The sequence below is a fragment of the Sphingomonas sp. BAUL-RG-20F-R05-02 genome (assembly GCF_022662305.1).
Classification (GTDB): Bacteria; Pseudomonadota; Alphaproteobacteria; order Sphingomonadales; family Sphingomonadaceae; genus Sphingomonas.
Genome location: NZ_JAKNQH010000002.1, coordinates 1 through 115,343, shown reverse-complemented (window position 1 = coordinate 115,343; position 115,343 = coordinate 1). Strand labels below are relative to the sequence as shown.

Below are 115,343 nucleotides of genomic sequence, written 5' to 3'. Positions count from 1 at the left end.
ACCCGCCGATATGGCGGTCGACCGCGCCGCTCACCCACAGCGGGAACAGATTATAGCCCTGACCGAACGGGATATTGAAGAACGCGGTCAGCGCGACCAGCCCGATCAGCCCGGCGATCCGCCTGCCATCTCCGGCCTGCCGCATGGCGATGGCGGTCCCGCCACGCCGCGCCCGATCAGCGGGCAGGTAGCGCCAGCCCGCGCCATAAAGGGCAATGCCGATCAGCATCCCGACACCCGCGCTGGCGAAGCCCCAGTGCGCACCCCGCAGATCGCCGATCGTCCCACACACCAGCGGCCCGGCAAACGCGCCGATATTGATGCCGAGGTTGAACAGCAGATACGCGCGGTCGCTGCGCGGATCGCCGTCATCGTAGAGTCGCCCGACCTGCGTGGCGATATTGCCCTTCAGGCACCCCGAGCCGAGGATCAGCAGCGCCAGCGCGATCAGGAAGGTTGCATCGAACGCGAGCAGGAAATGCCCGCCCGCCATCAGCCCCGCGCCGAGCAGAACGGTGCGCCGGCTGCCGATCACCCGGTCGCCGATCAGCCCGCCGAGGATCGGCGTGAGATAGACCAGTCCGGCATACAGCCCGAAGATCTGCGAGCCGAGCGCCTGATCGGAGAGCGGCCCGGTCACCGCCTCTACGGTGGAACGAAAGCCTGCGAACCCCCACACCCGCCGCTCGGGCGCGGACGGCAGTAGCGTCGTCACCATGTAGAGCAGCAGCAGCGCCTGCATGCCGTAAAAGGAGAAGCGCTCCCACGCCTCCGTCATCGCCAGCACGGCCAAGCCGCGTGGATGGCGCTGCCGCATGACGGTCACGACCGCGATGGCATCAGGTGGACGACGGTGGCGGTGCTCCCAAGCGGAACAGTGCGTCCGCCGCGTTCGTCGCTGCCGCTGGTGGTGGCGTAAGCGCGTCCGCCGGTGGTCGCCTCGACGAACAGCCGTGCCGCCGGTGTCGCGGGCGTGGCGGGGTCGAGCGTCAGCGTGATCGCGCCCGTCTTCGGCGCATAGCTGGCCGAAGCAATCTTGCCCGCCTCAAGCGTGATCCACGCGCCCGCCGGCGCCACGAACAGCCGCGCGCGCGCGCCGTCCTTCGGCACCACCGTCACCATGCCGCCGCCTTGCGTGAGGTTGCCGCCATACGCCACCCAGCCGAACGTCGCATCGTTCACGAGGTACGTCGCCGCCGCATAGGCGTGGCCGAAGAAGCCCATGCCATAATCGCCGGTATACGGGTCCCACGCCATCCGGTCCGGCCAGCTATGGAACGCCGCCGATCCGAAGCCGTCACGGTCGATATTGGTGATGCCGCCCATCATGCCGCCATACGCCACGCGCAGCAGGTGCGTGTCGGCCGGATTGGCGCGATAGGCATCGAACAGCGGCACTGCGTTGAGCGCCGATCCGTAATGGTGGATCTGCCGCTCGATGCGCGGATATTTGCCGCCGTACAGGAAATCCCAATAGCGTCGCGCATTGCCGTTATAGCCCCAGCTCGGGATGGCGGGATCGTAACCGAGGATCGCCTCGCGCGTGGTATCGGCCTGCGGCTGATAGCCGAAATAGCGCATCCAGGCGTAGACCTCGGGCTGGCCGGTTGAATCCCACGCCATCTCGCTGCCGAACGGATATTGCAGCGTCTTCCAATGGTCGGCGCGGCGCTTCATCAGCGCTTCCATATTGGCGGCCTCGGCGGTCATCCCCTCGCGCTTCAGGTCCTTCAGGATATCGACGAACACGTCGCCCTCCATCAGCCCGAACTGCGTGTAATAGGGTGCGTCGCGCATCATCGCGGTGACGGTGGTATAGGCATGGTCCAGATACCAGCGCCAGTCATGCGCGGTGACCAGACCAGGGTGATTGCGCGCCAGCCGGTACAGCACCCAATGCCCGATCGCGACATGCGGATAGTTATACGCGCGGCCGATATCGTCGGCTTGCGCATGCGACCACGACGTCCATGTCTTCCAGTCGGTCGCCGGGTCGTAATAGCCGGGATGCTCCTTGGGCGCGTAATAGAAGATGCTCTTCTTCACCGCACCGGCATGCGGCCCGTCCGCCACCTGCAACGTGCCAAGCACGGTGGTGTCGACCAGCGTCTCCAGCTTCGCGACCTCGCCCGCATCGGGATTGTCGAGTTGCTTCATCATCGCGGCGACCCAAGCGCCCGCACCGCCCTCGTCGCTCATGCCGGAAATCCACACCCGCGGTTCCTGCGTGACGATCCTGCCGGCCTCGCGGTCGTAGGTAAGGATCGCCGGGCTGCGGTGGAACGGATCGGCCTTGTCGCCATACCATTGCCGCGTGGTGATGAAGCGGCCGAGATCCGCCATCACCTGATCCAGCGGTTTGGTGATGTCGTAGCTCACCGTCTGCACCGTTCCGTCGGCATAGGTGATGGTCAGCCGCGCCGGTCCCCAGCCGGTCGCCCGCACGGTGTAGCGCGCCCAGCCTTTGGCCGGCGCGGCCCGCGTCGCCACCAGTGCCCCTGCTGGAAAGGACTCGATCTTCGCCACCTTCGCGCGGTATTTCAGGAACAGCGATGCCGGCATGTCGGTCGGCACGACATAGCCGGGTATGCCGACCACGACCGGGCGGTGCTGCGCGGCGAGCGTGTCCTCGATTCCCCGGATCTGCGGCGTCAGCGCGAACCGCACACCGACGCTGCGGCTTTCGCCCGGCGCGAGGATGATGCTGGTCGGCACGTTCCACTGCGAGCCCGCCTTCGCCCACTCCTTATCGGCATAGCCTTTCGACGCGATCGTCCAGTCGTAGAACCCTTCGGAGGTCTGGCTGCGCTTGCTGCGTTCGCTGAACACCGCATTCGGCGCGGCGCGTGCATCGGGCAGCGGCACATAGGCTTCGAGCGGACTGTGCGCGTCGGGCAGCACCAGCAGCGCCGGCCCCTTGCCGCTCAGCCGCGTGACCTGGAGATACCCGGCATCGCGGCCGATATAGGGGTCGGTAAAGCTCGCCTGCGCATGCGCCTGTTCGAGCGTGCGATCATCGATGATGTTGTCGAACACCATCGGCAGCCCCAGCGCGCCGATCTCGACCGGTTGCGTCGAGGTGTTGACGAGCGTGAAGCGCAACAGCGGCGACCCGCCTGCATCGATCCAGCGCCGCTCGACCCGCAGCGGAAACCCCGCGCCCATCGACGCGGTGATGTCGGCCGCGGCAAGCGTCCTGCCGGTGGCGGCGAGCGAGCGGATCGGCTTGCGTGCGTGCGCCGAAGCGAAATCGCGCCACGCGCTGCCGGTGGTGCGCAGCCGGATATCGATATCGCCGATGTGGTTGTAGCCGTCGCCCTGCCGCTCGGCCTCGCGGTTGCCGGGCACGAAGTCGAACTCCGGCACCGCCGCCGGGGAGAGCCGCGCGAGCGTCTGCGTATCGCGGCGTAGCGCGAGGTCGAAGCTGCCGATCCGCAGCGGTGTCGTCGCGATCGGCGTGAACACCGGCTTCGGCTTGGGCGGCTCCTGCGCAAGCACCGCCGGCGTAATGGCAAGTGCCGAAGCTATGACCAGGAGGCGGGTGCGCTGCACCAACGGTGTCATACGATGTGCGGAGAAGATGACATCGCTTACAACAAGCAGGATGCCGTTTGCAGGTCAACAATATTATACGGTATATTTACAGCGATGCGCAGGGCGTTCAACGGTTGACCTTCTTCGCGGCGACAGATAATCGTATACCATATTCGAAGGGTGAGGGCGATGCGCACCACAAGACGCGAGATGATGATGGGCGCCGCAACACTCGCGTTGCTCGGGCGGGCTTCAGGAGCGGGGGCGGCCACCGTTTTAGCCGCTGCGTTGCCGCGTACAGCTACGCCGTTGCCGCTCTCCACTGTGCGTTTGCGTCCCTCCGATTTCGCCACTGCGGTCGAGGTCAACCGCAGCTACCTGCTGCGTCTGAGCGCGGACCGGTTGCTCCACAACTTCCGCCTGTATGCCGGCCTGCCACCCAAGGGCGAGATCTACGGCGGCTGGGAAAGCGATACCATCGCCGGCCATACGCTCGGCCATTACATGACGGCGCTGGTGCGCATGCACGAACAGACCGGCGACGCCGCCGTCCGCACCCGCGCTGATTACATCGTCGATGAACTGGCGGCGGCGCAGGCGGCGCGCGGCAACGGCTATATCGGCGCGATGCAGCGCAAGCGCAAAGACGGCAAGGTCGTCGATGCGATCGAGATCTTCCCCGAAATCATGAAGGGCGACATCCGCTCCGGCGGGTTCGATCTCAATGGCGCATGGTCGCCTTTCTATACCGTCCACAAGCTGTTCGCCGGGCTGCTCGACATCCACGGAAGCTGGCGCAATCCGAAGGCGTTGGCGGTCGCTGTCGCGTTCGCCGGATATTTCGAGCCGGTGTTCGCTGCGCTGGACGACGCGCAGATGCAGGAGATGCTCGGCACCGAATATGGCGGCCTGAACGAGAGTTACGCCGAACTGTCCGCCCGCACCGGCGACAAACGCTACCTCGCTGTTGCCGAGCGGCTGTACGACCGCAAGATGCTCGACCCGCTCGAACATCGCGAGGACAGGCTCGCCAATTTCCATGCCAACACACAGGTGCCAAAGCTGATCGGGCTGGCGCGCATCCACGAACTGACCGGCGAGCCGGCCAAGGCGACTGCCGCCAGCTACTTCTGGCAGGCGGTGACGCAGCATCACAGCTATGTGATCGGCGGCAATGCGGATCGCGAATATTTCTCCGCGCCCGACACGATCGCCACGCACATCACCGAACAGACGTGCGAGCATTGCAACACCTACAACATGCTCAAGCTGACCCGGCAGCTATATTCGTGGTCACCCGACGGCGCGCTGTTCGACTATTACGAACGCGCGCATCTCAACCACGTGATGGCGGCGCAGAACCCGAAGACCGCCGGCTTCACCTACATGACCCCGCTGCTGACCGGCGCGGTACGGGCCTATTCGACACCGGCCGACGATGCATTCTGGTGCTGCGTCGGCACCGGCATGGAGAGCCACGCCAAACACGGCGAGTCGATCTTCTGGGAAGGCGATGCGGCGCGGGGCAAGGCGTTGCTCGTCAACCTCTACATCCCTGCGGAGGCGACCTGGGCCGCGCGCGGCGCATCGCTGGTGCTCGACACCAAATATCCCTTCGAAGGCACTTCGACCCTGACGCTCGCCAAACTCGCCAGGCCGGGCAGGTTCCCGATCGCACTGCGCGTGCCCGCCTGGGCGGCGGGAAAGGCGATCGTCACCGTCAACGGCGCACCCGTGACGCCCGCGTTCGTGCGTGGTTACGCCGTGGTCGAGCGGCGCTGGCAGGCGGGTGACACGCTCGCCATCACGCTGCCGCTCGACCTGCGGATCGAGCCGACACCGGGCGATGACAAGACGATTGCGTTCCTGCGCGGGCCGATGGTGATGGCGGCCGATCTCGGCACCACCGAAGGCGACTGGTCGCGCGCGGATCCCGCACTGGTCGGCGGCGATCTGCTCAGCGGCTTTCGTCCTGGCGCGCAAACCGCGACATACGCCACCAGTGGCATCGCGCGCCCGGGCGACCTCACCTTCGTGCCGTTCTACCGGCAGTACGAGCGGCGTAGCGCGGTGTATTTCAAGCGCTTCTCCGAAGACGAATGGAAGACCGAGGAGGCCGCCTTCGTCGCCGAACAGGCGCGGTTGAAGGATATCGCGGCGCGCTCGGTCGACGTCGTCCATCTTGGTGAGATGCAGCCGGAACATGACCACGGCCTGATCTCGGAACTGTCGTATCCGGTCAGCTACCGCAATCGCAACGGGCGCGATGCACGCTCGGGCGGGTTTTTCGAGTTCACCGTGAAGGCGAAGCCCGGACCGTTGATCCTGCAGGCGACCTATTGGGGTGACGAGCGTGGCACGGATTTCGACATCATGGTCGATAACGTGAAAGTCGCCACGCAACACCTCGGCGGTGACCAACCGGGCAAGTTCATGGATGTCGAATATCCGCTGCCGATCGGGCTGACCCAAGGCAAGGCGCAGTTGAAGGTGCGGTTCGTGCCACATGCCAAGCATACCGCCGGGCCGGTGTTCGGCGTGGTGTTGTTCAGCGCCAAGCCGAAGCCCGCCGCATGACGGCAGACGCTGCCGACATCGCGATGTCGCTGGACGCGGTTCGCACGCTGGCACGCACCACGCTGCTGCGCGCGGGCCTGTCCGCGCCGCACGCGGATGCGGTCGCCGAGACGATGGTGGCGGGTGAGCGTGACGGCTGCACCTCGCACGGGCTGTACCGGCTGCTCGTTGCCACCAACAGCATCCGCGCGGGCACGGTGCGGACCGATGCCGTGCCGACACGGAGCGAGCCGGCACGCGCGCTGGTGCGGGTCGATGGCGGCGGCGGTTTCGCGCAACTTGCTTTCGAAACCGGTCGGGGCATGCTGGTGGAGAAGGCGCGGGCCTATGGCATCGCCGCGCTTGCCCTGAACAATGTCGTGCATTTCGCCGCGCTGTGGCCGGAGGTGGAATGGCTGGCGGATCAGGGGCTGGTGGCGCTGGCGTTCACACCCAGCCACGCCTGGGTCGCGCCGGCGGGCGGCACCAAGCCGGTGTTCGGCACCAACCCGATCGCGTTCGGCTGGCCGCGTCCGGACACCCCGCCGTTCGTGTTCGATTTCGCCACCAGTGCGGTGGCGCGCGGCGAGATCGAATTGCACCGCCGTGCCGGCAGATCAATCCCGGACAACTGGGGCTATGACGCCGATGGCGCACCTACTACGGACGCGCTCGCCGCGCTGAACGGCGCGATGCGCACCTTTGGCGGCCACAAGGGATCGGCATTGGCGGCGATGGTCGAACTGATCGCCGGCCCGCTGATCGGCGATCTCACCAGCCGGGAGTCGATCGTGGCGGATGGCGGCGCGGGCGGATCGCCATTGGGCGGTGAACTGATCCTTGCGATCGATCCCGCCGGATTTCTCGGCGACGCGGTCGACGCGCATCTCGTGCGTGCGGAACGGCTGTTCGCCGCCATTCAGGGGCAGGGCGCACGGCTGCCGTCGCAGCGCCGTTACGCAGCGCGCGCCGAGAGTCTCGCGCACGGCGTCCGGGTGCCGGCGCGCCTTCTCGCGGATATAGCAGCATTGGTGGAGCAGGCATGAACGCATGGACGAACTGGCTGGCGGTGGCGCTGGCGTTGAGCGGCACCCCGATCGCGGCGCACGCCGCCACGCCGGTCGCGCACGCGAACTCCGCCGACGATCGGCTGAAGGCGATCTACACCGCCGAATATACGTGGCGGCAGGCGCTGCAAGGCCCGGATGAGAACAGCGGCCCCAATGCCACCGAACACCTGCCCGACGTCAGCGCGCGGGCGCAGGCGGCGAAGCTCGCGCGCTGGAGCGACACCGAACGGCAGCTGGCAGCGATCCCGGTGGCGAACCTCTCGGCCGCGGGCAAGATCGACTATGCCGTCTACAAGGGCCAGATCGACGCATTGCTGGCCGAGCAGCAGTATCGCGATTACGAGAAGCCGCTCAACGCCGACACCAGCTTCTGGGGCGATGTCGCCGAAGCGTCGCGCGGATCGTTCCGCAAGGAAGCCGATTATCGCAACTACCTCGCGTTGCTCCGAGACATTCCGCGCTATTTCGACGCGCAGATCGTCAACATGCGCGCCGGCCTCAAGCGGGGCTTCACGCCGCCGCAGGTGACGCTGCAGGGCCGCGATATCGGTGTGGCGCAAGTCGCCCAGGCCAAGACGGTTACCGACAACCCGTTCTATGCGCCGTTCCTGAAGTTTCCGGCCGGCATAACGCCCGCCACGCAAGCCGCGTTGAAGGCGGAGGCCGCCACCACGATCGCACGGGACGTCGTGCCCGCGCATGCCAGGTTGCTCGCCTTCCTGCGCACCGAATATATCCCGGGTGCGCGCAAGACGCTCGCCGCCTATGATCTGCCCGACGGCAAGGCCTATTACCAAACCAAGATCCGCGAGTTCGTCACGCTCGACAAGACGCCCGAGCAAATCCACGCGATCGGCGTGGCCGAGGTCGCCAAGATCCATGGTGAAATGCTCGACGTGATCCGTCAGGTGAAGTTCGACGGCGATCTGCCCGCGTTCCTGCACTTCCTGCGCACCGATCCGCGCTTTTACCCGAAGACAGCTCAGGATCTGCTCAACCGCGCGGCGTGGATCGCCAAGACGTTCGACGGCAAGGCGAGCGACTGGATCGGCCACCTGCCGCGCAGCCGCTTCGCGATCAAGCCGGTGCCGGCCGATCTCGCGCCGTTCTATACCGGCGGGCGCGGTGGGCCGGGCATCTATCTGGTCAACACCTGGAACCTGCCGTCGCGGCCCTATTATCAGATGGTCGCGCTGACGCTGCACGAGTCCGCGCCCGGCCATGCCTTCCAGATGCCGCTTGCCGCCGAGAACAAGGGGCTGCCGCAGTTCCGCCGCGACGCCTATCTGTCGGCGTACGGCGAGGGCTGGGCGCTGTATTGCGAGAAGCTTGGCGTCGACATGGGGATGTACGACGATCCCTATGATCGCTTCGGCATGCTCAGCTACCAGATGTGGCGCGCGGCGCGGCTGGTGGTCGATACCGGCATTCATGCGCAGGGCTGGAGCCGCGCACAGGCGCAGGCGTTCCTCCACGACAATACCGCGCTGTCGGATCACGAGATCGAAACCGAGGTCGATCGCTATATCGCCTGGCCGGGGCAGGCGCTGAGCTATTACATGGGCGAACTGGCGTTCGAACAAGCCCGCGCGCATGCCGAGCAGGCGCTTGGTACCAAGTTCAACATCCGCGCGTGGCACGATGCGGTATTGCAACTGGGATCGGTGCCGCTCCCGCTGATCGAGGCACGCACCGATCAATTCATCAAGGACGGCGGCAAGGGGCCTTACCCCGACGAGGAGTAAGGCCGTAGCCGGTCACGGAAACGGTCGGTCGATCGACACCTGCGGTTCGGTAAACCACGCCGCGCCGGTTTCGGTGACGTGGAAATGGTCCTCCAGCCGGATGCCGAAGCGATCCGGCACGACGATCATCGGTTCGTTGGAAAAGCACATGCCGGGTGCGAGCGGAGTACGATCGCCGCGCACCAGATAGGCGGGTTCGTGGATCGCCATGCCGATGCCGTGGCCGGTGCGGTGCGGCAGGCCGGGCAGGCGGTAATCGGGGCCGAGGCCGGCACCTTCCAGCACCCGCCGCGCCGCCGCGTCAACCGCCTCGCACGGCACGCCGGGCGCGACCGCATCAAACGCGGCGGCCTGTGCTGCCTTCTCCAGCGCCCATAAAGAGCGCACTTCGTCGCTGACGGTGCCGAATGCGTAGGTGCGGGTGATGTCGCTATGATAGCCATGCACGGTGCAGCCGGTGTCGATCAGCACCAGGCTGTCCTCCTCCAACAGCTGATCGCCGGGCAGGCCGTGCGGAAACGCGGTCGCGCGCCCGAACTGGACCGCGCAGAAGCTCGAACCGCTTGCCCCCAGCGCGCGATGCGCAGCGTCGATAAAGCGCACCACCGCGCTCGCCGCGATGCCGGGGGCGAGGATGCGGGCGGCGCGACGGTGCACCTCCAGCGTCATCGCCTTGGCCTGCCGCATCAGCGCGAGTTCGGCGGCCGATTTCACCATCCGGCACCCGTCGATCGCGAAGGCGCCGTCGATCAGCGTCAGTCCAGCCGCCCGTATGGTCTCGCCATAATGAAACGGCAGCAGCGGATCGACCGCAAGCGTGGCGCCGCGCGGCAGCGCATCTGCGACCAGCTGCACGGGATCGGCATCCTCCTCCCACAGCAGCAGGTCGGCCGACACCGCGAGTTCTGCCTCCAGCGATCCACGCTCGAACGCCGGGCAGATCATCCGGGGTTCGCCGTTCACCGGCACCAGTAGCGCCACCAGCCGCTCGGTCGCGCGCCAGCTTACCCCGGCGAAATAGTGCAGGCTCGGCCCAGCGTTGACCAGCACCGCATCCGCGCCGCGCTCGGCCCCGAGCGCGCGCAGCCGGTCGAGCCGTGTCAGTCGTTCGGCTTGCGTGATCCCCGGCGCGGGGCTCGCCCAGCGCGCGAGGGCCCCAAGTTCGGCTTCCGCCGTCGATCCGCCAATCATGCTCGTCCTCCTGTGCCGCCGAACCGTTCGAGATCGAAACTGTCGATCGCAAGCGGTGGTGTGATATCGTCTGCAAGATGCCGCACGATCTCGCCGGTAATGGCGGCGAGCGTGAGGCCGAGATGCTGATGCCCGAAAGCATAGATCAAATTGTCCACCCGGCGCGACCGCCCGATCGCGGGCAGGTAATCCGGCAGCGTCGGCCGTGCGCCCATCCAGCGGGTGAACGGCCCGGCGATCGGCAGGCCAAGCTCGGCGACATGGCGTTCCAGCCGCGCCCATTTGCGCGCGTCCGGCGGGGCGTCGGGCGTGCCGAACTCGACGAAGCTCGCCGCCTGTACCGTGTCGTCGTAGCGGGTGACGATCATCGATCGATCCTCGAACACGATCGGCGGCAGATCATGCGGCCAGCGATCGGCAGCGGCGCGAATGTGGTATCCGCGTTCGGCGATGATCGGCGCGCGGTGGCCGACCCGCGCGACCAGCGCACCCGATCGCACGCCGCCTGCGATCACGATCAGATCGGCGGCGACGCCCGGGATTTGCGCCTGTCCATCGGCGCGGACGAGATCGGCATCGCATGGCGTGATCCGGCCGCTCGCCTGCATGAAGCGATTCCGCATCGCGGTTCCGAGCCGGCCGAGATCGGCGATGTGCGCACTGCCGGTAAAGCGGATCGCCCCGGCGACCGGTCGCGCGGTCAGGCTGTTGATCGCCGCCAGTTGCCCGGCGGAAGCGGAGTCGAAACGCGCGGTGCCGGTGTCGGTCGCGCGCCACGCTGCAAGACCATGTGCAGCGCGGGCGGGTGTCTCCCACGCGACGAAATGGCCGCCGTCGCGGACCAGATCGCCATCGCCCAGCAGCCCACCCAGTCGCTGCCACGCAGGCAGCGCGTCCGCCAGCAATGCCGACAGCGCCTGCTTGCCGCTTGCGAAGGCGCGCGGGGTCGATGCGGCGGCCATGCGCAGCGCGAACGGCAGCCATGCGCCCATCATCGCCGGCGGCAGCGACAGCGCGCCACCCAGCGGATACAGCCGCCGCACCGCGCCTCGCAGCGTCGCCGGCGAGGCGAGCGGCGCGACCTGTTCGGTGGCGATATGCCCCGCGTTGCCCCACGATGCGGCATCGTTGCCGCTCGATCGTTCGAGGATCTCGACGGCATGCCCCGCCTCGGCCAGCGCAATCGCGCAGGCAAGCCCCACGACACCTGCGCCGACAATCGCAATCTTCATCGCCTTAATCTCCTGTTGCCGCGCAACATATCCTATCGTATACCGTATCCAGAAAGAAACTACAGGACGGATTTTACGATATGGCAATCGGTTGGAGCGGCGTGTTCCCCGCAGTGACGACGCAACTTCGCGAGGATCTGTCGATCGATCTCGGCGAGACGCAACGCGTGGTCGATGATCTCATCGTGGACGGTGTCACCGGGATCATCGCGCTCGGTACCTGCGGCGAGAACAATTCGCTCGAGTTCGAGGAAAAGAAGACCGTTCTCGCCGCGATCGTGGAGGCGGTGAAGGGGCGCGTGCCGGTGTTGACCGGGGTTTCGGAGTACGACACGCGCCGCTCGGTACGCTATGCCCAGGCTGCCGAAAGCATCGGCGCCGATGGTTTAATGGTGCTGCCGCCGATGGTCTATGTCCCGCAAAGCCATGAGTTGATCGCGCATTTCAAGGGCATCGCGGAAAGCACCAGCCTGCCGATCATGCTCTACAACAACCCGCCCGCCTATCGCACCACGATCGACAGCGACGTGCTGCGCGCGCTCGTCGCGGTCGAGAACATCGTCTGCGTCAAGGAATCTGCGCCGGATACGCGCCGCTTCACCGATTTCCGCAACGAATTCGGCGATCGCTACGTGCTGTTCGCCGGTCTGGACGACGTGGCACTGGAGGGCCTGTACCTCGGCGCGCAGGGCTGGGTTTCGGGGCTGACCAACGCCTTCCCCAAGGAATCGGTCGAATTGGTGGCTGCGTTCGATCGCGGCGATCATGCCAAGGCGCTCGAAATCTACCGCTGGTTCATGCCGCTGCTGCATCTCGATGCCGAGCATGATCTGGTCCAATCGATCAAGCTGGCCGAGCAGGTGATGGGTCGCGGCTCCGAACGCGTGCTGCCGCCGCGCCTGCCGCTGATCGGTGCGCGCCGTGCCGAGGTGATCGCAATGGTCGAGAAAGCGGCGGCGACGCGCCCCGTTATCGAACGCGCGCTGGCGGCATAAGGCGAGGGGCGGCTGTGCGGAACACCTTCTTCTGCATCGACGGGCATACCGCCGGTAATCCCGTCCGCCTCGTCGCGGGCGGCGCGCCGTTGCTGAAGGGCGCATCCATGTCGGAACGGCGCCAGGACTTCCTGGCGCGGTTCGACTGGATCCGCACCGGGCTGTGCTTCGAGCCGCGCGGGCATGACATGATGTCGGGCGGGTTTCTCTACCCGCCGACCATGCCCGACACCGATATCGGCATCCTGTTCATCGAAACCTCGGGCTGCCTGCCGATGTGCGGCCACGGCACGATCGGCATGGTCACGTTCGGGCTGGAGCACGGGCTGATTCAGCCCGCCACGCCGGGCAAGCTGCGCATCGAGGTGCCGGCTGGCGTGATCGACATCGCCTATGAGGTGGAGGGCGACAAGGTCACCTCCGTCAGGATCGTCAACGTCCCCGCCTATGTAGCGCGACGTGGCATTCAGGTCGATGTCGACGGGATCGGCGCGCTGTCGATCGACGTATCCTACGGCGGCAATTTCTACGCGATCGTCGAACCACAGGGGCGCTACACCGGGCTCGACGATCTCGGCGCGGCACGGCTGGTAGAACTGAGTGCGCGCGTGCGCGAGGCGGTGCAGGCGCAGTACGAGCCGGTGCATCCGTCCGACCCGACCATTCGCGGCGTCAGCCACATCCTGTGGGCGGACCGGCCCCGTGCCAACGATGCCGACGGCCGTAACGCGGTGTTCTACGGGGACCGCGCGATCGATCGGTCGCCGTGCGGTACCGGCACCTCGGCGCGGCTCGCGCATCTTGCCGCGACCGGTCGGCTCGCGGTGGGCGATCCTTTTGTTCACGAAAGCTATATCGGCAGCCGCTTCATCGGCCGCGTCGAAGCGGCGACGATGCTCGGCGACCAGCCCGCGATCATCCCGTCGATCGAGGGGGCGGCGATAAGTACCGGCTTCAACACGATCTGGATTGATCGCGCCGACCGCTTCTGGGAAGGTTTCCAGGTCAAGTGATTCCCGCTTGCCCGATCGGAGCCGCCTCGCGATGAGTTTAGTCGTTCGTACGTTGTCGGAACGCGTGTTCGAGGTGGTTCGCGAACAGATCGTCACGGGCAAGCTGCCGCACGAACTGCCGATCCGGCAGGATGCGCTCGCCGCCGAACTCGGCGTCAGCAAGATCCCGCTGCGCGAGGCGCTGGCGCGGCTGGAGCAGGAAGGATTGCTCACCAGCCAGGCCAATCGCGGCTATTTCGTGCAACCGATGTCGGGCCGGCAGGCGGAGGAGATCTACGAGCTGCGCCTGTCGATCGAGCCGGCCGCCGCCGCCCGCGCCGCCGTCCACGCGACCGAGGCCGATCGCGAGGCGACGATCGCGGCGTTCGAGCGGCTCGACCGGGCCGCCGCCAGTAACGTGGCGGAGGTGGCGATGTGCAACCGCGACTTCCACACCGCGATGGTGCGGCCCGGGCAACGCCTGCTGACCACCCAATTGGTCGAGCGGCTGGCGATCCTGGCCGAACGCTATGTCGTCGCACATCTCGAACCCGCGGGACGTGACGCGCGCGCGCACCTGGAACATCGCGAGATGCTCGACGCGTGGTTGTCGCGCGACCACGAGCGTATCACCAGCTTGCTCGGCGCGCACATTCAGGCGACGCTCGACGATCTGAAAACACAGTTTGCAGCCGACGCCACCAGCTGACGCGCACATCCGGGGGAAAACATGTTCGGACCGACCAAATCGCTCGAAGGCGTCGCCCGGCATGCCGCCGGGCAGAGCCTCGCCAAGACGCTGAGCTGGCCGCACCTGATCGCGCTCGGCGTCGGCGCGATCGTCGGCACCGGCATCTATACGCTGGTCGGGGTTGGTGCGGAGCGGGCCGGACCGGCGGTGATCCTCGCCTTCCTGATCTGCGGGCTGGTGTGCGGGTGCGCGGCGCTGGCCTATGCCGAGATGGCGACGATGATCCCGGCGGCGGGCAGCGCCTATACGTTCAGCTATGTGGCACTGGGCGAGGGCATCGCCTGGGTGGTCGGCTGGAGCCTGATCCTCGAATATTCGCTGGCGTGTTCGACGGTGGCGGTCGGCTGGTCGGGTTATCTGGTCGGCTGGATCGAATCGGCGGGCGTAAACCTACCCCACGCGCTGCTGGTCGGCCCGCACGGTGGCGGCATCGTCAACCTGCCGGCGGTGGCGGTCGCGCTGGCGGTGATGGGTATGCTGATCGCCGGCACGCGCGAGAGTGCGACGCTCAACATCGTGCTGGTGGTCATAAAGCTGGTCGCGCTGGCGATCTTCGTGACGTTCGCCGCGCCGCATTTCGATGCGAAGAACCTGCACCCGTTCATGCCCTACGGTTTTGGCAGCGAGGGCAAGCACGGCGTGATGGCGGCGGCGGCGATCGTGTTCTTCGCCTTTTACGGCTTCGATGCGGTGGCGACGTCGGCGGAGGAGACCAAGAACCCCAAACGTGACCTCACCATCGGCATCATCGGTTCGATGATCCTGTGCACGCTGATCTACATCGCGGTTGCGGTCTCGGCGATCGGCGCGCTGCCGTTCACCGCGCTCGCCAATTCACCCGAGCCGCTCGCGCTGGTGTTGCGCACGATCGGGCAACCGGTCGCGGGGCACCTGATCGCGCTGGCGGCGATCCTCGCATTGCCGTCCGTCATCCTGGTGATGATGTACGGGCAGAGCCGCGTGTTCTTCGTCATGGCGCGTGACGGACTGCTGCCGCGCGGGCTCGCCAAGGTGTCGAAGCGGACCGGCGCGCCGACGCTCATCACGTTGCTGACCGGCATCTCGATCGCGGTGGTGGCGGGCATCTTCCGGCTCGATGAGATCGCTGAACTCGCCAATGCCGGCACGCTGCTCGCCTTCATTGCGGTCGGCGCCTGCCTGATCGCAATGCGGCGCAAGGCGCCCGATGCGGTCCGGCTGTTCCGCAGCCCCGCGCCGTACCTAGTCGGCGGGCTGGCGGTCGCGGGGTGCCTGTATCTGATGGCGAGCCTGCCGCCGATGACGCTGGTCCGCTTCATCCTGTGGAACGCGATCGGGCTGGCTATCTACTTCGTCTATGGTCGCCGCCGCAGCGAGGCCGCGGTCGAAGCCCGCGCGAAGCGCTGAACCATGCGGAACATGATAATGCGGCGCGGGCAGACGCAGGCTGTTCGATCCACCGGTTGCGCAAGCGCCTGTAGCGGCTAAAGCCGGACCTTGCGTCGGCCCAGCGGCGGATAGCGATCGGCGCGTGTTGCGATGCGCGTAAGCGGGAAGGATTGGTCTTGGATTTCAACCCGCTGCCACTTGGAAGCGTGATCGGCGCGTTCCTGCTGGCGTTTCCGACGCTGTTCTCCGTCGTCAATCCGGTCGGCGCGGCGTTGATCTTCCATCAGGTTATCAGCAACCGCACGCGCGCGGAGCGGCACGAACTCGCCCGCAGGATCGCGAGCTACTCGCTCATCGTGCTGCTCGCCTCGCTTCTGCTCGGCGGCATCGTCCTGAACTTTTTCGGCGTGAGCCTGAGCGCGCTCAGGATCGGCGGCGGTCTTGTCGTGGCGGTACGGGCATGGGGCCTGCTCATGCAGCCCGAGGTTCACGAGGAGCGCAAGGCGAGTTCGGCCGAGCCCGCCCAATCGGCCGAAGACGTGGCATTCTTCCCGCTGACGATGCCCTTGACCACGGGGCCGGGGACCATCGCCGTCGCCATCGCGCTCGCATCGCAGCGTCCTGGGGGGCAGGGCGGTCTGCTTAGTTTCTATGTGGGGGTGAGCCTTGCCGCCGCGTGCATCGCGGTGATGGTCTGGGTCTGCTATCGCTGGTCGGACAGCGTGACCGCCTTGCTCGGGCCGGCAGGCGCGCGCGTCCTGTCGCGCCTGGTGGCGTTCCTTCTCCTGTGCATCGGCGTCCAGATCATGATCACCGGCATCGTCGGCGTGGGACAGTTGTTGCTCGGGACAAAGTGACCCTTGGCCGCCGGAGCGGCAAGGCGGCACCGCTCAGCGGCACCGCCTAGCTTGGGTGAGCCTCGCTCTCCTTCTCGTCGTTGCCGCCCTGCGTGGGCTGCTGGTCCGTGCCGGTGTCGACATGACCGTCCGCACCGCTCGGCCGAGCTGCCTCCCGGAAGTCGCTCGGCTTTGGCTCGCTAGGCTTATGATCCGACATATGGCTCTCCTTCTGCTCGCCTCAAAACGCGCGAGACGGGAGATCGCGCCAAACAATCTCGTGGTGTGCCGCTGGCACGATGCTTACGCGTCTGGTGCAATCGTGACGTGCAACCCGTCCAGCGCGTCGTCGAAGGCGATCTGACACGACAGGCGCGAGGTCGGCTGACGATAATCGGTGCTTTCGAGCAGATCGTTCTCGTCGCTCGTCATCGGCGACAGTCGGGTGAAATCGGCTGGATCGACCAGCACGTGGCACGTCGCGCAGGACAGGCAGCCCCCGCACAGCGCGAGCAACTCGTCGATTCCCGCGTCGCGGATGATCTCCATCACCGATTGCCCAGATGCGGATGCGAGTTCGCGGGTTTCACCTTCGCGAGTGGTGACTATCAACTTGGCCATAGTGTATCCTGAGGTCTGGTGGTGGGGTGATGCGACGCTGGGTGGCGGAGCGCGGCAGACTGCGATCGATCGTTAAGGCCGAACGTCGCGCCTTGTAGGGGCGGATCTGCGGCGGGCGGGATACCTTGAAGCGAAGTGCAGCGCCGGCGTGCCACGCCGACGCTGCACCTTCCGTCAGGCGTCCAGTTCAATAGTGAACCCGGAAATCGACGCCGACACGGCGCGGTGTCAGCACGCCCTGCGCGTAATAGCGTTCGACCACGTCTGTCCGCACCTGGTTCAGCGACGACTTGTCGTTGCTGATCGCAGTGATGGCGTATTTGTCGAAGATGTTGTCCGCGAACAGGCCGATCTCATATTGCTTGGTGACGTAGTTCAGCGAGGCGCTGTGCGTCACGTAGGACGGGATGATCTCGCCGTTGCCGCGCAGGCCGACGCGCGAATAGATATTGCCGCGGTAGATCGTCGCCCAGTTCGCCTCGATCCGGCGCCCGTCGCCGAGCGGATAGCTGTAGTTCACCTGCGCGCTGCCGGAGTTCTTGGCGGAACCCGGCAGGCGGTCGCCCGCCGACGCATCGTAGCGAATTCCCTGGCTGACGACGAGGCCGGTGACGTCCTTGGTCAGATGCGCGTCGACATACGAATAGGTGCCAGTCACGGAGAGGTTCGGGGTGATCCGCGCCGTTCCCTGGAAATCGAAACCCTGCGACACCGCGTCGGCCCCGTTCACGGTGATGCCGATCGCGCCGTTGACGGTCTGGCTCGGCACTTGAACGCCGTTCCAATTCACATGGAAGCCGTCCACCGTCACCTGAAGGCGCTTGTCGAACAGGCTGGCGCGTACGCCGACTTCGATGTTGCGGGTGTTGTCCGGCCCGTAGAACAGCTCGTTGGGCAGCGCGCAGAGCACCTGCCCGCCGGCCGCGGCCCGCGCCAGATCCTCAGCGGTACAGGCGACCACCGAGTTGACGCCGCCGACCCGATACCCGGTCGAGTAGGTGAAATAGGCAAGCAACTGGTCGCTGAACTTATAGGACGTGTTCGCTTTCCAAACCAATCCGTCCTTGCCGGTTGATCCTGGTCGGAAGCGCGTGGGCAGGATGGTGGTGGATGGATAGGCGGCGATGCCCACGCCGATCAACGGCAATGCTGATCCGCCTACGACATCGGCGGTATATTTGAAGTAGCGTAGGCCGCCGGTTACCTGCCACGCCTTGGTCAGGTGTAGCGTGGCCTCGCCATAAACGGCTTTTTCGACGTTCTTGGTTCGCAGGTCAGAGACGTATTCGAGATTGTCCGTTCGGGACAGATCGGAATATTCCGCGAAGCCCGGCGTGTATTCCTGCCGCGACGAATGGTATTTCTGGCGATTGTAGAAGCCGCCCAATACCCAGTTGATCGGCCCGCCGTGCGAGGAGACAAGCCGAACTTCCTGGTTGAACTGCTTAGTTTCACGCTGGTTGTTCGCGTAGGAGGAAAATTGCGGGAAAGCCTCGTACCCGTAGTCGAGGTCGAGCAGCAGATCAGTGTTATCGTCGGTATTGGTGAAATGCTGCTTCGTGAAGGCGGTCGTGCTGACGAGCTGGGCGACGTTGAACAGGTTGATGTTCAGTTCGGCTGAGAACAGGTCGGACTTGCGGTTGAACGGCTCGCTGTACCGCCACGGACCTTCGTATTTGTCGGTGTCGAGCACCCCGCCGCCATTCGCCTGCCGTCCGCCCGTCTTGGTGGTCTGGTGCGCGTAGGTGAGGTAGGCTTTGATGTTGGGGTTGTATTCCAGCAGCAACTGGTTGCGCGTCGTGAAGGTGTGTTCGTAGTTCACATCCTTCTTGCGGGTGAAATTGGCGTAATAATCGTCGTTGGTGCCGAACGATCCGGTCGACGTCGCGGTGGCACGGCCCGGCTGTGGATCGGACGCGCCCGGATGCTGGAGGATGTGGTTGTAATCGATGAAGCCGGCGTTGTTGTAATAGCCGGTGGAGGTGCGGAACGCGACGTGATCCTTGATGAGCGGCACGTTGATGGCGACGTCGCCGATCCCGCCGAAATCGTCGGAATGCGACTCCGCATAGGCGCGGCCATGCAGGTCGATCGAGAACTTGTCCGTGTCCGGCCGGTTGGGGAGGTAGCGCACCGCGCCCGCCAGCGTGCCGAGGCCGTAGAGCGTGCCCTGCGGCCCCTGCAACACCTCGACCCGGCTGATGTCGATCAGCTTGAAGTCAAGATAGAGCGGAACCTCGCCGAGATATACGCCGACCGAATTGCCGCTGTTGGCGCCGTCGACGCTGGTATCGCCCGATGCGATGCCGCGCAGGATGATGCCGCCGGTCGAGGCCGGGCCGGTGTCCGCCACCGTCACGCCCGGCGTGAAGTTGGCGAGCGAGCGGATATCGTCGAGGCGCTGCGATTGGATCAGCTCGGCCGAGACGGCGCTGATGTTGATCGGCGCATCCTGAAGCGTCGTCCGCCGCCGGCTGCCGGTCACGACGATATCGTTGACGCCGCCCGCATCAGCGGCGGCGGGGGATGCGGCCGGCGTCTGCGGCATGTCCTGCGCGCATGCGGGCGTACCCGCAACGCTCACCAGCGCGGTCGCGCACAACAAACCCGCGCGCGAGAATCGTGTTACCATTTAAGCCCCCATGATACTGTCTAACGCTGTCGCTCCTGCGCGATCTTATTGCGTCGCGCCGGCACCTCGTCCGGGCCCATGCGCGTTCCTTGAGAGTGTGGGTATTATGGCCAAACCGACATGGGGCGTTTGACGTAAGCGGCGGGTGATCGGCAGCGCCTACGTCAAACGGCGGATGCCGTTATGACATGGCATGCGGTAGCCGACGATCATGGTCACCAACGCTCCTGTGTCCGCAGTCGCAAAAGCTGCCGCCTTGATCTGCGGGCTGGTGGTGTTCGCGGTACCGGTGGAGGCGGAGAGCGCCGCGCAGGCGCGGCTGGTGCATTGCGGGGCGGACACCTGCCTGCGCCTGTCCGGGCACCGGTCGGACGCGACGACGGCGGTCAGCGTCGGCGGGCGCGAACTTGCCGTCGAGGGCGGGCGGGACTGGCGGGCGACGGTCCCTCTTGCGACCGCGCGGACATGGCCCATCGCGCGCGGCTATGCGCTGCGGGTAACACTCGCTGATGCGGCAGCGGGTACCGAGCGCATACAAAGCGTGCCGCTCCCCCCCGGTTCACTTGGGTCGCACGTTGAGCTTGCGTCGCTGGTGGTGAGCGGCCGCTGACGTCCGCACTCCCGCTCCGCCCACGCTTGTGATCGTGCCGGGCCACTCCTACATAACGTCCACCTGATCGCCAGAGAGCGATGGGCAGCGTTTGCAGGAGATGATGATGAAGCTCGCACTGGCGGCATGTGCCGCACTTCTGGCGGTATCGCCCGCCGTCGCCGCACCCGGCGCTAACCCGTTTTCCGCCGACACCGCCGTGCTCAACCTGCGCGGCATCGATCTGACCAGCGTAGAGGGGCAGCAGCGCCTTGCGATCCGCATGGACCAGGCGGCGAATGCGGTGTGCGGCGAGGGCATGAGTTGGATCCATCTTGCGCTCGGCGCACAGGCGCGGGAATGCCGCGCGGACGTGATCGCCGGTATCCGTACCCGTATTGGCGCAGCGACGGCGGCGCGCGCGCCCGCTGGCGGTACGCAACTGGCGATGCGATGACGCCTGGACCGGAGCCGCTGCCAGCATTGCTTGCGAGCGGCTCCGTCAAACGGCGTATGGCGATGAATATGCCCGACCGTATGGTCTGCGCATGAAATTACTCAACCTCGTAGAAAACGGCGGCCGCGTTGCCGCCGTTTTTCGTTGCGGTGTCCTCGTCGCTGCCACCCTCGCCATCGCTGGTGCTGCCCCGGCCAGCGTCGGACCACGATTTGCGCATTGGATCGACGGCACAACGCCGCACGAGCCGGAAACGCAGGTACAGCGCATCGACGCGGATACCTTCGTGATCCGCCAGTCGGTCAAGACCAACTTCGAGGCGCCGTTCCTGTACCTGCTGTTCGGACGCGACCGTGCGCTGCTGATCGACAGCGGCGCGGGCGGGCTGGCGATTCGGCCGACGATCGACCGGCTGGTGGCGGACTGGCGCGCGCGTCATGGTGATCGCCCCGTCCGCCTGATCGTGGCGCATTCGCATGGCCACGGCGATCATCATGGCGGCGATGCCGAGTTCCGCGACCGACCCGACACCGATGTGGTCGGGCTGACGCCGGAGCAGGTCGCCGCGTTCTTCGGGATACAGGATTGGCCCCGCCAGATCGGTCATTACGATCTCGGCGGTCGCGTCCTCGATATCGTGCCGACGCCTGGCCATGAGCCGGCGCACATCATGGTCTATGATGCGCGTACCCGGCTGCTGTTCTCCGGCGACATGCTGTATCCGGGCCGGTTGTACGTACCGCTCAACCGTTTCGATGCGTTCCACGCCAGCGCGGACCGGCTCGCGGCGTTCGCCAAGGATCATCCGATCCGTGCGCTGCTCGGCGCGCATATCGAGATGACAACCACGCCGGGGCAGGATTACCCGATGGAGGCGCCCGCGCATCCCGCCGAACACGGGCTGGCGCTTGCCCCGTCAGCGATCGCGGAACTGGATAAGGCAGTTGCGGCGGCCAAATCGCCACCGACAATCGACCGCCATGCCGACTTCATCGTCTATCCCGTGGCACCGCGACCAAACTGAAGCGCGTTTGATAGATCAGCGACCGATCGCGGCAGGGTCGGGCCACCATGACAGCGTGTGCGCGTTATGCGCGGTGGTCCACACGCCCGCCCGCGTGTAGCGGAGCGCCCCGCTGCCAGCTGCCGTGCCGACCCGTGCCTTGATCGCCAACGACGCGGGATCGACCACGACGAACGTTTGCCCGGCGGTGGTACGCAGCCAGACCTTGCCGCCGCCCGCATCGATATCGCCGTATTTCAACGTCTCGTCGACCTTGACACGGCCGGACACCGCGCCGCTGACCGGATCGACCCGCGCCAGCGTGCCGTCGCCCTGTTCCTGCACCCACACCGCGCCTTCGCCCGCGACGAGGAAGCCCGGTTCGCGGCCAAGCGGCGTCGTCGTGACGACGCGGTTGCTGGCGGGGTCGATCTTCTGGAGGGTCTGTTGCGTGCCGCTGACCGCCCACAATGAGCCGAGCCCGAACGCCAGGTAAAAGGCATCGGGATTGGTCTGCACCGACGCGGTAACGCGGTTGGTGGCGGGATCGACGCGCGCGATCGTGCCTTTCGCGTCGCTCGCCACCCAGATCGACCCCGCACCTGCGACGACGTTCAGTTCGCCCTTCGGATTGGCGATCCCGGTCGGGATGACGGCAGTGATCCGGGCGCTCTTCAGGTCGATACGATCGAGCGTCTGATCCTTGCAATTCGCCACCCACAAGGAACGGTACGCGACCGCCATCGCGCCACAGGGGTGCGCCACGGCGACCTCCGCGCGTTTGCCGTGGCGCGACCATTGCTCGACCCGGCCGACATTGGTCGCCCATATAGTATCGCCATCCACCGCGAGGAAATCGGCAAAGCCGGGCACGGTCTGCACTTGTTCGGTCGGAGTCGCCGGTGCGCCGGCCTGCGCGGTGCCCGTGCCGAGGGCTACGGCAAGCCAGGTCATTGTCTTCATCAATCGCGTCAATCTGCGCTCCTGCGTACGGGTATCTCGCGGGATCCAATGAGTGGACCAGCCCGCGACTTTAGTAACGCCCTCGCGCCGGCGCCGCGCCTTCAGTCGCCCGACGAGCGGTTGCGCCGGGAACAGAAACTGCTCGGGGATCGACAGACGGCGACGATCGTCCTGACCGACCAGTTCCGCCTCGCCGTCGCTATAGGTGCCGAAAATCCGGTCGAGCAGGATCAGCGAATTGCCATAGTTCGAGCGCGTTTGTTCATAGCCGGTCGAATGGTGCAGGCTGTGATGCTGGATGGTGGTAAACACGAACGCGTACCAGCGCGGCGGATCGAAGCGGGTGTTGGCATGCGCGAAGGTCGAGATCACCGCGAGGATGTTGATCGCGCAGAAGACGGCGGCTTGCGGCAGATCGAATACGGCGACCACGCTCAGGCTGATGAGGAAGAGCTCGATCGGGTTGCCGACCGCGCCCTTCATCGCATTGAGCTGGGTGATGTGATGGTGCGGCGCATGGGTCGACCAGAAGAACGCCTGATTGTGCATAAGCCGGTGCATCCAGTATTGCCCGAACTCGACCAGGACGATCACCAGCGCGACCTGAACTACGAACGGCAGGTGCATCGCCCACGCGGTGGAGATGCCGAGCGACTGTTTCACCATACCCAGCGGCTCGTCGGCGAGCTTTGCGGTCAGCCAGGAGATGACGGTATAGCTGAGCGTGACGTAGAAAACGTCGGTGAAGAACTCACGTTTGGTCAGGCGCCAGCTCGAATGGCGCTCGTTCACCCACTCCAGAGCCTGGATGAACGCAGTCGTCAGCAGTGTCGCCACGACGACGGACCAGGAGCTTTTGATCCACGCAGCCGGACCTATCGCCCAGAACAGCAGAATACCCAGCACCATGATCGGCTGGACATAGCTCAGCAGGATTTTCTTCATCGCAGTGTACCCATGATCGTCATCAGGTACGGTAGCGGGCGTGATCGGCGGCCGCAGGTGTGCGAATGACGTACCCGGCGGGCGGATCAATCCACCACGATCCCGCGCGCGGCGAGAAAGTCGCGCGCCGGCGCCAGCGCATCGGTGTGGCGCCGCCAGCGATCCACCGCGTCCTTGTAGAGCGGGCGGCGCACCTGCGCGGCGCTTGGCGTCGAAACGGGGGCGCTGTTGATGTGGAAGTCGAGGCAGGCGTCGGACCAGCCGAGGCCGCAATGGTCGAGCAGGCGGGCGGTTTCCCGCGTCTGCTCGGATACCAGTGCTTCATAGTCGAGTTCTAGGATGCGGCCGGGCAGCGCCTCCCGCCAGAGTGTCATCAGCCGGTCAAAACGGTGATAATATGCGGCGATATCGAGCAGGTCATAACTGTAATCGTAATAGCGCGAGCCGATCGCGAACAGATTGCGAAAGTTCGCGAGGATGGTGTCCATGGGGTTGCGGCGCAGGCATATGATCGTCGCGTTCGGCAGCGCCCGCGCAATTACGCCCGCGTACAGGAAGTTGCCGGGGAACTTGTCGACGAAGCGTGGCTTCACCCCACCGACATGCGCCGCGGCGCGACCAAGATAGTCGCGCCCGATCGCGCTCAGATCGGCGGTCGCCAGCGCAGCGATCGTGTCCGGGTCGAGAACCGTCCGGCTGCGCGTGCCGGCGGCGAGCTTGACCGCGAGCGGCATGGCCTGAAGCTCGCCCGCGCTCTCGACATGCGGGTGCGAGGAGAGGATACGATCGACCAGAGTGGTGCCGGTGCGCGGCATGCCGGTAATAAAGATCGGCGCGGCGGACGGCGCATCGTTCACGCGCGCCTCGGCGATGCGTGGCCAACAGCTTTCGATGGCATCGAAATTCGCGGCATCATCGGCAAAGCGATAGGGCAGGGTGGCGCGATGTTCGGCGTTGGTTTCGACCAGGACCGCAAGCGCGGCGTGTGGATCGGCGAGATCGTCGATCTCCTTGGCGAGCGCGTAGCCAAGCAATAGCCGATCATTGGGCGCACGTGCGGCCTCGCGGGCGTGCGACAGCCGCTCGACATGATTGCGCTCGGGCGTTTGCCGACGCAGGCCGGCGAGCAGGTGGTGCGCGCGGGCATCCTCCGGCGTCAGCGCGAGCAACGCCTCCAGCGCCGCTTCCGCCGCCTCCTGCCGACCGACGAAACTCAGCGCCGCGGCCTGGTTGTAGCGGAATGCGGTGTTCGCGGGCGCGAGCCGCACCGCCGCGTCGAAGTGCGGCAATGATGCGGCATGATCGCCCAGCCGCGCATAAACGCACCCCATCGTATCGCGCCCGAGCGCATCGCCGGGCGGCGACAGCTCGGCGACGGCGAGCGACCGTGCCGCATCCCGATCGCGGCGTACCAGCGTGTAGAGGCGCGCAAGTTGCGCGTGATATTCGCCGTCAGCCTGCCGCGTCACGGCTGCTTCGATCATGACGATGGCGGCCGTCACCTTGCCGAGCAGGGCGGCGCTGATCCCGGCGAGGAAATGCGCCTCGGCATCCGCTGGCGCGGCGTTGCGCCACTGGTCGGCGGCAGCGAAGGCGGCGTGGTGATCGCCCCGTGCGAGCATCAGCCGGATAGCCGCGCCGTGCGGGTGCGCCTGCGCGGGCAGCGTCATCCGCGCTGCCTCATCGCGCCAGCGTCGTGACGGCGATCGCGGTGGCGGAGGCGCGGTTCTCCACGCCCATCTTCTCGAAGATCTGCTCGAGATGCTTGTTCACGGTGCGCGGGCTGATCTGCAGGATTTCGCTGACTTCGCGGTTCTGCTTGCCGCGGCTGATCCACAGCAGCACCTCCGCCTCACGCGAGGTGAGGCCGTGCTGCGCGGCGAGCAGTTGCTTCTCCTCGCCCTCGTGACGTTCGGACAGGCGGAACACCCATTGGCCGGCGGCGGTGCAGCGCAGCAGACCCGCTTCGAGCGTGCGCTCACCGACTTCGACCGCCAGACGCGCGCCCGGCGTCGGTGCGCTCGCCTGCAACCGTCGCAGCGCGGCCAGAAACGGATCGGGTAGCCCACCGGACGTGGCGCACCAATCCGGAAACAACCGCTCCAGCATTTCGCTCGCGGCCGGGGTCAGCCAGTGCGGCTCGCCCGCGCCGTCGACCGCCAGCGCCGGTCGCCCGCTCATGTCGAGCGCGAGCTGGCTGCCGTGCGCGACGCGGGAGGTGGCGAGGTGGACACGAATGCGCGCCAGCAACTCGTCGATCACGATCGGCTTGCTGACGAAATCAATCGCGCCGGCATTCAGCCCACGCACGACATGTTCGGACTCGGTCAGGCCGGTCATGAAGATGATCGGCAGATGCTGGTGCGCCGGACTGGCCTTGATCCGCTGCGTTGTCTCGAACCCGTCGAGGTTCGGCATCACCGCGTCCATCAGGATGAGATCGGGCGTGACGTTCTTCATCAGCGCAATCGCGGCGAGCCCGTCGATCGCGATGAGCACGGTCATGCCGGCCCCCTCCAGCGTGCTGGTCAGGAACCGCAGCGCCTCCGGCGCGTCGTCGACGACCAGGATCACCGGCCGCGTCGTGTCGGCGGGTTCAGCGCGCGGCATCGTCGATCGTTTTCACGAGGCCGCGCAGGTCGAAGTCGCCAAGGTGCCGGCGTAGTAACGCCACCAGTTGAGCGGCAGCCGGAACGGCGCGCTCCAGGTCGGCTAGGGCACTCTCCATGCCGCGAATGTGCCCGACTTCGGCCAGATCACGCAACTGCTGAAGGAAGGGCGCCGCGTCCGCTGGCGCCGAGGGCGCGGGTGCAGGTGCGTCCGCGACAACCGCGACCTCGGTTTCCTCCCAGCGAAGATCAAGCTGCGTGCCGATCACCGCCACCAGCGCGTCGAGCTCGACGGGCTTGGTGACGAAGGCGTCGTGATTGCTGCGCCCGTCACCGCCGGCACGAAACTCATGCGCGTCGGCGGAAACCATCACGATCCGCAGCCCCGGGCCATGCGCGGCGCGGAGCCGGGCCGCGGCCTCCCACCCGTTCATGCCGGGCATCTGGATGTCGAGCAGTACGATGTCCGGCGCACCCGCTGCGGCAAGTGCGATACCCTCAGGCCCATCACTCGCGACCTGCACGCCGAAGCCGAGCGGACCTAGCAGCGATTGCAGGATCGTGCGCTGCGCAGGGTCGTCGTCGATCACCAGCACGCTACGCCGCGCGCCCTGATAACCGGTAATCCGGCCACCCTTCGCCGGCGACCGCGCCGCGCTTGCGGGCGCGGGCAGCATCGTCCGGAACCGGAAGACGCTGCCGACACCCGGCGTGCTGGTGACGGCGATGTCGCCGCCAAGCACGCTGGCGAGGACGCGGGTGATCGCCAGCCCCAGCCCGATGCCGGGTTGCCGCTGCGCCTCGGCCGAACTGCCGCGATCGAACGGCTCGAACACGCGGTCCAGATCGTCGGCGGCGATGCCGATGCCGGTATCGCTGACCGCGATGTCGGCGACCTGGCTACGGTAGCGCACGGTGATGGTGATGCCGCCCGTCTGCGTGTATTTGATCGCGTTCGATACGAGATTGATGAGGATCTGCCGGAACCGCTTCTCATCCGACTTCACGCAGTCGGGCAGTCGATCCTCGATGATCAGCTTGAAGTCGAGACCCTTGGCGGCGGCCTGGCTGCGAAACATGTCGACGACATGGCCGAGCAGGCTGCGCACGTCGAACACGTCCGACCGGATCGTCAGCATGCCGCTCTCGATCCGCGAGATTTCCAGCAGCCCCTCGACCAGATTGGTGACGTGTTCGGCGGAGCGGCGAATGATCGTGCCTGCCTCCGCGCCGGAAATCGTGTCATCGCGTTCCAGCAGTTGCGCATAGCCGTAGATGACGTTGAGCGGCGAGCGGATTTCGTGGCTCACCGCGACAAGGTAGCGGGTCTTCGCCTCGTTCGCCGCTTCGGCCGAGGCCTTCGCGCGCTGGAGTTCGGCGACGTCCGGCGCACGTTCGCAATCCTTGTCGTCGCGGGCGATCATGATCCGCCCGGCCGCGCAAGCGATGCGATATACGCGCGCCAGCCACCAAGCGCGGTGATATCCTCGGCGCCGTCGGTAGCGCGAGGTTCGGCGACGAAGCCCTTGACGACGCTGCCGTCGGCAAGCGTGACCGACCCGATCGCGAGCGGCGCGGGCACTTCGACGACGAAGCTGCCGAACGCCGCCACGTCGAGTTCGTAGACCTCCACCGCAATGGCGGCGCCGTCTGCGGAATGGATCAGTGCGGGCTTGGGCGGAGTGGAATTGGCGATCGCGTACAGGCGGTAGTTCGACGCGGTCGTGGTCGTGGCGACGAGACGCGCCTCGCGCGAGGTCAACTGCCAATGCAGCGGCATACCTTCGAGATGGGCGCCGACGACGGCGAGCTTCACGGTGTCCATAAACGGTTCCTCTAGGTGCAGGGGAGGTGGTGGGGGAAGGGCCGCCGCGGCGAGATACGCTTCACCCGCATCGAGCAGCGCGTGGTCGGTCCAGGCCGGCGCGATCAGCGTAATGCCGAAGCCGGTGGCATTGTCGCGCCAGCCGGCGGGCAGTGCGAGCGCGGCCATGTCGAGTAGATTGACGAAGTTGGTGTAGAGGCCGAGGTTGCTGTTTAGCGCGATCGGTGCCGCCCGCATTTCGGCGATGCGGTAGATCGTCGGCGTGGTCGGCAGCGCGAGCAGGTCGATGTTCTGCCACATGGTTTCGGCGATGCGCTGGAGTTCGGCCAGCCGATATTGCCCTTCGAAGACCGCCACACCGCTCACCGAGCGGCCGTCTTCCATGATCGCGCGCACGGTCGGGTCGATCGCCTCCGGCCGTTCGTCGAGCAGCGGGAGGGCGGCGGCGGTACGCTCCGCCACCCATGGGCCACCGTAGAGCAGCATCGCCGCCTCGCGCAGCGGCGTCATGTCGATCTCGACCAGATCGGCGCCACCAGTGCCCAGCGTCGCCAGTGCCTGATCGTACAGCCGCTCGGCCGCCGCATCGCCAAGGAACAGGCGCTGATCGGGCTTGGGCACGCCGATCCGCGCGCCGCGCGCCGGATGGTCTTCGCGGTGTCGCGAATATGGATCGGTGGTGTCGAAGCCGGCGACGGCCGCATCGACGGCGCGCGCGTCGGCGATCGTCTGGGTGAGCACGGTGATGCAGTCGATCGTACGACACGCCGGCACCAGTCCGGTGGTGCTCCAGCGGCCCTTGGTGGGCTTCATGCCGATCAGACCGTTGAAGGCAGCGGGTACGCGCCCCGATCCCGCCGTATCGGTTCCGAGCGCGAACGCCACCAGCCCGGCTGCCACCGCGACGGCAGAACCCGAACTCGACCCGCCGCTGACATAGGCGCGGTTGAACACGCAGGCCGGTGCGCCATAGGGGCTGCGCGTGCCGTTCAACCCGGTCGCGAACTGGTCGAGGTTGGTCTTGCCCATCGCCACCGCCCCGGCTGCAATCAGGCGTTCCACCACCGCTGCGGAGGTGGCGGGCGTGTACGCAAAGTTGGGGCAAGCGGCGGTGGTCGGCGTATCGGCGAGGTCGATATTGTCCTTGATCGCAAACGGGACCCCCGCCAGCGGCAGCACCTCGCCCGCCGCGATCCGCGCATCGACCCGCGCGGCGGCTGCGAGCACCACCTCGTCGGCGAGGCGTGTGATCCACACCGCAGGCTGTATGGCTGCATAGTCGCGGATGCGGGCAAGCGCCTCGCGCGCGACGGCTACGGCGCTGGTTTCGCGCGACGAGACGGCGGCGGCAATCGCGGTGGCGTCGAACGGCAGGTCCATCACGCCACCTCCACCGCAAGCATCGCGCCACCCGGCGCGAGCGGCTGGCGTTCCTGCGCGTAGATCCGCCGCACGATGCCGCTCACCGGGCTCGTCACCGGTGATTCCATCTTCATCGCCTCGATAATCGCGATGGTGTCGCCGGCCGTTACGCTTGCGCCTTCGCTGACCAGCAGTTTCCACAGGCTGCCGCCGAACGGCGCCTCAACCAGTTCGCAGCCTTCCGGCAGGTCGATCTCCGCTGCGGCGGCACCACCGTCGGCTTCTTCGGTGAGGGCGGCGATGCGGTCGAACTCGCCGCTCCGTTCCCACTCGGCACGTTCATGGTCAAACGCCGCCTGACGCTGTGTCTGAAACGCAGCGATCGACTCTGCGTTTTCGGCGAGGAAGGCGCGGTATTCGGAGAGGCGGAACACCTCCTCCTCGATACGGATTGCACGTCGGCCGAGCGGGAAATCGCGCCGCCACTCGGTCAGTTCTTCGTGGCTGACCGGGAAGAAGCGCACGCGATCGAAGAAGCGCAGCAGCCACGGCTTGCCGTCTCGGAACGCCTCGGTCTGCCGCCACGCGTTCCACACCTGGATGGTGCGCCCGAACAACTGGTAACCGCCCGGGCCTTCCATGCCGTAGATGCACATATACGCACCGCCGATGCCGACGACGTTGGGTGGCGTCCAGGTGCGCGCCGGATTGTATTTGGTGGTGACGAGGCGGTGACGCGGATCGATCGGCGTCGCCACCGGCGCACCCAGATAGACGTCGCCGAGGCCCATCACCAGATATTCCGCGTCAAATACGATGCGCTGTACGTCGTCGATGCTGTCGAGGCCGTTCACCCGGCGGATGAACTCGATATTGTCCGGGCACCACGGCGCGTCGTCGCGCACCGCCTCCATGTACTTGTCGATCGTCTGGTAGATCGCCGGGTCTTTCCACGACAGCGGCAGGTGTACTACGCGCGACGTGATCTCGAAATCGTCGAGGCCGCCAAGCCGCTCCTCCGCCGCCGCCAGTGCATCGAGCAACGCGGCCTGCGAGAGCTGCTGGCTGTCGTAGTGGATCTGGAGCGAACGGATACCCGGCGTCACGTCGATGATGCCGCTGAGGGCCGCTTTCTCGACTTCCAGCATCAGCGCATGGACGCGCAGCCGCAGTTCGAGATCGAGCACGATCGGGCCGTATTCGACCAGCAGGTTGCGGTCGCCCTGCTGGCGGTAGGTCACCGCCGGGCGCACGCCCTGTGCGGCGATCGCGCGCAGGATTGGGGAGCCGAGGTCTTCGCCTGCTGCGGTCACGGGTGCACCGGTCAGGGTTGCGACGAGCTGGTCCTGCGCCTGCTCCGCCGCCACCGCCGTCGGGTTGTCGATCGCCATGAAGCGCACGCTGTCGCCCGGCGCGAGCTGGCCGACCTTCCACAGATCGGCCTGCGCCACCACGAACGGGCAGACGAAGCCGCCAAGCGATGGCCCGTCCGGCCCGAGGATGATCGGCATGTCGCCGGTGAAGTCTACCGCGCCAATCGCATAGGCGTTGTCGTGGATGTTGGAGGGATGCAGCCCGGCCTCGCCGCCATCCTTGCGCGCCCATTGCGGCTTGGGGCCGAGCAGGCGGACGCCGGTGCGGTTGGAGTTGTAATGCACCTTCCACGCGGTTTCGAGCAGCATGGCGATGTCGTCGGGCGTGAAGAAATCCGGCGCGCCGTGCGGACCGTACAGCACCGCGAGCGTCCATTCGCGCGTGATCGCGGGCTGGTCGGCGGCGGCCAACGTCGTCGTGGACGGCGCTGGCGGAGCGGTACGGGCGAGGTGCAGCGTATCGCCGGTCATCACCGCGCGCCCGGCATGGCCACCGAACTCACCGAGCGTGAAGGCGCTGCGGCTGCCGAGGAACAGCGGCACGTCGAGACCCCCGGCGACCAAGATATAGCCGCGCATACCGCCACCGGTGACACGGCCGATCTTGAGCGTCTGGCCCGCGGCGATCTCGATCGGTTCATAGCAGCGAACGGGCTGACCATCGAGCGTCGCGGCGAAGTCCGCACCGGTGAGGCAGACGCGCGCGGCCGTGTTGAACAGCAAGGTCGGGCCGGCGGCGGTGATCTCGAGGCCAGCGGTGCCTTCGTCGTTGCCGATCAGCCGGTTGCCGAGCCGGAAGGCCAACGCATCCATCGGGCCGGACGGCGGCACGCCCACATCCCACAGGCCGAGCCGACCGGGGTAATCCTGCACGGTCGTCGATGCGCCGCCCGCCAGCACCCGGATCGAGCGTGGTGTATAAGGAATGTCCGCCAGCGCGCGGGTCGAAACCTGTCCGCTGGTGAAGGCGGGCGCGCGCACGACGGTGCGCAGCCAGTCGAGGTTGGTCTCGATCCCCGCGATCGCGGTGTTGTCGAGCGCGTCCTGCATGGCCGTGACCGCGGCCTCGCGGGTCGGAGCGGTGACGATCAGCTTGGCCAGCATCGGATCGTACCATGCGGAAACCTCGGTGCCGGCGGCGATCCAGCTGTCGACGCGTGGGCCATCGGGGAACAATACGCCGACAAGCTTGCCCGAACTTGGCCGGTAATCCTGCGCGGGATCTTCCGCATAGAGGCGCACCTGGATCGAGGCGCCTTCGGGCGCGGCGGCAAAGCCATCGAGGAACGAGAAATCCCCAGCCGCGCCCCGCACCATCCACGAGACGAGGTCGACGCCGGTCACCTGTTCGGTCACGCCATGCTCGACCTGGAGCCGGGTGTTGACCTCCAGGAAGAAGAAGTCGTCGCGCTCGGCGTCGTAAAGGAACTCAACCGTGCCAGCCGACTGGTACTTGGCGGCGGCGGTGAGGCGAACGGCGGCGTCGATCAACGCCTGACGTGTGGCGGCGGAAAGCCGCGGGGCGGGGGTCTCCTCGACCACCTTCTGATTGCGCCGCTGGAGCGAGCAGTCGCGTTCGCCGAGCGCGACTACATGGCCAGCGCCGTCGCCGAACACCTGCACCTCGATATGGCGGGCGCGCGCGACATAGCGCTCCAGGAACACGCCGCCATCGCCGAAATTGCCGGCGCCGAGCCGCGCGACGGTGGCGAAGCCCTCGCGGATATCGGCTTCGTCGTTGCAGACCTTCATGCCGATGCCGCCGCCGCCGGCGGTCGCCTTCAGGATTATCGGATAGCCGATCCGCGCCGCCGCTTCGATCGCCGCCGCCTCATCGCGCAGCAGGTCGGTGCCGGGCGCGAGCGGTACGCCCTGTGCGGCGGCGAGGTCTCGCGCGGTGTGCTTCAGCCCGAACGCGCGGATGTTGTCGGGCGTCGGTCCGATAAAGGCGATGCCGCGCGCGGCGCATGCCTCCGCGAAGGCGGTGTTCTCGGACAGGAAGCCGTAGCCCGGGTGGATCGCCTCCGCGCCGGTCGCCTCCGCCGCCGCCAGGATTGCATCGACGTTGAGGTAGCTCTCCGCCGCCGGCGCCGGGCCGATGCGAACCGCCTCGTCAGCCTGCGCGACGTGCGCGGAGCCGGCATCGGCGTCGCTGAACACCGCGACCGAGCCGACGCCCATCTCCTTCAGCGTGCGGATGATGCGGCACGCTATCGCGCCGCGATTGGCGATAAGGACCTTGCCGAACATCACGCCGCCACCAGCATGCGCACCGGCGTCGGGTTGAAGCCGTTGCAGGGATTGTTGATCTGCGGACAGTTGGAGACGACCACCATCACGTCCATCTCGGCACGCAGGTCCACCGTCAGGCCGGGCGCGGAGATGCCGTCGACGATACCGAGCGTGCCGTCCGCCTCCACCGGCACGTTCATGAAGAAGTTGATGTTCGAGACCATGTCGCGCTTGCCGCGACCGGCGCGCACGTTGGCGTCGAGGAAGTTGTCGACGCAGCTATGTTGCGCCTTGGTGTGATGGCCGTAGCGCAGCGTGTTCGATTCACACGAACAGGCGCCGCCGATCGTATCGTGATAGGCGACATTGGTGCCGGTGATCGTCATCATCGGCCGGCCTTCGTTGGACAGGAGTACCGCGCCCGCGCGCAGGAAAATGTTGCGCTGTGCGGCGATCGTGTCCTGCGCGCTGTAGCGCTCGGCATCGTCGGCGGCGGCGTACATCAGGAAATCGACCGCCTGATTGCCTTCGAGATCGATGATGCGCAGCGTTTCGCCGGCCTGCACGCGGTGCATCCACGGCGCGCGGGCGGGCACGGTCTCGTCATGGCGGATCGTGCCGGGGAGGTCGGATGTGGTCATGTCGGTCATCATCTCTTCAGCGCCGATAAAGGTCTTCGGTGTTGAGAAAGGCACGGAGCCCTTCGGGCGTGGCGGTGCGGATCGCGTCATCCTCCGCCGCCGGTACGCCGCGCCACGCGGTCGCGCGCAGCGGCGTGACGGTGAAGTCGGGCCGTGCGTCGAGTACGTGTGGGCAATTGGCGATCACCACGATCAGCTCCATCTCCGCACGCAGCAGCAGCGCGCGACCCGGCACGAACGGGCCGAGATCGGGTTCGGTGGTGCCGTCCTCCGCGATGCGCACGCCCTTGAACCAGGTGACGCACGGGTGGACGTCCTTGCGGCCGAGGCCGTGCTTGGCCACGCCAAGCATGAAGCGGTCGCGTGCATTCGGGTGCGCGCCATAATTCTTGCCTTCGCCGTAGGTACGCGCGTTGGAAGCTTCGTTGGACGCGCCGCAAAAGGCGTCGTGCGTGCCCGCCTCATCCTCCAGAATGGTCATCATGACCCGACCCATGTCGGACAGCAGCAACCGGTCCGCGCCGAGATAGCCGTTCCACTGCACCTTAAGCGTATCGGCGACGTTGAGCCGCTCGGTCGGGGTCTCGGCGTTGAACAGCAGCATCGCGGCGCAGGCGTCCCCGGCGAGGTCGATCAGCCGCAGCCGCGTGCCGCGTGCGATCCGGCGAGACGCATAGCCGCCCGCTGCGATCGTCTCCTCCCACACCACGCCTTCGGGTGCGTCGTCGGCGGCCGGGGGCAGGACGGGCATGGCATCGACTCGGGTGCCGGCCATCGCGCGGGCGTGGTCGCGGGCGCCGTGCGGATCGGCGGTGCTGGTGGTCATGCGAGGTCTTTCTGTGGCAAATCTGCGCCGCCGAGCGCCTCGACCAGCGCCGCTGGCGGCAGGGTCTTGCGGTCGAGCGGCAGATCGTAGGTGACGGTCGCGCCGAAGCGGTGCGGCGCGTGCGGATCGACCCGGCGCTTGTCGAAGGCGAGCACGCGGGTGCCGAGCTTGAACGCCTCGCCGATGTCGTGCGTGACCATCACGATGGTCAGCCCGTGTTCCTGCCACAGCCGCGTGATGAGCGCGTGCATGTCGAGCCGGATGCCGGGATCGAGCGCGCCGAAAGGCTCATCCAGCAACAGGATGCGCGGATGCTTGACCAGCGCCTGCGCGATCGCGAGCCGTTGCTGCATGCCGCCCGACATCTGCGCCGGGTACACGTCCAGACTGTGTTCGAGGCCCACCGCCGCGAGCATCTCGACCGCCGTGTCGCGCGCGTCGCGCCGCTTCGACCCGAACAGGCGGGCAGCGAACGGCGCCTGCGCACATTCGATGCCGAACATTACGTTGCGCAGCGCAGTGAGGTGGGGGAACACCGAATAGCGCTGGAACACGACGCCGCGATCGGGGCCGCACTCCGCGCGCATCGGCGTGCCGTCGAGCAGCACCTGACCGCGCGTCGGCGCTTCCTGGCCGAGGATCAGGCGGAGGAACGTGCTCTTGCCCGCGCCCGACGGGCCGACCACGCCGACGAAGCTCCCCTCGGCAAGCTGAAGGCCGACGCGCTCCAGCACGACCTTCTCGCCATATTCGACCCAGACGTTGCGGAGTTCGAGAAGCGCGCTCACCGACCGCCTCCGTGCGCCCAGGGGAAGCCGCGCCGGCTGATCCACAGCAGCAGCGCATCGGCGGCGATCGCCAGCAGCGAAATCCACGCGACGTACGGAAGGATGATGTCCATCGCGAAATAGCGCCGCACCAGAAAGATGCGGTAGCCGAGCCCGACATCGGAAGCGACCGCCTCCGCCGCGATCAGGAACACCCACGCCGGCCCCATCGACAGGCGCAGCGCCTCGATCAGACGCGGCATCAATTGCGGCAGCGCGACGCGAATGGCGAGCTGCCAACTGTTGGCGCCGAGCGTCTGCGCCTTGGCGAACTGCTCGGCGGGCAGGTTGGCGGTGAAGCTCGTCAGGTCGCGCACCATGAACGGAGCGATGCCGATCGCGATCAGCGCGATCTTGGAAGCCTCGTCGAGACCGAGCGCGATAAACAGGATCGGCAGCACCGCGACCGGCGGGATGACCGCGATGACCGCGATCACCGGACCCAGTATCGCGCGCGCCAGTGGCACGACGCCGAGCAGCAGGCCGAGGATCAGCGCCGTCCCGGTCGCGATGGCGAGGCCGATGCCGAGCCGATAGAGGCTGGCGATCGTATCCGCGACCAGCACGATGCGGTCGGTTGCGGGATCGCGATCGGTGGTGAAGCCGTGAATCGCCTGCGCCATCGCGGAGAAGGTCGGCAGCACCTTGTCGGCGGGATTGTCGGCGTGGCGCGCCTCCGACGCGATCAGGTACAGGAGCAGCAACACGACGATCGGCAGCGCGCCGAGCAGCAGCCGCGCGCCCCGCGTCGGGCGAATGTCGACAAGCCGCCTCACAGCGCGGACCGCGCAGCGGCGGTGCGCGAACGCCCGTCGGTCAGGCTGTAGGACTGTCCTGGCAACACTTGCATCTCGGTTCCGTCATCCATCCCTGCTCGAACGGCACGAGGCTCCACCCACCGGAACGCGTGTTCCGGTGTCGCCCGCTCCGATATCTGAACCCGTTTACAGCTTTCCGTCCGCCGCCAGTTTCATGTAGCTCGGATCGAACCGAAGCTTCACGTTCTTGGGGTCGCCGAGCGCCTTGCCGCCGGGGAAGGTAATGCCGATCGCGTCGACCGACTTGGCGGTCGGGCCGAACAGGCCGTGCGCGAAGCTGAACCGGCGGACCCGGTCGGTGACGGTGATGAGATCGGGGTTCTGCGCATAGGCGACCGCGTCCTTTGCCTGCGCATAGAGGTGCGTCGTCTTGAGCTGATCGTCGAAGCTCGCCTCGCTCGTCCCCGCCGCCTTCGCCATCGCTGCGCGCGCAGCGCGTCCGGTGGCGTCGTTGCGCGTCATGATTGCCATCGTCTCGTACCAGATGCCGGCCAGCGCCTTGCCGAGGTTGGGGTTGGCCCTGAGCGTCTCGGAGCTGACGTTCAGCGTGTCGAGGATCTCGTTCGGGATCTTCGAGCTGTCGAACACCTCGGTCGCGCCCGGCATGGCGCGGACGCTGGCGAGCTGCGGGTTCCAGGTCGCGACCGCGTTTACGCTTGGCGAGGCGAAGGCGCCGACGATATCGGCGTCACCGGTGTTGACGGTCTTGACGTCGGAAAGCTTCAGGCCGTTCAGTTCCAGCCCGCGCGCGAGCAGGAAATGCGACACCGACAGTTCGACGAGCTTGACCGAGCGGCCCTTTATATCGGCCATGCTCTTGCCGTTCTTGAGCACGACCCCGTCGTTGCCGTTGGAATAATCACCGATCAGCAGGACCGTCGTGTCCTTCCCGCCCGCCGCCGGGATGGTGAGCGCATCCATCGTGGTCGAGACGACGCCGTCCAGCTTGCCGGCGGCATATTGGTTTACCGATTCGACATAATCGTTGACCTGCACGACGCGGATGTTGATGCCGTATTTGTCGGCCCACTTCTTCACGATGCCGGCCTGCTGCGCATAGGGCCAAGGCATCCAGCCGGTGTAGATCGACCAGCCGATCGCAAAGTCCTTCTTCGTGGCGGACGCGTCGGTGGAACCAGCCGGTTTGCCGCTGCACCCATTCAGCGACAGCGCGACGGTGATTGCCGCAACGCCCGCTAACACTGATCGACGCATCATTCGGCCTTCCCTTCTGTCCGGCTACCGATCCCCAAGTCGCGCCCCGCGCACCAGGATGTTCGGCAACATCAAGACATTACCCTTGTCGGCGATGTTGGCGGCTTGGGCATCATCGATAAAGGCGCAAAATAATGATGAAAGGCATAGGTGGTATCTATGCCCTGCGCTGCGCACGGTGGCGGCGGAGCACTTCGTCGAGGAACAATTGCGTCGCGGTGTCGCGGGATGGCTCAGCGCGCGCGAGCAAAAAGATGTCGTAAGACGGCTCTGTATCGGCGTGGAGCATTGGCCATAAACGCCCCTTTGCCACCGCATCGGCGGCGGCGAGCATCGGCAGGAAACCGATCCCGACACCCAGGGTGATCAAGCGGATCGCCTCGTTGATATCCTCGGCGCGGCCGTTCTCCCGCGTACCCAGCCGGTAGCGGCGACGTAGCCGGGTGATGGTGTCGAGTTCATCTTCCCCGGTCAGCACGAAACCTTCGTCCTTCAGTTCGCCCAGCCGGTCGACACGGTGCCCGAACATGGGATGGCTGCGCGCGCAGTAAAGTTGCTGACGCTCCACGAACAGCGGCTCGTAGACCAGGCTGCTGCGCACGTTGCTGTCATAGCCGACGCCGATTTCGGCTTCGCCATGCTCCAGCGCATCGAGCACCGCGCGCCACGGCGACACGCGAATCTCGATGTGAATGTTGGGGTTGCGGCGGTGAAAACTGGCAATCGAATCGTCGAACTCGGGAGAAGCGACCGCCGAGATCAGCTGGATGCGAACGATGCCTTCCACCCGCTTGGTCGCCTGTGCGACCTGGTGTGGCACCATGCGCGCCGCCTCCAGCATTTCCTCGCACAGGCCGAGCAACGCCGTGCCGGCCGCCGTCAACTCGACTCCTGAGGCGGATCGGCGCAGCAACTGCTCGCCAACCTGGTCTTCCAGACGTTTCAAGGCGGCGCTGATACTGGGCTGCTGCTTGTTCAGCCGCCGCGCCGCCGCGCCGATGCCGCCGGCGCGAACGATTTCCACGAAGGTCCGCAGCAGGTTCCAATCGACACGGCTGGCGAAGGTCTTGTCCGGTAGGGTTGCGCGATCGACCAACGTGTAGCCCCTGCGGTTGCTTGGCGGTGCACCTTAGCCGACCGCACCTTGCACGCAACGCCTCGGGCAGACGCACCGCCGGCGATGCGGACGGTGGCAAGCTGTTGCGCAGCCCAGACATTTCTCGTCAGCACGCGCTTATAAGTCGGATGACGTATGACGGGCGCGTGAATATTCGGGCAGTTTGAAAACCGCATTTGATCTGCGGGGAAAACATGAACGGCATTCGCGTAGGCAAAAGGATCATCGGAGCGCAATCGCCCGTGACCATCGGCTGGGAGAACATCCCCAAGGTGGAGGGCGGGCCGGTGAAACAGTTCGTCTTCACCTACTTTCAGCCGGTCGTGCTGTTCGCGCTGGTCGCGTTCTGGTTCTACGCGCCCAATTCGATCGCCAAGGCATCGACCGCGATCGGCATCCATATCGGCTTTACCGTGCTGTTGCTCGGGCTTGAATGGGTGAACCCGCGCTACGAAAGCTGGCGCCTGACGTGGAAGGAACTCGTCACGGATCTGTTCTATGTCGGTCTAGGCTACACGCTGCTCCGCATCGTCGACAGCTTCATCGGCAGCGATGTCATGGTGGAAGCTATCCAGCACTCGATCCACTGGGAAAAGTTCGCATGGTTCATCGGGCTGCCGCTGCTGTTGCAGGCCTTCCTGATCTCGTTCCTATTCGATTTCGGGCAGTATTGGATGCACCGCGGTATGCACAATTGGTACCCGCTGTGGCTGCCGCACTCGGTGCACCACTACATCACGCAGTTGAACGTCAACAAAGGCGCGGTCGGCAATCCGGTGGAGTTGTTCCTGATCGGGCTCGGCATCGGCGGGTTCTTCGACTTCCTGCCGCGTGCCGCGCTGCTCGCCGGTGCATTCGGCATGGCGATCGGCACCTATCAGCACATCAACGTGCGCTTCAACTCGCCGCGTTGGTGGCGCTTCCTGTTCAACACGACCGAGCATCACAGCCTGCACCACTCGCAGGATTACGAGGCGAGCCGCAGCAACTTCTCCGGATCATACATCTTCATCGACCGGATGTTCGGCACCTGCGTGGATGGCGAGGCTGAATTGCTCGGCATGGAGGGCGGGCGTCGCATGTCGATCCGCGAACAGATGACCTACCCGTTCACCGAAGGCTGGAAGACGCTCAAGGAGCGGTTCGCCAGTCAACCGGTGGCGGTGCCAGCCGAGTGACGGACCTGCCGCTCAAGCCATTGGTGGAAGATCTTGATAAGGTGACGGCATGACCTCGCATTACATCGACTGGATCTGGAAAATTCGCGGCAATCTCGCGCTTGCCCCCGGCCAGACCGGCGATGATGCCTTCGACCGGCTCGATCCGTTGTTTCGCCAGTCCGGAACCGCCCACAAGCGGACCGGGGAGACGCTGACCTTCCAGAAGAAGGATCAGGACGCGCAGGATAAGATGTCTGTGTTCGACGACGGCGTCTTACACATCGAACAACGCGGGGCCGAAGCGGTGCTGCGATATCAACTGACCAGCCGCGCCCTGTTGTTCTGCTTCCTGGCACCGCTGCTGTTCCTCGCCATCGGCCAACTGACGCTCGTGGTGGGCAAATACCAGAAGTCGTCGCACGAAGCATCGGACACGAAGAAGCCTGCGGTCAAAAAGCCCGATGTGCCGATGAACCCGATCGACAAGGCGCTTGGCGCCCCCGCACCCGAGAAACCCAAGAAGGACGGAAGCAAGCCTGAGGGGCGAAAGAAGAAACCGTCTGCCACGACCGCCTATGTCTTCGCGGGTATCTTCGCGGTCCTGTATCTGGTCGGCCGGGTTCTGGAGGACCGGTTGATCAAAGGCGTGTTCAAGAAGAAACTGTGGGATCTTTAACACTATCGTACGTCCAGGCGTAAGCTGCACACAGCATCGCACCCGCAGTACACCTCGCAACCGGCGTTGATGTAGCGACTGAAGCGGATCCAGCTTATGATCGGCGTCAACCGTGCGATCAAACTTCCGCGTCAGACACGAAGCTCTGAAACGACGTGAGCATGCCGCGCAATTGAAAAAAAGATCGAAGATGAACCGCATGCATGCTTACGCGCATGCAGGACCACGTTATGGTAGCGCGAACATACGTGGCCGATTGCGCGTAAACAGGGGAGCGATGACTATGAGCAAGGTGCGCGATCGTTTGGCGAGCGTTTCGCTAGCGGTGCTGGCGGCGACCTGCGCCTCGCATGCTGCGGCCCAGGTTTACCGCGACCCTAACCAATCGACGGAGGCGCGCGTCGACGATCTCGTCCGCCGCATGACGATCGAGGAGAAGGCCGCGCAGATGCAGAATACCGCGCCCGCCATCCCGCGGCTCGGCATCCCGCCGTACGATTACTGGAACGAAGGGTTGCACGGCGTCGCCCGCGCGGGCGAGGCGACGGTGTTCCCGCAGGCGATCGGCATGGCGGCGAGCTGGGATCCGGCGCTGATGCTCGCCGAGGGGCAGACGATCGCGATCGAGGGCCGCGCCAAGTACAATCAGGCGCAAGCCCAAAAGAATTATGATCGGTACTACGGGCTGACCTTCTGGTCGCCGAACATCAACATCTTCCGCGATCCGCGCTGGGGACGGGGGCAGGAGACGCTCGGGGAGGATCCGTACCTCACCGGCACCATGGCGGTGCCGTTCGTGCGCGGCTTGCAGGGTGATGACGCCAAATACCTCGAAGCGGTCGCGACGCCCAAGCATTTTGCGGTCCACAGCGGGCCCGAGCAATCCCGCCACCGCTTCAACGTCGACCCGTCGCCGCGCGACCTGTCAGAAACGTATCTGCCCGCGTTCCGCCGCGCCATCGTCGAGGGGCACGCCGAGTCGCTGATGTGCGCCTACAATGCGGTCGATACCAAGGCTGCGTGCGCGAACACGATGCTGCTTCAGGATACGCTGCGCGGTGCGTGGGGGTTCAAGGGATTCGTGACCAGCGACTGCGGCGCGATCGACGATATCACCACCGGGCACCATAACAGCGCGACCAATCCGGAGGGCGCGGCGCTGGCGGTGAAGGCAGGGACGGATACCGGCTGCGATTTCAAGGACGAGATGCTCGATCTGCCGAAAGCGGTGAAGGCCGGATATCTGACCGAAGCGGATATGGACGTCGCGCTGAAGCGGCTGTTCACCGCGCGGATGAAGCTCGGCATGTTCGATCCGGCGGCGAACGTGCCGTTCTCGACCATCGGCATCGACCAGAACCACTCCGCCGCGCACCGTGCGCTCGCGCTGAAGGCGGCGCATGAATCGATCGTGCTGCTCAAGAACGATGGCGTGCTCCCGCTCGCGGCGGGCGCGCGCAGGATCGCCGTCGTAGGGCCGACCGCGGCGTCGCTCATCGCCCTGGAGGGCAATTACAACGGCACGCCCGTCGGCGCGGTGCTGCCGGTCGACGGCATGGCGGCCGCATTCGGCGCGGACCGGGTCGTGTATGCGCAAGGGGCACCGTTCACGCAGGAACTTGCGGTGGCAGTGCCCCGCAGCGCCTTCCCCGGCGGCCTGACCGCGAGCTTCTACAACAATCCGAACTTCAGCGGTACGCCGGTGGCGACGCAGCGCGTCAAGGAGATCGACGTCAACTGGGGCTCGATCGCGCCAGCAAGCGGGGTCGATCCGCGAACCTTCTCCGTCCGGTGGAGCGGACAGATCGCGCCGCCCGCGGCCGGCGATTACCAGTTCGAGCTGGAACGCCGCGAACGGTGCGACGTCGGCAACGGGCTAGAGCGCTACACCATCCATATCGAGGGCGCGCCCGACCAGAGCGTCACCGCCAAGTGCAATGGCCGCGCACAGGATTTCGCACCGATGAAGGTGCATTTCGCCGACACCAGTCCGCGCGCGTTCCGCATCGATTTCGCGCATGAATCCTCGCGGGCGAGCGATGTCACCTTCGCGTGGAAACCGCCGCTGACGGCACTTCGGGACGAGGCGGTCCGTGCTGCGGCGCAGGCGGATGTGGTTGTCGCCTTCGTCGGCCTGAATGCCTGGCTTGAGGGCGAGGAGATGCCGCTCCACGTGCCGGGCTTCGCTGGCGGCGATCGTACGGGCATCGCGTTGCCGGCCGCGCAATCCGACTTGCTCGACGCACTTGCCGCAACGGGCAAGCCGCTGGTGGTGGTGCTGCAAAGCGGCTCCGCGCTGGCGCTCGGCGCGCAGGAGGCCAAGGCCAGGGCGGTGCTGGAGGCGTGGTATCCTGGTGAAGCTGGCGGGCAGGCGATCGCCGACGTGCTGAGCGGGAAGATCAACCCCAGCGGACGTCTGCCAGTGACGTTCTACGCCTCGACCGAACAGTTGCCCGCCTTTGACGATTATCGGATGGCGAACCGCACGTATCGCTACTTCGCGGGCAAGGTCGAATATCCGTTTGGACACGGGCTCAGCTACACGCGCTTCGCCTATGGCGCGGTGAAGCCGGTCAGCGGCAGCGTTGCAGCGGGGCAGGGTGCCAGCGTGTCAACGACCGTCCGCAACACCGGCAAGCGGGCCGGTGACGAGGTCGCGCAACTCTATCTGTCGGTGCCCGGGCGTGAGGGGGCGCCGATCCGGTCGCTCAAGGGGTATCAGCGTGTCCATCTCGCCGCCGGTGAGACGAAGACGCTGACCTTCCAGCTCGATCCTCGCGACCTCGCGGTGGCGGACGCCACGGGTGCGATGGTGGCCAGCGCGGCGACTTACGATGTGTGGATCGGCGGCGGGCAGCCCGGAACCGGCGCGCCCGGTGCACAGGCGAAGTTCCGCGTCACGGGTACTGCGACGATGCCTCGGTGAGCGCGGTTACGGTCCGCGCGGGCATCGGCTGATCCGTCAGGCGGTGGACATCGGCGAAAGCTTCGCCATCTAGGTCGCTTGCACGGATGAGAGGAAGACCGGGATGGCGTGGCGCAGGGTTGAGCAGGGTGGGGTGCCGGTCAATCGGCCCATCCTGGTCCGCACGATTGAAGGGGATGCGCCGGTGGTGGCGTTCCTCAGCAACGAGCAGATCTGGTATTCGGGCGGCGCGCTCGTGCAGAACTCCACCACCGTGCTGGGCGCGACCCCGACGGAGTGGTGCGAGCCGCAGGGAGAGGAGCGGCTGTAGGCCACGCTTGGTTGGCTTCCCCGCTTACGGGCGGTGCCCGATTGCCCTACCGGACGCCGGGGAACTGCTCAGCCGATCGGTGCCACGTCCGGGTGCCATGCGTAGCCCGTACCATGCTTCACCACACGTCCAACACCCGGGAAGGGGAAGTGCGGCGAGAAGACGCGCTCTCCACTTTTGGCGAGCCGTGCCAGCCACGTCTCGCGGCTGCTCCGTCCCGTGATCCCGTCATTGTCGTACCCGATGATCCATTCGGGATGGCCAAGCGAGACGATCGTGCTGTGCGCAAGGTCGCCGATGTCCATGAGGTGACTGCTGCCCGATCCGATCCGATAGCCGACGTGACCGGGCGTGTGCCCCGGCAGCGAGACTGCGACGATATTCGGCAGCACCGCCTTGCCGGGCTCGAAGGTTCGCACCCGCGGCGAGATCGCGGCTACGAGCGCCGGATCGCCTTTTTGCTGCATCCACGCCCATTCGGCTGCCGACATGTGGATCGTCGCCTTGGGAAACGTGAGCGCGCCGGTTGCGGTCACAAGGCCGCCGACATGGTCGCCGTGAGAGTGGGTGATCAACACGTCGTCGATCGTGCCTGGTGTCACTCCCGTCTTGGCGAGACTGCCCATCAGCGCGCCACCGACCTTGGGGCCGAGACCCGTGTCGATCAGGACGTTGCGGCCAGACTGCCGCACCAGCAGCGCATCGACCCCGAGCGTGACGGTGCCGGTCGGCGCGCCGGCGTCGGCGAGCGCCTTGCCGACCTGCTTTGCGCCGACGTCCTTGCCGAACACGGAACCATCGTTCGGAACGATGTTGAGCATGTCGCGTAGCGCAGTTACGGTGGAGCCGCCCATCCGGATCGAGACAGCCGCTGGTCCGGCCGGAACTGGTGCGGCAATCCCCTGAGACGCGGACAGGAGCGCGACCAGCGTGCAGATTGAATGGCGAACTATGCGGCTCATGTTTCCTGCCCCATTTTGAAGTGCCGCTGACGTGCGACCGCGGGATCGTTACACGCAATGAGCCGTTTGGGCACGTCTACTTCTACGCTCGGGGAAGACGTCAGCGCACGCCGTCCGCGACGTGCTTACAGGTAGATGATGTCTCTGCTGTTATCGGAGCATGGCGCCGAGCACCCGCTCCGCGATCGACGTGTCGAAGGAGACGCCAAACCGCGAAGCCGCACTCCAGACAACGTGTGCCGCGCATTCCGTACCGAGCAGCTTTATCTTGACCGAAGCGCCGGTCGCCGGCGGCATCGCACTATGGACGAGCGCGCCTGTGGAGGAAATGTTGAGGATGTGTGCTCTTGCAGGCTGATGCTCGACGATGATTTCGACAGGCTCGAACAGCTTGTGCCGGCGCGCCACGCGGCCGGTGCTGACTGCTCCCGTTGTTCTGTTCGATCGTTGCATCGCGGCATCGTATCACGACTTTAGGCTCGCAATGCATATTATGCTTTTGTTAGGCACGATTGTCCGCGGTGCAGTGGCGGCCATCGTCCACGCGTTAGCGGAGGATGGCTGACATCCCGGAACGCTAGCGACTGAGCCTCGTGCCATGTGCGACACCGGTCCCGGATATCATCCTATCGCTGGCGCTGCTCGGCAGACGCTTGCGATCGGGTGTGAGGTGGTGCGTGATCGCAACGATCCCGTGGACGAGACGGCTGCGCCGCTTGGCAAGAGCATGTTGGCTTAACCGCTCCTTAGCTACCTTCTGGCATAGAGCTTCGCAAGAAAAGGGAGTCGCTGTGTCTATCGCGTCCGGAGCCCACGAACAGTACGCCCAGGTTCCGTACACAACTGCGTCGCTCGACCTGGAGGCGCGACTGCAAACATTTGGCCTCACCGCAGAGCGTCAAGAGACGTGTCTCCTGATGTGGAGCATCTTCGAACCGGACGCTCACAAGGTCGCCGAGACGCAGATCGATGGATGGAACGAGGTATTTCCTCCCGAGTACCGCGTCCAATCCGTTCATCGGGAAAAAGCAGTACGACAGATGATTGCGGACCTGCGGGATCGCTTTTCACAACCTGGCGGAGACGCGTGGGTCCGTCGGGCGAGAAAGAGAGTGGCGATCGCCTTTGACGCAGGCGTAACGCTGACCACTCTCGTTGCGATCGGCGGCGTGACGGCGTCTTACATACAGGAGCTGCTTTCGCAGAAGCATGACTGCTCCAAGGATGAGCGACAATATATCAACGACGTGTTCCTGCGCCTCAGATCGCTCGAATGTGATGTCTATTCCTCCCTCTACATGTTCGCCATCGAGGACGAGGCACGCCGATCGCGCGAGCAGTTGGCCACGGAGTTCCGCGACGGTATCGCGGCCTCGGTCGAGACGACCGGCGAAGAGGGGCGTGCGCTTCGGTCACAAGCCGTGCGGAGTTCCGCTTCGGCGCGCGGCGTCCTCATCAAGGCGAGCGAGATCGCTGCGGCAGCCGAACAATCGGCAACCTCGATGCGCGAGGCAGCGCGCACGGCCGCAGGCCTGATACAGGCGATCGAGCGCACGCAGAACGAGGTGCAGGTCGCCGCGGCGATTTCCGATCGCGCTGCGACCCAGGCTGGTGAGGCCGTCGGCATGAGCGAGCGCCTGAGCGAGCACGCCCGATCCATCGACTCCATCTTGCAGCTGATCCGCGACATCGCCGGCCAGACCAACCTGCTGTCCCTTAATGCCACGATCGAGGCGGCTCGCGCCGGAGATGCCGGGCGCGGGTTCGCGGTTGTCGCTCAGGAGGTCAAGGCGCTCGCAAGCCAGACCGCTCGCGCTACCGACCAAATCGCTGCGCAGATCACCGCTATTCAGGTGGCGACACAATCAAGCGTACAGACCAATGCCTCGATCAAACTCACGGCTGGCGAAGTGCAGGATAGCGCGGATCGGCTCCGTGAGGCGATGGGCATGCAGGCTCAGACGGTGACGGCGATTGCGGCATCGGTCGACGAGACCGCGCTGGCCGCCGCCCTGATGAGCGACACGATTGCTGCTGTGCGTGGTGATATCGATGAAGTGGCGAGTGAGATCGACGGGGTCGGTGACGGGCTACGGCGCCTCGATAGCCGGCTGGCGGAGCTGAAAAGCAGCGCAGGCGCCTTCGCAAGCAACGTTGCCGCCTGAGGTTGCGAAGGCTCCCCGAGCCGGCGGTAATCCGAACGGTCGGCTGCCTTGCATGCGCTAGAAGAGGATCCGAATGGCATGATAGCCAGGCGCAGCATGCCGCCGCTTATGCCAGCTAAACGACTGCACGTTCCGGCAGCCACGCACCGTGTATACCCGGCGGAATTCGGTGCGGGATGCGAATGGTTGCCACCGGTGGGTCCGTCACGGCGCGTGCGTTCAGGATCTCCAGCGCGGTGCTGCCCCCGTCGGCGTTGACCACAAAGCCCATCAACCAGCCATCATCCTCATCCGCGCCCGGGAAGCGCGGCACGAACACGAACTCGCCTGCGACGCGACCGGGCCCGAATGCGTGCAGGGAGCGAACGTGCGTTTTAAGATCGTGCTTGATCAGCGGCGCCTCGCCAACCAGAGTCTCGGTAAGCTCCTCGGGCAGGCCAAGCGCATAGACGTAGCGATAGGCGCGGCCGGTGCGACGTTCATCGATCGTCGGCAGTTCCTGTGGAGCGGCGTCGATCGGATGCTGGTCGACCTTTCCCGAGACCGGATCGATCGTCCAACGCTCCAGCCCGCGAGGCTGCTCGTCCGGAGCGAGATTGTCGCTGGCGAACATGCGATCATAGGCGATCACGTCGAGCACGACGCGTCCGTCCGGCAGATCATAGGCATTGGCGGTGTGGAACACGAAGCAAGGATCGAGCGCGATCCAGCGGATATCCTCGGCGTTTCCGTCACGCGGCAGCAATCCGATCCGCGCCGGGTGTCGCGCATTCCAGCGGTATGGGAAGCCGTGTCCCGACAAGACCGTGCGCATCGACAGGGTGAGCGGCAGGTCCATGATGACGACGTAGCGCTGCGTGATCGCACAGTCATGGATCAACGGCCCGTGCGAAACGGGAATCGTTATCGAGCGGCGCACCCGGCCGGCGACATCGACGACGTTGTAGCGGACGCGCTTTGGATCGGTCGCCTCGTAACACAGGGCATGCAGTTCGCCGGTCTCCGGGTCGCGGCGCGGGTGTGCGGTGAACGAGCCGGGCAACGTGCCGCCGAAGTCATCATAGCGTTGCGCCTCGAGATGCTCGTCGAACCGGACCGGTGTGCTGCCCGCCTCGACCAGCGCCCAACCGCTACCGGCATGATGCAGTACGCTGGTGTTGACTGTGTCGAACACGTGGCGCGGCCCCGGCGCTGCGGGAACACAGCGTGCCTTCGCCACTTCCTCGGAACGGATCCAGCGATTGCGATACCAAAGCGCGCAACCGCCCCGGATGCGGACGCCGTGGAGCATGCCGTCACCAGTGAAGAAATGGTAGGACCGGGGATCGGGTGCCGCCGGGTTCGGACCGATCCGCACGTAGCGCCCGTCGAGTTCGGGCGGGATCACGCCCTCGACCTCGAGGTTTTCGAGCGTGAGCTCGGTGGTCATCGGCTGGTGGATGCCGGTGAGCAGGGGATGTGGCGCATCGCGAGGCGGCAGCCTGCGTCGGTTGAAAGAAGCGATGCCCGTCACGACCGGCGACAGCACGGCTCCAACCACGGCGTCGATACGCTCGGACCATCGCTCCGCTGCAGTCGCGGTTCGGGGCGCGGTCACCTTCCGGCCGCTTTTCGCACGGAGCGAACCGGGATGGGGTGACACGCCGGCACAAGCGGCGAACACCTCAGGCCCTGCTCGGCTATCCTGTCGGAGGCGGGACCATAGATGCACATGGATGAGCCCCTATCGGACGGGTATAATGAGCCGGGCGCGTCGTTCACAGCATGTCGTACTTCACCTGTTCCGGCGCGAAGGACCATAGCATCGGTTGGTAGTCGGGCTGAGCCAGCTCGTTTCCACCGGTCAGCTCCATCCACAGGCCCATCTCGCGCCTGCCGAGCAACTGCCGCTCGCCATCGTCAAGCATGACCACCTCGCCGTCCCGATAACTTTCGATCGGCTGCCAGTTGGGTTCCCAGGTCGTTCCGGCGGCGTCCTGTTCAGGATGATGGAACGCTGCGCCGGTGACCTGTTCATCCGGTGCGGCAGGAGCGCTATGGAGGCCTTCGCCTGGCGACCCCACGACGGCAGCGCGGTCGGATGGAGACAGGGCGGCGAAGTCAGAGGCAAGCTTCTCGTCGGTCATCGCATCGTTCCCGTCCAGACTGGAGATCAGGCGTAATTTCGCCAGATGTCCCCGTCTAAACGCTGACGCGTGCTACATGATCCGCAGGTCCGTCTCCTTACTACCGAGCCGTGACGTGCGAGACGATCAGTAGGATCGGTGGCTCTCACCCGGTGCCCGTGGCCGCGCCTGAAAAGAACGCGATGTTGCGCCATCGCGATTCACCCCTCTGCCGGGTCGGCGCGCGGCAACTGTTCGGCGAGCGCCGCGATCGCTGCCCCGGTGAATGTCGTACCGGTTGCTCCGCCCACCCTGAGCGGATGCTCGGTCGTCAGTGTTGCCGCTGCCTTGTGCGCCGCATCGAGGCCAAGCCAATCGCGTACCGCGCGTTCCAGGCTGGCGACCTCCGCAACGTCGCTGTCGCCGCGCGGCACGTCTGCCAAAGCGGCGCTCATCCGCCAGTCGATGTCCGAGTTCATCGCACCGTCGCCCCAGGTCGCCTCGGTCATGCTGGTCTCCTCATGTTCCACTTCGATTGTTCCCGATGCCACCGATATTCAACAGCGCCACGAACGGCAGAAATACACATCGGAGCCTGATCTTGAGCCGCGCCGGCGTGTCGGTCAATGCCAACTCGCCACCCGGGTGATCCTGTGCACCGGGAAGCATCAGCCCGAGGCGAAGCAAACGCCGCTCGGATCAGTCCAGCAGACTGAGGTGACGGTCCAGGAGGAGGCCGATGCACTTACGACGGGGCCAGAGCGATCAAGCCACCTGACGAAGCGCCGTCTGTCGCAGGCAGGCAACGAACTCGCTCTGGAGTTTGGTCGGGAACCAGTCGCGACGGGATATCACGCCGATCGTGCGTGGCGTGTCAGGCACCTCGGACTCAATGCGAACGAGCGTGCCTGCGTCGATCTCTGCGCTCACCTGCGCGGTAGAGAGCAACGTCAGGAAGTCGCTGCGCGCCAGCACACCCCGGATCAGTGCGACGGATCCGCACTGGATCGGAGCCTTGGGGCGGGCTTTGCCGGATCGGTCGAACATCTTCTGCCAACGGTCGAGCAGACTGGAGGCGCGGCGCGACACGATCCACGGGTATGCCGCCAGCTGCTCGAACCCGGCGACCGTCCCCGCCAGCGGATGCTCGGCGCGCCCGATGATGGTGAGGTTGTCGTCAAACAGCCGCTCCTGCAACAAATCGGCCGCCGGGCGATCGCGCAACGCCCCGATCAACAGGTCGATGCGACCGCTGCGCAGCAACTCCACCAGTTCGAGGTAAGACCCCTCGATCACGTCGACTTCCACATCCGGCGTCGACTCCAGCAGGTTTGCCAGGGTCGCCGGCAGCAGGAGCGATCGCGACAGCGCCATCGCGCCGATCGCCAGGCGACCGCCCACGTGACGGGCCTCCTCCATGGCGGCCGCCAATTCCGTCAGCGCGATCAGGAAACGGCGCGCGAGCCTCTCGCCCGATCGCGTCAGTTCGACGCCGCGGCCTTTCCGCTCGACCAGGGATGCGCCTGCGACGCGCTCGATGTCGCGGACTGCCCTGTGCAGCGATGGCGGTGAAATTCCCACCGCTTCCGCCGCCCGCGTAAAGCCGCCACTTTCCGCCAGCGCTGTCAAACCACGAACATGCGCCATGGTCAGATAGCTTTCGAGCGGAACTCCCGTCGGTACTCTGCCCAGATTTCGGCACGCCCGTGCAAGATGGTTCAACGCCCGGCGCACGCGCAGGATGATCCGCTGCCCGTCCGTCGTCGCGACCACACCCGCTGCGCTCCGGTGGAACAGGGTTGCGCCGAACGCCCGCTCCAGACCGCCCAGCGCTTGCGTCAGCGCCGGTTGCGAAATCGACGCGGCCCGCGCCACCGCGCTCACGCTGCCGCTTTCCTCGATGGCGACGAGAAGGCGCAGGTGCCTGAGATTCAAGTCGAACGCATCCGTCATTTGGCATTCTTAGCCTGATCTTATGTCCCTCCGATAATCATATTTGTTGGACGCGACGCCAAGTGACAAAGCACGAAAAAGCGATATTCGTCCGGGAGGGCAGACCATGTCTCATCAGGCTACCATCGAACGCGACGGCGCGGCGGCGACCACGCTGACACGCCATCAAGGCCTGCTGGCATGGGTCGACGCGGTTGCCGCCAAGGCCAAGCCGGACGCAATCCACTGGTGCGATGGCTCCGACGCCGAATGGGACAGGCTGGCCGCGCATGCGGTGGCGGCGGGCACGATCACCCCGCTCAATCCGGGTATCCGGCCCAACTCCTTCTATGCACGGTCGGATCCGCGCGATGTCGCCCGTGTCGAGAGCCGGACCTTCATCTGCTCCGACATGGAACGGGACGCGGGGCCCACCAACAACTGGGCGGATCCGAACGAGATGCGCGCCCGATTGGACACGCTGTTCGATGGCAGCATGCGCGGCCGCACTCTGTACGTGATCCCGTTTTGCATGGGGCCGCTCGGTTCGGACAAGAGCTTGATCGGGGTCGAAATTACCGACAGCGCCTATGTCGTCGTTTCAATGCGGATTATGGCCCGGATCGGTACGCCGGTGCTCGATTTGCTTGGCGATGACGGGTTTTTCGTGCGCTGCGTGCATTCGGTCGGCATGCCGCTTGCGGCCGGCGGACGCGACGTCGCGTGGCCTTGCAGCGACGAGAAATGGATCGTGCATTTTCCTGAGACGCGCGAGATCTGGTCCTATGGTTCGGGCTATGGCGGCAACGCCTTGCTCGGCAAGAAATGCTTTGCCCTGCGCATCGCCAGCGTGATGGCGCGGGATGAAGGCTGGCTTGCCGAGCACATGCTGATCCTGAAGCTCACCAACCCCGAGGGCGCGGTGCATTACGTCGCGGCGGCATTCCCGAGCGCGTGCGGCAAGACCAACCTTGCCATGCTTGAACCGGCGATCCCGGGCTGGGCGGCAGAGACGGTCGGCGACGACATCGCCTGGATGCGGTTCGGTACCGACGGCCGGCTGTACGCGATCAATCCGGAAGCCGGGTTCTTCGGCGTCGCACCCGGCACTGGCCCAGGCACGAACCACAACGCGATCGAGACGCTGACCGGAAACTGCATCTTCACCAACACCGCGCTGACCGCAGATGGCGATGTCTGGTGGGAGGGTCTGACCAAGACACCGCCGGAGGGAATGACCGACTGGACCGGAGCGCCGTACGACCCCGCCAGCGGCAAGCCCGCGGCGCATCCCAATGCGCGTTTCACGGTTCCTGCCGCGCAATGCCCGGTCATCGCGCCCGAATGGGACAGCCCGGAAGGCGTGCCGATTTCCGCCATCCTGTTCGGTGGGCGCCGGGCGACGGCGGTCCCGCTGATCAGTCAGGCATTCGATTGGGAACATGGCGTCTACCTCGCCGCGAACATCGCGTCCGAAGGAACGGCGGCGGCGGAAAATGCAGTGGGCGCGTTGCGGCGCGACCCGTTCGCGATGCTGCCATTCTGCGGCTACCATATCGCGGACTATTTCAACCACTGGCTGCGGATCGGCGCGAGTGCGGAGTCGGATGCGTCGGTGCTGCCCAAGATCTTCCTGGTAAACTGGTTCCGCAAGGATCAGGCCGGTAAGTACATCTGGCCCGGCTTCGGCGACAACGCCCGCGCGCTGAAGTGGATCGTTGAACGCTGTGAAGGCCGCGTAGCGGGGACTTCCACTGCGATCGGGCTCGTTCCTGCAGCGGACGAACTGGATCTAACCGGTCTTGATCTCACCACCGGGCAACTCGCCGAACTGCTCGGTGTGGATGCGGCGGTCTGGGTCGGCGAGGCAGAGCGCAACCGGGCGTATATCGACGGGCTGGGGGATCGGTGCCCGGCCGCGCTGCTGCGGCAGCAGGACGCACTTGAGGACAGGCTGGCGGCATTGTGATGCACCCCTGCGGTGCCACTCGAACGCCATCAGCGATGAGCGTCTGCCAATGATCCGGCGCAAGCTCGTGGCGGGAAACTGGAAGATGAACGGCAACCGCGCCGCTTTGTCTGAGCTGGTCGCGATCGCTGCGGCAGCGCGACCCGACGTCGATGTCGCAATCGCGGTCCCTGCGACGCTGATTATCCCCGCAGTCGCATCGGTGCCGCGCCTTGCGATTGGCGGGGAGGATGTTCATCCGGCAGACCATGGTGCCCACACAGGGTGTATATCGGCCGCGATGCTAAAGGATGCAGGTGCGACCTTCAGCGTCATCGGGCACAGCGAACGGCGTAGCGACTGCGGCGAAACCGACGCCGAGGTGCGCGCGAAGGCGGAAGCGCTGCATCGTCACGGGCTGGCGGCGATCCTCTGCATCGGCGAGACGCTCGCTGATCGGCAATCGGGTCGAGCGGTCGAGATGGTGGTCCGTCAACTGATCGGCTCGTTACCATCACAAGCGGCACCGGATTGGTTGTCGATCGCCTACGAGCCGGTTTGGGCGATCGGTACCGGACATACCCCGACCGCGACCGAGGTGGTCGAGATGCACGGCGCTATCCGCGCGACGCTGCGGGATCTTATCGGTGGCGATGCGGCGGTGGTGCGGTTGCTGTACGGCGGCTCGGTGACAGCGGACAACGCCGCGCAGTTGCTGCATGCGGGCGACGTCGATGGAGCTCTGGTCGGAGGGGCCAGTCTTACTGCGGCGACATTCGTGCCGATCATGAACGCTGCACAGCCAGCGAACGCGGGGGCAGGCAGGTTCAGCCGCGCCCAGCAAAACAACGCGGTCGATCACGTGATTGCCGCGCAAGCATAGGGCCTGCGCTGTCTTCCATGCGTTAGGTCGCCCACCATGAGATGTTGCGAACGCAACAAGCTCTGTACCGTGACGCCGAGATGGCGCAGCCTGCGGCGATGCTGTCGAGAATGTCACGGAACAGGTGATGCGGTTGGGGAATTAGCACCTGTGTCGGGCCGGGTTGCCATCTGATACACGTAGCCCCGCGCTCCAGCACAGGCTCAAGGAAACCACCGATGGCTGACCAAAAGGATCTTCCCCACGCATCCGGGCCATCAGGTGGATGGGGATCGATGAAGGGGATGTCGCGCATCTTCGGCGAGTCTTGGCCCGCTGGCGGTGGGGTGCGCAGTCTCGCCCGCCAGAACAAGCCGAAGGGCGTGATGTGCGTGTCCTGCGCCTGGCCCAAGCCGGCGAACTACTCGGCGTTCGAATTCTGCGAGAACGGCGCCAAGGCGACGATGTGGGAACAGACCAAGGCGCGCTGCACCCCGGAATTCTGGACCGAGGACGCGCATACCGTCACCGCGCTCCGGGAGTGGAAGGACCATGACCTGGAGATGACCGGGCGGCTGACCCATCCGATGCGGTACGACGCCGCGACCGACCGCTATGTCGCCATCAGCTGGGAAGATGCGTTTTCCGAAATTGGCAAGACGCTTACGTCGATCGAGCGCGACAGTGCCATATTCTATTCGTCGGGCCATGCCGGGCTGGAAGCTTCCTACCTCTATGCACTGCTGGCGCGGACCTACGGCAACAACAACCTGCCGCAGAGTTCCAACATGTGCCACGAAACCACTTCGGTCGGGCTGACCAAGGTGATCGGTTCCCCGGTGGGTACGATCGTGTGGGACGATCTCGAGCAGACCGATGCCTTCTTTTTCTTCGGGCAGAACCCCGGTACGAACAGCCCGCGTTTTCTGCATCCTTTGAAGGATCTGAAGGATCGCGGCGGCAAGATCGTGACGTTCAATCCGGTGATCGAACAGGGACTGGTTTCCTTCGTAGATCCGCAGAGCCCTGCGGCGATGTTGACGGGTAAGGAAACCAAGATTTCCGACCAATATCATCAGCTCAAGGCGGGCGGCGATGTCGCCGCGATCCTGGGGCTGTGCAAATGCGTGGTCGAGGCGGACGACGCCGCAAAGGCGGCCGGCAAAGCCGAGGTCATCGATCACGCCTTCGTCAAGCAGCACACCACCGGTTTCGACGAATTCATCCAGTCGTGCCGCGACGTGAGCTGGGCCGAGATCGAGCAGGAATCCGGGCTCACCGAAGCCGCCCTGCGTGAGGCGGGCGACGTCTATATCGCCGCCGACAAGGTGATCGGCGTTTATGGCATGGGCCTCACGCAGCACACGCACGGCGCGCTCAATATCGCGATGCTCGTCAATCTGCTGCTGCTGCGCGGCAATATCGGCAAGCCTGGTGCGGGATGCTGTCCGGTGCGCGGGCACAGCAACGTTCAGGGGCAGCGCACCGTCGGCATCGCCGAAAAGACCAAGCTCGTTCCGCTCGACAAATTGAAGGAGCTGTTCGGCTTCGATCCGCCGACCGAGGACGGTGTCAACATCGTCGAGGCGGTCGAGGGGCTGTTCGCGGGCAAGATCAAGGCGTTCATCAGTCTCGGCGGTAATCTATTGCGCGCGGTGCCGGACCAGAAGCGTATGGAAGACGCCTGGGCGAGCCAGGACTTGACCGTCATGATTTCGACCAAGCTCAACCGCAGTCATCTTTTCCCCGGTAAACAGGCCTATATTCTGCCGTGCCTCGGCCGGTTCGAGATCGACGAGCAAGCAAGCGGCAATCAGACGGTCACCACCGAGGACAGCTTCTCGATGATCAATGCGTCGATCGGGCATAGCGAGCCGGTGTCGGACATGGTCAAAAGCGAACTCGCGATCGTCACCGGCATTGCCAAGGCGGCGGTAAGTCCGTCGGCCGGGCTGAAGTGGGACGAATGGACTGCGGATTACGGGCTGGTCCGCGACCTGATCGAACGCACCTATCCAGACGATTTCCGTGATTACAACGCCCGGATGTATCAGGCGGGTGGCTTCTACCGCGGCAACGGCGCGCACGAGCGGATCTGGAAGACACCTGAAGGCAAAGCGGTGTTCACCACACCGGGCCAGCTCAATTCGTTGGGCTTCAAGGATGCGCCAGGTCGCTATCGGCTGATCACGATGCGCTCCAACGATCAGTTCAACACAACGATCTACGGTTACTCGGATCGTCTGCGCGGACTGGAGGGATCGCGCGACATTCTGCTAATGTGCCCCGAGGACATCGCTGAACGGGGTTTCACCGACGGCCAGATCGTGACGCTTGTGACCGACGTTGACGACGGCCAGGACCGCCGCCTCGGCGGGTTGACGCTGACCGCCTACAAGCTGCCGCGCGGCACGATCGCGTCTTATTATCCCGAATGTAATGTGCTGGTTCCGATCGGCCACCACGATCAATTGTCCAAGACCCCGGCGTCGAAATCGGTTCCGGTCCGGGTGGAAGCGGGCACGTGATGGCAGGTCGGGCATTTGGGGCTGGCGACCAATTCGGGCGATTGCAGCATCGTTAGCGATCCCGCTGTTCCTCCGCTGGCTCCAAACGGCTGCGATAATCTCGCTACTGATCGCAGTCGTATGCCTGTAGCGATTGCGGCTCCGCGTTCGTGCTGGTGGTGAGCGCGATGGCGGCGCTGTTGCTCGCGCGTCAGCGGTCGCGTTGGTTCAAGCGCCTCATCGAAAACGAGCCGCTGCTGATAATGCGCGACGCATACTTCCTGGAAGATGCGCTGCGCTGAAGGCGCGAGGCGACATTTTGATGAAGCTGCGACGCGCACATCGCGGAGCCTGCCGCACTCGCGACCGTCATCCAGGAGGCGATGAGCGGCGGCTCGATTGTGTCCGCAACGCCAGCAACTGAACTCCTTTCCGGCGTTCGCTAGGGGGGGGGCAGAAGACGGTATGGCGTAGCATGGATTTTCCTGGCGTCAGACGAATCGATGTGAGCCTCGAAACTGATGATCCGGGTAGTGTCGCATTATCGAAACCGGTCTCGGTCCTCGTCGGCGGCGGGTAGATCATTCGCCTTCCTTCAAGGTGTCACTGCATTGTTGCTGCGATCTCGGTCCGGCAAAAGATGGTCGGGGTCTAGCATGACCGACGATATGCGGCCCGCAGGGACCGCGACCACAGGCTTGACCCGCATCCAGGTTTCGACGGGCAGCTTGATCCGCGTGGCGTGCCCGTCTGCATATCTCACCTCGAGCACCGCCGGCATGACGAGCTTGTCACGGCTCTCCAGCGTGATGTTGGCACCCTTGGCCGGATCGCCGGCGGTATAGGCGATGTTCGTCACCGCCAGATCGAGCTGCCAGTTGTTGAAGAACCAGCCGCGCCAGAACCAGCTGAGGTCTTCGCCGGCTTCGCTCGACATTGCGCGGAAGAAGTCGGACGGGCTGGGATGTTTGAACGCCCAGTCGGCGGTATATTTGCGGAAGGCGGGATCGAACCGGTCCGGCCCGAGGATAACATCGCGCAACAGGCGCAATCCCAGCGCAGTCTTGAAATAGCTGACGGAGTGGCGATACTTTTCGCCCATTACGTCCGGATAGCTCATGATCGGCGGCGCATCCTTGTCCGCCAGCAGCGGCAGGATTTCATCCACCGGGTTGCCGCCGCCGGGAGCATATTCGCTGTCGCGCTTGGGTCCGAACACACCGTTCTTGAACTCGTCGCTTTCGAACGTGTCGATGAAGGTGTTGAAGCCTTCGTCCATCCAGGCATCGCGGCGTTCGTTCGAGCCGACGATCATCGGATACCAGGTGTGGCCGATCTCGTGCGCGGTGATCCAGAACAGCTCCTTGCCCTTGTCTGGAATGCCGTCGAACGCCATCCCGGGATATTCCATGCCCGTCGAACCGCCGGCGATGCTCCACGCGCTGGGATAGGGATAGGCGAACCAGCGTCGCGAGAAATGCTCGACCGAATCCTTCAGGTATTCGGTCGAGCGTCCCCAGGCGGCGTCGCCAGCGCTCTCGACCGGATAGACGCTTTCCGCCAGCGCGGTCCTGCCGCCGGGCAGGTTCATCCGCGCCGCATCCCAGACGAAGGCGCGCGAGGCGGAAAAGGCCACGTCGCGGGTGTTGGCGAAGTGATATCGCCAGGTTTTTTCGGCACTCGTCGCGGGACGGGTGCGCTCGTGCGCCACCTCCTCGGGCGTGCGGATCATCACCGTGGCGTCGCTGCCCGCCGCCTTGGCGAGGCGCGTGCGTTGTAGCGGTGTCAGCACTTCCTCCGCATTGGTCAGCACGCCGCCGCCGGCGACGATCATGTCGGCCGGCACCGTGACCGCATAGTCCACATCGCCATATTCGCAGTAGAATTCGGACCCGAGATAGGGGAGCGTGTCCCACCCGCGCAGATCGTCGTACACGGCCATGCGTGGGAACCACTGGGCGATATCGAAGATCGTCCCGTTCGGCGTGTCGAGCCACGAATTGCGCCCGCCCCACACGCCGGGAATGGCGTAATGGTAGGCAATCCGAAACTTCAGTTTCGTGCCGCCGCCCTTGAGCGGCTGGTCGAGCCGAAGGTTCATGCGCGTATCGGAGACGACGAACGGGATCGCTACCCAGGTCTTGCCGCGGAGCACTTCCACCGACGCAATGACATAGCCGTCGCTATGCTCGCCCGCGCCGCCGCCCTTTCGCCGCCCACCCAACACCGCCGCGCGCGAGTCTTGACGGTAGATATTCTGGTCGAGCTGCATCCACAGGCTTGGCAGCGCGTCGGGGCTGTTGTTGGTGTAATCGATCGTTTCCGTAGCGATCAGCGTTTTGGCGGTGGTGTCGATCCGCGCGTCGATCGCATAGTCGACCCGGTTCTGCCAGTATCCTGGTCCGGGTGCGCCGTTGGACGAACGGTAGACGTTCACGCCGTCGGGCAGCGGCTGCGCCGCGAATGCCATCTTCGGGTCGAAATCGGCGGCTCGCGCCGGACCTGTCCATATCATGGCGGCAGCACAGGCAGAACGGAGCATCGCCCGTGGAAAAGAATGTCTCATCGCTGCTCCCAGTGGAATCATGCGTGCATCATGACCCTTCGGCGGGTGGGTTCATAGTGGATGAATGCCCGTGGAGCCGGAAGTTTATCAAACAAGCAGCAACTCGGTCAGTGCGCCTTCTAGGCCGAAGACGAACGTCGTACCGGCGTTGCCTAGAAGCCGATGTCGCCCGCAGCGATTTTCTGGTCGCGGGCGGCAAGTTCGTCTGCGTCGGCGGGGCACATCATCGACATTCCGTCGTCTGCCGCCCGGTTCTGCACGTCTTCGACAAAGAGTCGCAAGCCATCCTCATAGTGCCGGAAGGCGGCGGTGTGATCGCCGGGGTAGCGCTCCAGCGCCGCCGCCAGGCGCCCGGCACCGATGATCGCCATCGAACCGCCAAAGCCGGCAAGCGGCGAGACGCAATAGCCCGCATCGCCAACCAGCGCGACGCGCCCGCGCGACCAACTCGGCATCCTGATCTGGTTGATCCGGTCGAAGTAGAAGTCGTCGTCGTCCGCCGAAGCAGCAAGCATCGCGGGCACCTTCCAGCCGAGCGCGTCAAATCGCTCGTGGATCAGGCGCCGTTGCTGCGCACGGTCGCGATAGTCGTAGTCGATTTCGCCTTGGGTTCGGAACCCAAACCCGATGTCGGTCCGGTCGTCATAGCCGTTCAGCATCGCCGTCCGACCCGGCACGCTGAAAACCTCCGACATGTTCGCTGCCAGCAAGCCGGTCTGCGGCACCACCTTCAAAAAGAAATAGCCGCCCATGAAGTGGCTGAACTGCTCGCCGTCGCCGAAGATCAGCTTGCGCGTGTTCGACCGGTTGCCGTCGCAGCCGAAGATCAAAGCAAAATCGCGCCGGTCGCCATCGTTGAAGGTGACCGACACGGCGTCCTGCTGCTCCTCCAGCCGATCTATCGAGCGGCCGAACAGCAGCTCGACGTCGGTCGCCACCGCGCCGAACAGGATGTCCAGCAGATCGTCCCGGTGAATCTCGTAGCGTTCATGTGACGCCTGATCGCCGGCGGTCCCGATCCCCCCCAACGTCATGTCAGCTTCGTTCTTGAACTCGAAACGGCGCGGGGGCAGCGCCTTGGCACGCACCGCATCTGCAAGACCCATGCGGGTCAGGATGTCGATCGTCTCTCCTTCGATGTCGACGGGGGTTCCGCCACGTCGAAGCTCCTGCGCCGATTCGACGATGCAGACGCGATAACCGAGCCGGTTCAGCCAGTATGCGGTCGCAAGACCGGCGAAGCTGGCGCCGCTGATGAGCACGGCTCCACCGTGATCTGCCGACCGCGCAGGCCTGATGGTTGACGAAGCCATGATACAGTCTCCAAACTTGCTGCTGAGGAACATGTACTCAGTATATATTTATACGCAAGCCATTAAGGACCGAAGGTGGATCGCAGAACCCGCAAGCGCATGGAAACACGTCAGGCGATATCCGACGTTGCCACGCGCCTCTTCATGGAGCGCGGCTTCGATCGGGTGACGATCGACGAGATAGCGGACGCGGCGGACGTCGGACGCATGACGGTGTTCAACCATTTCCCGCGCAAGGAGGACATGTTCTTCGACCGTGAGCAGGAGATACATGATCTGGCGTTCGACGCGATCCGAACGCGCGCACCCGGCACCTCGCCGATCCAGGCGCTGCGGCTGCTCGCGCATCAGATGATCGAACACCGCACGGATGCTTTCCCGCTCTTCACGGACACGCGCAGGTTCGTCGAAACGGCACAGGCCAGCGAGGCGTTGAAAGCGCGTGCGCGACAGATGCGCGACGATTTCGTACATGCATTGGCCGGCGTGCTGGCAGACGGGGTGGGGCGCGCGGCCGATGATCTCGACGCACATCTCGCGGCCGGGCTGATCGCAACGACGTGGAGCATCGCGTTCATACGGGCGCATGCCGAACTGAGTGTTACTGGAAACATCGCGACCGCGACGAGCATTTTCCTGGGCCTGATCGATCGGGGGCTCAGCGGCACGCATGCTGCGATGGACGGAACCCCCTTCTAAAGGGCCATCTGGCAAGGTCTGACAATGCTACTGAAAATGGTTTGAAATGTCTCACCGAGACGGCGACATTATGATGTCGAGACAGGAAGTGATCTGATGGCTGCGTTTCCCCCTTGGCTCCACATGCTGGCAATCGCATCGCTTGCGTTGGCATTTTCCAGCGCGATCGTGATCGCGCTGGATGAGCTGCGCCGTCCGCAGAAAATGCGGATCATGTATGTCGTCTGGCCGCTGACTGCCCTGTTCGGCAGCGTGATCTGGCTGGGCGCTTATTACAGATGGGGTCGCGGCCCTGCTGACGGGGATTTCGACAGGCAGGCAAAGCCGCCCTTTGCGGCCATGGTAGTGAAGGGTGCGAGCCACTGTGGCGCGGGCTGCACGCTTGGCGATATCGTCGCTGAGTGGACAGCCTTTGCGGTACCGGCGGTGGCGGTGTGGTTCGGCTATGGCAGCCTGTTTGCGAACCGAACCTTCGCGATCTGGATTCCTGACTTCCTGCTCGCGTTCCTGTTCGGCATCGTCTTTCAGTACTTCACGATCAAACCGATGCGTGACCTGTCCGTCGGGCAAGGCATCTGGCAGGCGATCAAGGCGGACATCGCGTCGATCAGTTCGTGGCAGATCGGCATGTACGGCGTTATGGCCATCATCCAGTTCCTGATCTTTCGTCCTGTCTTCGGTGGCGTCGCGGAAGTGAACAGCCCTGAATTCTGGTTTGCGATGCAAGCAGCCATGATCGCCGGCTTCGCCACCGCATACCCGGTCAACTGGCTGCTGATCCGCGCGGGTGTGAAGGAGGCGATGTGAGCAGTGACCGGTCGACCGCGACGGGTCAACGCGATGCGCAAGCCCAGCGCGTGGCGGCGGCAACGGCAGGTCAGGGCGTCGAACGTACCTCGGGGAACCGCACTTCCACACGCAGGCCCGGCCGATTGTCGAGCAGGTGCAACGTTGCGCCATGCACGTGCGAGACGACATCTACGATACTAAGACCGAGGCCGCTTCCAGGCGTGGTTCGGCTATCGTCGAGCCGGCGAAACCGACCGAGCACTTCCTGTCGGTAATCAGGGTCGATGCCTGGCCCATTATCGGCGACGATCAGCACGGTACGTCCTTGCTGCACCGCCAGCTCTACCCTGATGATACCGCCGGCGCACGTGTACTTCATCGCATTGTCGAGAAGATTTGCTCCCAACCGCCCAAGCAGCGAGCGTGACCCGAGCACCAGCGCCGTCGTCAGTTCTGCTTCGAGCGCTATGCCCTTTTCCTCTGCCAGCGGCTGGTAGATTTCGACGAGCTCGCGAAGGATCGCGTCGAGCTGCAGTGATACGAAGGTTGAAGCGGGTGTGGCCTCGGCGCGACTTAGACTTAACATGTCGTCGATCAGGTGCAGGATGCCGTCAAGATCATGCCGCGTCTCTTCAAGGATATCACGCTGGGCCGATCCCGCGTCTGCCTGCATGTCGGCGAGCTCCAGCCTCGTTCGAATACGGGTAAGAGGGGTCTTCAAATCATGCGCCATACCGTCGGTCGCGGCGCGGAGCGACCCTACCAGCCTTTCGACCTCACCAAAGGTGCGGTTGATCGTCTCGGCCAGCCGGTCATATTCGTCACCACGCGGTGACACGGGCAGGCGCTCAGCGAGCTGGCCCGAGAGGAAGCGCTCTCCCGCATCCGATACCACCCGCACGAAGGCAAGACCGCGACGACTATGCCACCAGCCAAGCAGGAGGCCGAGGGCGCCCGTCGCGAGCAACGACCACGACAGCGCGGAAAGATAGCGCTGTCGCAGGGTCGCACGTTCGTCCGCGAAATCGCCGACCAGCAAACGGTCGCCGCCATCGAGTAACACCGCACGCGCTTCTACCCAGCGCCGGCTGCTTTCGCCGCGCGTGTTGGCAACGCTGGTTTCGAAACTTCGGAAGCCGGTGTCGGTGATCTCAGCCGGCCAGCTTGCAAGATTGCCTGCGATCGGCGTGCCATCGGGTAGAGCCAGAAGGTAGAAGAACTCGTGAATGCGCGGCACCGCCTGTTGTCGCTCGATGGCCTGTGCGACGCCGTTCATGCCCTCGCTACGGTAACGATCAATGAGGCCGGCCATTTCGTCATCGACGACCGCCCGCCGTTGAGCCTCAAAGGTGCGGGCGGTCTGGATGTACTGTAGCGTCAGGGCGACACCAGTCGAAATGAGCGCGATCAGGGTGATCCACAAGGCGCCGCGCCAGGCCGCGCTTCGGGTATGGCGGCGCTTAGGCGGCATCTAGCCGGTAACCCGCGCCGCGGACCGTTCGGACCATCGGAGTTTCGCCTTCGCCGTCGATCTTCGCGCGCAGGCGGCTGATGTGCACGTCGATGACATTTGTGCCCGGATTGAAGTCGTAATCCCAGATTGCTTCAAGCAACATAGTCCTTGTGACGACCTGACCGGCGTGGCGCATCAGATACTCGAGCAGCTGGAATTCCTTGTTGAGCAGCTCGATCGGCCGGCCGCCACGACGCGCGGACCGGCCAAGCAGATCCAGCGTGAGACTACCGATCTGGCGCCGCGAGGCAGGCGGGGGATGTTCGCTGCGGCGCCTGACGATCGCCTCCAGGCGTGCGATCAGTTCCTGAAAGGAGAACGGCTTGGGCAGATAATCATCTCCGCCCGCTCGCAGACCAGCCACGCGATCACCGACCTCTCCCAAAGCTGACAGGAGCAGCACCGGCGTGCGGTTTCCCTGCGCACGCATTGCCTGCAGTACAGCGAGCCCGTCGAGCTTCGGGAGGTTTCGATCGAGGATCAGCGCATCATAGTCGTGCGTCAGCACCGCCGTCAGGCCCCCGACGCCATCAAGCGCGGTGTCGCAGCTATGACCGAGTTCCATCAGCCCGTGCCGCACGTAGCTGGCGGTCTGCGCATCGTCCTCAACCAACAGCAGCTTCATCGCGCGCCCTCTGCGACCGACCCGTAGCAGGGAAGGGGACGCCCGGCGATCCCGCCGGTTCCGACCGAAGTGCCAGTCTAAGCGTTGTGGTCACCTCCGATGCGAAGGTTTAGCGAAAATTGTCGGCCGTCGCGTAGCACCGTCACCGGTACGCTTGAGCCTGCTCTTGCATCGGCGACCATGCGCGATAGCGTTCGACTGTCTTTAACCTGATGTCCTGCGAACGTACGCACGACATCTCCCTGCTTGACCCCGGAGAAGAAGGCCGGACTGTCGACATCGACGCTGGCGACGAGCGCACCGTCGGTGTTCTTCATGCCCATGGCATCGGCTATATCTGGCGTCACGGTCTGCAGCGCTACGCCAATGTGTCCGCGTGACACGCTACCATGCGCGATGATCTGGTCGGAAACGCGTTTGACCATGGCTTCGGGGATCGCGAAGCCGATGCCTACATTGCCTCCCGAGGGTGAGAAGATGGCGGTGTTCATACCGATGACCCGACCATCGCCATCGAACAGCGGCCCCCCGGAATTCCCTGAATTGATCGCCGCATCGACCTGCAGGAAGTCATCGTACGGGCCCTCACCAATGTCGCGGCCACGTGCAGAGACGATGCCAGCGGTCACCGTGTTGCCTAACCCGAAGGGGCTGCCGACAGCGAACACGCTGTCGCCGACGCGGATGTGACCACTGTCTCCCCATTCGACTGGCTGGAAATTGCCGGTACCGTGGATTTTCACCACAGCGACGTCCGTTTTGGGGTCGGTTCCTAGAACCGTCCCATCAAACTCGCGTCCGTCGCTCAGTTGCACCTTCACTTGTGTCGCACCGTCGACGACATGATTGTTCGTGAGTACAATACCGGAGCGATCGATGATGAAGCCAGACCCGAGCGCTCCTTGGAGCGGCGCTTGTTGAGGCGTACCGTCGCCCGCCCCGAACTGAGGTCCGAAGAAGCGGCGCAGTTGATCCTGCATGGAGCCGTCTGACCCCTCTCCGTCATTGTCGCCGAGTGGCATCGCCATGCGCTGAGCTTCGGCATGTTTCATCACCTTGATCTGCACGACGCTCGGCCCGACGGCCTGAACCATATCGGCAAGGGCGTGGGGTTGGCCGGAACCCACGTGCGCGACCGCCGGGGCGACCACGGCACGACTGACGTCGCTGTCGCCAAGCGCTAAGGCGCCCGTGGCGCCGATCGCCGCACCACCCGCCAGCAGCAGCGCCGCCAACTTCGACGGTCGTTTGAAACCTTTGTGCGATTGCATCATGTGATCCCGATAGAATTAGCGTAGGTCCTTTCTGCGCCGCGAGGTTCAACTGAGCCTGTGACCGGGATTAAATCGATGTAATGGTCGGCGGCTGTCTGAACTGGCATGGTGCACGCGCTAAAGCGGCGGCTGGTTCTAGCCTGAATGGCTCAGGTGAGGGCTGTCGAATACGATTATCAGGTCGTCTAGGCTCGAAGGATGTCCGCCTCATCGACGCACCTGAACGTCAGGCGATCCGGCGGTGCGCCGGCGATCGGCGTATCAATCCCGTTGATCTGGCGGATTTATGGCGTTTGAACGCGCGAGACCAACATGTGAGTCTTTGCGCCGCTTCCACCATCTATGTTGTTTAAAAACAACTAGTGGTGACCCCTACGGGAGGCGTTGGTCCAGCGTGAGAAGCACGTAATTCTGCGGTTTCGTGGGCTGCTTACCCATCCGTTTGTACACACGGCCTGTACCCATGTGTATGAAGATATGAGCCCGCTAATTGCCATCCGTCAAGGAGAAGCTGGTGGAAACCGGAATGGCTGGTTTGGAGATCGGCAGAGGCTTAGCTGCCGCTCGTTCAGGTCGGGTGTCGCACCACTCCTGAGTTTCGAGCGTCTCGTATATCCCGCCTTTGCGACACATTATTCGCTTCGGAGTGGAAAGCTGACATCGAATGAGAGTACCGACGACGATCAGCGCGATGCCCACGAGCATGACGTGGTCCATCTTCACGGCGCCATATGGTAGTGCATTGCCCGCGCCATCATGAACACCGGCAGATGCGCGACCACGCCCGCGGTCACCGCGACGCAGCCGAGCGCAAAGCCTCAGACCACCAGTCGGTCCGAAAGCGTGCTGCCCATCGTCCGCATCAACGCCACAGTCTCCCGCTACCGGCGGAGCCTATCAGGGCATGCTGACGATTGGTCCACGCCGGCTCGACAGATACAACGTGCCTTACGCTTCGCGGCATGTCACAAGGCCGTCGCATCAACGAGAAATCGCGATTTACCATGAGACACATCATTTCGCCGCGGTCCTTGCTGATCGCGCTTCTCACCGCTTCGCTTGGTCTCGGCGCGATTGCGCCGGCGGCCGCGCAGGACGTTCTCGATCCCGATCCCAACACGCTGCCGGCGTCGCGGGACCCGCATCGTACCGCCAACGGCCTCGCGCAGACGCCGCCGATGGGGTGGAATAGCTGGAATAAGTTCGCCTGCAACGTCAACGAGAAGGTCATCCGCGACACCGTCGACGCGATCGCTTCGAACGGCATGAAAGATGCCGGCTATCGCTACGTCGTGATCGACGATTGCTGGCAAGGTCCGCGCGACGAAAACGGTTTCATCACTGCAGACAAGGTTCGTTTTCCTAGCGGCATTAAGGCGCTGGCGGATTACGTCCACGGCAAGGGACTGCTGTTCGGCATCTATTCCGATGCCGGCACGAAGACCTGCGGCGGCCGGCCCGGCAGCCACGGCCATGAATATCAGGACGCGCTGCAATATGGCCGCTGGGGGGTCGATTACCTAAAGTACGATTGGTGCTCGACCGGCAGCCGCAATGCCGAGGAAGCCTATGCGCTGATGGCGGATGCGCTGAGAGCGAGCGGGCGGCCGATCGTGTTCTCAATGTGCGAATGGGGGACGGCTAAACCGTGGCTGTGGGCGGAGAAGATCGGCAACCTGTGGCGCACGACGGGCGACATCACCGACAAGTGGGTCGGCAAGCATGGCTACAGCCTCGGCATAAGCACGATCGTCGACCGGAACGAGCCGCTGTGGCCCTACGCCGGTCCCGGACACTGGAATGACCCGGACATGCTCGAGGTCGGCAATGGCGGCATGACCGATGCCGAATATCGCAGCCATTTCGCACTGTGGGCGATGATGGCGGCGCCGCTGATCGCGGGCAACGACGTCGCCAGCATGACCGCGGCGACGCGGGCGATCCTGCTCAACCGCGACGTTATCGCCATCGATCAGGATCCGGCCGGCATCCAGGGGCACCGCATCTGGACGGACGGCGACCGCGAAGTCTGGATGAAGCCACTTGCGAACGGCGGGCGCGCGGTGTTGCTGTGGAACCGGGGGGCGGCCGCTACTCCGATCGCGGTCGACTGGGCGATGCTGGGGTACCCCGCTTCGTTAAAGCTGAAGATGCGCGATGTGTGGGCACATAAGGATGTGCCCGCAGTCACCGGACGCTACACCGCCAGCGTGCCGTCACACGACGTCGTGATGATGACGCTGGGAAACTGACCGTTTAATCCGCCATATCGCGCTTGCCCTGCTGCTGACCGGTGCGGCCGTCTCGGCTGCGCAGGACGGCGTGCACCTCAATTAGATCGGCTTCCTGCCCGACACCGCCAAGCGTGCGATCCTCACCGATGCGGCCGCGCGTCCGCTATCGTGGTGCATGCTGAACGAGGCCGGGCAGGTCGCGGCGAGCGGCATGATACACATTTCCGGTGACGACGCCGCCTCCGGCGACCATGTCCACCAGATCGACCTATCGACAGTACGGGTGCCGGGCCGCTACCGGCTCGATGTCGGCGGTGTCGTCAGCCATCCGTTCGTTGTCGGTGCCGGCGTGTCCCACCCGCTGACGCCTGCGGCGCAGGGGCGCGGACCAATGCGGCACGGTCTGGCCCGGCGGCGCCTACACGCTCGACGTCACCGGCGGCTGGTACGACGCGGGCGATCAGGGCAAATATGTCGTCAACGGCGGGGTCGCGCTCTGGACACTCCAAAACCTCTACGAGGCAAATATCCCGCATCCCTTCCCGGATGGCAGTGCAGCGCTGCCCGAGGCAGGGAACGGCATCAACGATCTGCTTGACGGGGCGCGATGGGAGATGCGCTTCCTGCTCGAAATGCAGGTGTCGGACGGCGCGCGGCTCGCACTGCCGGCCGGTCGTCAGTCGGCAACCGGCCCAGTGCGGCTGACGACGATCAATGCCGGCGGCATGGCGCATCGCAAGGTCGCCGACCGCAACTGGACCGCCATGCCGACGATTCCGGCCAACGATCGCGAAGAGCGGCTGCTGTACCCGCCGAGCACCGCCGCTACGCTCAACCTCGCCGCGACGGCCGCGCAGTGCGCACGCATATGGAAGGGTGTGGACGATGGTTTCGCGCACCGCTGCCTGATGGCCGCCGAGCATGCCTACCGCGCGGCGCTGCGCAATCGGCAGGTGTTCGCCGCGCAGGCGTTCCCCGGTAGCGGCGGCTATGGCGACGACGATCTGGCCGACGAATTCTACTGGGCTACCGCCGAACTCTACGCGACCACGCACCGGCTCGAACTGGCGGACGCGCTGCACGGCATGGCGCTGCACGCATCGCCGCTTACCGGTCCGCGGGGTGGGGCAGCACCGCCGCGCTGGGGGCGATCACGCCCGCCACGGCAAGCGGCGTGCCGGCACCGGAGCGCGACTAGGCGCGCGCGAAACTGGTAACGCTCGCCGAACGTTGGTCGCGGAGGAGACGCGGACCGGCTACCATCTGCCGTTCGCCGGCGTCAGCTACGGCTGGGCCTCGAACGGGGTATCCTCAATCGGGCCGTCGTGCTGGCGCTGGCGGCGCGCTTCACCGGCCAGACCCGCTACCGCGACGCCGCGGTCGACGCCGCCGATTACGTGCTCGGCCGCAACCCGCTCGACCGCAGCTACGTCACCGGTTTCGGCTGGAATCTGATGACGCGGCCACACCACCGGTTTTGGGCACATCAGTTCGACCCGCGTCTGCCCGGGCCGCCGCCCGGCGTGCTGAGAGGCGGCCCCAACGCGACCGCGTTCGCCGATCCGACCTTCGCGACACTGAAAGGCCGCTGCGCGCCGCAACGTTGCTGGCTCGACGACGGGCGCGCTTATGCCAACAACGAAGTCGCGATCCACTGGAACGTGCCGCGGTTGTGGGGCGCGACCTGGCTGGACGGCGGCGCGCGCTAGGGTCAGCCGGCGAGCGAGCGGGGCAGTTCGTCGCGCGTGATATACCGTTCAGAGTTGTAATAGGCACGAAGCTGCTCGGCGGTGTTCTGCGACGGGTCCATCAGCCAGCGCGTGTGCCACGTCATGAACCACAGCCAATCGGCATCAGGCCCCAGCGTTGCGGGATCAGGGATCGGGCCGTTCTCGTGGAGGCAGATCGGCACGGTGCCGCCGACGATCGCCTTCACCTGCGCGAACATCGGCGCGAGGTTGCCATGATCCTGAACGTAGATGTCCGCACCGGCGATATCGATATAGTCTCGCCCCGGATAATAGGTGGGGTCGACGTTCTGACCGGCCCAGCCCAGCACCCAGATCAGGTTGTTGAGCCCGCGTGTGTGCGTGAAATAATCATATTGCATCCGCCACAACGCCTTCACCGCGTCGGGGCCATGCTTTCCCCACCAGAACCAAGTGCCGCTGAATTCGTGGAACGGGCGCCACAGCACCGGGACTTGGTGGTCGCGCAATTCCGTCAGTAGATCCGCGACATGCGCCATCTGTTCGCGCATCAACTGGTTCTGCCGCGTGCCCGGCGTCAACGCTTTGGCGACATCGAAATCCTTCTTTGAATTTTCATAGCCGGTGCCGATATCGGGCGCGCCCCAGTGCCAGCACAGCGCGACGATGCCGCCCGTCTTGTGCCACGCGATCGCGCGCGCGTTCACCGGTTCCTGATCGCTCGGCACGATATAGTCGAACCCGAGGATCGCGGGCAGCTTGCCGGTGGTCTTCTCGATATAGTCGAGTTCCTGGCGCGCGCCGCCGGGGGTGAAATCCTGCTCCTGCTGGCCGGTCAGTGTGTGGTTGCCATATTGCGACCACAGATAGGCATAGAGCGTCCGCGCTTCCTTCGAGGCGGCCCGGTTGCTGAGTTGCCCGCGCCGCGTGCGCGGCTTCGCCATGTCGGCGGCGTTCGCGGCACCCGGCAGCAGCGCCAGTGCCGCCGCGCCCGCCAGGGTTTCCCGTCTGCTCCACACCATCGTCTGTTTCCTTTTCGTCATCGATCAATTGCCGCAACCGGCCGGTCCCGGTGGCGCGCTGGCAATCCGGGCGATCGAGATGTCAACACCGGCGGCGCCGTCGCTCGTCAGCACCATTGGCCGGGTGATCTTCGCCATATCAACACCGGCGTCGGCGAAGCAGCGCAGCGGCACGGCAAGCGATCGCCATTCGCCGACAGGCCCCTGCAACGAACCTTTGATCGGCAACGCGACGAGCTTGCCGCCCTCCATGCCGAGCGTGATCAAACCGGTCGGCGCGGCCGTGATGCGGTAATCGATCACGAGGCTGAGCAGACCGTTCGATTCCCGGCTGACGTCGATCGGGTGGGCTTCCTCGATTGCGACCGTGCCGGGGAAGCTGAGGCGCAGGCTGTCTTCCTGCGCGTTGCGATCAACGCGCGCGATTCGGGCACCGGCGGTCGCATCGAGCCGCGCGCCGCCCGCGACCCGGCCGCGAACGAACAGCGCGTTCTGGTCGCCCGCCGAGATTGCCGGCTTCGCTTCGCTCAGCAGCGGCACCGTCGTCGCTTGCGCGTAGGATAGGCCATAGCCGAACGGGAACTGGGGATCATATCCCGGGTCCCGCCGGTTGAGGACGTATTGATCGACCCGCTTCGGCCACGAGAAGCTCAGTTTGCCGTGAAAATCGGTGCGTGGCTTGCCGGCCGCGTCGCCGATCAGCACGTCGGCGATGCCACCGCCCTCCGTACCCGGCAGGAACGCCGCGACGAAGGCGTCGGACGCGTTGATCTCGGGCGCGATCCACAGCGGACGCCCCGACAGGAACACCGCGACGACCGGGATGCCCGCCGCCTTCAGCCGCTTGAGCAGCGCAAGATCGGATTTGTCGTCCGGCGAGAATTCAAGCGTCGGCCGGTCGCCGGTGAACTCGGCATAAGGCGTTTCGCCGAACACGACGATCGCCGCATCCGGTTTTGCGGTGTAGCGCCCGTCGACGGCGAGCGTCGCGCGGCCGCCCGCCGTCCGCGTCGCCGCGTCGATCCCCGACCAGATTGATTGTGCGTTTGGAAAATTCGCATTTGTGACGCCGGTGCCCTGCCATGTGATCGACCAGCCGCCGGACTGCATGCCAACATCATCCGCGCCGCGCCCCGCAACGAGAATGTTCGCGCTCGCCTTCAGCGGCAGCACGCCACCATTGTTCTTGAGTAGCACCAGTGATTCGCGCACCGCCTGACGCGCGATCGCGCGGTGCGCCGCGCTGCCCAACTCGTCGAAATGGCCTGCCAGCGGACGCGACGACGGTCGGCCCGCATCGAACGTGTGGGACAGCAGCTTGACGCGAAGAATGCGACGGACCGCATCGTCGAGCCGCGCGGGCGCGATCGTGCCGTCCTTCGCCTCGCGCAGCGTGTTCTCGTACAATTGCTTCCAGCCGTGGCCGGAATACATGAACATATCGAGCCCGGCGTTGATCGCGGTCGGGCAATCCTCGTTGGTGCAGCCGGGCACCTGACCATGCGCGTTCCAGTCGCCGATCACGAAGCCGTCGAAGCCCCAGCGATCCTTCAATACCCCCGTCAACAGGCTCTTGTTGGCGGTCATCTTGACGCCGTTCCAGCTCGAGAAGCTCGGCATCACCGTCAGCGCGCCGGCCGGCAGCGCGGTTTCGTATCCGGCGGCGTGGACGTCGCGCAACACGCTCTCGCTCACGCGGGTATCGCCTTGGTCATGGCCGCCGGTACCGCCATCGCCGAGGAAATGCTTGACAGAGGAAATGACATGGCCGGGGGCCATGAAGCCCGCGCCGACCCGGCCCTGAATCCCCTGCACCATCCGCCCGGCGTAGCTCGCGACGATCGCGGGATCTTCCGAATAGCTTTCGAACGTGCGGCCCCAGCGATCGTCCTGCACCACCGCCACGGTTGGTGCAAAGCTCCAGTCGAGCCCGGTGGAGGCGGTTTCCGCTGCCGTCGCCGCGCCGATCTTCTCGATCAGATCGGGGTCGCGCATCGCGCCGAGGCCGATGTTGTGGGGAAACAGGGTCGCGCCGACGACATTGTTGTCGCCGTGCACAGCATCCGTGCCCCAGATGATCGGAACGACCGCTCGCCCGTCAAAGCGCATAATCGACGCATCCCAGAACGCGTCGTACAGTTTGAGCCATTCCGGGCCGGGCGCGAATTCGTCGTTGTTGGGCGCGGAGTTGCCGCCGTTCAGAATCGCGCCGAACTTGTAGGTCAGCAGATCGGCCGGGGTGATCGACGCGATGTCGACCTGGATCAATTGGCCGACCTTGTCCTCGACGCTCATCCGCTGCAACAACGTGTTGATCCGCGCTTCCAGTTTGGGATCGCGCTGCCGTGCGTGCGGCAGCAGCGGCCACTGATCGGGATGGGCGGTCGCCGCGGCCGGCGTCGTGGGTGCGGGCGTCGCATCGGCGCTCATCCATGCGGAGGCGCCAAGGCCGATGGCGGACGCCAACAGCACGCGTTTGAATGGCGACATGTACGACCCCTCCATCTGTGATTGGTTACAGCCTTCGATCGACATGAGAGTGTTGTCAACGATACATATTTCAAATTTACTTTTTCCGTCCGAGTGTGCTTGATGCGGCAATTAGCCAGCAGGTAATCGGCTGGCGAACGGGAGAGGGCATTTGCAAAACGGCGGCATTCGGAACGCGGGGACGGCGCTTGCGACCCTTCTGGTGGCGATGGCGGCGCCTGCCGAGGCGCAGAGCTGGGGCCCGGTCAACGTCGATCTACCCGCCGGTGGCGAGGGCTATGTGCGGCCGGCGGGCGACGGCACGGCGCTGGTCGCCGACAGCGCATCGACGTTGTCGGCCTGGATCGAGGCATCACGCGCGCCGGCTGCCGGCATCATCCTGATCGGCGGCTTCGGTGACCCGGCCGATGCCCCGCGCCGGTTTCTGGCGTTGGTCGATGGTCGCGCGGCGCTGGTGACCGAAGCCGGCACGCTCACCGGGCGCGGCGCGCTGCCGACGCGCGGCTGGCATGCTATCGCAGCGACGGTGGCGGGTGGCACCGCGCGACTTTTTATCGATGGTCGTCAGGTCGCGACCGGGCCGCTCGGCGTCGCGGCGGTCAAGCCGGACATAACGGTCGGCCCGCGCCTGCGCATCGGCGGCGACGCGGCCTCACCGCTGTTCGCGCCCGGCTTCGCGGGGCGGGTGGTCGACCTGCAACTCGATGCCGGTGCCGCTGATGCGGCGACGCTGCGCGCCCGTGCGCAGGCGATGCCGAACCTGTCGGATATCGCTTTCCAGACCGGCAGCCCGCACTGGCCGGTGCAGACCCATCAGATGTACGGCCAGATCGCGCCACAGGATGCCTGGACGCTGCCGCGTTCACGCGCGCCGCTCGGCAAACCGGTCGCGTCGCCCGAGCCCGCCGGCCCGGAGATCGCCGCCACCGGACCGGGCGAGTGGTCGATCGCCGGCTGGCGGCTCGCGGAGGCGCCGAAGGTCGCCGTGCCCGGCGAGACGATCAGTCGTGCCGGTTTCGACGCACGGAGCTGGTATGCGGCGACCGTGCCGGGCACGGTGCTGACGACGCTGGTCGATCGCGGCGTGTACGCGGACCCCGCTTTCGGCATCAACAACACCGCGATCCCCGAAACGCTCGCGCGGCAGGACTATTGGTATCGTAGCGAGTTCGACGTGCCGGCGGACGCGGTCGGTCGTCATCAGGATCTCGATTTCAAAGGCGTCAACTATGCCGCCGAAGTGTGGCTCAACGGACAGAAGCTCGGCGGGATCACCGGCGCGTTCATCCGTGGCCGCTTCGACGTCACGGGCAAGCTGCGGCCGGGCCGCAACGCGGTCGCCGTCCGCGTGTCGCCACCGCCGCACCCCGGCCTCAACCAGGAGGAATCGCTGACCTCGGGCGTGGGCGAGAACGGTGGCATGATGATGCTGGACGGGCCGACCTTCGTGGCGACCGAGGGGTGGGACTGGATCCCGACGATACGCGATCGCAATACCGGATTGTGGCAGGGGGTGGCGCTGCGCGCGACCGGCGACGCGGCGATCGGCGATGCACACGTCGTCACCGCATTGCCGCGCCCGGACAATAGCGTAGCCGATGTCGAGATCACCGTACCGCTCACCAATCGCGTCGCCCATGCCGTCACCGCGACCGTGCGCGCCACGTTCGACGACGTCAGCGTTCAAAAGCGCGTCACGCTCGCGCCGGGCCAGCAGACCGACGTGGTGCTGCGCCCGGCCGACTTCCCGCAATTGTCGGTGCAGCATCCGCGACTGTGGTGGCCGAACGGCTATGGCGCGCCGACGCTGCATGATCTCACGCTGACCACCAGCGTCGATGGCCGCACCAGCGACACCAGCAAACTGCGCTTCGGCATGCGGCAGGTGACCTACGACCTGTCGCTGATGGATCAGCATGGCGCGCTCGACCGCGTGACCGTCGATCTCACCAAAGCGCGCGCGCTTGGGCAGCCGATCGTCGATGGCAGCCATACCGGCATTCGCAAGGTCGCGAACGGCTGGGCCGCCAGCCTGTATCCGGGTGCGGAGACGAGCCCGGCCGTCACCCCGCTCGTCGATGCACCGGGCCTGTCGCCCTATCTCGTCCTGCGCGTCAACGGCGTCCGCATCGCCGCCAAGGGCGGCAACATCGGCATGGACGACTTCATGAAGCGCGTCGACCGGACGCGGCTGGAGCCGATGTTCCGGCTGCACAAGGACGCGCACCTCAACATCGTGCGCAACTGGGTAGGGCAGGACACCGAGGACACGTTCTTCGACCTCGCCGACGAATACGGCATGATGGTGCTGTCCGACTTCTGGGAATCCACGCAGGATTACAACATCGAGACCGATGTTCCCGCCACCTTCATGGCCAACGCCACCGATGTGGTGAAGCGCTATCGCAATCACCCCTCGATCGTGGTGTGGTTCGGCCGCAACGAGGGCGTACCGCAACCGGCGCTCAACGAAGCTCTGCAGAAGCTGATCCACGACGAGGACGGCACCCGGCTCTACATGGGATCGTCCAACCGGGTGAACCTCCAGAATTCCGGCCCGTACAACTGGCAGCGCCCGGAAACCTATTTCACCACGCACGCGCGCGGTTTTTCGGTAGAGGACGGCACGCCGTCACTGCCGACGCTCGAATCCTGGCAACGCACGATGGCGCCGGCGGATCAGTGGCCGATCAGCGATGCCTGGGCCTATCACGACTGGCATCAGGTCGGGAACGGCGCGGTGAAGACCTATACCGACGCGTTGGCGGCGCGGTTCGGCGCGGGCACCAGCCTGCCCGATTTCGAACGGAAAGCGCAGATGATGCAGTACGAATCGTACCGCGCGATCTTCGAGGGGTTCAACGCGGGCCTGTGGACGGTGAACTCCGGCCGGATGCTGTGGATGACGCAGCCGGCATGGCCGTCGTCGGCATGGAACATCTTCTCGTCCGACTATGACACGCAGGCGAGCTTCTACGGGGTCAAGAAGGCGTCTGAACCCGTTCACGTCCAGATGAACCTGCCGGACGGCAAGGTCGTATTGGTCAACAACACGCTCGGTGATCTGTCGGGGGTAAGCGTGCGCGCGCATGTCGTCGGCGTAAGCGGCCAGGCGCTTGGCGATCGCAGTGCGACGGTGGCGGTGGCCCGCCAGCAGGTCGGCGAAGCGTTCGCGCTCGATCTGCCGAAACTGACCGCTGGCGGCATGGCGCTGATCCGCCTGACGGCAAGCGGCGCGGATGGCGCCGAATTGTCGAACAACTTCTACTGGCAGGGCGCGGACGATGCCGCCTATCGCGCGCTCACCACGCTTGCCGCCGCGCCGCTGTCGGCAACGGTGACGCAGACGCCCGCCGGCGACGAAACCGAGCTGCGCGTGGACCTTGCCAATGCCGGCACCACGCCGGCGATCGAGGCCAAGCTGACGGTGATGAACGCCGACGGCACGCAAGTGCTGCCCGCCTATTTCAGCGACAATTACATCTCGCTGCTGCCGGGTGAGACCCGCGTCGTGACGATCCGCTTTCCGACCGCGAAAGCGCACACGCCGAGCGTGACGTTGCGCGGCTGGAACGTCACGCCCGCGACGTTGCCGGTCCGGTAATGCCGCAGATGACGGTTGGGCGCGTGGCGAGCGCGCTTCGCCTTCCCCTCCACCACGCACCCCGATCACGGATCCCGCCCAAGATGAAACACCTGCTTCTTTCGCTCGCGCTGCTGCCGATCGCGATCACCAGTGCCCCTGCCCGTGAGGTCGCCGCGCCCGTGGTCAGGGTCGATGGCGGCAGGATTGCCGGAACGATCGAGCCCGATGGTCGCGTCACGTTTCGCGCGGTGCCGTTCGCTGCACCGCCGCTCGGTCCGTTACGCTTCCGCCCGCCATCCGCCGTCGTACCATGGGCCGGGGTACGGGCGGCGCGGTCGTCCGCCCCGGCGTGCGCGCAACTCTCCGATGGCTGGAACAAGGCGCTCGTCGATACCAGCGCGGAGGATTGCCTGTATCTCGAGGTGGGGACGCCCGCTCTGCATCCGGCCAAACCGCTGCCCGTGTTCGTGTGGATTCACGGCGGCAGCAACAAGGCGGGCAGCGGTTCGGGTGCGGTGGTGTCGTCGCTGGTCAGCCACGGGATCGTCATGGCGTCGGTACAGTATCGGCTCGGCCCGCTCGGCTTCATGGCGCACCCGGCGCTGACGGCGGAAAGCCCGACACGTGCCTCGGGCAATTACGGGCTGATGGACCAGCAGGCGGCGCTGCGCTGGGTCCAGCGCAATATCGCGGCGTTCGGCGGCGATCCAGCCCGCGTGACGATCGGCGGCGAATCGGCAGGCGGCGAAGACGTCGGCTACCAGCAGGTCTCGCCGCTCGCGACGGGCTTGTTTCATGCCGCGATCGAAGAAAGCGGCACCGCCGGTTTCGGCTGGCCCGCGCGCACCCTCAGGACGAGCGAGGCGATCGGCGAGGAGATCGCCGCGCTCGCCGGCGTACCGAAAGCAAGCGCGGCGGCGCTGCGGGCGCTGCCCGTGGCGAAGCTGCTCGAGGCGGCGCGGCATATCCGCACGCCGGCCGGCCTGCCTGATCCGGGCACGGTGTGGCTTCAGACGACGGTCGACGGGCACGTCATCACCGAACCACCGGCCGCGACCTTGGCGCGGGGCGGCGGCACGCGTGTGCCGCTGCTGATCGGCAACAACACGCGTGAGATCGCGTTCTACGACAGCGCAGCCGTCACGCGCGCGGCGCTGGACGCGGCGTTTCCGGGCCACGGCGCGGAGGCGGCCAAGTTCTATGGACTGATGGACGCCACGCCGACCAAGGATGATCCGGTCTACGGCCCGGCGACGCTGCGGGCTGCGACCGACGCGCTGTTCACCTGCCCCGCCGATCTCGTCGCGCGCGCGCGTGCCGAAACGGGCGTGCCGGTATGGCAATATCTGTTCGGCTACGCGCCGGTCGGCCGCACCGTCACGCATGCCAGCGAGGTGCCGTTCGTCTTCGCGCGGCCGGGCGAGGCGGGCATTTCAGCGGACGCGCCGCCGTTGCAGGACTATTGGGCGAACTTCATCCGAACCGGCAATCCCAACGGAGCCGGCCTGGCGCATTGGCCGGATTACGGCGCGAGCCGCCGCTTCGTCACGTTTGGCAACGGTGCACCGGTGGCGGGCACGGATTTGCGGCCTGTACCTTGCCACTGGGTCATCAATCCATAATTCCTAAGCGCGTCGGGAGGCGAGACGAACCGCCTCCCGATCCCGTGAGGAATCCGGGGCGGCGCGGCTAGGCGGTGGTGGGCCACAGCCGTGCCGCGCCGCGGACGCCCGACGAGTCCCCCCAGCGCGCCGGCACGATTGGCGCGTCCCACACACCACCGAACACATGCGCGCGCACGATCGCAGGCAACGGCGCGTAAATTTCGGACACGTTCGACATGCCGCCCGCAAGCACGATCACATCGGGATCGACGATGTTGACGATCATCGCCAGGGCGCGGCCAAGCCGATCGACATAGCTGTCGAGCGACGCACGCGCCGCGCCGTCGCCGTCGCGTGCCGCCGCCGTGATCGCCGGCCCGGAGAGCGACACGCCGGTTCGCAGCCGGTGCACCCGCTCGAAACCGGTGCCGGAGATCATCGTCTCCATGCAACCGTATTGCCCGCACCAGCAGGCGGCGTCCGCTTCCTCGTTGCGCAGCCAGGGAACCGGCAGATGCCCCCACTCGCCGCCGAGACCGTTGGCGCCTTCGACGATACGGCCATCCACGACCAGACCGCCGCCGACGCCGGTGCCGACGATCACGCCGAACACCACTCGACCGGCCGCGCCGGCGCCGTCGACCGCTTCCGACAACACCATGCAATTGGCATCGTTGGCGACACGCACCGGGCGCCCCAGCGCGGTCGTGAGGTCGTCCCGGACCGGGCGGCCGTTGAGGAAGGTGGCGTTGGCGTTGCGCACCAGCCCGTCACGCGGGCTGGTGAAGCCCGGCAGCCCTACGCCCACGGACCCTCGCGCACCGATCTGCGCCTCGATCTGCGCGACCAGATCAACCAAGGCGTGGACGCAGCCATCGTAACTGCCGGGATTGGGAACGCGCAGCCGCGCGACGATCGCGCCGTCCGCATTCAGCGCCGCCGCTTCGAGCTTGGTGCCGCCGACATCGATGCCGATCTGCATGCCCGTCTCGTCAGCCACGATCAGCGCACCCCGCCGACAGCGACCAAGTGGTCACGCCCGCCCAACGCGGGGACGCTACCGCCTCACCCGATGTGTCCGGCCGGACCTTGCCGAAGCCCGGCGCGAAAGCGATCGCGTTCCATCGCGGGCGACGCGGAGGAAGAAAAGATGTCGTCATCAAAAATTCCTGCAATTCGATCAGGGGAGATCGTCTCGAAGCGAAGACGGGTCGGTTTGCTGGAGTATCGCAGTGCGCGGTGCAAACCTTCGCTGTATCTGCGAGGTGATAATGGTTCGATCACAATGCGTGGTGTTCTTGCATCCCCTCGGCTTGCCATGCCGGCCTGTTCCGGCATTTTGCCTACTCCAAAGGAAAATTCAATTTAAATAATCTTCTACTGTTGCTGCTCCGGTTATTTTCCCGGTACGTGCTGCCGGATGACGTGTGACCCTTCAGGATGGCTAGCGTGAAGGCCCGTCCTCAGCCCGCCGATGGCGATCGACGCAGCGTTCCGTCCGCAGATGCTCGCGACGGGCGATTGTCGCGCAGCCTGTCGGGCACCAATCTTGCCCGCGCCGGCGATTATAATCTGCGTACCGTGTTGCAGGCGATCCGGCTTGCGCCCGGCACTACCCGTGTCGCGATCGCGCACCAGACCGGGCTGACCGCCGCCACCATCGCCAATATCACCGGCCGTCTTATCGAAATGGGGCTGGTACGGGTGATGGGCCGCCGCCAAGGCGGTCGCGGACAACCGCCGCTGGAATTGATGGTCGAGCCCGATGGCGCGTTCGGCATCGGCGTCAACATCGATCGCGACCATCTTACCATCGTGACGATGGATCTCGCAGGCGAAGTGCGCAGCCGCACCACGCGGGAGGTTGCATTTGCGCTGCCCGATACCGTCCGCGGCTTCCTGCGTGACGAGATGGATCGTGCGATCGCCAGCGGCAACATCAAGCGCGACCAGATTCTCGGCATCGGCGTGGCGATACCCGACGATCTCGGCCGAATCTCGCTGCCCGGGCAGCCCGAAGCGTACCGCGCCTGGGACGGCACCGAGGTCGCCGATCTGTTTCACGGTCTGCCGTGGCAGGTGCATTGTGACAACGACGCCGCCGCTGCCGCGCTGGGGGAGGCCGAGTTCGGCACCGGCTTCGACAATCCGACTTTCCTGTATCTGCTGGTCAGCGCGGGGCTGGGCGGTGGTCTGGTGGTCGATCGCAGCTACCATCGCGGCGCGGGCAACCGCTCGGGGGAGATCGGTCTGATCCCGGATGCGAGCGCGGGTGCCGCCGGCGCGACCGTGCAGGACACGGTGTCGCTGTCCGCGCTGCTCCGTCGTCTGGAAGCGGCCGGGCTGCCGGTCGAAACCGTAGCCGCGCTCGACCGGCTAGAAGGACGTGCGGCCAAGATTGTCGATCACTGGCTCGACGATGCGGTTCGGGCGTTGACGGCCCCGATCGTCTCGGTGAATTGTCTGATCGACCCGGATGCCATCCTGATCGGTGGCCGTTTGCCGATGTCTTTGATCCACCGTCTGGCAGAACAGTTGAACGCTGCGATGGAAAATCTGCCCGTACCGTCGCGCGCACCAATTCGTCCGGCGATCATGGCGCAAGATGCGCCCGCGATCGGTGCCGCGATCCTGCCATTCCTTGATCATCTGTTGCCGTCCGACGCTATCCTGATCCAGGCGGGCCGGTGATCGTCAGAGGGGCGAAGCCCGCAGACTAACGGACCGATCCGATCGACCGATTAGCGGATCATGGCGGGGCCGGAAGTCTCCTCCCGGCCCTGCCGACACGTTACAGCGACAGGCGAACGGTCAACTGGAACTGACGATCGCTCTTGAAGAACGAGCGCGGTGCCTCAAGCCCCACGCCATTCAGCACGAAGGTCGTCTTGGTCGTCGTATCCAGCAAGTTCTGCGCCTGAATGCCGATTTTGAACTGCTTGTTGACCGTGTAGAACAGCGATCCATCTAGCTGCCCGCTCGCCAGCGCATAGACCGGCAGATACGGGAACACGACATCGCGGTTGGTGAGCAGATACTTCGAGCGCCAGCTATACGCGACACGAGCATAGAAGCCGAATAGATCATAGAAGGCCGACGCGTTAAAATTGTACTTCGACAGGCCGGCCAGCGGCAAGTTGCTGTACAGGCCGGTCACATCCAGCGGCGGCCGGCTGCCATCAGCCGCACCGTTCGCCGGCACCGAGTTCGGGATCTTGCCCGGATCGATATAAGTGAATGTCAACTGCGTACCCAGCCCGCGCAAAGCGCCCGGTAGGAAGTCGAAGGTCTGCTGATACGCCGCTTCCGCGCCCTTGATATGGGCATGGCCGGGTGCGTTCGCAGGGCCGTTCACAAGAACGTCATAGGTCGCGCCGTTGTTGGTGAGGCTGCGGGTGAAGCCGTAATTGTCGAGAATAATGTTGGACAGATCCTTGTAGAACACCGCACCGGTGAGCGAGCCAACCTTGGCGAAATACCATTCGCTGGTCAGGTCGAACTGAAGCGCGTCGACCGGCCGCAGATACGGGTTCTGCGCGCTCGCCGTAAAGCCAAAGTTGCCGGCGCTGTTGCCGCCTGACACGCCAACGCCGACGTAATCCCGCAAGCTGCCGAAGTTAGGCCGCGAAATCGCTTTCGAAGCTGCAAACCGGAATAGCAGCTTCTCATTGGCCTGATATTTGAGATTGAAGCTCGGCAACCACTTATTGAACGATTGCGTGGCAACGTCGGGACGCGAAGCGCCGTTTGAAAACGCCAACGCGGAAGCCTGTTGCGCCGGGCTGATGGTGCAGATCGCCGGGACTGTGTTGCTACCGTTAGGGTGGGCCGACGAGTACGCGCAATACCCAGCAACATCACTGTAGTTTGCCGAAGGCGTAAATACTTGATTTGGCGTCGGGAACGTCAACGCGCCAATAGAACTGTCGGTGGTACGGACAAAGCGCACGCCGACGTTCCCCGATAGGCTCGATGCGCCGCCGCCGATCGAGTCGACGGCGAAATCCACACGGGCATAGGCGGAGTATGTCCGTTCGCTATTCTGGTAGATTTCGCTTGGCAGGAAGTAGCCGTCGACGAGGTTCGTCCCGCGATCTTCCAGCGGCTTGTAGCTGCCACCGGCCGCCGCCGTTGCTTGGCGCAGCAACGCTTCGAGTGCGGTATGGTTGGTCAACACTGCATCGGAGATATACGGGGTAGACGGAGGCGTTACCGCACCACCTCGGAAAAAGTTGTCGTAAGAGAATAGGCTCGTCTGTCCAGGATAGCTCGACAAATAGGCCGGACCGCCCGAAGTCCATGTATCAGAGACCGCACCCCAATTATTGTAGTCATTGGTGCGCACTGTCTGCTCGCGGTCCGAGTAGCGAATGCCAAACCGCGCCTTACGGAGGAATGAATCTTCCGATAGATCATATTGCGCGTCCGCCTTGCCCGACCATTCGTGACCGTCGTTGATTTGCCGATTGTTGAACGCGTCACGCATGTAAACATCATTGGGGCTTGCGAAATAGGCAGCCGTATTGAAACCCGGAGCGATCGACGTGATCTGTGGAATGCTCTTGCGCGCATCGATGTTAACCTGCGAATAGGTCGCCGTATCGACAATGTCGTCAACATTCTCGGCATGTGCCGTCACATACTGCCCATCAAAATTGAGGTGCAGGCGAGGCGTGGGCTCCCATTTGATGTTGATCGACTGATCTTGCGTGACCGAACTGCTATAGAAAAAGCGGTTTGAAAACGTGGTGAACTGACTGCCCGGTGCAAACTGCGACAGCGCGCCATACGTGCCGGACGGGCTGTTGCCATACACGGCACCGCCGGTGTGTGCGATAGTTCCGCTGGTGAAGATGCCGTCGTTATCGAACGTATAGTTCTGAAAATTTTGCCCAGCGATCGGCGCGGCGGCATTATATCCGACTGGATATGTATTGCCGACGTCGGCATAATAGACGTTGGGTTCGTTGGTGTGCTCGACCCAGGCTTCGCGGGCATCGGCGCGGACGAACTGCGCGGTGACGAGCAGGTTGCCCGAGGCATTCTCATATTGCAGCGCGCCAACGAAACCGATCCGCTCCCGATTGAAATCCTGCGTGCGCGAACCCGCGCCAGCCGGCGCGTAGACGACGTTCTTGCCGGCAGGCACCGGGAAATGATCGTAGATCGTGCTCGCGTACGGCGTGCCGGCGTTGATCGTATGACCTTCGCCCGCATCCTGCACGCCGTTACCGTTCGTGTCGTCATTGTACCGCGGCAGCGTGGCGGCGAGAAACACCGAATCTGATCGGCTGTACTGCTGGTTGTAGCTGCCGCTGGCGAGCACGCCGATGCGGCCGCCACCGCCAAGCTGAAACTGCTTTGAGAACAGTCCGACGATCGCCGGAGCGCTACGGCGCTCGAGGTCGCCGTAGTTCACGCTACCCGACAGGTACAGGAGCTGATCCTTGCTGTCGAAAGGCTTGCGCGTGTTGATGTTGACGTCGCCGGCGATACCCCCCTCGATCATATCCGCCGTCAGGTTCTTGAACACTTCGACTGATCCGACTAGTTCGGTGGGGATATCGTTAAAGCCGATCTCACGGCCTGGCGTCGCAGCAAAGGTGTCGCGGCCATTGAATTCGCCACGAACGTAGTTGAGGCCGCGTATGGTGACGCTCGACCCTTCTACCGAAAAGTGCTGGGAATCGCTGGGCGAGGCGAAGCGGCTGATTGCAACGCCGGGCACGCGTTGCAACGCCTCGTTGACCGAACGATCTGGAAGCGCGCCGATGTCTTCGGCGGTGATGGCGTCAACCACTGTATCGGCGTTGCGTTTGATGTTCTGCGCGTTGGCGAGGCTCTGGCGCAGGCCGGTGACGATCACGTCCTGCGGCTCCGAGCCGTCGGCAGCTGGCGTCTGCGTGTCCGACGTTGTCACGGCGGACTGATCCTGCGCACCGGTATTGCTGATCGAAACGCTGTTCGAAACCGGCTTCTTGTCCGCGCTCGCGGCGGCGGACTGCCCGGCTTGCGCATCTTTGGTGGCGGGTGCGTCGTCGCGTGTGGCTGGCGCGGGGGCGGTCTGGGCAAAGGCATTCACCGGCACCTGCGCAGCAACCGCAAGGGCGAGCGCGGATGCTGTCGTCGTCAAAAGCCGACGCGAGCGCGTTTCAACGGAATATGCCGATTGACTCATTATTCCCCACCTCTCCTGAAACGGCGCCTTTGATAAGACTGCCGTCACTTCTGCAAACCGTTGAAAGCGACGTTGGCCAGGGTCTACGGTTCAGACGCGGCAACCTCAAGCGAAATATAGAAAGTTGATTTAAGAAAATTTTATGGTCAAAACGCGTGGTGTTCCTGCAACAATCTTTTCATTGAAAGGCGTTGGATGGCGTTTGCCCCGGTTCGCGTCATTGTTGTCGGCGGGGGAACCGCAGGCTGGATGACGGCGGCGGCTCTTGCCGGCCTAACCGGTTCCGCCTGCTCGGTCGACCTGATCGAATCGGAGGAGATCGGCATCATCGGCGTCGGCGAGGCCACGTTGCCGCATCTGCGCGCGTTTCTAGAACGCCTCGGCATCGACGAGCGTGCGTTTATGCATGCGACGGATGCGACCTATAAGCTAGGCATAGAATTTCGCGACTTCGGACGCGTCGGTGATCGGTACATCCACCCGTTCGGTACGTTTGGGCAGCCGCTCAACGACGTTGCGTTTCACCATTATTACGCCCGCCTCGCGCACGCCGGCGGGGTGCCGCCGATAGGCGCGTTTTCCGCTGGTGTCACAGCGGCGGAGGCGTGCCGCTTCGAGCAGCCGGGCAACGATCCGAACGATCCCACCACCAGCTTCGGCTATGCCTATCAGTTCGATGCGACGCGCTTCGCGCCGTTTCTGCGCGCGTGGTCGGAAGCGCGCGGCGTAACGCGCACGCCCGGCCGCATCGTCAGCGTCGAACGCGGCCTGGGCGAGCGGATCGGCGCGGTCAGGCTCGCCGACGGCACCCGGATCGAGGGCGATCTTTTCGTCGACTGTTCCGGCTTCCGGTCGCTGCTGCTCGGCGGCGAACTCGAGGAGGCGTGGGAGGACTGGTCGCACTGGCTCCCGTGTGATCGGGCGGTCGCGATGCCGTGCGAGAGTCCGCCCGGCCCGATCGAACCGTTCACCCGCGCGGTCGCGATGCCGGCGGGCTGGCGCTGGCGCATTCCGCTGCGGCACCGAATCGGCAACGGCTACGTCTATTCGAGTTCGCACCTCGACGATGGTGACGCAACCGAGGCATTGCTGGCGGCGCTGGAGGGCGCGCCCCTTGCCGAACCACGCTTCCTCCGGTTCCGTGCCGGGCGTCGGCGGCGCAGTTGGGTCGGCAACGTCGTCGCGGTCGGTCTCGCCTCGGGGTTTCTGGAGCCGCTCGAATCTACCAGCATCTATCTCGTGCAGGCAGCGATCACCGCGCTGATCGAGCATTTCCCCAATCGCCGCATCGCCGCTGTCGATCGCGACGGCTTCAACGCGACCATCGATGCCGAATATGACCGGATCCGCGATTTTCTGATCCTGCACTATCACGCGACGACGCGGGACGACACGGCGTTCTGGCGTCACGTCCGCACGATGGCGGTGCCGCCCAGCCTCGACGACAAGATCTCGTTGTGGCGGCAGACCGCACAGGTCGCGAAATACACGCAAGGCCTGTTCCTTGAGCCGAGCTGGGTCGCGGTCTTACTCGGACAAGGCGTTCTGCCCCACGGCTGGGATCAGCGGGCCGATCTGCCCAATGCGGGCGGGCTGACGCGCGCGTTCGGCGGCCTGTCACAAGCGATCGCCGCTCGGGTGGCGGCGATGCCCCTGCATGACGCGGATCTGCTGCGGGCATGACCGGGGCGATACGTTCGGTCGTGGTGTGCGGCGGCGGCGTGGTCGCTCTGTCGGCGGCGGTTGGCCTTGCACGCGCGTTGCCGCGCGCTCGCGTTCTATTGTTGCCCGTACCCGTCCCCGCCGATGCGCTTGCCGACCGGTTGCCGGTGGCTTTGCCGGCCAATGGCGCGCTGCTGGCGAAGCTCGGCATCCCCGTCGGACGCTTGTCCGCGCAAGGCATCGGCGCGCTGCGACTGGCAAGCCGCTTCGCTGATTGGGGCGCGGACGTGCCGTGGCTAGTCGGCGAGGGCGAGGCGCTTGCACCGCCGGGCATCGCGCTTCAACAGCTTTGGCTGCGCGCCGCCGAGGGCGGGTCGGTGCCGCCGTTCCACGATCTTGTGCCCGCCTGTGCGCTGGCGACGGCCGGTGCCGCTCTACCGCAGGCGCTTCATCCGGCCTCGCCACTGGTCGGTACGGCTACGGCGCTGCATATCGATGCGGCGCGGTTGACCGGGGCGCTGGCGGGATCGGCGCGGGAAGCGGGCGTACAGGTCGCGCCGCGCGGGCTTGCCATCGTCGGGATCGAACGCGGTCCCGCCGGCATCGTTGAGCTCGGCATGAACGATGGCTGTCGCTGGCAAGCAGACCTGTTCGTCGATGCGAGCGGCTCGGCGCGGGCCTTGCGCGGATCGGCCCCGGCGCCGGTCGCGGATTGGCGGCCTATGCTTCCGGTCGATCGCCTCCTGCTTGCAGCACCGGAACCTTATCACGCGATCGATACGTATCGGGCGCGGCCAGGCGGATGGCAGGCGCACTGGCCCGCCGCCACCGGCTATGGCTTCTCCGCAACGTCCGACGAGGCGGCGGCGCGGAAGGATCTCGGCGCCGCCGGCGCACGGTGTGAACTGGTCAGTCTCGACCCTGGCCGGCTGATCGACGGCTGGTCGGGCAACGTTCTTTCGCTCGGTGAGGCGGCGGTTCAGCCGGGTCCGCTCGGCCTGCTCGGCTATCCGATCGCGCTGGGGCAGCTCGCGCTCGCGCTGGAGCTTCTGCCCGGTCGCGAGATGGCACCGCTACTGCTCGCCGAATACAACCGCCGTGCCGGTCTGCATGCGGACCGGCTGCGTGATACCGCGATCGCGCTGTATGTCGCCGGCACGCGCCCGCGCGGCGCGTTCTGGGCACGCGCCGCGCGGGCGGCCCCGCCCGAACCGCTTGCCGCGCGAATGGCGCAGTTCGCCCGGCGTGGTACGCTGTCGCCGCTGGCGGAGGACAGTGTCGATCGTGATGTCTGGGCGGCGATCCTGCTCGGTCGCGGCGTGCGCCCGCAGCTTACCGGCCCGATTGCGCTGAACATGCCTGTCGATGCGGCGCGCACGGCTGTGTGGCAGATGGCGGACGACCTCGCACGAACGGTGGCCGCGCTGCCGATAGATAACGGGAACCGGATATGACGCGAGCGATCGGGCAGGTAGTGATCGTCGGTGGCGGCACTGCCGGATGGATGATGGCCGCCGCCGCCGGTCGCTTCCTCGACGACGGCCAGCGCCGGATCACCCTGATCGAGTCCGACGCGATCGGCACCGTCGGCGTGGGCGAGGCGACGATCCCGCCGATCCTAAAATTCAACCGCTTCCTTGGCATCGACGAGGGTGAGTTCCTGCGGGCGACCGGCGGCAGTTTTAAACTCGGCATCGAGTTCGTCGGCTGGGAAACCGGGCAGGACCGCTATTTTCATCCGTTCGGCACGTTTGGGCAGGATGTCGAGGGGCTCGCCTTCCACCAGCTGTGGCTGAAGCTGCGCTCCCGCGATGGCATCGGGCCGATCGGCGCGTATTCGCCGGCGGATGTGGTGGCGCGGCGCGGCGCGTTCGCGCCGCCGCCGCCCGAGTCGCGCGCGCCGCTATCCGGGCTGGCCTATGCCTATCATTTCGATGCGTCGCTCTACGCCGCCTTCCTTCGCCGACGCGCGGAGGAGGATGGCGTCATCCGAATCGAGGGTCGGGTCGACCGTACGGAACGCGACGAGGCGACCGGCCATGTCCGCGCGCTGATCCTCGACGACGGACGCCGGATCGAGGGGGAGCTGTTCGTCGATTGCTCGGGCTTCCGCAGCCTGCTGCTCGGCGATGCGATGGGGGTCGAGTTCGAGGACTGGTCGCACTGGCTGCCCTGCGACCGCGCCGTCGCTGTGCCGACGCGCCGCAGCGATCCGATCATCCCCTTCACCCGTGCGACCGCGCACGCGGCGGGATGGCAGTGGCGCATCCCGTTGCAACACCGCACCGGCAACGGCCTCGTCTATTCCAGCGCGCATCTGTCCGATGACGATGCGCGGGCGTTACTGCTCGCCAATATCGACACCGAACCGACCGCAGAGCCGCGCCATCTGTCGTTCCGCGCCGGGCGGCGGCAGCGGTTCTGGTCGGGAAATGTCGTGGCGCTGGGCTTAGCCGGGGGTTTTCTGGAACCACTGGAATCGACCAGCATCCACCTAATCCAGCAGGGCATCTCGAAACTGTTCGCGCTGTTTCCAGATACCGGCTTCGGCAGGATCGAGCGGGACGAGTATAACCGCCAGATGGGCGATCAATACGATTCGATCCGCGATTTCATCATCCTCCATTACCACGCCACGCGGCGTGACGATTCGCCGTTCTGGCGGCACCTGCGCACAATGGCGGTGCCGGACAGCCTGCGCCGCAAGATCGATCTGTTCCGCACCAAGGGCCGCGTGTTCCGCTATGACGACGAACTGTTCGCGGTGCCGAGCTGGGTGGCGGTGATGCTCGGCCAGGGCATCATGCCGGACGGCTACGATCCGGTGGTGGACGCGCTCGACGCGGATCGGCTGGCGGATGGCATCCGCCGCCTGCGCGCGGGCATGGCGCAGGCGGCCGCGACGCTGCCCGCCCATGGTGACGTTCTCGCGCGGATCGCAGCGTCTCCGCGAGTACGCTAACGCCCGAGCGCGCGAGACAGATAGGCGCGGATCATGTCGTCACGCTCCGGACTGGCCGGGCCGAGGATGCCGCGTGCCGCCACCGGCAAATGATCGGCGACGGCGGGGGCGTCGTCGGTGAACACATAATGGTCGAACCAGGTGCGCATCGCCGCGCGCTGACCGGCCGGCAAATCGCGGACTGCCATGATCGCGTGGACGAGCGCAGCGAACGGCGACACCTGTCCTTCCTGCCCCCACCAAAAATTTACCAGCACGTTGAGCGGCCCTGACGCGCGCACTTCGTGCCACCACAGCGACGGGATGAACAGCGCGTCGCCCGGCGCCAGTTCCGCCACCTGCATCGCCGCCGCCGCCGCGGCGAATTTCGGAAACCGCTCGAGGTCGGGTGCCTCGATATCCACCATGCTGGTCGGCTGGCCCGCCATCGTGCGATCGAGCGGGCCGACGTACAGGTTTTGCGTCTGTTCGGGCGGGAACAACACGATGCGACGGTGACCCGCCACCACCGCGGCGATGTTGCTCGACACGTCATAATGCGTTGAGACACGGCTGGCGTTGCCGATCCAGATCCGCGGCACCGCGTCGGGCGTCGCCAGCGGCAGCGGGTTCTCGCGCGTCCAGCCGGGGAAATGCTCGGGCGCGCTGGCCGCACCGGCGTAGAACGCGGGCGGGCGCGGGTTGGCGGCCTCCTTCAGCAGCGTCTCCAACAACAGCGGCAGCGTGATCTGGCCGCGTTCGAAATTGAAGCCGGACAGCTCTTCCCGGTAGAAGAAGCGACCGCCGATCTCGGGTGCGCCGACGAACAGGCTGGCCGGTCGCCCTCCGTCGAAACGGCGGAGATAGTCGGCGGTCGCCACTGGCCCGGCGCGTCCCGCCGCAACCGCTGGCCAATCCGCCACGAGCCCGCGCAGGATCACCGGATGATAGGCGGGCAAAACGTCGGCGGCGAAGCGCTCCGCCGTCATGCCGCGCATCTCCGGCACGCGCGGCGCGGTGGCGATGGAAGGAATCATGTTTCTCGTCGCTCCATGCGCGTCTGCACAGCTTCGCCCTTAACGCGCGGAACGTTCGCGAGCATAGGGGTCGGTGATGGCGGACCGTCCTACGCTATTGCACCGCATCATGCCATCTGGAGAGATCATGCCGTACCGCGCCGCCGTCCATATTTTCGCCGTCGCGCTGTTCGGCGGCCTGTCGGCGCCGATCTCGGCTGCCCCGCTCGGCAACGCACCGACCTTCGCGCGCATCTTCGGCGATCATTCCGTGCTACAGCGGGATCGCCCGCTGGCGATATGGGGGCAGGCCGCCCCGCACGCGCGCGTGCGTGTGACGCTGGGTGGTGGCGCCGCCACCGCCGTCGCGGACGCGTCGGGCAAATGGCAGGCTACGCTGCCTGCGCATCACGCGGGTGGCCCCTATACGCTCACCGCCACGGCCGACGGGGTGTCTACGAACCTTGCGGATGTGATGGTCGGCGACGTCTATCTGTGCGGCGGCCAGTCCAACATGGAGTTTCCCGCGCGTCTGTCGACCGGCGCCTGGAGCGGCCTCGGCAGCCCCGCGGACAGCGGCCTGCGGTTCGCCACCATCGTCAAGGACAGCGAGCCCGCGCCGCTCGCCGATCTGCATGATCCCGCGCCGTGGAAGATCGCTGGGCCGGATACCATTCCGGACGCGTCCGCCGTCTGTTATTATATGGCGCGGGCGTTGCGCAAGAGCGAGCACGTCCCGGTAGGCTTCGTCGCCGCCGACTGGGGCGGCACGACCATTCAGGGCTGGATCAGCGCCGGCGCGCTCGCCACGCTGCCGGCGTATCGCGAGCGCGTCGCGCAAGTGGCGCGGCTCGCCGTGGACGCGCCCGGCGCGCATGCCGACGAAGACCATCGCCAGGAGGCGTGGTGGGACGCGCACGACCCGCAGGCATCGGCAGAGCGCGCGTGGATCGCGCCCGGCTTCGACGATACGGGTTGGCCGGTCTACACGCCGAACGGTTCCTGGAAGGATGCAGGTGTCACCCAGCTTAGCGGGTTCGACGGCGTGGTCTGGCTGCGCAAGCGCGTGGACCTGACCGCGGCGCAAGCGGCGGCGGCGACGCAAATGCAACTCGGTCCGGTCGACACGTTCGACACGACCTGGATCAACGGTCACCGGGTCGGCAGCGGCGGCACCGCCTGGGCGTGGCGGATCTATGATCTGCCGGCGGGTACGCTCCACGCCGGTGCCAACGAGATCGTGTTGCGCGTGCTGGGTGGCGGCGGCCCGACCGGCGATCCCGCGATGCGCGGCATCAGGACGACGACGGGAGAGCTCATTCCGCTGGAGGGCGCGTGGCGCTATCGTACCGGTATGCGCGCGACCGGTCTTGCGGTGCCGCCCGCGCCGTGGGACGTGCCGACCAGCCTGACGACGCTCTACAACGGCATGATCGCGCCGATCGCACGCTATGGCTGGAAGCTTGCAGCCTGGTATCAGGGCGAGTCGAACGTCGGCGCTGCGAACGAATATGCCACGCTGTTGCCGATGTTGATGGCGGACTGGCGGCGCGCCAGCGGCGAGCCCGAGCTGCCCTTCGCGATCGTCCAGCTCGCCAATTACGGCACGCCGCGCAGTGACCCGGCGGAATCGGGCTGGGCGGAGCTGCGCGCTGCGCAGGCGCGCGTGGCGCGCGCCGATCCGCATGCCGCGCTTGCCGTGACGATCGACGTGGGGGACCGGTTCGATATTCATCCCTCGCAAAAGCTGGTGGTGGGCGAACGGCTGGCGAACGCCGCGCGCGTGATCGCCTATCATCACGACGGTGTCGTGGGCGGGCCGGAGGCGATCGCCGTGACCCGGTCGGGCGGCGATCTCATCATCCAGTTCCGGAACACAGGCGCGGGATTGCGCTCTTATGGCGCCAGTGTGGTTATCGGGTTTGAGGTATGTGCTGTCACGCGATGTCACTTCGTTCCGGGTGAAGCGGCTGGCAGTATCGTCCGATTACGTGGTGCTGGCGATACGCAGTCCACGAGAGTGCGTTATGCATGGGCAGATGCGCCAATAACTAATCTTTATGGTGGAGGCGAACTACCGGTGGTGCCGTTTGAACTCCCCGTGAAGGACCATAACGGCAACTCTGATGTCGTTCGGTAAAAACCAATGTGGCAAGAACAATCATCTGATCTATCCGTATCCTGTCAGTCTTGTTGCGGGGTGCAGATCGTGACGTCAAACAGATGGACGTAAATAGTATCTACTCTAAAGACACGACCGTTTAATAGGCTTAACTTAAGGCACTGTAAGGCTACCATGTCGTTAGGCAGTACCCATACGACAAGTTTTATGCCAAGGAAAAACGAAGGTCAGGGACATGATGCTCGAGCATATCTAATAATAAAAACCTAGACGTTCTTGCGGAATTCACTATACTTGTGCCTTTTATGTTAATATTACCCTGGTATTTATGCAGAATATTGTGGCCTATGGCGTAGGCATATTAGCTAAATTTCTCGATTCTAAAAGTATACATGCCTAGCGTATTGCTAAGTATGATTTAGCATAACATGATTCCACCTCTTACTATGTTTGATTTTGTTCAGAAAGGTCTGAAATGTGTCTGATTAACATGGTTACCTGATCGGCTTAGAGCCTCATTTAAAGGAGGACCATACGGCACCCATTCAAACGACATTGTGGAAGCTGCGAGAAGCGTTAACCATCAGCCATGACGGTTGAAAGCAGCTTTCCGCTGACGCCCAGTTGTCGTCATTGCCTCGGCGGAGTTACACTCAATCATGAGGTACGCTTTCAACTCCTCTGATAGACTTGCCCGCGAGGTGGACGTACTGCGACGATCCCGCGGTGAGCTCATGAAAATCCACTTAGAAAGCGACGCCCTTGAAACGAGCCTGCCTAACCCGCCGCACTCTGCTTGGCTCAACTATGTTGATGTTTGCATCGTCCGCCTTTGCCGGCTTGGAACGGCCTTTGTATCGCAATTCGAGCGCCGCTATCGCGGACCGGGTTCACGATCTGCTCAGCCGGATGACATTGGAAGAGATGACAGCACAGATGCGTTGTCTGTGGCAGCAGAAGACAAGCATCATGAACGCAGATGGCAGTTTTTCCGCTAGAAAGGCTGCGGCGTCCATTCCGCACGGAATCGGTCAGATCGCGCGGCCGGGGGATACGACCGGCACTACGCAAGCTACGCAAACCGCTTTTCGAAGTAGTAAGCAAACTATCGACTTCATTAATGCCGTTCAACGTTTCCACGTTGAAGAAACACGTCTTGGGATTCCCGCCCTGTTTCATGAAGAACTTGCTCATGGTTTCAGCGCCCGGGGTGCAACGATCTTTCCGGTACCTCCCGGTCTTGCGAGTACATGGGATCCCGTATTAGTCGAGCAGGTCTATACGGTCGCAGCAAGGGAAGCCCGCGCCCGCGGCATCACCGTCGCGCTCACGCCGGTGCTCGATCTAGCGCGAGACCCTCGTTATGGCCGGGTCGAAGAATTCTTTGGTGAAGATCCTTGGTTGAACGGCCGAATAGGAGTCGCGGCTGTTCGCGGCCTGCAAGGCCCCACGCGACCGCTCGCTAAAGACAGGGTTTTCGCAACACTAAAGCACTTTGTTCACGGAACTCCACAAGGCGGCATCAATCTCGCGCCTGCTGACGTTTCTGAGCGGACATTGCGGGAAGCGTACCTAATACCATTCCAGCAGGTGATCCGCGAGACGCACCCGGCTATCATTATGCCCTCGTACAACGAGATCGCCGGCGTTCCCTCCCACGCAAACAAGGAGTTGCTTCAGAAGACCGGCCGCGAACGCTTGATGTTCACGGGTGCGTATTTCAGCGATTACGATGGGGTCAAGAATTTGGTGACCCAGCACCACGTGGCAGCAAATGATGACGAGGCCGCGGTGCTCGCAATATCGGCCGGTGTCGACGCCGAGCTTCCCTTGGCGCAGCGTTTCAGAGACTCCCTGAATTGGTGCGAAGTGAACGCATCTCGATCTCGGCTATCGACGCCGCTGTAGCACGTATTCTCAGCCTGAAGTTCGAAGCTGGGCTTTTCGAACATCCTTATATCACCGCTGCGAACGTGCGAGCGGTGTCTGCGCCCGCGCACGTCGCACTGGCTCGGGAAGCCGCGCAAAAGTCGATTGTCTTGTTGAAAAATGATGGCTCGTTGCCTCTGAATCCAGCGTCCTCAATGAAGCTTGCGGTGATCGGTCCCAATGCAACCGAGGCGCTGTTCGGCGGTTATTCCGGCGTGAATGCGAACGCTGTGGGAGTGCTCGCAGGGATCCGGGCAGCAGTCGGTTCCAACGTTCAGGTCGAGCATGCCGACGGCGTCTGGATCACTGAGCCCGATCCAAACGGCGAGCATACTTGGGGTACGCCGCTAAGACGTCCTTCAACCGCTGACAATGCAGTTCGTATCGCCGAGGCCGTCGTGGTGGCCAAGCGCTCGGACATGATTGTTCTGGTGCTTGGGGATCGACCTGAGATCACCCGTGAAGCAGTGCAGTTCGGTGACCCTGGCGATCGCAGCACGCTTAGCCTGTTTGGTGATCAAGATGCCTTGGTCGAGGCGATGATTGCAATCGGCAAGCCGATTGTGGCGCTTCTGATCAACGGTCGCGCTTTGGCGATCGAGCGCTTAGCCGAGCAGGCAAATGCGCTGTTGGAATGCTGGTACCTTGGACAAGAGGGGGGCAATGCTGTTGCAGACGTTCTGTTCGGCAAGGTGAACCCGGGCGGTAAGCTCACGGTCTCGTTTCCTCGCTCGGTGGGTGAACTCCCGGTCTATTACGATCGGCACCCGTCCACAGATTTAAATCAATATGTCGAGGGGAAGCGTACCACGGTATTTTCGTTTGGGCATGGGCTGAGCTACACGAAGTTTAGAATTTCGACACCCCGCTTGACCAGGGCGACGATCGCTCAGACAGACAGTGTTGATGTCGAAGTCGACGTTACCAACATCGGGACGAGAGTCGGCGACGAAGTCATACAATTATACATTCGAGATGACGTAAGCTCAGTTCCAAGGCCGATTTTGGAATTGCGCGCATTCGAACGTGTGCCGATGATGCCGGGTCAGTCAAGAACCGTTCGCTTTCGTTTGACGCCCGATATGCTCGCGTTCTGGGACGTCGATATGAAATGGTCAGTCGAGCCCGGTTCGTTCACAATTTCGGTTGGAAATAGTGTGGAAGAACTTAAGACGGTCAAGCTGATGGTGATATAGATACAGCGCGTGGTATCGCCGAGTTAAGCTATGAATCGTCGATATTTGCGCGGGAAATAAGCCTACTGAACGGCAGCTCACCATCTAGTCTACGCGAAAACTTTTATTTGTGCCGTAACGGGCGGCATTGGCATCGAAACGGAAGAAATGCAGAAAACAATCGATGGCGCTGGCACCATGGTTGATTAGTTCACCCCACACGAGGCGCTCAGCGTTCTCACAAAGCCTCCATCACTTGCCACCCTCTAGCACCTCGGCGAGCAATCAAAGAAACGGGTCCAGAAGAGTATCTGTCTAGTCACGGCATCTGGTGGATCGCGTCGACGATGAACTGGTCTGGCTCTGACGTCCAGATCTTGGCGATGTACTCGTAGGGCGTGAGGCCGGTGAGCGTCTTAAGCCGGCGGGCGAAGATGTATGCCGCCATGAAGTCGGCAAGGTGCGTCCGCAGCTGGTCATGGCTGTGGTAATGGAAGCGTTTGACAGTCGCCTCCTTGATGGTGCGGTTCATCCGCTCGACCTGACCGTTCGTCCACGGGTGGTTGGGTTTCGTGAGCCGGTGCTCGATGTTGTCTGCCTCGCAGATCATGTCGAAGCGCAGCTGACGCGACGAGGCGGTGTTGCGGTTGCGGGGCTGCTCGGCGAACTGGACACCATTGTCGGTCAGGATCGTATGGTTGCGGTAAGGCGCAGCTTTTAGCAGATGTTCCAGGAACTCCCTCGCTGCGCGGCCTGTCAGCCTTGTCGACCAATTGAGTAACCGCGGACTTGCTCGTGCGGTCGATGCCGACGAATAGGTACAGATTGCCTTCGGCGGTCTGTACCTCGGCAATATTGAAGTTAAAGAAACCGATCGGGTCTCGCTTGAAGCGTTGCCGCTTCGGTTTATCGGCTTCGATGTCCGGCAGGCGGCAGATGCCGTGCCGCTGGAGGCAACGATGCAGAGCTGATCGTGTCAGCTGCGGTATCGACGGCTGCACCGCTAAGAGACAGTCGTCGAGAGGCAACAGCGTATGCCGACGGAACGCCTAGACCATCGCCTCTTCGGCCTCGGACAGGGTCGTAGAATGAGGAGCCTTCGGTGCGGTCATCAGATCCTCGACTATCGCCCGCTTCCGCCATCTCGCGACTGTTGTCGGGTTGATCCCCAGCTCCCGGGTCAGCGTCGAGAGCGAAGCTTGCGATCCTGTATTGCTGCTCGGAAGGCGTGCGTGGTCGTGGCGCTCCCGTGCGACGACATCGATGACACTCGTCGCAGGACCAGTTCCGCCCGCCATCCAGAAACGCTTGGAAAATTCTGGAAGATCGGTGCGAACACCGCGTCGACCATGCCGAAGTCGGCACCGCGGAACTATGGCCCTTCTGCCAGTACGGCTTCGAGCTGCTTGAGCCGCTCGCGCAGAGCCGTCCGCTTTGCGTCCACAGGGCCCGAATCGCTGGCGTTCAGGAACTGCCCTCGTCGCGGAGCGCCTGACTTTCGAGCAGACGGCATAGGAGTCCGCCTGCGACCACGCCGGCTCATGCAGAAATTCGATGATCCTCAGCCTCAAATCACTGGGTCGATGCACCGGCCATGTCTCGCTGCCGTTCGACCTGCTCTTCGCCGCCGCACCATGCAGCGTGAGTTAAGGGCTCGAGGTTTGCGAAGGCGGAGCTGCAGCGCCGGGGCAGGGCGGAGGTCCTGCTAACCTCTACTGGAGACATTACCCGCAACTTGTCACCGTATGGATCCGTCCCACTCGGCAAACTGTGACGAAGAAGCGCGGAAGTACAAATTTCGACTGTCGTTTTAATCGCTCGCTGGACGACAGAAGCTCGAGGCCGAATAGAAGCCGGGCTATATCATCTACTGTTTTTTTGGTTCGCCGGCTCCAGCGTTACCAGAGCCACATCATTGGTGTTCATAAACAAGGGTACTGATAGTCGTTCGTCTTTGCTGACACGAACCACTCGATCGACTTCGGCAGCGTCGGCGGTCAGGGCACGCATCCGCGCAAGCTGGTCCTGATTTAGCTGCGCGGGCAGCTTCATGTCGATATAAGCCGAGAGCGGATCGTTGTGACGGAAGCCCGTGCGGTGCACCCGTAGCCGGTACTGCCCTGGTGCGACATGGGCGAATGCCAAGCTGACCGGTGCGCTCGCGCTTGCGGGCGCCAGGCGCGTGTAGAAAGGCTTGTTGCTGACCTCCTGTACGGGTTGATGCCAGTCCCACACCAGCGCGGCAGTGTACCTGCCATCGACAGCGACCATCGCGTTCTCGTCGGCGACGGATACGCTCTTGCCGCGCAGCGCATGAAGATATTTGTAGGCGAACCATGCGGGTTTGCGGATGCCCTCGCGGTTCATCAGCCCAAAGCCGCCATGAAACGGTGTTGGCGGTGGACCTGGCTCTTCGAACAGATCGGAATAGGTCCAGTAGCTCATACCCTGAGCCATCCCTTGGCTGTGCTTTAGCTTGAACAGGATGTATGGTGCGCTGATGTAGCTGTCGTGGACGAAGTCGCGTGGCGTATAGCTGGCGCTCCATTCCGTAAAGAAGAGCGGCAGGTCGGCAAACGGCGAGGCTTTGATCTGGGCGCGAGCCTTGCGCACGTCGCCGACAATGGCGTCGGGCGACATCAAAAGCTTGGTGTCCTGCTTGCCCTGCTCATCCAGAAATCCGCCGTCGACGCCATAAGTATGCGTAGTGACGAAATCGACGGGGATCCGGTTACGGGCAGCATGGTCGAGGAATGCCGGTATCCAATCCGCACCGGCAGTCGCAGGTCCGCCGACGCGCAAGGCAGGATCGATCGCCTTGATGGCTTTGGCCGAAGTGTCGTAAAGATCGAAATAGGCCTTCTGGTCGGCTCCCTCCCAGAAGTCCTTTAGGTTGGGCTCGTTCCAAACTTCGAAATACCAGCGCCGGACTTCAGCCTCTCCATAGCGTGAGCGGCAGTGCCTAACGAAGGCATATACCAGACTGCGCCATTGATCGAGCTTGGGGTGGGAAGTGTTACCTTTCCAGTAGAACACGGTCTGGTTCGATGTCTTGAGCGCGTCAGGGGTGAACCCCAGTTCCACGAACGGACGAACGCCCTTGGCCAGCATCCTGTCATACAGGCGATCGATCCCGCTCCAGTCGTAGATCGTCCGCCCATCGACCACTCGCACGGTGCCCAGCACGTCGTGAAAGATGCCGTGAAAGCGTAGGTAGCGGAAGCCAAGTTCGTTCACCGCGGTCCCGAGCTGCGCTTGGCTATCCTGGCGGATCAGTGTCCCCGGAAAGTCCGAGCCGACCGAGAAATCATAAAACCGATCAACCGGCGCATCAGCTGCCGTGACATTGACCACAATCCGCCTTTCGGCTGGCGCCGGTTCTGGCGAGGCGGCGCCGAGGATGAGCGGCAGTGCCGCACCACAAGCAAGTAAACGGGCGAATCTGCTCGACGTCATCATTACCATTTAGACTAGATAACCCGGGAATTGAATGGCCGTGTCATTGAGCGATCGGGGAGCAAACGTACGGGGCCGGCGAGCTTAGATTGTCGTATCCGTTCCCAATTGCACCTGGCCAAACTCGCGTTTCGCATCGGCTTTGTGATAAGATCTGGCACCGGTAAGTTTATGGCGGTGTCTCCAATATGCTGACTTTTGAGCGTCTCGTAAGTCCCGCCTTCTGCGACAGCGGAATGCCGTGTTTGGTGGATTCCGTCCGGTCCGGTTTTGCCGGTTGGATGGTGCATAGCGGACGGTCTGATCCTGCAGTCCTTTCCGACGGCTCACGACCAATGCCGGTCGTACAATTTGGCGACGTTCAATGTCTGGACTTGGAAAAAGCGGCCGGTCGGACCGGCCAAAGGGTAACCGGCGGCGCGCGCGATCCTCGCCGTTTAGCCGCAAAATGCATCCTGGAAGAAGCCGTACGGTTGCATGCATAACCCTGCATGGCCGCCGGATCGCGATCTGGCGAGTCTGTACCGGCGGCGGGTCAGGCGAAGCCGCGGCCCGCACGGTCGCGTCGCCGGTTGCCGGACGAATGCTAGATCAGTACCGCTCGACCGCCTCGGCAATCTGGGTGGTTTCAACCAGAGGTTGCGATCGCACTGCCTCACCCACCAGGATCAGCGCCGGCCCGGCGCCGGTTGCGCGATCGATGGCGAGCGGAAGCAGGGCGAGCTGCGTATGGATCAGGCGCTCGCCGGGGAGGCTGACATCGGCCGCGACCAGCGCCGGGGTCGCCGGATCGAGTCCGTGGGTGATGAGCTGTTGGCAGATCTCCGGTCCTGCGGTTCGCCCCATGTAGAATGCCAACGTACCGGTGTGGTCGGCGAGTGCGGCCCAGTCGAGATCGAGCCGTTCACCAGCACGGGCGTGCGCCGTGACGAAGCGGAGGTGGCGGGCGACGCCACGCAACGTCAGAGAGACGCCGGCGCTCGCGGCCGCTGCGCTCGCCGAGGTGATGCCGGGGCAGATGCGTGCGCGAATACCGTGCGCGGCAAACGCCGCGATCTCTTCGTTGGAGCGGCCGAAGATCGAGGGGTCGCCGCCCTTCAGGCGCACTACGCGCTTGCCGGCCAAGGCCGCCGCGACGAGCAATGCGTCGATCGTAGCTTGCGATTTCGAATGCCGGCCGGATCGCTTGCCGACCGAAACCGATTCGACATGCACGGGGATCAGATCGAGCACGCCCGGCCCCACCAGCGCGTCATAGAACACGATGTCCGCCGCCAGGATCAGGCGCTCGGCCTTGCGCGTCAGCAAGTCGGGATCGCCCGGCCCCGCGCCGACCAGCCAAACCTCTCCGGGCGCGAACGCATCAGGCATGGGAAACCTCCTTGAGCAACAGCTTGGCAATGGCGGGGCGACAGGAGCCGCAATTGGTGCCGGCGTTGATCGCCGCGCCGACGGCTTCGACGCTTACCAGCGCGCGCTCGGTGATCGCGGCAAGGATCGTCTTCATGCCGACATCGAAGCACACGCAGACGATCGGCCCGCGATCCGGCGCGGGTGCCGCCGGGCGCCCGGCGAGCAGTTCGGTAACCGAAGGATCATCCGCGCCGAGCTGAGCGGCAAGCCAGTCGCGCGGCGGCAGACCCGGCCCGCGCGAAACGAACAGCGCAGCGTACAACGCGTCGCCGACCGTCACCGCCGCGCGGATCACGCCGCGCCGCGCATCGATCATCTCGGCGCGCTCCCCCGGCGGCAAGAGTGCGGTCACCACCGCCGCGTCGCCGCGCCCCGCGATCTCGGTCAGCCAGCCGTGCGCGGTTCGCACGACGGTCCAATAGGCGCAGTCGGGGGCGGACGGGCGCTCGCGGGTGATGAGGAAGCCCGACCACTCCGGCTTATAGGGGGTGATGGTCGCCGGGGTATTCTTGAAACCGGGTTGGCCGGAATGCGGATCACGCAGGGTCGAGGGCAACAGCCCGGTGCGGCCGCCGCTGCTGGTATGATCCGTCCAGTGGATCGGCACGAACAGGTCCCGGCGGCGCTGCGCGGTGCTTACGGCGACGCGGTACACGCTGCTGCCGTGCTGGGTGGCGACGCGCGCCAGCCCGCCATCGACAAGCCCGTGGGATTGGGCGGTTTCGGGGTGAACCTCGACCAGCGGCTCGCGGCGGTGTTGCGAGAGCGTCGGAGACAAGCCGGTGCGAGTCATCGTATGCCATTGGTCGCGGTAGCGGCCGGTGTTGAGCCGCAGCCGCAGCGCACGGGTCGCGTCGTCGCGCGGCATGGGGCGAACCGCGATCATCCGCGCCTTGCCGTCCGCGGTCGTGAACGGACGATGTTCGTACGGCGACGCGCCACCCCATCGGAAGGGGGCCATCGTATCATACGCTGCGTTGTCGATCGCGGCCTGCGCCGACAGATCGAGCGCGCGCGTGCCGTGGTTCTCGAACCCGGTCTGCGCTGCGAACTCGCGAAAGATATCGGCGGGGCCGGCATAGTCGAAACCGTCGAAACCCATGCGCTTCGCCACCTCGGCGATCGCCCACCAGTCGGCGCGCGCTTCACCGGGCGCGGCCATGAACCCGCGCTGGCGCGAGATGCGGCGTTCGGAATTGGTGACCGTGCCATGCTTCTCGCCCCAGGCGAGCGCGGGCAGCTTCACTTGCGCGTAGACGGCGGTATCGGTGTTGGCGATACAGTCCGACACGACGACGAATGGGCAATTGGCGAGCGCGACGCGGGCCATGCGCGCGTCCGGCATCGACACGGCGGGGTTGGTCGCCATGATCCACACCGCCTTGATCTTGCCCTTGGCCATCGCCTCGAACATGTCGACCGCCTTGAGGCCGGGGCCGGGGCAGATCTTCGGTGATCGCCAGAAGCGCTGCGCACGGTCCCGCTCGGCATCCGAAAACCCCATGTGAGCGGCCAGCGTCGAGGCGAGACCGCCGACTTCGCGCCCGCCCATCGCATTGGGCTGGCCGGTGATGCTGAACGGACCCGCGCCCGGCTTACCGATCCGGCCTGTGGCGAGGTGGAGGTTGATGATCGCATTGCCTTTGTCGGTGCCGCTGGTCGACTGGTTCACCCCCTGGCTGAACAGCGTGACGGTGCGGGGATGGTCTGCGAACAGATCGTAGAAGGCCTGCAAATCTTCCCCGGCAATTCCGCATGTTTTGGCGACATCGAGGCGTGCGAGGTCTTTCCAGAAACTCTCGGGCACATCGACTCGCTCGGCGAGGAAGCGCCCGTCGAGCCGCCATGTCGCCCGCATCTCCAGCAGCAGGCCGTTGAACAGCGCGACGTCGGTATCGGGCGCGATGGCAAGGTGGAGGTCGGCGCACTCCGCCGTCTCGGTGCGGCGCGGGTCGATCACCACAAGCTTGGTGCCGCGCGTCTTGCGTGCCGCCTCGATCCGCTGCCACACCACCGGATGGCACCATGCCGTGTTCGATCCGACCAGCACGATCAGGTCGGCGGCATCGAGATCGTCATAGCTGCACGGCACGACATCTTCGCCGAACGCGCGGACGTGCGCCGCCACCGCGCTCGACATGCACAGCCGCGAATTGGTGTCGATATTGCCGGTGCCGATGAACCCCTTCATCAGCTTGTTGGCGACATAATAGTCTTCGGTCAGCATCTGCCCCGAGGCGTAGAAGGCGACGCTGTCGGGGCCGTGCTCGGCGATCGTCGCGGCGAAACGGCTGGCGACGCGGTCGAGCGCTTCGTCCCATTGCACCGGCTTCGCGCCGATCATGGGGACGAGCAAGCGGCCATCCAGCCCGATCGTCTCGCCCAGGTGCGTCCCTTTCGAGCACAGCCTGCCGACATTGGCAGGATGATCGGGATCCCCCTTGATCGTCGCGCTTCGTGAGGCGGTCGGCGTGGCGATCACGCCGCAGCCAACCCCGCAATACGGGCAGGTGGTCTTGACCGGTGTCAAGCGACGCCCGCGAGCGCGGCGTCGCGGCAGATCAGAATCCGGCCGCCGTCGATCTTGACCGGGATCACCGGCACGCAGCCTGTGTCCTCGCCCAGCGCCTCGCCGATAACGAGCGAGATCCGCCAATTGTGCAGCGGGCACGTCACGGTCGTGTCGTGGACGATCCCTTGGCTGAGCGGGCCGGCCTTGTGCGGGCATTGGTTGGCGAGCGCATAGACCTCGCCATTGGCGGTATGAAAGATGGCGATCTCGCGCCCGCCGCGCACCGGCAGCGTGCGGGCACCCAGCGCGGGGAGTTGATCGACCGGCCCAATATCGAGCCATTCACCGTGCAGCGTCATGCGGTCACCAAAGGCCGGATTTCGGCAAGATGTTGATGGAGTTTATAGTCTTCGCCAGCCGCACGCTTCGCCCAAGGATCATCCTGCATGAAGCTTTGCGAATAGAGGAAGCGTGCGCGCAACGCTTCACGCCCGGCCGCGTCATCGACGATCCGCTCACGGATATAGTCGAGGCCGACGCGCTCGGCCCACGGCGCGGTGCGGTCGAGGTAGCGCGCTTCCTCGCGGTAGAGCTGGATGAAGGCGGCGCAATAGTCGAGCGCCTCCTGTTCGGTCGCGACCTTGCAGAGAAAATCGGTGCCGCGCAGCTTGATCCCGCCGTTACCGCCGATCGACAGCTCGTAGCCGCTATCGACGCAGATCACGCCGATATCCTTGATGCTCGCCTCAGCGCAGTTGCGTGGGCAGCCCGACACGGCGATCTTGAACTTGTGCGGCATGAAGCTGCCCCAAGTCATCTGCTCGATGCGGATGCCGAGACCCGTCGAATCCTGCGTGCCGAAGCGGCACCATTCGGAGCCGACGCAGGTCTTCACCGTGCGCAGCGCCTTGGCATAGGCATGGCCGCTGACCATGCCGGCGGCGTTGAGATCGGCCCAGACGGCGGGCAGATCCTCCTTCTTGATGCCGAAGATGTCGAGCCGTTGCCCGCCCGTCACCTTGAGCATGCGCGCCTCGTATTTCTCGGCGACGTCGGCGATCGCACGCAATTCCGTGGGATTGGTCACGCCGCCCCACATGCGCGGCACGACCGAATAGGTGCCGTCCTTCTGGATATTGGCGTGAAGCCTCTCGTTGACAAACCGCGACTGGTTGTCGTCGACGAACTCGCCCGGCCACGCGCACAGCAGATAATAATTGAGCGCGGGGCGGCACGACGAGCAGCCGTCGGGCGTGGTCCAGTGCAGTTCCTGCATCACTTGCGGAATTGCCTTCAACTGCTTGTCGAGGATCAGCCGGCGGACATCCTCGTGAGTGAAGCTGGTGCATTTGCACACGGTCGGCGCGGCGCGCTCGCCTTCGAACGCGTCCCCGAGCGTGACCGCCAGCAGCCCTTCGACAAGCCCGGTGCAGGAGCCGCACGACGCGGACGCCTTGGTGCAGGCGCGCACCGCGTCGAGCGTGCAGGCGCCGCCCTTGATCGCCGTCACCACCTTGCCTTTGGACACGCCGTTGCAGCCGCAGATTTCAGCATCGGCGGGGAGCGCTGCAACGGCGGCGTTAGGGTTTGCGTCAGCGCCCCCGCCAGCGGCGAAGGCCTGGCCGAAGATGAGCGCGTCGCGAATTTCGGCAACGTCTTCCTGCCTCCTGAGCAGGTCGAAATACCAGTTGCCGTCTTGCGTATCGCCGTACAGCACGGCGCCGATCAGCCGGTCGCCCTTCACAATCACGCGCTTGTACACGCCACGCGCGGCGTCGCGCAGGACGATATCTTCGCAACCCTCGCCGCCCGAGAACTCGCCTGCCGAGAACACGTCGATGCCAGACACCTTGAGTTTGGTCGAGGTGACCGAGCCGGTATAGCCCGACGGGGAAGCGACCAGCCCGTCGGCAAGGCTGCGGCACATGTCCCACAAGGGCGCGACGAGGCCGTAGACGAGCCCGTTGTGCTCGACACATTCGCCGACTGCGAGAATGTCCGCGTCCGACGTCACCATATGATCGTCGACATGGATACCGCGTCCAATCGCGAGGCCGGCGTCGCGGGCGAGTGTGACGTTGGGCCGGATGCCGACCGCCATCACCACGATCGAGGCGGGTATCTCGCGCCCGTCCTTCAGGCGCACGCCCTCGACCTTGCCGTGGCCGTGGATTTCGGCGGTGTCGGCCCCGGTCAGGATGGTCTGGCCGCGCCGTTCCAGTTCGCTTTTGAGCAGCCATGCCGCAGCCTCGTCGAGCTGGCGCTCCATCAGCGTCGGCATGATGTGCAGCACCGTCACCTTCATGCCGCGCAGGGCGAGGCCGTGCGCCGCCTCCAGCCCGAGCAAACCCCCGCCGATCACGACGGCGTCCCCGCCGGCGTCCGCTGCGCGCAGCATCGCGCCGACATCGTCCATGTCACGGAACGTCACCACCCCGTCGAGGTCGCGGCCCGGCACCGGGATGATGAACGGATCGGAGCCGGTGGCGAGGATGAGTTTGTCGTAGCTTTCGGTGCGTCCCGAGCGCGCCGTAACCGTCCTGATCTTGCGGTCGATCGCCACCACGGGGTCGCCCGCGACCAGATCGATCGCATTGTCGGTGTACCAGGCGAGATCGTTGATGACGATGTCGTCGAAACTCTTGTCCCCCGCGAGCAGGGGCGAGAGCATGATGCGGTTGTAATTCACCCGTGGCTCGGCGCCGAAGATGGTGATGCGGTAGCGGGATGCGTCGCGGACGAGAATTTCCTCAACCGCGCGGCACCCGGCCATGCCGTTGCCGATGACGATGAGGTGTGGTTTCAAATCGGTCACGAGAGGCTCCATTCGAGCGAGAGCCACAGCTTCCGGGTATCGGTCGCGAAGCCGTGGGCAAAGTAATCGGCGTATTTCACGAGCGCGGTGTAGCGGCCGCGCTTCGCGCTCGCCTGCAGGTCGATTTCATCGCCGTAGCGGCGTTCGAGCCGGTCGCTCGAAAAGCGGTGGTACACGGCGGTCAGCCCGATCGCGTCGAGACCCGCCACGCTCTTCCAGCCATAGCCGGTCGAGCCGTACAGATCGCGCAGACCATCGGGCGGGGTGACGAGGAACTTGTCAGCCCAACCGTTGAACTTGTGCAGCGTGGCAAGCGGGGTCTGGAAACTGGTGACGGCGCTGCCCGTGTCGGCGCCAAGCACCTCGTAACTGGCGCCCAGCGTGAACGCCCTCACCGACACTCCCAGCTCGCCAAGATAGTAATTGGCGCGGTAGCGATTGGGGTTGCGGTGGTAGTCGCTCTGTGTCGCGTAGCTCGCCGCATAGGTGAGCTTGACGGCCTTGTTCACCGGCAAGGCACCCGCGAACCTGCCGCCATAGGTCCGGCTGCTGTTGACGAACACCAGCCGCTCATCCTGATCGACCAGATAGGCGAAGCCGGTGAGAGTGCCAATCTTCGTCGCATAGGCCAGATTGCCGAACACGTTGTCGCCGCCGATCTCGCCGAGCCGCGTCGGGCCGTATCGGTCGCCGCCATCGACACCCCAGATCGTGCGGACGTTGTCGGCGTAAGTGAGGTCCGCCTTCAAACCCTTGATGCCCGACCATTCGATCCGCGCCGCGTCGAAGGTCTGCTCGTTGTCGCGCCACGCGACCGAGCCGACGAAGCGCTGGTCGTCGAGGTTGATGCGCTGGCGGCCAACCGTAACGATCGTCTTTGCGATGCCGCGATATTGCAGTTGCAAACGGTTGAGTTCGACATTCTGCGGGTCGGCGACCAGCGGGTAGGCCGCCTTGCCGTTGACGCCGCTGTTATAAGCGGGGTCGATCGCCAGCGTGGCCTCACTTTCGGCGAACAGCGCGAAGTCGCCGCTCTTCGCTTCGAACCCGGCCCGGATGCGCGCGGTAAGGGCATCGGCATCCTTGGCCAGCGGCGCTTGCTCGACATGTTCGTAGCGCAGGCGGGCGTCGATCAGCGGCTTGAGATCGATTGGATCGGCCAGCGCGGGTGTCGCTACCAACGCGCCCAGCGCGAGCAGCGGACGTGCGCGCATCAAACCCGCGCCCCGTTCGCGCCGGTGCCCCAGGTCGCGCGCCAGCGGGTCTTCACCACCGTCAGCCCACCGAGCGCGACCAGCGCCAGGACCGCGAAGATCAGGAAGCCCACCTGCGGCGTGCCGGTCAACTGCTTGGCGAGACCAAGCGAGGAGGCGAGATAGAAGCCGCCGACCCCGCCACCGAAACCAACCAGCCCGGTCATGATGCCGTTTTCCGCGCCGAACCGCTGCGGCACGAGCTGGAAGACCGCGCCGTTGCCGAAACCGAGCGTCCCCATCACCAGCAGGAATAAGGCGAGCGCGAGCGGCAGCGAGGTCGTGCCCAGGCTGATCGCGACCAGCGTTGCCGCAGCGAGCGCATAGACGAAGGTCAGCGTGCGGATCCCGCCGATCTTGTCGGCGACCGCACCGCCGATCGGCCGCACCAGCGACCCGGCGAACACACAAGCGGCGGTGCAATACCCCGCGATCACCGGGGTCATCCCGAAACTGTCAGTGAAATAGATCGAGAGGCTCGACGACAGGCCGACAAACCCGCCGAAAGTCACGCCGTAGAACAGCATGAACCACCAAGCGTCCTGATGCTTCAGCACGGTGAGATAGGCGGTGACCGGCTTGGGCGCGGGCTGGCTCGGCGAATCCTTGGCCATCACGAGATAGACCACGAACACGATCGCGAGCGGGATCACGGCGAGGCCCAGCACCGCGTTCCAGCCGAACGCTTTGGCCATCAGCGGCGCGAACAGCGACGCGAGCACCGTTCCTGAATTGCCCATGCCGGCGATGCCCATCGCCTTGCCCTGATGCTCGGGCGGATACCAGCGCGAGGCGAGCGGCAGCGCCACCGCGAAGCTCGCGCCGGCAAAGCCCAGCACCACGCCAACCGCGAGCGTGCCCGCATAGCTGTTGACGCCGAAGCACCAGGCGATCGACAGGCCGGCGATCACGATCACTTGGCCAATCGCGCCGGTGCGCTTCGGGCCGATCCGATCGACCAACAAGCCGTTGACCAGACGCAGGATCGCGCCCGCCAGCGTCGGCACCGCGACCATGAAGCCCTTCTGCGCCGGAGTGAGGCCAAGATCCTTCGAGATGATCGGCGCGAGCGGGCCGAGCAGCACCCAGACCATGAAGGCGAGATCGAAATAGAGGAACGCCGCGATCAGCGTCGGCCGGTGGCCGGCGTTCCAGAAAGCGGACGTATCCTTGGGCGTGGTCGTGGCGCGCCCCCCCGGCGCTGCGGCAGTCATCGTCATCTGAGCCTGCGTAATTGTCCCGATCCCCTTCGAGCAAACGCAAAAAAGCCGCCGCGACGCCCGCAATGATGCGGGACGCAGCGGCGACTTTGCCAAATTCGGTGATATCGTGGGGCTACTCCGTTGCAGTCGCCAATCGATGGAAATAAAAATGCCTGCGAATCACATCGCGCGCAAGCGATTTTTGCGGTGCAGCGAGATTACCCGTCGCCAAAGCCGGCGAGATAGGCGTCGAGCGCTTCGGGATCAAAGCTGCGCGCATCGAAGAACCGATCCGCGCCGAGGATCAGCCGCCCCTGCGTGGTGCCGACGCCGAGCCCGCCGACGATGCCGCCCTCTAGCTTGGAACTCGCGCCCGGCAAGGGAACGCCAAGCGGCCGTAGCGCCGCGCGGTACACATCGGGCCGGAAGACACGCTGCGCCGTCTGGTACGCGGCATCGTCCGGCGTGACATGGCGGGCGAGGCACATCTGCGCGTAGAGCCACGCCGCCTGGCTGATCCAGGGGAAGTTCGCCGCCTCGCGGTGCTGGAACATGAAATCGGGCACATGCATCGCCCCGGCGCCGCGCGCGAACACGATGCGATCGGAGATGGCGTGGCGGATCAGATCGGCGGACCCGTCGAGATATTCGGACCGCGCCAGAACGCGCGCGATCTCCTCGCACCGCGCCGGATCGACGAACGCCTGACCGGCGCGGTAAAGCGCCCGGATCAGGCGATGCGTCGTGTCGCGCTGTTCCTCCATACGCTCGGTACGCATCGCCAGCACCTTCTCGACGCCGCGCAACCAGATCTGCGACGTGACCGCGACGATCACGCCGGCGCCACGATCGACCGCGACGCTGTTCCACGGCTCGCCGACGCAAATGCCATCGACCTCGCCCTCGGCCAGCGCATCCGCAGCGAAGGGTGGCGCAACGGTGACGATCTCGACCTCGCGGTCGGGATCGATGCCGCTGCCGATCAACCAATAGCGCAGCATGTAATTGTGGCTTGAATAGCGATGCACCACCCCGAAGCGCAGCGGCTTGCCCGCGTCGCGCGCCGCCCGCGCTGCCTCGGCGAGCCGCTGCCCGATTGCGGCGACATCGCCCGGCCCGCCGACGGTGGTGATCCGTGCCGCGAGATCGCCGCGTACAGTCACGGCGTTGCCGTTCAGCCCGAGCACGAACGGCACCGACAGCGGCATCGCCGGGCGCCCCAGCCCGAGCGTCGTCGCGATCGCGAGCGGGGCGAGAAGGTGCGCGGCATCGCTGTGGCCGTAGAGCAGGCGATCGTTGACGGTCGCCCAGCTCATGTCGCGCACCAGCGTCAGGTCGATACCCTCCGCCTCCGCGAAACCGAATTCGCGCGCGAGGATCGGCAGCGCGGAATCGACGAGCGGCAGGAAGCCGAGGCGGAACGGTGTATCGCTCATAGATCCCCCATCAGCCGGTCGGCCGTGACCAGCGCATCGGCGACATCGGCGATCCGCCGCCCGCTATCCATCGCCGCGTTGCGCAGCGCGGCGTACGCGGCGGGCTCGTCTATGCCCCGGCGCTTCATCAACAGGCGCTTGGCCTGATCGACCACGTCGCGCTCGGCCAGCGCAGTGCGTGCCTCGTCGAGTTCGGCGCGCAGCCGCGAAAACGCGCGGAAGCGCCGCACCGCCAGTTCGAGCACCGGCTTGATCCGTTCCTTCTTCAGTCCGTCGACGACATACGCCGAAACGCCGGCGTCGATTGCCCCTTCCATCGCTGCGCTATCGCTTTGATCGACGAACATCGCCACTGGCCGCGCCATCGCCCGGGACAGCGCAAACAGCTCCTCCAGTTCGTCACGATGCGGATTGGCCAGGTTGATCAGCACGACATCCGGCGACATCGCCTCAAGCCGCGCCGCGATACCCTTGCGATCGACGAACACCGTCACGTCCCGCATACCGGCTTCGCGCAGGCCCTCTTCAATCACCGCGGCGCGCGCGGGGCTTTCGTCGATAATCGCGATCCGCACATTCCGTTCCTCGCTGCGCAGAGGCTTACCCGCGAGATGCCGCTTCGTCCAACCGCAGATGCGGGCGGCCACTCTCGAACGAGCGCTCTATTGCAACTAAACCAGAGGACCGTGCTTTTACCAATAGTCAGTCTGGGATCGGTCAACCGTATCGGCCGATCTTGCCCATGCGCTGCCGTTGCACGCCAAAATCGCGAACGTCGGCTTCGGTCGAAGGCTGTCGTTCACACTTTGCGGCGGGAATGTCGGAAAAGTCCCAAATTTTGCCGGTCCGACCGCTGAGCCAACGATGCCGAAGACCCGTTTTATCGACATGAACGAATGACCAAAACTGGGATGCGCCTCAAGCTACTTGAACGGCCGGATGTGGGTCGGGTCCGTCTCGACCGCTTAGCTCCCGAGCAGCTTTAGCTCCCTGCACGTCCGAGCGCGCGATCCGGGCTTGGGAAAGGCCGTGCGGCAAGGGGAAACCTTTTTCGCTTCTCTGCACCTTAGCTATTTCGGGGAAGCGCGATCTTGAGGTCGTGCCGCTACCGTCGTGCTCAGCTAAGGGGGGTAGCAAGCTATGTGAGACGTGCATTGTCGCTGCGTTAGTAGTATAATACACTTGCTGAGTTAAGCGGGCTGAACTGGCCCTCATAAAGGGGAATGCTTTGAGATTTATGCTGCTGGCGCGCGTAGGTTGCGCGCTGATTGCTACGTGCGTCGGCACTCATGCGATGGCCCAGAACGTTATCTCACAGGCCTTCGGCGGATATCCTGTCGGGCTGCGCGTCATTCAGCAATATGATCGCTCCCGGGAGTACAAGCGAGTGATCGACCCCATCACCGGCACGCCGGTAACCGGCGAGCGGTCGCGCCCGGTACAAACGCTTATCTGGTATCCCGCCGCCAAAGGCGGAACGCCGTTGCGCTACCGCGACTATATGGCGACCCGCCTCAAGGAGACGAACTTCGACGCGTCGCCTGCAGAGCTGCAACAGGGGATGGCAGCACAGGCCGCCGCGTTGACCCTTAAACTTGGCCTTCGGGCGGAGACAGTGATGAACGCCCCTGTCTTGGCATCGAGGGATGCGCCCATTGCCGCGGGCCGATACCCGGTCGTCATTTACGCGGCGGGGGGTTTCGGGTTCGCGGACGAGAATGCGGATCTCGCCGAATATCTCGCCAGCCACGGCTATGTCGTGATCGCCTCAACCAGCTTGGGAGCACATGGTAAGCCGATTGGCTATGACATGTCGGACGCGGAGCCACAGATTGGCGACATAGAATTCCTGCTCGGCTATGCTCAGTCGTTGCCCGATGCCGACATGTCGCACGTTGCGGTTTTGGGGTGGAGCTGGGGCGGGATGAACAACCTCTTCGCCGCTGCGCGCGACAGCCGGATTGGTGCTCTCATCAGCTTGGATGGCACGCGGGAGCCGACTTTCAACAAACTGATCGATGTTCGGCGCTTAACCGCACCCTGGCTCTACATCTCGCGAGCGCCGGAGACTATCCCACAGATCAATCGCAGCGAGGTCGACACGAGCTTCAGCTTGCTGAACGCCGCTAAGTACGCCGACGTTTATCAACTGACCCTGTATCCGTTTCATCATCCGGACATGGCTTCGCAGCGCCAGCATGAGGCCGACCCCAGCGCTTATGGTGAGTACAGCAAGGAGGAGGTGCGTCAGACCTACAATGTCGGTGCGACCTATATTCGGAATTTCCTCGATGCATATCTGAAGGGGAGTAAGGTAGGGTTCGCCTTTCTCGGACGGCAGCCCGTCGAGAACGGCGCGGCGCCCCACACAATATTTGCTGAAACCCACTTATCGAATCTGACACCGGCAACGCGAGAGCGATTTGCGGCCGACCTGGCGCACCAGGGCTTCGGGCATGCCGTGGAGGCTTACAACGCCGCTCACGAGAAGGATCTTTCCTTCTCCCTGACCGCTCAAGACCTCAAAGGTTGGGGTTATGCCTTGATGCAGCGACAACGGCCGGGCGACGCCAGCGCGATCTTCACCCTGTGGACCGTTCTTTACCCAAGGGATTGGGATGCGTTCGACAGCCTTGGGGAAGCTTATGAGGCGGCCGGCAACCGCAGCGCGTCGGTTGCGAGCTACCGGCAATCATTGGTGTTGAACCCCAACAATGCCAACGCCACCACGCATTTGAGTGGGTCTAAATGACCTGACCCTGTAGGCGCGTTGTCCTACGGTTTCGTTTTAAAAAAAACGGGACAGTAGCTCGACGTCAGCTACCGGGCTCCGCCTACCTCAAGCTCAGCCGTCCTGACAGCCACTCTTGCGTCAGTTTGCCGGCGATCTGCAGATGAATGAACGTCGATAGTTGGACGGCAGGCGCGGCGTCGTGGATGGCCGCAAATGGGTCCTCAAAGCCGTCCGGTGGAAAAGTCTCGAGCGAGCGCGACGAACGCCTGAAAGGCCGCTGAGGAATTGCGCCGGTCGGGGTAGTAGAGGCACAAGGGTGCGAGAGGCGGCGTCCAGTCTTCAAGGACGCGGACGAGGCGTCCAGCCCCGATGTCCTGATCGCTGGGTCGGCGACAGCATTACCGTGACGGTCACGCCCATCGGTCGGTCGACATGGCGGGGCTCCGAGGTGAACGAGGGGCGGCCGACATCGAGGTTCGCAACCGTGGCCGCCGATGGATCGCGAGGGGGCGCCTGACCTGCGAATCCTCACCCCAGCCGATTAGGATCGGCAAGGGTCGGCGTTTTGTGACTGGGGATGAGGAAATTTAGGCGCAACAACGCAAATCGGCGGCTAGGCCGCCAATTTGCCGGTGCGCGCGCTCGTTCAGGAGCAATCGAGCGCGGTGTCCTCCAGCCGCAGGCGGCTTCCGGAAGGCGGGGGGGGTACTTGTCGGCGCCGTGCTGATGCCGGACACTATGAGGCATGACCGGTCCTGGCCTGCCCGACGAACAGCCCGTCTTCGCGCATCACGTGCGCGCGCTCCTGGCGCGTCAAGCGCAGGCCGACCGGGATCTGGTGGGAGCGTCGTACCGTCGTGGGCGCAATCACCAGCCCGAACTGGATGCGAGGCAATCGCCGGCTCGTCGCAAGGCGGATGCGCTCGCCAAGGCGGTCGGCATCGACTTCCACCGACCCAGCCCGATCCGGCGAGGTGGCCGCCAGACCGGTGGCGGCCGGGTGCCGCACTTCGACATGAAGCCGATAGGCAAGACCCACGTACCGACGAGCGGAGACGGAAAGGTCCACCACCGCTTCAAGGCCAAGGCCACGGAGGGCAAGCATTTCGACTATCTGCGGGACGGCGCGAAGGTCACGATCATCAGCCATCTCGACTATATCCGGCGCGATCGGGCGGTCGCTGATCTGGCCGAGGACCTCGTCATCGACATGATCGACGAGCAGGTGATCCTGCGGGCAGCCCACCCGCGCCGGAAAGAAAATCGCCGCCCGAAGCTGTTCCCCCCGCTATCCGGCCGGTCAATCGACAAGCACCTGATCCACCCGTTGTAACCGGGGCCGATCCACAGCGAGAGAAGGAACGCGAGCGGCAGGTGCAGCGCAGGCCCGCCCCGCGGGACAGGCCGAAGGGCCCCCCGCCGGGTATCCGGAGCAAGGGACCGGACGACGTAGCGCCGCCACAGCGTTCAATGAATCGCGGTTTAGAGAGATAATGACGGATCTCGGGCCGCCCCGATCGATGCGGTCGGCCAGAAGGAAGGAGGGGAATAGCCTGTCGGCTGCACCATGATGGTGAAATGGACCCGAAGGCGACGCGAGCAGCCCCACGCCGCCGGACTGGAAATGACATGAAGACCAAGACGAACGTGGCGCCGGACTGGCTGAGCCCCGCACAGGTGATGGACACGCTGTTCGACGTGCGCGAGCCCGGCTGCGAGGAACTGGGCTATGCGCTGCTCCGCCCTCGCGCCAAGCAGAAGGCGAACAGCGCGACCGCACTGATCCGCGCCAAGATGGCGCCGGTCGAGCCGACCAGCGCCTCGCGCACGACCGGCTGCGGCATTCCGGTGACCGCCCGCCAGCATCGGCTCGTGCTTGCCCGGGGTGTGGGCGACATGGCACTGGCACCGCTGCTCGACGAATACGACCGCGCCGTCCGCCCGCACCAGCGCCTGCTCGCCGGCGTGCTGACGGTACGTGGCAGTATCAGCACGCCGATCCACGACCTGTTCGAAATGGCGACCAGCTACGCCGCGATCCATCTCGCCTGCGGCCGCTCGCTGACCAGCATGGTCGTGGCGCATGCCCCTGGTGACGAGCTGAGCCGCGCCCTGCCGCATGTCCATATTTGCATCCTGGCGCGCCAGCACACGCCGAGCGGCTGGGCCGCGGAGCATCCCGATCTCGCCGACACCATGCACCGCATGTGGACGGAGGAATGCGGCGCTTTCCGCAGCGGATGGGAGCGGTTGGCCGCCGCCTGATCCTCTGGACGGGGCGGCGATGCCGCCCCGTCTGCAGTCAGATCGGCTGATAGCATCAGAACGATGAATTCGCTGCCGTACCGCCGCCGATGGCGCGGGCGACCGCATCCTGCCACGCCCGCTCCGCCGCCACGCCTCGCGGCAGGGAGACGTTGACCGGTTAACGAATGAAGTCCTGCCGTTCAGGACGACCTTCAGGTTGCTGCAACATGCGGCAAGATGGGAGGATTTTGACCGCACAATCCGGCTTAGTTCCAGCTGTTTACCCTCTTCAGCAGCGACAATCTGTTTGGAGAAAAGAAAATGAAGCGCCGCCGCTTACCGATGGTGTTCCGCCTGAGCGCCGTCCTGCTGTTGGCCACCTCGGCCGCCGGGCAATGGTGGCAGCACCACCCCGCCGGCAGCATCGCCGGTTGGGTGCCCGCCATGTCGGAGGTATATTGCCCGGCCGTCGCGATTCAGCGTTCCGGCACCATCGCGGACAGCGCTCATACACTCGATGCCTGGGGCTATGCCGTGATCGGCAACGCCATCTTTCGCGATGGCCGCGACCGCTGTCGCATGAAGAGGGGAAGGTCAGCTGGGGCCGAGCGAAGCCCTGACGAGAAATGAAAATCGAAGGGGCCTGATCCGGACCGGCCGGTCCGGGAATCACGCTTGTCCTGCAAAGGCTCCATGTCCCCCATGATCCACGACGCTTTGCCGACCGCCTCGGTCGCGCTGATGAACTATGTCCTCGCCGCACTCGGCTGCGACGAACCCGCGCCGCTCTTCGGCAACTCCGGCCTGCCCGGGGCAGTCGAATGCCTCGACCATAACGTCATCATCGCGATGACCCCCGTCACCGCGCCGATGTTCGACCAGGCGCTGCTGCGCTGCGCCGCCACGCGGCGGCGCGACACGTTGCTGATCCGGCACGGTTTCCACCCGGAGACGATCGACCCGGTCCGCGTCGACGTCGCGCTGCGGTCGATCACCGGCCCGCTGCTCCTCACCGACCTCAGCTTCTTCCGCGACCGTGACCGGGGCCTGCATCTGGTGCCCGCTCGCGGCGGGCTGTCGATGAAGCTCGGCCGCGACGGGGTCGAGATCGGCACTCGGCTGCCCTGGAACTGCCTGTGGGACCGCGCCGCCGGACTGGAGTGCGCCGCCGCCCAGATCGTGCGCGCCTGCCGGAGCGAGCACCAGGGTTGAGATGAACGAGAAGATGAACGGCCCCGATGCGGGGATGAAACAAGGAGATAGAATGATGACCACCAAGACCTTCGAAGCCGCCGTCACCCGCGCCGTCATCAAGTTGCTGCTCGGCAGTCGCAAGCTCAAGTCCGGCGTCGTCATCACCGGCGGCGACGCGCTCGGCATCGAGGACAAGATCGAGATCGGCCGCCATGCGGTCGAGACCGACGACGATCTGCTCCACCTCGAGTTTCGCACCGGACCGAACCCGGCCCTGACTGGCATCGCCATGTTCTTGCCGCGCGATGGTCGCTGCCACATCCAGACCGGCTGCCGCCTGTGGCTGTCAAAGTCCGGCAGCCGCGGGCTGATCCTGCCGCAGGCCCATGTACGCGGGCATTTCCGTCTCGCGCCGCGGGAGGTCGTGCACATCGACGGCAAGCCCGCCGACGACCTGAGCGACGGCATCGAACGCGCCAGCACTTGGCTGGCCCGGCAGATCATGCGGCCGGGCGTCCAATATGACGACGCACAGTGCACGCTGTGGGCGCAGGCCGCCTGACAGATCGGCTAGAGGTCTATCACCCTATACGGACGAGCCAGCGAATTCGGACACTTGCCAATAAAATAGTTACCGTCGTGTCTGAATATGCCGCCCCGTCCGTATAGGGTATGAGGATGTGGCCATCGCCATCGCGCCTAAGGGCGTCATTTCGTTTTGCTACTTGGTATCGAAGCCGGCGCGGGGCGGCTGAC

84 protein-coding genes and 4 pseudogenes (1 of these 88 running past the window's edge) are annotated in these 115,343 nt (G+C 64.9%); 40 read left to right on the top strand and 48 right to left on the bottom strand.

Going from position 1 to position 115,343, the window contains the following annotated elements:
* Both L8F97_RS05480 and L8F97_RS05475 read right to left on the bottom strand, forming a co-directional pair.
* Positions 1-817, bottom strand: the 5' portion of a protein-coding gene (locus L8F97_RS05480) for a peptide MFS transporter (RefSeq protein ID WP_242147353.1). The gene continues 557 nt to the left of window position 1, outside the view; the window shows 817 of its 1,374 coding nt (coding positions 1-817); it begins with the start codon at positions 815-817; its stop codon lies beyond the left edge, outside the window.
* Between the two features lie 5 nt (positions 818-822).
* On the bottom strand, positions 823-3,564 hold the full coding sequence (locus L8F97_RS05475; RefSeq protein WP_242147351.1) for a DUF5695 domain-containing protein: 2,742 nt from the start codon (positions 3,562-3,564) through the stop codon (positions 823-825).
* A gap of 159 nt (positions 3,565-3,723) precedes the next feature.
* Between L8F97_RS05475 and L8F97_RS05470 the strand changes: the two genes are divergently transcribed.
* Genes L8F97_RS05470 through L8F97_RS05460 form a run of 3 tightly spaced genes read left to right on the top strand, consistent with a single transcriptional unit; the run spans position 3,724 to position 8,905 of the window.
* A complete protein-coding gene (locus L8F97_RS05470; protein ID WP_242147349.1) occupies positions 3,724-6,111 on the top strand; it encodes a glycoside hydrolase family 127 protein in 2,388 nt (795 codons plus the stop codon).
* Complete coding sequence (locus L8F97_RS05465; RefSeq protein WP_242147347.1) at positions 6,108-7,136, top strand: Ldh family oxidoreductase; 1,029 nt, start codon at positions 6,108-6,110, stop codon at positions 7,134-7,136. The genes L8F97_RS05470 and L8F97_RS05465 overlap by 4 nt, the downstream gene beginning before the upstream one ends.
* Positions 7,133-8,905 carry a DUF885 domain-containing protein gene (locus tag L8F97_RS05460; protein WP_242147345.1) on the top strand — a complete coding sequence of 591 codons (1,773 nt, stop codon included), beginning with the start codon at positions 7,133-7,135 and terminating at the stop codon, positions 8,903-8,905. The genes L8F97_RS05465 and L8F97_RS05460 overlap by 4 nt, the downstream gene beginning before the upstream one ends.
* Before the next feature lie 12 nt (positions 8,906-8,917).
* Here the strand turns inward: L8F97_RS05460 and L8F97_RS05455 are convergent, their stop codons facing one another.
* A complete protein-coding gene (locus L8F97_RS05455; protein WP_242147343.1) occupies positions 8,918-10,096 on the bottom strand; it encodes a M24 family metallopeptidase in 1,179 nt (392 codons plus the stop codon).
* A complete protein-coding gene (locus tag L8F97_RS05450; protein ID WP_242147341.1) occupies positions 10,093-11,328 on the bottom strand; it encodes an NAD(P)/FAD-dependent oxidoreductase in 1,236 nt (411 codons plus the stop codon). Before L8F97_RS05450 ends, L8F97_RS05455 begins: the two co-directional genes overlap by 4 nt.
* An 80-nt stretch (positions 11,329-11,408) precedes the next feature.
* On the opposite strand from L8F97_RS05450, the gene L8F97_RS05445 reads away from it, so the two are divergent.
* From L8F97_RS05445 to L8F97_RS05425, 5 genes are all read left to right on the top strand, one after another.
* On the top strand, positions 11,409-12,323 hold the full coding sequence (locus tag L8F97_RS05445) for a dihydrodipicolinate synthase family protein (RefSeq protein WP_242147339.1): 915 nt from the start codon (positions 11,409-11,411) through the stop codon (positions 12,321-12,323).
* 14 nt (positions 12,324-12,337) lie between these two features.
* The gene (locus L8F97_RS05440; protein WP_242147337.1) at positions 12,338-13,336 is read left to right on the top strand and encodes a 4-hydroxyproline epimerase; all 999 of its coding nucleotides are present in this window, start codon (positions 12,338-12,340) and stop codon (positions 13,334-13,336) included.
* Positions 13,337-13,367: 31 nt separating this feature from the next.
* Positions 13,368-14,024 (top strand): GntR family transcriptional regulator, encoded by a 657-nt coding sequence (locus L8F97_RS05435; RefSeq protein ID WP_242147335.1) that lies wholly within the window; start codon positions 13,368-13,370, stop codon positions 14,022-14,024.
* Between the two features lie 21 nt (positions 14,025-14,045).
* Positions 14,046-15,452, top strand: a complete 1,407-nt coding sequence (locus L8F97_RS05430) for an amino acid permease (RefSeq protein ID WP_242147333.1) — start codon at positions 14,046-14,048, stop codon at positions 15,450-15,452.
* A 158-nt stretch (positions 15,453-15,610) separates the two neighbouring features.
* Positions 15,611-16,291: a MarC family protein gene (locus L8F97_RS05425; RefSeq protein WP_242147331.1), complete on the top strand. Its 681-nt coding sequence runs from the start codon at positions 15,611-15,613 to the stop codon at positions 16,289-16,291.
* 46 nt (positions 16,292-16,337) lie between these two features.
* On the opposite strand, the gene L8F97_RS05420 is transcribed toward L8F97_RS05425, so the two are convergent.
* The 3 genes from L8F97_RS05420 to L8F97_RS05410 all read right to left on the bottom strand — a co-directional run bounded on the left by L8F97_RS05420 (position 16,338) and on the right by L8F97_RS05410 (position 19,523).
* Positions 16,338-16,490, bottom strand: a complete 153-nt coding sequence (locus L8F97_RS05420) for a hypothetical protein (protein ID WP_242147329.1) — start codon at positions 16,488-16,490, stop codon at positions 16,338-16,340.
* 83 nt (positions 16,491-16,573) lie between these two features.
* Positions 16,574-16,891, bottom strand: a complete 318-nt coding sequence (locus L8F97_RS05415) for a 2Fe-2S iron-sulfur cluster-binding protein (RefSeq protein WP_242147327.1) — start codon at positions 16,889-16,891, stop codon at positions 16,574-16,576.
* Between the two features lie 187 nt (positions 16,892-17,078).
* Positions 17,079-19,523 carry a TonB-dependent receptor gene (locus L8F97_RS05410; RefSeq protein WP_242147325.1) on the bottom strand — a complete coding sequence of 815 codons (2,445 nt, stop codon included), beginning with the start codon at positions 19,521-19,523 and terminating at the stop codon, positions 17,079-17,081.
* 211 nt (positions 19,524-19,734) lie between these two features.
* Between L8F97_RS05410 and L8F97_RS05405 the strand changes: the two genes are divergently transcribed.
* The 3 genes from L8F97_RS05405 (at position 19,735) to L8F97_RS05395 (ending at position 21,593) form a co-directional block, all read left to right on the top strand.
* Positions 19,735-20,133 (top strand): hypothetical protein, encoded by a 399-nt coding sequence (locus L8F97_RS05405; protein ID WP_242147323.1) that lies wholly within the window; start codon positions 19,735-19,737, stop codon positions 20,131-20,133.
* Between the two features lie 106 nt (positions 20,134-20,239).
* Complete coding sequence (locus tag L8F97_RS05400; RefSeq protein WP_242147321.1) at positions 20,240-20,569, top strand: UrcA family protein; 330 nt, start codon at positions 20,240-20,242, stop codon at positions 20,567-20,569.
* A gap of 91 nt (positions 20,570-20,660) precedes the next feature.
* A complete protein-coding gene (locus L8F97_RS05395; protein WP_242147319.1) occupies positions 20,661-21,593 on the top strand; it encodes an MBL fold metallo-hydrolase in 933 nt (310 codons plus the stop codon).
* 15 nt (positions 21,594-21,608) lie between these two features.
* On the opposite strand, the gene L8F97_RS05390 is transcribed toward L8F97_RS05395, so the two are convergent.
* The 13 genes and pseudogenes from L8F97_RS05390 to L8F97_RS05330 all read right to left on the bottom strand — a co-directional run bounded on the left by L8F97_RS05390 (position 21,609) and on the right by L8F97_RS05330 (position 38,304).
* Positions 21,609-22,535, bottom strand: coding sequence for a YncE family protein (locus L8F97_RS05390; RefSeq protein WP_409929017.1), 927 nt, complete (start codon positions 22,533-22,535; stop codon positions 21,609-21,611).
* Between the two features lie 216 nt (positions 22,536-22,751).
* Positions 22,752-23,162, bottom strand: a pseudogene (locus L8F97_RS22825) (sterol desaturase family protein); the annotation flags it as partial.
* Positions 23,163-23,566: 404 nt separating this feature from the next.
* Complete coding sequence (locus tag L8F97_RS05380) at positions 23,567-25,150, bottom strand: tetratricopeptide repeat-containing sulfotransferase family protein (protein WP_242147318.1); 1,584 nt, start codon at positions 25,148-25,150, stop codon at positions 23,567-23,569.
* Between the two features lie 10 nt (positions 25,151-25,160).
* Positions 25,161-26,090 carry a DNA-binding response regulator gene (locus tag L8F97_RS05375; RefSeq protein ID WP_242147316.1) on the bottom strand — a complete coding sequence of 310 codons (930 nt, stop codon included), beginning with the start codon at positions 26,088-26,090 and terminating at the stop codon, positions 25,161-25,163.
* Positions 26,077-27,513 carry a hybrid sensor histidine kinase/response regulator gene (locus tag L8F97_RS05370; RefSeq protein ID WP_242147314.1) on the bottom strand — a complete coding sequence of 479 codons (1,437 nt, stop codon included), beginning with the start codon at positions 27,511-27,513 and terminating at the stop codon, positions 26,077-26,079. The genes L8F97_RS05375 and L8F97_RS05370 overlap by 14 nt, the downstream gene beginning before the upstream one ends.
* Positions 27,510-29,294 carry an allophanate hydrolase gene (gene atzF, locus L8F97_RS05365; RefSeq protein WP_242147312.1) on the bottom strand — a complete coding sequence of 595 codons (1,785 nt, stop codon included), beginning with the start codon at positions 29,292-29,294 and terminating at the stop codon, positions 27,510-27,512. The genes L8F97_RS05370 and atzF overlap by 4 nt, the downstream gene beginning before the upstream one ends.
* Positions 29,294-32,899, bottom strand: coding sequence for an urea carboxylase (gene uca, locus L8F97_RS05360; protein WP_242147310.1), 3,606 nt, complete (start codon positions 32,897-32,899; stop codon positions 29,294-29,296). The genes atzF and uca overlap by 1 nt, the downstream gene beginning before the upstream one ends.
* A complete protein-coding gene (locus L8F97_RS05355) occupies positions 32,899-33,522 on the bottom strand; it encodes an urea amidolyase associated protein UAAP2 (protein ID WP_242147308.1) in 624 nt (207 codons plus the stop codon). Before L8F97_RS05355 ends, uca begins: the two co-directional genes overlap by 1 nt.
* A 16-nt stretch (positions 33,523-33,538) precedes the next feature.
* The gene (locus L8F97_RS05350) at positions 33,539-34,348 is read right to left on the bottom strand and encodes an urea amidolyase associated protein UAAP1 (RefSeq protein ID WP_242147306.1); all 810 of its coding nucleotides are present in this window, start codon (positions 34,346-34,348) and stop codon (positions 33,539-33,541) included.
* Entirely contained in the window at positions 34,345-35,136 is a 792-nt protein-coding gene (locus L8F97_RS05345; protein ID WP_242147304.1) for an ABC transporter ATP-binding protein, read from the bottom strand. Before L8F97_RS05345 ends, L8F97_RS05350 begins: the two co-directional genes overlap by 4 nt.
* Positions 35,133-35,951 (bottom strand): ABC transporter permease, encoded by an 819-nt coding sequence (locus L8F97_RS05340; RefSeq protein ID WP_242147302.1) that lies wholly within the window; start codon positions 35,949-35,951, stop codon positions 35,133-35,135. Before L8F97_RS05340 ends, L8F97_RS05345 begins: the two co-directional genes overlap by 4 nt.
* 168 nt (positions 35,952-36,119) lie before the next feature.
* Positions 36,120-37,211: a putative urea ABC transporter substrate-binding protein gene (locus L8F97_RS05335; protein ID WP_242147301.1), complete on the bottom strand. Its 1,092-nt coding sequence runs from the start codon at positions 37,209-37,211 to the stop codon at positions 36,120-36,122.
* 154 nt (positions 37,212-37,365) lie between these two features.
* A complete protein-coding gene (locus L8F97_RS05330; protein ID WP_242147299.1) occupies positions 37,366-38,304 on the bottom strand; it encodes a LysR family transcriptional regulator in 939 nt (312 codons plus the stop codon).
* 215 nt (positions 38,305-38,519) lie between these two features.
* Here L8F97_RS05330 and L8F97_RS05325 point away from each other — a divergent pair, with 215 nt between their 5' ends.
* From L8F97_RS05325 to L8F97_RS05310, 4 genes are all read left to right on the top strand, one after another.
* Positions 38,520-39,503 carry a sterol desaturase family protein gene (locus L8F97_RS05325; RefSeq protein WP_242147297.1) on the top strand — a complete coding sequence of 328 codons (984 nt, stop codon included), beginning with the start codon at positions 38,520-38,522 and terminating at the stop codon, positions 39,501-39,503.
* A 49-nt stretch (positions 39,504-39,552) separates the two neighbouring features.
* Positions 39,553-40,161, top strand: a complete 609-nt coding sequence (locus tag L8F97_RS05320; protein WP_242147295.1) for a hypothetical protein — start codon at positions 39,553-39,555, stop codon at positions 40,159-40,161.
* Between the two features lie 283 nt (positions 40,162-40,444).
* Entirely contained in the window at positions 40,445-43,087 is a 2,643-nt protein-coding gene (locus L8F97_RS05315; RefSeq protein WP_242147293.1) for a glycoside hydrolase family 3 C-terminal domain-containing protein, read from the top strand.
* A 103-nt stretch (positions 43,088-43,190) separates the two neighbouring features.
* Positions 43,191-43,397 carry a hypothetical protein gene (locus L8F97_RS05310; RefSeq protein WP_242147291.1) on the top strand — a complete coding sequence of 69 codons (207 nt, stop codon included), beginning with the start codon at positions 43,191-43,193 and terminating at the stop codon, positions 43,395-43,397.
* Positions 43,398-43,465: 68 nt separating this feature from the next.
* Here the strand turns inward: L8F97_RS05310 and L8F97_RS05305 are convergent, their stop codons facing one another.
* Together L8F97_RS05305 and L8F97_RS05300 are read right to left on the bottom strand one after the other, a co-directional pair.
* Positions 43,466-44,359 (bottom strand): MBL fold metallo-hydrolase, encoded by an 894-nt coding sequence (locus tag L8F97_RS05305; RefSeq protein ID WP_242147290.1) that lies wholly within the window; start codon positions 44,357-44,359, stop codon positions 43,466-43,468.
* Positions 44,360-44,509: 150 nt separating this feature from the next.
* Complete coding sequence (locus L8F97_RS05300) at positions 44,510-44,812, bottom strand: PilZ domain-containing protein (protein WP_242147288.1); 303 nt, start codon at positions 44,810-44,812, stop codon at positions 44,510-44,512.
* A gap of 338 nt (positions 44,813-45,150) precedes the next feature.
* On the opposite strand from L8F97_RS05300, the gene L8F97_RS05295 reads away from it, so the two are divergent.
* Positions 45,151-46,524, top strand: coding sequence for a methyl-accepting chemotaxis protein (locus L8F97_RS05295; RefSeq protein ID WP_242147285.1), 1,374 nt, complete (start codon positions 45,151-45,153; stop codon positions 46,522-46,524).
* A 115-nt stretch (positions 46,525-46,639) separates the two neighbouring features.
* Here the strand turns inward: L8F97_RS05295 and L8F97_RS05290 are convergent, their stop codons facing one another.
* The 4 genes from L8F97_RS05290 to L8F97_RS05275 form a co-directional block, all read right to left on the bottom strand.
* Positions 46,640-48,121 carry a carotenoid oxygenase family protein gene (locus L8F97_RS05290; protein WP_242147283.1) on the bottom strand — a complete coding sequence of 494 codons (1,482 nt, stop codon included), beginning with the start codon at positions 48,119-48,121 and terminating at the stop codon, positions 46,640-46,642.
* Positions 48,122-48,281: 160 nt separating this feature from the next.
* Positions 48,282-48,650 carry a hypothetical protein gene (locus tag L8F97_RS05285; RefSeq protein ID WP_242147281.1) on the bottom strand — a complete coding sequence of 123 codons (369 nt, stop codon included), beginning with the start codon at positions 48,648-48,650 and terminating at the stop codon, positions 48,282-48,284.
* A gap of 200 nt (positions 48,651-48,850) precedes the next feature.
* Positions 48,851-49,138, bottom strand: coding sequence for a hypothetical protein (locus tag L8F97_RS05280; RefSeq protein WP_242147280.1), 288 nt, complete (start codon positions 49,136-49,138; stop codon positions 48,851-48,853).
* 256 nt (positions 49,139-49,394) lie between these two features.
* Positions 49,395-50,582, bottom strand: a complete 1,188-nt coding sequence (locus tag L8F97_RS05275) for a LysR family transcriptional regulator (RefSeq protein ID WP_242147278.1) — start codon at positions 50,580-50,582, stop codon at positions 49,395-49,397.
* A gap of 106 nt (positions 50,583-50,688) precedes the next feature.
* Here L8F97_RS05275 and L8F97_RS05270 point away from each other — a divergent pair, with 106 nt between their 5' ends.
* From L8F97_RS05270 to L8F97_RS05260, 3 genes are all read left to right on the top strand, one after another.
* Positions 50,689-52,530 carry a phosphoenolpyruvate carboxykinase (GTP) gene (locus L8F97_RS05270; RefSeq protein WP_242147275.1) on the top strand — a complete coding sequence of 614 codons (1,842 nt, stop codon included), beginning with the start codon at positions 50,689-50,691 and terminating at the stop codon, positions 52,528-52,530.
* A gap of 49 nt (positions 52,531-52,579) precedes the next feature.
* The gene (gene tpiA / locus L8F97_RS05265) at positions 52,580-53,392 is read left to right on the top strand and encodes a triose-phosphate isomerase (RefSeq protein WP_242147273.1); all 813 of its coding nucleotides are present in this window, start codon (positions 52,580-52,582) and stop codon (positions 53,390-53,392) included.
* Between the two features lie 218 nt (positions 53,393-53,610).
* Complete coding sequence (locus L8F97_RS05260; protein ID WP_242147272.1) at positions 53,611-55,899, top strand: FdhF/YdeP family oxidoreductase; 2,289 nt, start codon at positions 53,611-53,613, stop codon at positions 55,897-55,899.
* 574 nt (positions 55,900-56,473) lie between these two features.
* Here L8F97_RS05260 and L8F97_RS05255 read toward each other — a convergent pair.
* Together L8F97_RS05255 and L8F97_RS05250 are read right to left on the bottom strand one after the other, a co-directional pair.
* Positions 56,474-58,393: a M1 family metallopeptidase gene (locus tag L8F97_RS05255; protein ID WP_242147270.1), complete on the bottom strand. Its 1,920-nt coding sequence runs from the start codon at positions 58,391-58,393 to the stop codon at positions 56,474-56,476.
* A 203-nt stretch (positions 58,394-58,596) separates the two neighbouring features.
* Entirely contained in the window at positions 58,597-59,757 is a 1,161-nt protein-coding gene (locus tag L8F97_RS05250) for an FAD-dependent monooxygenase (protein ID WP_242147268.1), read from the bottom strand.
* A gap of 75 nt (positions 59,758-59,832) precedes the next feature.
* Here L8F97_RS05250 and L8F97_RS05245 point away from each other — a divergent pair, with 75 nt between their 5' ends.
* Both L8F97_RS05245 and L8F97_RS05240 read left to right on the top strand, forming a co-directional pair.
* Positions 59,833-60,456, top strand: coding sequence for a TetR/AcrR family transcriptional regulator (locus L8F97_RS05245; protein ID WP_242147266.1), 624 nt, complete (start codon positions 59,833-59,835; stop codon positions 60,454-60,456).
* Between the two features lie 123 nt (positions 60,457-60,579).
* Entirely contained in the window at positions 60,580-61,263 is a 684-nt protein-coding gene (locus tag L8F97_RS05240; RefSeq protein WP_242147264.1) for a DUF4396 domain-containing protein, read from the top strand.
* A gap of 70 nt (positions 61,264-61,333) precedes the next feature.
* Here the strand turns inward: L8F97_RS05240 and L8F97_RS05235 are convergent, their stop codons facing one another.
* From L8F97_RS05235 to L8F97_RS05225, 3 genes are all read right to left on the bottom strand, one after another.
* Positions 61,334-62,521 (bottom strand): sensor histidine kinase, encoded by a 1,188-nt coding sequence (locus tag L8F97_RS05235; RefSeq protein ID WP_242147262.1) that lies wholly within the window; start codon positions 62,519-62,521, stop codon positions 61,334-61,336.
* 184 nt (positions 62,522-62,705) lie between these two features.
* Positions 62,706-63,383 (bottom strand): response regulator transcription factor, encoded by a 678-nt coding sequence (locus L8F97_RS05230; RefSeq protein ID WP_242147261.1) that lies wholly within the window; start codon positions 63,381-63,383, stop codon positions 62,706-62,708.
* A 77-nt stretch (positions 63,384-63,460) separates the two neighbouring features.
* Positions 63,461-64,657 carry a trypsin-like peptidase domain-containing protein gene (locus L8F97_RS05225; protein WP_242147259.1) on the bottom strand — a complete coding sequence of 399 codons (1,197 nt, stop codon included), beginning with the start codon at positions 64,655-64,657 and terminating at the stop codon, positions 63,461-63,463.
* A 1,004-nt stretch (positions 64,658-65,661) separates the two neighbouring features.
* Here L8F97_RS05225 and L8F97_RS05220 point away from each other — a divergent pair.
* From L8F97_RS05220 to L8F97_RS05205, 4 genes and pseudogenes are all read left to right on the top strand, one after another.
* A complete protein-coding gene (locus L8F97_RS05220) occupies positions 65,662-66,909 on the top strand; it encodes a glycoside hydrolase family 27 protein (protein WP_242147256.1) in 1,248 nt (415 codons plus the stop codon).
* A gap of 85 nt (positions 66,910-66,994) precedes the next feature.
* Positions 66,995-67,150, top strand: a pseudogene (locus tag L8F97_RS05215) (cellulase N-terminal Ig-like domain-containing protein); the annotation flags it as partial.
* A 109-nt stretch (positions 67,151-67,259) separates the two neighbouring features.
* Positions 67,260-68,108, top strand: a complete 849-nt coding sequence (locus tag L8F97_RS05210) for a glycoside hydrolase family 9 protein (protein ID WP_242148244.1) — start codon at positions 67,260-67,262, stop codon at positions 68,106-68,108.
* 108 nt (positions 68,109-68,216) lie between these two features.
* A complete protein-coding gene (locus tag L8F97_RS05205; RefSeq protein ID WP_242147255.1) occupies positions 68,217-68,600 on the top strand; it encodes a glycoside hydrolase family 9 protein in 384 nt (127 codons plus the stop codon).
* 2 nt (positions 68,601-68,602) lie between these two features.
* Here L8F97_RS05205 and L8F97_RS05200 read toward each other — a convergent pair whose 3' ends face one another.
* Positions 68,603-69,643, bottom strand: coding sequence for a glycosyl hydrolase (locus tag L8F97_RS05200; RefSeq protein ID WP_242147252.1), 1,041 nt, complete (start codon positions 69,641-69,643; stop codon positions 68,603-68,605).
* 3 nt (positions 69,644-69,646) lie between these two features.
* On the bottom strand, positions 69,647-72,112 hold the full coding sequence (locus tag L8F97_RS05195; RefSeq protein WP_409929006.1) for a glycoside hydrolase family 3 N-terminal domain-containing protein: 2,466 nt from the start codon (positions 72,110-72,112) through the stop codon (positions 69,647-69,649).
* 151 nt (positions 72,113-72,263) lie between these two features.
* Here L8F97_RS05195 and L8F97_RS05190 point away from each other — a divergent pair, with 151 nt between their 5' ends.
* Both L8F97_RS05190 and L8F97_RS05185 read left to right on the top strand, forming a co-directional pair.
* Complete coding sequence (locus L8F97_RS05190) at positions 72,264-75,716, top strand: glycosyl hydrolase 2 galactose-binding domain-containing protein (RefSeq protein ID WP_242147250.1); 3,453 nt, start codon at positions 72,264-72,266, stop codon at positions 75,714-75,716.
* An 83-nt stretch (positions 75,717-75,799) separates the two neighbouring features.
* Positions 75,800-77,320, top strand: a complete 1,521-nt coding sequence (locus L8F97_RS05185) for a carboxylesterase/lipase family protein (RefSeq protein WP_242147248.1) — start codon at positions 75,800-75,802, stop codon at positions 77,318-77,320.
* A gap of 67 nt (positions 77,321-77,387) precedes the next feature.
* On the opposite strand, the gene L8F97_RS05180 is transcribed toward L8F97_RS05185, so the two are convergent.
* Both L8F97_RS05180 and L8F97_RS05175 read right to left on the bottom strand, forming a co-directional pair.
* Entirely contained in the window at positions 77,388-78,302 is a 915-nt protein-coding gene (locus tag L8F97_RS05180) for an ROK family protein (protein ID WP_242147246.1), read from the bottom strand.
* A 65-nt stretch (positions 78,303-78,367) separates the two neighbouring features.
* Positions 78,368-78,640 (bottom strand): hypothetical protein, encoded by a 273-nt coding sequence (locus tag L8F97_RS05175; RefSeq protein WP_242147243.1) that lies wholly within the window; start codon positions 78,638-78,640, stop codon positions 78,368-78,370.
* 111 nt (positions 78,641-78,751) lie between these two features.
* On the opposite strand from L8F97_RS05175, the gene L8F97_RS05170 reads away from it, so the two are divergent.
* Complete coding sequence (locus L8F97_RS05170) at positions 78,752-79,993, top strand: ROK family transcriptional regulator (RefSeq protein ID WP_242147241.1); 1,242 nt, start codon at positions 78,752-78,754, stop codon at positions 79,991-79,993.
* 100 nt (positions 79,994-80,093) lie between these two features.
* On the opposite strand, the gene L8F97_RS05165 is transcribed toward L8F97_RS05170, so the two are convergent.
* Positions 80,094-83,435 carry a TonB-dependent receptor gene (locus tag L8F97_RS05165; RefSeq protein WP_242147239.1) on the bottom strand — a complete coding sequence of 1,114 codons (3,342 nt, stop codon included), beginning with the start codon at positions 83,433-83,435 and terminating at the stop codon, positions 80,094-80,096.
* Between the two features lie 240 nt (positions 83,436-83,675).
* On the opposite strand from L8F97_RS05165, the gene L8F97_RS05160 reads away from it, so the two are divergent.
* The 3 genes from L8F97_RS05160 to L8F97_RS05150 are packed head-to-tail and all read left to right on the top strand — an operon-like array spanning position 83,676 to position 88,104.
* Positions 83,676-85,163: a tryptophan halogenase family protein gene (locus L8F97_RS05160; RefSeq protein ID WP_242147237.1), complete on the top strand. Its 1,488-nt coding sequence runs from the start codon at positions 83,676-83,678 to the stop codon at positions 85,161-85,163.
* Positions 85,160-86,596, top strand: coding sequence for a tryptophan 7-halogenase (locus tag L8F97_RS05155; RefSeq protein WP_242147235.1), 1,437 nt, complete (start codon positions 85,160-85,162; stop codon positions 86,594-86,596). Before L8F97_RS05160 ends, L8F97_RS05155 begins: the two co-directional genes overlap by 4 nt.
* On the top strand, positions 86,593-88,104 hold the full coding sequence (locus L8F97_RS05150) for a tryptophan halogenase family protein (protein WP_242147232.1): 1,512 nt from the start codon (positions 86,593-86,595) through the stop codon (positions 88,102-88,104). The genes L8F97_RS05155 and L8F97_RS05150 overlap by 4 nt, the downstream gene beginning before the upstream one ends.
* On the opposite strand, the gene L8F97_RS05145 is transcribed toward L8F97_RS05150, so the two are convergent.
* On the bottom strand, positions 88,101-89,120 hold the full coding sequence (locus L8F97_RS05145) for a cupin-like domain-containing protein (RefSeq protein WP_242147230.1): 1,020 nt from the start codon (positions 89,118-89,120) through the stop codon (positions 88,101-88,103). The two genes, L8F97_RS05150 and L8F97_RS05145, sit on opposite strands and share 4 nt — an antisense overlap.
* Positions 89,121-89,196: 76 nt before the next feature.
* Here L8F97_RS05145 and L8F97_RS05140 point away from each other — a divergent pair, with 76 nt between their 5' ends.
* The 3 genes from L8F97_RS05140 to L8F97_RS05130 all read left to right on the top strand — a co-directional run bounded on the left by L8F97_RS05140 (position 89,197) and on the right by L8F97_RS05130 (position 94,346).
* A complete protein-coding gene (locus L8F97_RS05140) occupies positions 89,197-91,239 on the top strand; it encodes a sialate O-acetylesterase (protein ID WP_242147229.1) in 2,043 nt (680 codons plus the stop codon).
* Between the two features lie 789 nt (positions 91,240-92,028).
* Entirely contained in the window at positions 92,029-93,129 is a 1,101-nt protein-coding gene (locus L8F97_RS05135; protein ID WP_242147227.1) for a glycoside hydrolase family 3 protein, read from the top strand.
* Positions 93,084-94,346: a glycoside hydrolase family 3 C-terminal domain-containing protein gene (locus L8F97_RS05130; RefSeq protein WP_242148240.1), complete on the top strand. Its 1,263-nt coding sequence runs from the start codon at positions 93,084-93,086 to the stop codon at positions 94,344-94,346. The genes L8F97_RS05135 and L8F97_RS05130 overlap by 46 nt, the downstream gene beginning before the upstream one ends.
* Before the next feature lie 298 nt (positions 94,347-94,644).
* Here the strand turns inward: L8F97_RS05130 and L8F97_RS05125 are convergent.
* From L8F97_RS05125 to L8F97_RS05080, 10 genes and pseudogenes are all read right to left on the bottom strand, one after another.
* Positions 94,645-95,586 (bottom strand): annotated as a pseudogene (locus L8F97_RS05125) (IS481 family transposase).
* Between the two features lie 602 nt (positions 95,587-96,188).
* The gene (locus L8F97_RS05120) at positions 96,189-97,784 is read right to left on the bottom strand and encodes a GH39 family glycosyl hydrolase (RefSeq protein WP_313931903.1); all 1,596 of its coding nucleotides are present in this window, start codon (positions 97,782-97,784) and stop codon (positions 96,189-96,191) included.
* Positions 97,785-98,372: 588 nt separating this feature from the next.
* Complete coding sequence (gene cobA, locus L8F97_RS05115) at positions 98,373-99,152, bottom strand: uroporphyrinogen-III C-methyltransferase (RefSeq protein ID WP_242147225.1); 780 nt, start codon at positions 99,150-99,152, stop codon at positions 98,373-98,375.
* Complete coding sequence (locus L8F97_RS05110) at positions 99,145-101,724, bottom strand: nitrate reductase (RefSeq protein ID WP_242147223.1); 2,580 nt, start codon at positions 101,722-101,724, stop codon at positions 99,145-99,147. Before L8F97_RS05110 ends, cobA begins: the two co-directional genes overlap by 8 nt.
* Positions 101,721-102,065 carry a nitrite reductase small subunit NirD gene (gene nirD, locus L8F97_RS05105; RefSeq protein WP_242147221.1) on the bottom strand — a complete coding sequence of 115 codons (345 nt, stop codon included), beginning with the start codon at positions 102,063-102,065 and terminating at the stop codon, positions 101,721-101,723. The genes L8F97_RS05110 and nirD overlap by 4 nt, the downstream gene beginning before the upstream one ends.
* The gene (gene nirB, locus L8F97_RS05100; RefSeq protein ID WP_409929005.1) at positions 102,062-104,533 is read right to left on the bottom strand and encodes a nitrite reductase large subunit NirB; all 2,472 of its coding nucleotides are present in this window, start codon (positions 104,531-104,533) and stop codon (positions 102,062-102,064) included. The genes nirD and nirB overlap by 4 nt, the downstream gene beginning before the upstream one ends.
* A complete protein-coding gene (locus L8F97_RS05095) occupies positions 104,518-105,735 on the bottom strand; it encodes an alginate export family protein (protein WP_242147219.1) in 1,218 nt (405 codons plus the stop codon). Before L8F97_RS05095 ends, nirB begins: the two co-directional genes overlap by 16 nt.
* A complete protein-coding gene (locus L8F97_RS05090) occupies positions 105,735-106,988 on the bottom strand; it encodes a nitrate/nitrite transporter (protein ID WP_242148234.1) in 1,254 nt (417 codons plus the stop codon). Before L8F97_RS05090 ends, L8F97_RS05095 begins: the two co-directional genes overlap by 1 nt.
* Before the next feature lie 206 nt (positions 106,989-107,194).
* A complete protein-coding gene (locus L8F97_RS05085) occupies positions 107,195-108,412 on the bottom strand; it encodes an ABC transporter substrate-binding protein (protein WP_242147217.1) in 1,218 nt (405 codons plus the stop codon).
* Positions 108,409-108,987 (bottom strand): ANTAR domain-containing response regulator, encoded by a 579-nt coding sequence (locus L8F97_RS05080; protein ID WP_242147214.1) that lies wholly within the window; start codon positions 108,985-108,987, stop codon positions 108,409-108,411. Before L8F97_RS05080 ends, L8F97_RS05085 begins: the two co-directional genes overlap by 4 nt.
* Positions 108,988-109,649: 662 nt before the next feature.
* Here L8F97_RS05080 and L8F97_RS05075 point away from each other — a divergent pair.
* Positions 109,650-111,164, top strand: a complete 1,515-nt coding sequence (locus L8F97_RS05075; protein ID WP_242147212.1) for a dienelactone hydrolase family protein — start codon at positions 109,650-109,652, stop codon at positions 111,162-111,164.
* 203 nt (positions 111,165-111,367) lie between these two features.
* On the opposite strand, the pseudogene L8F97_RS05070 reads toward L8F97_RS05075, so the two are convergent.
* Positions 111,368-111,523 (bottom strand): annotated as a pseudogene (locus tag L8F97_RS05070) (LysR substrate-binding domain-containing protein); the annotation flags it as partial.
* Positions 111,524-111,939: 416 nt separating this feature from the next.
* On the opposite strand from L8F97_RS05070, the gene L8F97_RS05065 reads away from it, so the two are divergent.
* The 5 genes from L8F97_RS05065 (at position 111,940) to L8F97_RS05045 (ending at position 115,149) form a co-directional block, all read left to right on the top strand.
* Positions 111,940-112,479: a hypothetical protein gene (locus L8F97_RS05065; protein ID WP_242147211.1), complete on the top strand. Its 540-nt coding sequence runs from the start codon at positions 111,940-111,942 to the stop codon at positions 112,477-112,479.
* Positions 112,480-112,775: 296 nt separating this feature from the next.
* The gene (locus L8F97_RS05060) at positions 112,776-113,411 is read left to right on the top strand and encodes a hypothetical protein (RefSeq protein ID WP_242147209.1); all 636 of its coding nucleotides are present in this window, start codon (positions 112,776-112,778) and stop codon (positions 113,409-113,411) included.
* Positions 113,412-113,714: 303 nt separating this feature from the next.
* Positions 113,715-114,023 carry a hypothetical protein gene (locus L8F97_RS05055; protein WP_242147207.1) on the top strand — a complete coding sequence of 103 codons (309 nt, stop codon included), beginning with the start codon at positions 113,715-113,717 and terminating at the stop codon, positions 114,021-114,023.
* 72 nt (positions 114,024-114,095) lie between these two features.
* A complete protein-coding gene (locus tag L8F97_RS05050) occupies positions 114,096-114,605 on the top strand; it encodes a hypothetical protein (protein WP_242147205.1) in 510 nt (169 codons plus the stop codon).
* 1 nt (position 114,606) lies between these two features.
* The gene (locus L8F97_RS05045) at positions 114,607-115,149 is read left to right on the top strand and encodes a hypothetical protein (protein ID WP_242147203.1); all 543 of its coding nucleotides are present in this window, start codon (positions 114,607-114,609) and stop codon (positions 115,147-115,149) included.
* Positions 115,150-115,343: the final 194 nt, after the last annotated feature.

Coding starts and splice junctions, on each gene's coding strand:
- L8F97_RS05200 (WP_242147252.1), bottom strand. CDS start 69,643: ATGACGAAAAGGAAACAGACGATGGTGTGGAGCAGACGGGAAACCCTG.
- L8F97_RS05185 (WP_242147248.1), top strand. CDS start 75,800: ATGAAACACCTGCTTCTTTCGCTCGCGCTGCTGCCGATCGCGATCACC.
- nirB (WP_409929005.1), bottom strand. CDS start 104,533: ATGGAGCCTCTCGTGACCGATTTGAAACCACACCTCATCGTCATCGGC.
- L8F97_RS05270 (WP_242147275.1), top strand. CDS start 50,689: ATGTCTCATCAGGCTACCATCGAACGCGACGGCGCGGCGGCGACCACG.
- L8F97_RS05255 (WP_242147270.1), bottom strand. CDS start 58,393: ATGATATGGACAGGTCCGGCGCGAGCCGCCGATTTCGACCCGAAGATG.
- L8F97_RS05470 (WP_242147349.1), top strand. CDS start 3,724: ATGCGCACCACAAGACGCGAGATGATGATGGGCGCCGCAACACTCGCG.
- L8F97_RS05420 (WP_242147329.1), bottom strand. CDS start 16,490: ATGTCGGATCATAAGCCTAGCGAGCCAAAGCCGAGCGACTTCCGGGAG.
- L8F97_RS05220 (WP_242147256.1), top strand. CDS start 65,662: ATGAGACACATCATTTCGCCGCGGTCCTTGCTGATCGCGCTTCTCACC.
- L8F97_RS05050 (WP_242147205.1), top strand. CDS start 114,096: ATGATCCACGACGCTTTGCCGACCGCCTCGGTCGCGCTGATGAACTAT.
- L8F97_RS05455 (WP_242147343.1), bottom strand. CDS start 10,096: ATGATTGGCGGATCGACGGCGGAAGCCGAACTTGGGGCCCTCGCGCGC.
- L8F97_RS05120 (WP_313931903.1), bottom strand. CDS start 97,784: ATGATGACGTCGAGCAGATTCGCCCGTTTACTTGCTTGTGGTGCGGCA.
- L8F97_RS05310 (WP_242147291.1), top strand. CDS start 43,191: ATGGCGTGGCGCAGGGTTGAGCAGGGTGGGGTGCCGGTCAATCGGCCC.
- L8F97_RS05085 (WP_242147217.1), bottom strand. CDS start 108,412: ATGAGCGATACACCGTTCCGCCTCGGCTTCCTGCCGCTCGTCGATTCC.
- L8F97_RS05285 (WP_242147281.1), bottom strand. CDS start 48,650: ATGACCGACGAGAAGCTTGCCTCTGACTTCGCCGCCCTGTCTCCATCC.
- L8F97_RS05380 (WP_242147318.1), bottom strand. CDS start 25,150: ATGACGCTGCCCGCGCAGGCGCACCCGCACGGCGCGGCTATCCGGCTG.
- L8F97_RS05405 (WP_242147323.1), top strand. CDS start 19,735: ATGGTCACCAACGCTCCTGTGTCCGCAGTCGCAAAAGCTGCCGCCTTG.
- nirD (WP_242147221.1), bottom strand. CDS start 102,065: ATGACGCTGCACGGTGAATGGCTCGATATTGGGCCGGTCGATCAACTC.
- L8F97_RS05400 (WP_242147321.1), top strand. CDS start 20,240: ATGAAGCTCGCACTGGCGGCATGTGCCGCACTTCTGGCGGTATCGCCC.
- L8F97_RS05430 (WP_242147333.1), top strand. CDS start 14,046: ATGTTCGGACCGACCAAATCGCTCGAAGGCGTCGCCCGGCATGCCGCC.
- L8F97_RS05240 (WP_242147264.1), top strand. CDS start 60,580: ATGCTGGCAATCGCATCGCTTGCGTTGGCATTTTCCAGCGCGATCGTG.
- tpiA (WP_242147273.1), top strand. CDS start 52,580: ATGATCCGGCGCAAGCTCGTGGCGGGAAACTGGAAGATGAACGGCAAC.
- L8F97_RS05450 (WP_242147341.1), bottom strand. CDS start 11,328: ATGAAGATTGCGATTGTCGGCGCAGGTGTCGTGGGGCTTGCCTGCGCG.
- L8F97_RS05320 (WP_242147295.1), top strand. CDS start 39,553: ATGACCTCGCATTACATCGACTGGATCTGGAAAATTCGCGGCAATCTC.
- L8F97_RS05335 (WP_242147301.1), bottom strand. CDS start 37,211: ATGATGCGTCGATCAGTGTTAGCGGGCGTTGCGGCAATCACCGTCGCG.
- L8F97_RS05370 (WP_242147314.1), bottom strand. CDS start 27,513: ATGATCGCCCGCGACGACAAGGATTGCGAACGTGCGCCGGACGTCGCC.
- L8F97_RS05435 (WP_242147335.1), top strand. CDS start 13,368: ATGAGTTTAGTCGTTCGTACGTTGTCGGAACGCGTGTTCGAGGTGGTT.
- L8F97_RS05250 (WP_242147268.1), bottom strand. CDS start 59,757: ATGGCTTCGTCAACCATCAGGCCTGCGCGGTCGGCAGATCACGGTGGA.
- L8F97_RS05260 (WP_242147272.1), top strand. CDS start 53,611: ATGGCTGACCAAAAGGATCTTCCCCACGCATCCGGGCCATCAGGTGGA.
- L8F97_RS05390 (WP_409929017.1), bottom strand. CDS start 22,535: ATGAAGACAATGACCTGGCTTGCCGTAGCCCTCGGCACGGGCACCGCG.
- L8F97_RS05445 (WP_242147339.1), top strand. CDS start 11,409: ATGGCAATCGGTTGGAGCGGCGTGTTCCCCGCAGTGACGACGCAACTT.
- L8F97_RS05225 (WP_242147259.1), bottom strand. CDS start 64,657: ATGATGCAATCGCACAAAGGTTTCAAACGACCGTCGAAGTTGGCGGCG.
- L8F97_RS05160 (WP_242147237.1), top strand. CDS start 83,676: ATGGCGTTTGCCCCGGTTCGCGTCATTGTTGTCGGCGGGGGAACCGCA.
- L8F97_RS05325 (WP_242147297.1), top strand. CDS start 38,520: ATGAACGGCATTCGCGTAGGCAAAAGGATCATCGGAGCGCAATCGCCC.
- L8F97_RS05460 (WP_242147345.1), top strand. CDS start 7,133: ATGAACGCATGGACGAACTGGCTGGCGGTGGCGCTGGCGTTGAGCGGC.
- L8F97_RS05140 (WP_242147229.1), top strand. CDS start 89,197: ATGGCGGACCGTCCTACGCTATTGCACCGCATCATGCCATCTGGAGAG.
- L8F97_RS05300 (WP_242147288.1), bottom strand. CDS start 44,812: ATGCAACGATCGAACAGAACAACGGGAGCAGTCAGCACCGGCCGCGTG.
- cobA (WP_242147225.1), bottom strand. CDS start 99,152: ATGCCTGATGCGTTCGCGCCCGGAGAGGTTTGGCTGGTCGGCGCGGGG.
- L8F97_RS05410 (WP_242147325.1), bottom strand. CDS start 19,523: ATGGTAACACGATTCTCGCGCGCGGGTTTGTTGTGCGCGACCGCGCTG.
- uca (WP_242147310.1), bottom strand. CDS start 32,899: ATGTTCGGCAAGGTCCTTATCGCCAATCGCGGCGCGATAGCGTGCCGC.
- L8F97_RS05305 (WP_242147290.1), bottom strand. CDS start 44,359: ATGAGCCGCATAGTTCGCCATTCAATCTGCACGCTGGTCGCGCTCCTG.
- L8F97_RS05060 (WP_242147209.1), top strand. CDS start 112,776: ATGAAGACCAAGACGAACGTGGCGCCGGACTGGCTGAGCCCCGCACAG.
- L8F97_RS05055 (WP_242147207.1), top strand. CDS start 113,715: ATGAAGCGCCGCCGCTTACCGATGGTGTTCCGCCTGAGCGCCGTCCTG.
- L8F97_RS05415 (WP_242147327.1), bottom strand. CDS start 16,891: ATGGCCAAGTTGATAGTCACCACTCGCGAAGGTGAAACCCGCGAACTC.
- L8F97_RS05145 (WP_242147230.1), bottom strand. CDS start 89,120: ATGATTCCTTCCATCGCCACCGCGCCGCGCGTGCCGGAGATGCGCGGC.
- L8F97_RS05195 (WP_409929006.1), bottom strand. CDS start 72,112: ATGTCGCCATTCAAACGCGTGCTGTTGGCGTCCGCCATCGGCCTTGGC.
- L8F97_RS05475 (WP_242147351.1), bottom strand. CDS start 3,564: ATGACACCGTTGGTGCAGCGCACCCGCCTCCTGGTCATAGCTTCGGCA.
- L8F97_RS05230 (WP_242147261.1), bottom strand. CDS start 63,383: ATGAAGCTGCTGTTGGTTGAGGACGATGCGCAGACCGCCAGCTACGTG.
- L8F97_RS05350 (WP_242147306.1), bottom strand. CDS start 34,348: ATGACCACCAGCACCGCCGATCCGCACGGCGCCCGCGACCACGCCCGC.
- L8F97_RS05375 (WP_242147316.1), bottom strand. CDS start 26,090: ATGCCGCGCGCTGAACCCGCCGACACGACGCGGCCGGTGATCCTGGTC.
- L8F97_RS05075 (WP_242147212.1), top strand. CDS start 109,650: ATGCTGCTGGCGCGCGTAGGTTGCGCGCTGATTGCTACGTGCGTCGGC.
- L8F97_RS05355 (WP_242147308.1), bottom strand. CDS start 33,522: ATGACCACATCCGACCTCCCCGGCACGATCCGCCATGACGAGACCGTG.
- L8F97_RS05150 (WP_242147232.1), top strand. CDS start 86,593: ATGACGCGAGCGATCGGGCAGGTAGTGATCGTCGGTGGCGGCACTGCC.
- L8F97_RS05135 (WP_242147227.1), top strand. CDS start 92,029: ATGTTGATGTTTGCATCGTCCGCCTTTGCCGGCTTGGAACGGCCTTTG.
- L8F97_RS05090 (WP_242148234.1), bottom strand. CDS start 106,988: ATGACTGCCGCAGCGCCGGGGGGGCGCGCCACGACCACGCCCAAGGAT.
- L8F97_RS05095 (WP_242147219.1), bottom strand. CDS start 105,735: ATGCGCGCACGTCCGCTGCTCGCGCTGGGCGCGTTGGTAGCGACACCC.
- L8F97_RS05275 (WP_242147278.1), bottom strand. CDS start 50,582: ATGACGGATGCGTTCGACTTGAATCTCAGGCACCTGCGCCTTCTCGTC.
- L8F97_RS05315 (WP_242147293.1), top strand. CDS start 40,445: ATGAGCAAGGTGCGCGATCGTTTGGCGAGCGTTTCGCTAGCGGTGCTG.
- L8F97_RS05235 (WP_242147262.1), bottom strand. CDS start 62,521: ATGAACGGCGTCGCACAGGCCATCGAGCGACAACAGGCGGTGCCGCGC.
- L8F97_RS05045 (WP_242147203.1), top strand. CDS start 114,607: ATGAACGAGAAGATGAACGGCCCCGATGCGGGGATGAAACAAGGAGAT.
- L8F97_RS05395 (WP_242147319.1), top strand. CDS start 20,661: ATGAAATTACTCAACCTCGTAGAAAACGGCGGCCGCGTTGCCGCCGTT.
- L8F97_RS05465 (WP_242147347.1), top strand. CDS start 6,108: ATGACGGCAGACGCTGCCGACATCGCGATGTCGCTGGACGCGGTTCGC.
- L8F97_RS05280 (WP_242147280.1), bottom strand. CDS start 49,138: ATGACCGAGGCGACCTGGGGCGACGGTGCGATGAACTCGGACATCGAC.
- L8F97_RS05175 (WP_242147243.1), bottom strand. CDS start 78,640: ATGCCGGAACAGGCCGGCATGGCAAGCCGAGGGGATGCAAGAACACCA.
- atzF (WP_242147312.1), bottom strand. CDS start 29,294: ATGGACCTGCCGTTCGACGCCACCGCGATTGCCGCCGCCGTCTCGTCG.
- L8F97_RS05155 (WP_242147235.1), top strand. CDS start 85,160: ATGACCGGGGCGATACGTTCGGTCGTGGTGTGCGGCGGCGGCGTGGTC.